75 protein-coding genes and 1 tRNA gene (2 of these 76 running past the window's edge) are annotated in these 115,343 nt (G+C 45.7%); 59 read left to right on the forward strand and 17 right to left on the reverse strand.

Translation table 11 applies throughout. The features are described 5' to 3' along the window. The 16 genes from ACRD6K_RS00980 to upp form a co-directional block, all read left to right on the forward strand. Positions 1-4,553: the 3' portion of a beta strand repeat-containing protein gene (locus tag ACRD6K_RS00980; RefSeq protein WP_430971701.1), read on the forward strand. 2,248 nt of this gene lie to the left of the window's left edge; the window shows 4,553 of its 6,801 coding nt (coding positions 2,249-6,801); its start codon lies beyond the left edge, outside the window; it ends in the stop codon at positions 4,551-4,553. A 91-nt stretch (positions 4,554-4,644) separates the two neighbouring features. Next, positions 4,645-8,532, forward strand: coding sequence for a tail fiber domain-containing protein (locus ACRD6K_RS00985; RefSeq protein WP_430971702.1), 3,888 nt, complete (start codon positions 4,645-4,647; stop codon positions 8,530-8,532). 112 nt (positions 8,533-8,644) lie between these two features. Continuing rightward, the gene (locus ACRD6K_RS00990; RefSeq protein ID WP_430971703.1) at positions 8,645-9,046 is read left to right on the forward strand and encodes a hypothetical protein; all 402 of its coding nucleotides are present in this window, start codon (positions 8,645-8,647) and stop codon (positions 9,044-9,046) included. A gap of 159 nt (positions 9,047-9,205) precedes the next feature. Then, on the forward strand, positions 9,206-25,927 hold the full coding sequence (locus ACRD6K_RS00995; RefSeq protein WP_430971704.1) for a hypothetical protein: 16,722 nt from the start codon (positions 9,206-9,208) through the stop codon (positions 25,925-25,927). A 109-nt stretch (positions 25,928-26,036) separates the two neighbouring features. Beyond that, a complete protein-coding gene (locus ACRD6K_RS01000; RefSeq protein WP_430971705.1) occupies positions 26,037-27,476 on the forward strand; it encodes a thioredoxin family protein in 1,440 nt (479 codons plus the stop codon). Positions 27,477-28,003: 527 nt separating this feature from the next. Next, on the forward strand, positions 28,004-28,486 hold the full coding sequence (locus ACRD6K_RS01005) for a LytR/AlgR family response regulator transcription factor (RefSeq protein ID WP_430971706.1): 483 nt from the start codon (positions 28,004-28,006) through the stop codon (positions 28,484-28,486). A gap of 56 nt (positions 28,487-28,542) precedes the next feature. Next, entirely contained in the window at positions 28,543-29,055 is a 513-nt protein-coding gene (locus ACRD6K_RS01010; RefSeq protein ID WP_430971707.1) for a TrmH family RNA methyltransferase, read from the forward strand. Between the two features lie 60 nt (positions 29,056-29,115). Continuing rightward, complete coding sequence (locus tag ACRD6K_RS01015; protein WP_299578311.1) at positions 29,116-30,057, forward strand: hydrogen peroxide-inducible genes activator; 942 nt, start codon at positions 29,116-29,118, stop codon at positions 30,055-30,057. A gap of 179 nt (positions 30,058-30,236) precedes the next feature. Beyond that, positions 30,237-30,308, forward strand: a tRNA-Glu gene (locus ACRD6K_RS01020). 30 nt (positions 30,309-30,338) lie between these two features. Next, on the forward strand, positions 30,339-30,590 hold the full coding sequence (rpsT, locus tag ACRD6K_RS01025; protein ID WP_299578310.1) for a 30S ribosomal protein S20: 252 nt from the start codon (positions 30,339-30,341) through the stop codon (positions 30,588-30,590). A 122-nt stretch (positions 30,591-30,712) separates the two neighbouring features. Then, positions 30,713-31,402 (forward strand): RadC family protein, encoded by a 690-nt coding sequence (gene radC, locus ACRD6K_RS01030; protein WP_430971708.1) that lies wholly within the window; start codon positions 30,713-30,715, stop codon positions 31,400-31,402. Between the two features lie 9 nt (positions 31,403-31,411). After that, the gene (locus ACRD6K_RS01035) at positions 31,412-32,740 is read left to right on the forward strand and encodes a polysaccharide deacetylase family protein (protein ID WP_430971709.1); all 1,329 of its coding nucleotides are present in this window, start codon (positions 31,412-31,414) and stop codon (positions 32,738-32,740) included. Continuing rightward, positions 32,721-33,632 (forward strand): hypothetical protein, encoded by a 912-nt coding sequence (locus tag ACRD6K_RS01040; RefSeq protein WP_430971710.1) that lies wholly within the window; start codon positions 32,721-32,723, stop codon positions 33,630-33,632. Before ACRD6K_RS01035 ends, ACRD6K_RS01040 begins: the two co-directional genes overlap by 20 nt. After that, the gene (locus ACRD6K_RS01045) at positions 33,629-34,567 is read left to right on the forward strand and encodes a polysaccharide deacetylase family protein (RefSeq protein WP_299578306.1); all 939 of its coding nucleotides are present in this window, start codon (positions 33,629-33,631) and stop codon (positions 34,565-34,567) included. Before ACRD6K_RS01040 ends, ACRD6K_RS01045 begins: the two co-directional genes overlap by 4 nt. 3 nt (positions 34,568-34,570) lie before the next feature. Next, positions 34,571-35,638, forward strand: coding sequence for a GNAT family N-acetyltransferase (locus ACRD6K_RS01050; RefSeq protein WP_430971711.1), 1,068 nt, complete (start codon positions 34,571-34,573; stop codon positions 35,636-35,638). Positions 35,639-35,687: 49 nt separating this feature from the next. Then, positions 35,688-36,350 (forward strand): uracil phosphoribosyltransferase, encoded by a 663-nt coding sequence (upp, locus tag ACRD6K_RS01055; protein WP_299578304.1) that lies wholly within the window; start codon positions 35,688-35,690, stop codon positions 36,348-36,350. Between the two features lie 90 nt (positions 36,351-36,440). Here the strand turns inward: upp and ACRD6K_RS01060 are convergent, their stop codons facing one another. Both ACRD6K_RS01060 and folK read right to left on the reverse strand, forming a co-directional pair. After that, complete coding sequence (locus ACRD6K_RS01060; RefSeq protein ID WP_299578303.1) at positions 36,441-37,724, reverse strand: MFS transporter; 1,284 nt, start codon at positions 37,722-37,724, stop codon at positions 36,441-36,443. A 108-nt stretch (positions 37,725-37,832) separates the two neighbouring features. Beyond that, on the reverse strand, positions 37,833-38,321 hold the full coding sequence (folK, locus tag ACRD6K_RS01065; protein ID WP_430971712.1) for a 2-amino-4-hydroxy-6-hydroxymethyldihydropteridine diphosphokinase: 489 nt from the start codon (positions 38,319-38,321) through the stop codon (positions 37,833-37,835). Positions 38,322-38,410: 89 nt separating this feature from the next. Here folK and sppA point away from each other — a divergent pair, with 89 nt between their 5' ends. The 6 genes from sppA (at position 38,411) to ACRD6K_RS01095 (ending at position 46,232) form a co-directional block, all read left to right on the forward strand. Then, positions 38,411-40,183 (forward strand): signal peptide peptidase SppA, encoded by a 1,773-nt coding sequence (gene sppA, locus ACRD6K_RS01070; protein WP_430971713.1) that lies wholly within the window; start codon positions 38,411-38,413, stop codon positions 40,181-40,183. Positions 40,184-40,326: 143 nt separating this feature from the next. Then, positions 40,327-41,430 carry a tetraacyldisaccharide 4'-kinase gene (gene lpxK, locus ACRD6K_RS01075; RefSeq protein WP_299578300.1) on the forward strand — a complete coding sequence of 368 codons (1,104 nt, stop codon included), beginning with the start codon at positions 40,327-40,329 and terminating at the stop codon, positions 41,428-41,430. Continuing rightward, positions 41,369-42,184, forward strand: a complete 816-nt coding sequence (locus tag ACRD6K_RS01080) for a purine-nucleoside phosphorylase (protein ID WP_430971714.1) — start codon at positions 41,369-41,371, stop codon at positions 42,182-42,184. The genes lpxK and ACRD6K_RS01080 overlap by 62 nt, the downstream gene beginning before the upstream one ends. A 144-nt stretch (positions 42,185-42,328) precedes the next feature. Continuing rightward, entirely contained in the window at positions 42,329-42,622 is a 294-nt protein-coding gene (locus ACRD6K_RS01085) for a putative quinol monooxygenase (protein WP_430971715.1), read from the forward strand. A 217-nt stretch (positions 42,623-42,839) separates the two neighbouring features. Continuing rightward, positions 42,840-43,784, forward strand: coding sequence for a pyridoxal-phosphate dependent enzyme (locus tag ACRD6K_RS01090; RefSeq protein ID WP_430971716.1), 945 nt, complete (start codon positions 42,840-42,842; stop codon positions 43,782-43,784). 174 nt (positions 43,785-43,958) lie between these two features. Further along, positions 43,959-46,232, forward strand: coding sequence for a GH92 family glycosyl hydrolase (locus tag ACRD6K_RS01095; protein ID WP_430971717.1), 2,274 nt, complete (start codon positions 43,959-43,961; stop codon positions 46,230-46,232). Positions 46,233-46,408: 176 nt separating this feature from the next. Here the strand turns inward: ACRD6K_RS01095 and ACRD6K_RS01100 are convergent, their stop codons facing one another. From ACRD6K_RS01100 to porE, 4 genes are all read right to left on the reverse strand, one after another. Beyond that, the gene (locus ACRD6K_RS01100; protein ID WP_299578295.1) at positions 46,409-46,978 is read right to left on the reverse strand and encodes an acetate uptake transporter; all 570 of its coding nucleotides are present in this window, start codon (positions 46,976-46,978) and stop codon (positions 46,409-46,411) included. Between the two features lie 170 nt (positions 46,979-47,148). Beyond that, positions 47,149-47,922: a DUF5995 family protein gene (locus ACRD6K_RS01105; RefSeq protein ID WP_430971718.1), complete on the reverse strand. Its 774-nt coding sequence runs from the start codon at positions 47,920-47,922 to the stop codon at positions 47,149-47,151. 297 nt (positions 47,923-48,219) lie between these two features. Beyond that, positions 48,220-49,476, reverse strand: coding sequence for a threonine ammonia-lyase (gene ilvA / locus ACRD6K_RS01110; protein WP_430971719.1), 1,257 nt, complete (start codon positions 49,474-49,476; stop codon positions 48,220-48,222). A 206-nt stretch (positions 49,477-49,682) separates the two neighbouring features. Continuing rightward, entirely contained in the window at positions 49,683-51,680 is a 1,998-nt protein-coding gene (gene porE / locus ACRD6K_RS01115) for a PorE family type IX secretion system protein (protein ID WP_430971720.1), read from the reverse strand. A gap of 142 nt (positions 51,681-51,822) precedes the next feature. Here porE and ACRD6K_RS01120 point away from each other — a divergent pair, with 142 nt between their 5' ends. From ACRD6K_RS01120 to ACRD6K_RS01220, 21 genes are all read left to right on the forward strand, one after another. Next, positions 51,823-52,458: an RNA polymerase sigma factor gene (locus tag ACRD6K_RS01120; RefSeq protein ID WP_430971721.1), complete on the forward strand. Its 636-nt coding sequence runs from the start codon at positions 51,823-51,825 to the stop codon at positions 52,456-52,458. A 54-nt stretch (positions 52,459-52,512) separates the two neighbouring features. Next, positions 52,513-53,616 carry a FecR family protein gene (locus ACRD6K_RS01125; protein WP_430971722.1) on the forward strand — a complete coding sequence of 368 codons (1,104 nt, stop codon included), beginning with the start codon at positions 52,513-52,515 and terminating at the stop codon, positions 53,614-53,616. 163 nt (positions 53,617-53,779) lie between these two features. Continuing rightward, positions 53,780-57,280 carry a SusC/RagA family TonB-linked outer membrane protein gene (locus ACRD6K_RS01130; RefSeq protein ID WP_430971723.1) on the forward strand — a complete coding sequence of 1,167 codons (3,501 nt, stop codon included), beginning with the start codon at positions 53,780-53,782 and terminating at the stop codon, positions 57,278-57,280. A 20-nt stretch (positions 57,281-57,300) separates the two neighbouring features. Continuing rightward, positions 57,301-58,839, forward strand: a complete 1,539-nt coding sequence (locus ACRD6K_RS01135) for a RagB/SusD family nutrient uptake outer membrane protein (protein WP_299578288.1) — start codon at positions 57,301-57,303, stop codon at positions 58,837-58,839. Positions 58,840-58,875: 36 nt separating this feature from the next. Continuing rightward, entirely contained in the window at positions 58,876-59,514 is a 639-nt protein-coding gene (locus ACRD6K_RS01140) for a fasciclin domain-containing protein (RefSeq protein WP_299578287.1), read from the forward strand. Between the two features lie 199 nt (positions 59,515-59,713). Next, positions 59,714-60,796: a DUF5007 domain-containing protein gene (locus ACRD6K_RS01145; protein ID WP_299578286.1), complete on the forward strand. Its 1,083-nt coding sequence runs from the start codon at positions 59,714-59,716 to the stop codon at positions 60,794-60,796. Between the two features lie 179 nt (positions 60,797-60,975). After that, positions 60,976-62,706 (forward strand): hypothetical protein, encoded by a 1,731-nt coding sequence (locus tag ACRD6K_RS01150; protein ID WP_430971724.1) that lies wholly within the window; start codon positions 60,976-60,978, stop codon positions 62,704-62,706. 298 nt (positions 62,707-63,004) lie between these two features. After that, entirely contained in the window at positions 63,005-64,258 is a 1,254-nt protein-coding gene (locus tag ACRD6K_RS01155) for a hypothetical protein (protein ID WP_430971725.1), read from the forward strand. A 435-nt stretch (positions 64,259-64,693) separates the two neighbouring features. Continuing rightward, on the forward strand, positions 64,694-67,927 hold the full coding sequence (locus tag ACRD6K_RS01160; protein ID WP_430971726.1) for a SusC/RagA family TonB-linked outer membrane protein: 3,234 nt from the start codon (positions 64,694-64,696) through the stop codon (positions 67,925-67,927). Positions 67,928-67,954: 27 nt separating this feature from the next. Further along, entirely contained in the window at positions 67,955-69,730 is a 1,776-nt protein-coding gene (locus ACRD6K_RS01165) for a RagB/SusD family nutrient uptake outer membrane protein (protein WP_430971727.1), read from the forward strand. Positions 69,731-69,821: 91 nt separating this feature from the next. Next, positions 69,822-70,685 carry an endonuclease/exonuclease/phosphatase family protein gene (locus ACRD6K_RS01170; protein ID WP_430971729.1) on the forward strand — a complete coding sequence of 288 codons (864 nt, stop codon included), beginning with the start codon at positions 69,822-69,824 and terminating at the stop codon, positions 70,683-70,685. 460 nt (positions 70,686-71,145) lie between these two features. After that, positions 71,146-71,739 (forward strand): RNA polymerase sigma-70 factor, encoded by a 594-nt coding sequence (locus tag ACRD6K_RS01175; RefSeq protein WP_430971730.1) that lies wholly within the window; start codon positions 71,146-71,148, stop codon positions 71,737-71,739. Positions 71,740-71,815: 76 nt separating this feature from the next. Further along, positions 71,816-72,817 carry a FecR family protein gene (locus ACRD6K_RS01180; protein WP_430971731.1) on the forward strand — a complete coding sequence of 334 codons (1,002 nt, stop codon included), beginning with the start codon at positions 71,816-71,818 and terminating at the stop codon, positions 72,815-72,817. A 148-nt stretch (positions 72,818-72,965) separates the two neighbouring features. Next, the gene (locus ACRD6K_RS01185) at positions 72,966-76,322 is read left to right on the forward strand and encodes a TonB-dependent receptor (RefSeq protein ID WP_430971732.1); all 3,357 of its coding nucleotides are present in this window, start codon (positions 72,966-72,968) and stop codon (positions 76,320-76,322) included. A 33-nt stretch (positions 76,323-76,355) separates the two neighbouring features. Beyond that, entirely contained in the window at positions 76,356-78,002 is a 1,647-nt protein-coding gene (locus tag ACRD6K_RS01190; protein ID WP_299578277.1) for a RagB/SusD family nutrient uptake outer membrane protein, read from the forward strand. 257 nt (positions 78,003-78,259) lie between these two features. Beyond that, positions 78,260-79,264, forward strand: coding sequence for a LacI family DNA-binding transcriptional regulator (locus tag ACRD6K_RS01195; RefSeq protein WP_430971733.1), 1,005 nt, complete (start codon positions 78,260-78,262; stop codon positions 79,262-79,264). A gap of 50 nt (positions 79,265-79,314) precedes the next feature. Beyond that, on the forward strand, positions 79,315-81,426 hold the full coding sequence (locus tag ACRD6K_RS01200) for an alpha-L-fucosidase (protein ID WP_430971734.1): 2,112 nt from the start codon (positions 79,315-79,317) through the stop codon (positions 81,424-81,426). A 10-nt stretch (positions 81,427-81,436) separates the two neighbouring features. After that, a complete protein-coding gene (locus tag ACRD6K_RS01205; protein ID WP_430971735.1) occupies positions 81,437-82,468 on the forward strand; it encodes an alpha-L-fucosidase in 1,032 nt (343 codons plus the stop codon). 186 nt (positions 82,469-82,654) lie between these two features. Further along, on the forward strand, positions 82,655-84,115 hold the full coding sequence (locus tag ACRD6K_RS01210) for a sulfatase family protein (RefSeq protein ID WP_430971736.1): 1,461 nt from the start codon (positions 82,655-82,657) through the stop codon (positions 84,113-84,115). A gap of 91 nt (positions 84,116-84,206) precedes the next feature. Further along, the gene (locus tag ACRD6K_RS01215) at positions 84,207-85,760 is read left to right on the forward strand and encodes a sulfatase family protein (RefSeq protein ID WP_430971737.1); all 1,554 of its coding nucleotides are present in this window, start codon (positions 84,207-84,209) and stop codon (positions 85,758-85,760) included. A gap of 121 nt (positions 85,761-85,881) precedes the next feature. Next, entirely contained in the window at positions 85,882-87,504 is a 1,623-nt protein-coding gene (locus ACRD6K_RS01220; protein ID WP_430971738.1) for a sulfatase family protein, read from the forward strand. A 110-nt stretch (positions 87,505-87,614) separates the two neighbouring features. Here the strand turns inward: ACRD6K_RS01220 and ACRD6K_RS01225 are convergent, their stop codons facing one another. Next, on the reverse strand, positions 87,615-89,804 hold the full coding sequence (locus ACRD6K_RS01225; RefSeq protein WP_430971739.1) for a glutamine synthetase III family protein: 2,190 nt from the start codon (positions 89,802-89,804) through the stop codon (positions 87,615-87,617). Positions 89,805-90,206: 402 nt separating this feature from the next. Between ACRD6K_RS01225 and ACRD6K_RS01230 the strand changes: the two genes are divergently transcribed. Genes ACRD6K_RS01230 through ACRD6K_RS01240 form a run of 3 tightly spaced genes read left to right on the forward strand, consistent with a single transcriptional unit; the run spans position 90,207 to position 93,513 of the window. Continuing rightward, the gene (locus tag ACRD6K_RS01230) at positions 90,207-91,565 is read left to right on the forward strand and encodes a glutamine synthetase family protein (RefSeq protein ID WP_430971740.1); all 1,359 of its coding nucleotides are present in this window, start codon (positions 90,207-90,209) and stop codon (positions 91,563-91,565) included. A gap of 49 nt (positions 91,566-91,614) precedes the next feature. Continuing rightward, the gene (locus tag ACRD6K_RS01235; RefSeq protein WP_430971741.1) at positions 91,615-92,658 is read left to right on the forward strand and encodes an aminoglycoside phosphotransferase/kinase family protein; all 1,044 of its coding nucleotides are present in this window, start codon (positions 91,615-91,617) and stop codon (positions 92,656-92,658) included. 6 nt (positions 92,659-92,664) lie between these two features. Further along, positions 92,665-93,513 carry an HAD-IIA family hydrolase gene (locus tag ACRD6K_RS01240; RefSeq protein WP_430971742.1) on the forward strand — a complete coding sequence of 283 codons (849 nt, stop codon included), beginning with the start codon at positions 92,665-92,667 and terminating at the stop codon, positions 93,511-93,513. 17 nt (positions 93,514-93,530) lie between these two features. Here the strand turns inward: ACRD6K_RS01240 and ACRD6K_RS01245 are convergent, their stop codons facing one another. From ACRD6K_RS01245 to ACRD6K_RS01255, 3 genes are all read right to left on the reverse strand, one after another. Further along, the gene (locus ACRD6K_RS01245; RefSeq protein WP_430971743.1) at positions 93,531-94,658 is read right to left on the reverse strand and encodes a pyridoxal phosphate-dependent aminotransferase; all 1,128 of its coding nucleotides are present in this window, start codon (positions 94,656-94,658) and stop codon (positions 93,531-93,533) included. Between the two features lie 109 nt (positions 94,659-94,767). Next, the gene (locus tag ACRD6K_RS01250) at positions 94,768-95,787 is read right to left on the reverse strand and encodes a glutamine synthetase beta-grasp domain-containing protein (RefSeq protein WP_299578265.1); all 1,020 of its coding nucleotides are present in this window, start codon (positions 95,785-95,787) and stop codon (positions 94,768-94,770) included. A 205-nt stretch (positions 95,788-95,992) separates the two neighbouring features. After that, on the reverse strand, positions 95,993-96,139 hold the full coding sequence (locus ACRD6K_RS01255; RefSeq protein WP_430971744.1) for a hypothetical protein: 147 nt from the start codon (positions 96,137-96,139) through the stop codon (positions 95,993-95,995). A 101-nt stretch (positions 96,140-96,240) separates the two neighbouring features. Here ACRD6K_RS01255 and ACRD6K_RS01260 point away from each other — a divergent pair, with 101 nt between their 5' ends. The 4 genes from ACRD6K_RS01260 (at position 96,241) to ACRD6K_RS01275 (ending at position 100,298) form a co-directional block, all read left to right on the forward strand. Then, entirely contained in the window at positions 96,241-97,767 is a 1,527-nt protein-coding gene (locus ACRD6K_RS01260) for a TldD/PmbA family protein (RefSeq protein WP_430971745.1), read from the forward strand. A gap of 32 nt (positions 97,768-97,799) precedes the next feature. Continuing rightward, entirely contained in the window at positions 97,800-99,116 is a 1,317-nt protein-coding gene (locus ACRD6K_RS01265) for a TldD/PmbA family protein (protein ID WP_299578263.1), read from the forward strand. A gap of 87 nt (positions 99,117-99,203) precedes the next feature. Next, on the forward strand, positions 99,204-99,638 hold the full coding sequence (locus tag ACRD6K_RS01270; RefSeq protein WP_430971746.1) for an FKBP-type peptidyl-prolyl cis-trans isomerase: 435 nt from the start codon (positions 99,204-99,206) through the stop codon (positions 99,636-99,638). 111 nt (positions 99,639-99,749) lie between these two features. Beyond that, complete coding sequence (locus tag ACRD6K_RS01275) at positions 99,750-100,298, forward strand: hypothetical protein (RefSeq protein ID WP_430971747.1); 549 nt, start codon at positions 99,750-99,752, stop codon at positions 100,296-100,298. Between the two features lie 77 nt (positions 100,299-100,375). Here the strand turns inward: ACRD6K_RS01275 and ACRD6K_RS01280 are convergent, their stop codons facing one another. Both ACRD6K_RS01280 and rimM read right to left on the reverse strand, forming a co-directional pair. Next, positions 100,376-101,080 carry a head GIN domain-containing protein gene (locus ACRD6K_RS01280; protein ID WP_430971748.1) on the reverse strand — a complete coding sequence of 235 codons (705 nt, stop codon included), beginning with the start codon at positions 101,078-101,080 and terminating at the stop codon, positions 100,376-100,378. An 85-nt stretch (positions 101,081-101,165) separates the two neighbouring features. After that, a complete protein-coding gene (rimM, locus tag ACRD6K_RS01285) occupies positions 101,166-101,699 on the reverse strand; it encodes a ribosome maturation factor RimM (protein WP_430971749.1) in 534 nt (177 codons plus the stop codon). A gap of 171 nt (positions 101,700-101,870) precedes the next feature. Between rimM and ACRD6K_RS01290 the strand changes: the two genes are divergently transcribed. Continuing rightward, the gene (locus ACRD6K_RS01290; protein ID WP_430971750.1) at positions 101,871-102,800 is read left to right on the forward strand and encodes a DUF58 domain-containing protein; all 930 of its coding nucleotides are present in this window, start codon (positions 101,871-101,873) and stop codon (positions 102,798-102,800) included. On the opposite strand, the gene ACRD6K_RS01295 is transcribed toward ACRD6K_RS01290, so the two are convergent. The 3 genes from ACRD6K_RS01295 to prmC all read right to left on the reverse strand — a co-directional run bounded on the left by ACRD6K_RS01295 (position 102,794) and on the right by prmC (position 105,687). Next, on the reverse strand, positions 102,794-103,864 hold the full coding sequence (locus ACRD6K_RS01295) for an endonuclease/exonuclease/phosphatase family protein (protein ID WP_299578257.1): 1,071 nt from the start codon (positions 103,862-103,864) through the stop codon (positions 102,794-102,796). The genes ACRD6K_RS01290 and ACRD6K_RS01295 overlap by 7 nt on opposite strands. A gap of 82 nt (positions 103,865-103,946) precedes the next feature. Beyond that, entirely contained in the window at positions 103,947-104,825 is an 879-nt protein-coding gene (locus ACRD6K_RS01300) for a DUF362 domain-containing protein (protein WP_430971751.1), read from the reverse strand. A 10-nt stretch (positions 104,826-104,835) separates the two neighbouring features. Further along, on the reverse strand, positions 104,836-105,687 hold the full coding sequence (gene prmC, locus ACRD6K_RS01305) for a peptide chain release factor N(5)-glutamine methyltransferase (RefSeq protein ID WP_299578255.1): 852 nt from the start codon (positions 105,685-105,687) through the stop codon (positions 104,836-104,838). Between the two features lie 35 nt (positions 105,688-105,722). Between prmC and ribD the strand changes: the two genes are divergently transcribed. Then, positions 105,723-106,769: a bifunctional diaminohydroxyphosphoribosylaminopyrimidine deaminase/5-amino-6-(5-phosphoribosylamino)uracil reductase RibD gene (ribD, locus tag ACRD6K_RS01310; RefSeq protein WP_430971752.1), complete on the forward strand. Its 1,047-nt coding sequence runs from the start codon at positions 105,723-105,725 to the stop codon at positions 106,767-106,769. Here the strand turns inward: ribD and ACRD6K_RS01315 are convergent. After that, positions 106,766-107,167, reverse strand: a complete 402-nt coding sequence (locus ACRD6K_RS01315; RefSeq protein ID WP_299578253.1) for a DUF6146 family protein — start codon at positions 107,165-107,167, stop codon at positions 106,766-106,768. The two genes, ribD and ACRD6K_RS01315, sit on opposite strands and share 4 nt — an antisense overlap. Before the next feature lie 96 nt (positions 107,168-107,263). On the opposite strand from ACRD6K_RS01315, the gene cls reads away from it, so the two are divergent. From cls to pyrF, 6 genes are all read left to right on the forward strand, one after another. Further along, entirely contained in the window at positions 107,264-108,730 is a 1,467-nt protein-coding gene (cls, locus tag ACRD6K_RS01320; protein ID WP_299578252.1) for a cardiolipin synthase, read from the forward strand. A gap of 230 nt (positions 108,731-108,960) precedes the next feature. Further along, positions 108,961-110,430: a RimK family ATP-grasp domain-containing protein gene (locus ACRD6K_RS01325; RefSeq protein ID WP_430971753.1), complete on the forward strand. Its 1,470-nt coding sequence runs from the start codon at positions 108,961-108,963 to the stop codon at positions 110,428-110,430. Then, the gene (locus ACRD6K_RS01330) at positions 110,430-110,903 is read left to right on the forward strand and encodes a GNAT family N-acetyltransferase (RefSeq protein ID WP_430971754.1); all 474 of its coding nucleotides are present in this window, start codon (positions 110,430-110,432) and stop codon (positions 110,901-110,903) included. Before ACRD6K_RS01325 ends, ACRD6K_RS01330 begins: the two co-directional genes overlap by 1 nt. A gap of 78 nt (positions 110,904-110,981) precedes the next feature. Next, a complete protein-coding gene (locus ACRD6K_RS01335; RefSeq protein WP_299578249.1) occupies positions 110,982-112,148 on the forward strand; it encodes an AIR synthase related protein in 1,167 nt (388 codons plus the stop codon). Positions 112,149-112,257: 109 nt separating this feature from the next. Next, positions 112,258-113,343: a peptide chain release factor 1 gene (gene prfA / locus ACRD6K_RS01340; RefSeq protein ID WP_299578248.1), complete on the forward strand. Its 1,086-nt coding sequence runs from the start codon at positions 112,258-112,260 to the stop codon at positions 113,341-113,343. 58 nt (positions 113,344-113,401) lie between these two features. After that, the gene (gene pyrF / locus ACRD6K_RS01345) at positions 113,402-114,235 is read left to right on the forward strand and encodes an orotidine-5'-phosphate decarboxylase (protein ID WP_430971755.1); all 834 of its coding nucleotides are present in this window, start codon (positions 113,402-113,404) and stop codon (positions 114,233-114,235) included. 64 nt (positions 114,236-114,299) lie between these two features. Here the strand turns inward: pyrF and ACRD6K_RS01350 are convergent, their stop codons facing one another. Then, on the reverse strand, positions 114,300-114,824 hold the full coding sequence (locus tag ACRD6K_RS01350) for a DedA family protein (RefSeq protein WP_299578246.1): 525 nt from the start codon (positions 114,822-114,824) through the stop codon (positions 114,300-114,302). Positions 114,825-115,156: 332 nt separating this feature from the next. Between ACRD6K_RS01350 and nagB the strand changes: the two genes are divergently transcribed. Then, positions 115,157-115,343, forward strand: the 5' end (the start) of a protein-coding gene (nagB, locus tag ACRD6K_RS01355) for a glucosamine-6-phosphate deaminase (RefSeq protein ID WP_430971756.1). It continues 641 nt past the right edge of the window; only the first 187 of its 828 coding nucleotides appear in the window; its start codon is at positions 115,157-115,159; its stop codon lies beyond the right edge, outside the window.

Below are 115,343 nucleotides of genomic sequence, written 5' to 3' on the forward strand. Positions count from 1 at the left end.
GTTTGGTGATTGCCGGGGCCGATGCCACAACGGCTGATATCGCTCCATCGACGGACAGAAGGTATGTGACAGATACACAGTTGAATCTGATTACCAACATGAGTGGAACCAATTCAGGCGATCAAAGCCTGAGCCTCAGCGGAACCAATTTAAGTATTTCCGGTGGCAATACGGTTGACCTGTCTGGTTTGGGCGGTGGCGGAAGCATTACTTCTGTAACGACTGAAAATGGCTTGACCGGCGGAGGGGCTTCGGGAGATTTAACAGTAGGTCTTGCGCCCGTTGGTGATAAAACAATTCTGGGAAATAGCTCGGGCGCTTCGGCTACCCCGGTTGCTTTGTCGTCTACAGTTATCAAATCGATGCTGGAACTAAGTAAAGCCGATGTAGGATTGGGACAGGTTGATAATACCAGTGACTTGAATAAGCCGGTAAGTAATGCTACACAAACGGCTTTAGACAGCAAGCTGGATAAGAATTCGGCCATTATTGGAGCTACCAAAACGAAGATTACCTACGATGCCAATGGTTTGGTAACTGCAGGAGAGGATGCTACAACAGCTGATATTGCTTCATCAACAGATAAACGCTATGTGACCGATGCGCAGTTGGCGACACTTGCTAATACCAGTGGCACCAATACTGGTGATCAGGATTTATCGGGCTATGCGAAGAAGACTGAAGTATTGACTCTGAATAATACCACGGCTTTTACGCCCTCGGCTGATTATGAGCCTGCAACGAAAAAATATGTGGATGACAATATTGCCTCGGCTGGTGGCGGCGATATGCTGAAAACAGTTTATGATGCAAAAGGAATTCTGGAGCAGCTGGTTGGTGAAACGGCTACACAAACCCTTACGAATAAAACCTTGGATAGCCCGGTGATCAATTCGCCGGTAGGAATTACAAAGGCTGATGTCGGTTTGTCAAATGTCGATAACACCAGCGACATGGATAAGCCGGTGAGTACAGCTACTCAAACAGCTTTGGACAATAAGCTGGATAAAAATCCGGCCATTGTTGGTGCCACTAAAACAAAAATTACCTACGATGCCAATGGCTTGGTAACTGCCGGTGAAGATGCGACAACAGCTGATATTGCATCATCAACAGATAAGCGTTATGTTACCGATGCGCAGCTGGCCATTCTGGCTAATACAAGTAATGTGAATACAGGCGACCAGGACTTAAGTCCTTATGCGCTGAAAACTGATGTGCTTGCTGCGGTTGCGCACGATGAAACGCTAAGTGGTAACGGAACGACTTTGAGTCCGCTGAAAATTGCACCGAACGCAGTTGGTGCTGGCGGCTTAAAGGGATCTGGTAGTGCTGCGTTGGAAAATGGTTCCTCGGGCAGCGTGCTCCAGTCCAATGGTGATGGCACGTTTTCATGGATGGATATTTCCGATGGGATAGCAGCCGATCCTTCAAGCTTATCTTTGGGGCTGGGACAGTTTTATGTTGGAAATGCCGCAGGAAAGGCTGAGGCAACCTCAAAAAATATAATTCCTTTGAGTGGCTTTGGAGCAGCTGCGGCTGCCCTCGATCTGGGAAGTCAGCGGATTACTAACTTGGCTGAGCCATTGGCCTTGACTGATGCGGCCACTAAAAACTATGTTGATGGAACAATTGACGGAGCGTTGACGCCTACATCGGTTGATGCTTCGGGAACAGTAAGCGGATCAAACTTGTCGGGAACCAACACCGGTGATCAGACCTTGAGTTTGTCCGGCAACAATTTAACGATTTCAGGCACGGGGAGTACTGTTGATCTTTCTGCCATTGGTGGAGGAGATATTACAGGAATCACGGCAGGAAGCGGACTTTCCGGAGGTGGTGCTTCCGGTGAAATTACCTTGGAACTGGCGTCTATTGCAAACAAAACGCTACTTGGAAATAATTCGGGAGCTTCGGCTGCCCCAACCGCATTGGATGCAACAGCTGTGAAATCTATTCTGGACTTAAGTCAGGTGGAGAACGTGGCTCTTTCAAACTGGACAGGTTCAACCAGCCTGACAACAGTAGGCACAATTACTTCCGGAACCTGGAACGGCACAGCTATTCCGGTAACACATGGAGGTACCGGAGCCACTGATGCCGAATCGGCTATCAATGCGTTATTGCCAGTAAAAACCGGAAACAGTGGCAAAGTGCTGGCAGTAAAAGCAGATGAAACAGGAGTGGAGTGGACAGAAGCTGCTTCGCCAACTTTGCCTGTGGCAACAGTTGATCAAGTGGGAGGTGTTCGGATTGGAGCCAATCTTTCCATTGATGTGGATGGTATTTTATCAGCCAATGTTAGCAGTTCACACAACCATGCTATTGATGGTTTATCCAATGTATCAATTTCGGGAAAAACCAACAACGATATCTTGCAATGGAATGCGACAGGTTCAAAATGGGTAAATCGATCGATAACAACAGCCATTCCTGAAGCATCTCCGACTAGTCCGGGACTTATTTCTGCTGAAGACAAAGCGAAGTTGGATGGCATAGAAGCGGGGGCAAATAATTTTACTTATTCTTTACCCAAGGCTTCAGGAACAAGCCTGGGAGGGATTAAAGTTGGTTCGAATCTGACCATTGATGGTGATGGTGTTCTTTCTGCCGTGGGTGGAGGAACAGGAACAGTGACAAATGTGTCGGTTGTACCTGCCAATGGCGTTAGCGGGACTGTTGCCAACGCGTCAACAACTCCTGAAATAACGCTTAGCCTGGGAGACATTACGCCAAATTCAATTACAACCGGTAGCATTTCAGCGGGCAGTATTACGACTACTGGTGATATCACAACTTCTGGAAATATCAACGGAAATGTGCCTGTTGGTAATTTGACCGGTGTGTTGCCCGTAGCAAACGGAGGTACAGGAGTGAGTGATTTAGCCAGCCTGAAGACCAATATGAATTTGAATCTGGTGGATAACACCAGCGACTTGAATAAACCCATTAGCACAGCTACACAAAGTGCTTTGGATGCTAAAATCAGTTTATCTGAAAAAGGAACTCCGAATGGAGTCGTTCCCCTGAATGTCAGTGGACAAATTGATGAAGCCTATCTGCCTGCATCAATTGTTGGAGATGTTTTCTTTCAGGGAGCGTACAATGCCTTGAACAATACACCAGCTTTGCCTGATCCTGCTTCAAGTAAAGGTTACTATTACATTGCCTCTGAAGCCGGAAGCGCTAACAGCTATAGTCTTACACTGGATGTTGGTGATTGGGTGCTGTCGGATGGTAGCAGCTGGTCAAAAATTTCAAAAGGAAGTGAAGTTGGTTCTTTTAACGGCAGAACAGGAGCAGTCACTCCCCAGGCTGGAGATTATACCACCACCATGGTTGCGGAAGGAACTAACTTGTACTATACAGATGCACGGGTAAGTGCCAACGCCACCGTGCAAGGCAAGGAAGATAAGTCAAATAAAAGTACAGATGGAACCTTGGGGACAAATTCAGATGTCCTTTTTCCGACGCAGCAAGCCGTAAAAACCTATGTTGATAATAAAGTACCTGGGTACACGGCAGCAGATGCCAATAAAGTATTAACCATCAATAGTGCCGGAAATGGGACTGAATGGGCTGCCGGAGGAAGCAGTTCATCCATTAGTTTGACAGGAGATGTGACCGGTTCAGGATCGGGAACCATTTCAACACAACTGGCAGCAGATGCGGTTACTTCGGATAAAATTGCCAACGGAACCATTGTTGCCGAAGATGTGGCCAACCAGGCAATCACCGCTATGAAGCTTGCAGGCATTGCCGGTAATGGCACGAGCGGACAATCACTAACTTCCAATGGAGCAGGAGGCTTTACCTGGCAGGGAAGCAGTGTAACGGATCTTTCATACAGTACTGATGCATCAACAGTAACGGTTGAGAGCAGCTCGGGGAATGATGCCACTTTACCTGCAGCTACTGCCACAGCTGCAGGAGTTATGCCGGCCACTGATAAAGACAAACTGGATAAAATTGCTCCGTTAGCCGGGGCGGCAGATGCCAACAAAGTACTAACGGCTAATGCCTCAGGAACAGGAGCTACTTGGAAAACCGCTTCGTCTTCAGGTGGAGGGGCTTCACAGATTTATGAGGGCGTGATTGAGCCCGGATTTTCATTTATGGCTAGAGGCTTTGGTGATTTAAATCTGATTTCCTGTGAAGTAAATACATCAATTGAGCCCGGAGGTCCAGGCTTTGTAATAACGATTCCTACAGGAACTCAACTGGAGTTTTTTCAGATCAACCTGACATCATCCTCTGTCATGAGTCAGCTGGATAACAATGGTTTTGCGCTTAAAATTATTGATATCGACAAGACGATGAATAACTCCAGTTCTTCATTCATGTTGCCACAGCTGACCCTGATGATTTTAAGCAATACACAGCCGGATGGCAGTGGTTCAATGGCTTATTACCGTGTTGCAATCAGCAATATTCAGGTCTTTAATCTGGGAGACGGAATTCTAACGCAGTGGCTGGATGCCTCTGGTTTTGGCGATGGTGTGGGAAGTACACCAGGAAGTGGTCCCGGGGTGTCTATTGCTATTAATTTCTAATGTTTTACCGACTTAAGATTATTCTGCTGAAATTGGGTTGAGGCTATGGGTGATGGAAAAGCGATGAAATCTTGATTGAAAAGATTAACCGATGAAAAATTACAGTTATTACTTAATTGGTATTATCCTGTTTGTGATTTCCTTAACGGGGAAATCACAAACATTAAGTCAATTTAATGGAACCTTCTCAATTTCTGGAGTGAAGACGGTGGATACGCTATATCAGGTAACCTCTGTTTTTTCGGATATTAGTTCTACCTATCGATCGACGAATGTTCTGGTTGGAGACCAAATTATCGATGGTAACGGAAACTCTTTTGAAATTACCGAGATATCTTCGGTGAGTGGTAGTCAGGTGATTGTATTGGTTGCTGCGCTAAATGAGTCTGGACCTGTTTTGGGAAAAGGGATGATCTTTAGACCTACAAAGTCTGGTTATCCGCTGGTTACGCAAAATACATCGGATGCTGTTCTGACCGCAGCACTTAACACCACCACAATCTCTATGAATTCGGATATGCCTACTTACGGTTCGGGGATAGCCTTGCCTGAGTCCGCTTATAGTGACGGGGCAATCGTTAAATATGTGGATGGAAATTTCTATAAGCTGAGTGCTTCTTCCTGGCTGATGATTTCTCCTACGGTAACGTCAAAATTTGGATCTGATATCTCGACTGTGCCAGTTATGGCTGAAGGTTCGGTTGTTTACCTGAGAGGAACCAAAGAAAACTATTATTCAACAGGAACCGAGTGGGTCCTTATTCCGGATGTGACGGAGTTGCCTGCAATGGCTAAGTTTGGAGATTTGTTCTACCTGACAACACAAAAGAAGCTTTTTATGATGTCCTCCAAAGCGGAGGATGGCTCAGCACCCGAATGGCTCGAGATTAGTGGCGGAGGTGGCGTTGAAGAAGGCATGGTGCTGCCTGATGATCCGGTTCCCGGAGATTTATTCTTCGATACGGGCAACAATGTACTTTACCTGTATGATATTTACAGCAATTGGGTGGAAGTTTCCACCAACGGGTCAACCCCATCCGGTATATCAAATCCGGAACCATCACCAATTACCGTTAAAGACGGACAGCTGTTCTACAATCAATCAGAACATCAGCTTTACTTTTACAACGGAGTTGCCTGGATTCCTTTGGGAAACAGTTTAGGAGATGGGCATATTTTTGTTGGAGATGCCAATAGTACCGCAAACTCGGTGGCTCTGTCCGGAGATGCAACCATTGACAATACCGGAAAACTTACCATTTCAAATGCAGCAGTAACTAATCCAAAGTTGGATAAAGCCAATATTCCGATCAGTGGATTTGGAAATGCAACAGCCGATGTGAGCATGGGAAATGGGATCATGAATTATAAGATCGTCAATCTGAAAACGCCGACGAATGATAATGATGCCGCCACCAAAGCTTATGTGGATAACCGATTGACCAATCCGGATGATTACCTTTCGCTGACTTCCGGTTCTTTCTTCGTTGGAAATGTGGCTAACAAGGCAGGAGAAATGCCTAAAGGCAGCATTTCCTTGAGTGGCTTTGGTGATCCAACCACCAGCCTTTCCTTGAATAATCAAAGAATAACCAACTTGGCAATTCCTACCAGTCCTGCCGATGCGGTAACCAAAGCTTATGTGGATGATAAAAAAATCAATCCCATTGATATTTCGCTTAACTATGGCATGTTGTTGCTGGGAAATATAACTGATAAGGCCGGCGCTGTAGATAAAAACACAATTCCGGTAAGTGACTTTGGGACGGCGGCAGCGAATGTTTCTTTGGGAGGAAATCGAATTACGAATCTGAGTTCTCCAGTTGACAATGCCGATGCGGTTAATAAAAGCTATTTGGACAATTTGCTGGCTAATCCTGATTTGGGCTTGGCCCTTGCATCGGAGTTCCTTTTTGTTGGTAATGCATCCGGCAAAGCGGAAGGTGTAGCCAAAACCAGCATTGCGCTTAGTGGTTTTGGAGTTCCTGTCTCTGATATTGCGATGGGTGATGGCAGTACTAACTACAGACTCACGAATCTGAAAGATCCAATTGATACTCAGGATGCCACAACAAAAAACTATGTGGATAACCGGGAGATTGGTACCGATAAAATTCCGTTGGCAGCGGGATATTTTCTTCAGGGAAATGAATTGAATCAGGCTGATGCCGTGCAAAAGTCAGACATTCCTGTCAGTGGGTTCGGAGCTGCTCTAAGCGATGTGGTTATGGGCGATGGGATCATCAACTGGAAAATAACCAACCTGGCCAATCCCACAGTTAAAAGAGATGCAGCGACCAAGGAATATGTGGATGAAAGTATTAAAGCCTATTCTTCCTCACTCGATAACGGAAAAATATTTGTGGGAGATGCCACCGGAAAAGCGGTGCAGGTCTTGCTTTCGGGCGATGCTAGTTTGGCTGCTGATGGAACACTTTCGCTGGCTAACGATGCCGTAACGGCTGCCAAACTTCATAGCGATGTAGCGGGCACCGGATTAAAACAGAACCCTTCAGGGGCCTTGGAGGTTGAGGCAAGCACCATAGCCGGAGGAGCGCTTAGTTCTACGGAATTGGTGGTAACCGGAGGAAACAATGCCGTGCTTCAGGATGTAAGTTTGGCCATTGCCGATCAGGCGGTTAGCAACAATAAGCTGGACAAAATAAACATCCCTTTAAGTGGATTTGGCGATCCAACCACCAGCCTTTCAATGAATAATCAGCGCATTGTGAACTTGGCTAATCCTAACGATCCGACGGATGCGGCAACCAAAGCCTATGTAGACGGGAAAGTGGTGAGCCCGGCTGATATTGCGCTGAACAATGACATGCTGTTGCTTGGAGACCTAAGCAATAAAGCGGTGGCTGTTGGTAAGAACGCCATCCCAGTCAGTGATTTTGGCGTGGCTGCAGCGGATATCTCTTTGGGAGGAAACCGGATTGTTAGCCTGGGCACACCGGTTGATGTTGGTGATGCTGTTAATAAAAGTTACCTGGACAATTTGCTGGCCAACCCTGATTTGGGGCTGGCACTTGCTTCGGAACATCTTTTTATAGGAAACTTATCAGGAAAAGCGGAAGGTGTGGCCAAAAGCAGCATCGCCATTAGTGGTTTCGGAGTGGCAACTGCCAATGTGTTGATGGGAGATGGTGTTACGAATTTCAAACTGACGAATTTGAAAGATCCTACCGAGGGGCAGGATGCAGCGACAAAAAATTATGTGGATAGCCGGGTAATTAATGCCGAGAAGCTTGCGCTGGCTTCCGGTGCATTTTTTAGAGGGAATGCCTCTGACCAGGCCGAAGCTGTGGGCAAGGCTGACATTTCAATTAGCGGCTTTGGACCGGCGACTGCTGATGTGTTGGTTGGCGACGGGATTACGAACTACAAAATCCTGAATGTGGCTACCCCGCTGGAAACAGATGATGCATCTACGGTGGCCACCAAAGGTTATGTTGATGCCAATGCCGGCAATGACAACCTTGGAAACCATACAGCCACCCAATCGTTGGCCTTAAGCAACTTTTCGGTGAGCAACGATGGCGATGCCGGTGAGGGACTCTCTTTTGATGTTGATGGCAATGCTGCTTTTGGTCAGGATGTGACTGTGAACGGAAACTTCTACACCCCTTCGGATGAACGATTGAAAACACGCATTGAAACCTTGTCCGGAGTCTTGCAAAAGATTGATCGCCTGCGTGGTGTTCAGTTCGAATACCGGGATCAGCAAAAATATGCCTGCGGCCCTAAAGTCGGAGTCATTGCTCAGGAACTTCAACAGGTTTATCCATCCATGGTTACTACCGGAGACGATGGCTTTCTGAAAGTCGATTACACCCAGCTTACGGCTGTTCTTATTCAGGCGGTCAAAGAGCAGGAGCATAAATTAGCCAGTCAGCAGCAACAGATTGAAGAGTTGAATAACAAGGTGGATAAGCTGCAGCAACAACTGGAAAGTATCTTATTGAAACTGGAATAAGCGGCTGGATGTCAAAGGCCTTTCATTTTTCATTCAGGTTTAAGGGTAAGTGCCTGGTATTTCGGACAGCTTGGAATAAGGGAACAGAATAGGATGACAGCAAACTTGTGATATGAAAGACTTTTCTTTTGTTGAATTACAGACAACAACCGCTTCGGAAATCACCCCCGAAATGCTTGAAGTTTATAAAGATGGAGCTAATTATTGCTCCTACAATAAAAGCGCCATGTGGCTGATCCGGCATTTCGAGCACTTTCCTTTTTTAATCGAATGCAGTACCTCCGATCATGCCCGCCAAATCCGGGTAACCTATTCAGATGAAGTGTTTCAAAGGCTGAAGGAGCAATACCAGGTGACATCATGTTCAGGGGAAGCAAATCCTCCCGTATGGTACCTGTCCACCACCCAAAGCCCCATCAGTGATTATGAACTTAAGTTATGGGGAAGCATCTTGTTTTTGGAATTTAAGTACCAGAACGGAATAAAGTTCGTGAAATACGCAGGTTCGGAATGAGCAAAGCGAAAAGCATAAAATTCAGTGAGTTGACTAATACTAGTCAACTCTTTGATTATACGGCCGTCTCAGAAGGCCGAAAAAAGAATATAAAGGGTTTTAAACAATATGGTAAGCGCTTCATCCATGCAAAGGAATGAAGTGGAATAAGCAACAAACATGGAAAATAAAAGCAAAAACGCAGCAAGTGCATTCCGGAGAATGCATCTTTTAAACTCGAAAGGGAGTCTGGCCTGGGGCTGGCTTTGTTTAATGGTTCTTCTGTTGGTGCCGGCTCTGGTTGGCGCACAAGAGGATTATTTCCGGGTAGAACAGGGAATTCCTCATCTCCCGGTTTATGACAATTCGGCGAAAATTGTGAGTCCCGGAACCGGGATGCTGATTTATAGCCGGCAAGATGAAAAGCCGATGGTGTATACCGGAAATGCCTGGGTCGACTTTTGCTCAGCGGTTTATGAAGATGCTACGGCACAGAGCTACTTTACTGTGAAAAACGGAATTCCGTATTTGCCGGAGAAGTTGGTACTGCCTTCATCGCCTTCATCCGGAGCTTTTCTTTATTCCACAAACGATCAGTCGCTGGTGGTTTCCGGCGGAAACGGTTGGGTGAAAATGAATCATATGGGGGGCGAAACACTTTTGGGCAACTCGGCCTTCTCCACCGATGAGATGATTGAAACCTGTTGTTTTCCGGTGCTTTCCGAAGACCCGCCAATAGCTGCCGAAGGAGATATGTATATCAGTATTTCTGAAAAAGCCTTCCGCTATTGCAATGGAAGTGTATGGTTGAACATAGCCTGTGAAGCTGCAGTAACCACAACACCGGTTACCGACCTGATTGGAGGTTCCGGAACCGGCGGTGGGGTGGTAACCAGCACCGGAGGATCGGCTATTTCTGTTGTCGGAATTTGCTGGGGGTTTAGTGCCAATCCCGATACAACCCTGAATACCCGCACCCGCCAGAAAATTACCTCCGGAGACGGTCTGGGTGCTTTTGTTAGTCACCTTTCCGGCTTGTTGCCCAACACCACTTACCATGTTCGGGCTTATGCCGTGAATGCCGAAGGCGTTGTTTATGGTGAAAACCTGACCTTTACCACTTCTACAACCATTCCTACGATTATTACCCTGGAGGCTTCCAATATTACCAGCATGTCAGCCGAAACGGGTGGAAACATCATGAATGACGGCGGTGCCCCGGTTACTTTGCGAGGAGTTATTTGGAGTGCCGTGGGCGACCCGCTGAATGACAGCGAAGCCTTACGCACGGAAGACGGAGCAGGAATTGGCACTTATGCCAGTTTGCTAAACGACTTAATGGGGAATACCACCTACTATGTGCGGGCTTATGCTGTCAATAGTGAAGGAACAGCTTATGGCAATCTTGTACAATTTACCACCCTTGGTCCGGAGCCGCCTTTGCTGGAAAAATTGATCACGGTGAATGACATTACCGGAACTTCAGCACAAATTAACGCGACGATTATCAACAATGGAGGAGCTGAAATTTCCGAGCGCGGGGTGGCCTGGAGTACCGATGGGGTGACCTTTAACCATTTTCCTTCAACCCACGATACCGGTTCTGAAATTGGAGCCTTTCAAACCTTGCTGGATGTTTTGTCGCCCGGAACAACGTATTATGTGAAAGCGTATGCAACCAATGAAGCCGGAATCGGTTACAGCGACCAAGTTGTTTTCACCACCGCATTTCCTGTAATTATCACTACCATTCCACCTTCCGATGTTACAGGCTTTACGGCTTTAAGCGGAGGCGAGATTACCAGTTCGGAGAATTCGGCAATAACGGTCCGGGGAATTTGCTGGAGTACCGAGAAGTACCCGACAACTGATTTGCCAACCAAAACCAGCGAAGCAATTTCCGGGGATGGATTGGGCACTTTCCCAAGTTCGATGACTGACCTGCTTCCGGGAACCAAGTATTATGTTCGCGCTTATGCAGTTAATGCCGCCGGAACAGCCTATGGGAACCTGGACAGCCTGACAACTTTAGACTACCCGGTTGTGACAACACTGACGCCGGCCGTTTTTGTCGGGAGTACAGCTGTTGGCGGAGGAACCGTAATTTCTGATGGGGGAGCAGAAGTTGTTGATCGTGGCGTGTGCTGGAGTACAAGTGCCAATCCAACGATTTATTCTTACCATACTTCTGACGGAAGCGGGTTGGGTGACTTCACCAGCAACTTGACCGGGCTGGCTGAAAATGTTACCTACTATGTACGGGCCTATGCACGCAACAGTGTCGGCATTGCCTATGGTGAAGAAAAGACTTTTACAATCATTACAGATATTCCTGAAATTACGACGCTGGAAGCCACAACCATCACCAGCATGTCGGCTCAAAGTGGGGGTGATATTACCAGCGATGGAGGAAAACCGGTTACCGCACGAGGAATTATCTGGAGCGTGCAGGGCGATCCGCTGGACGATCCTTCCCACATCATTACCAACGATGGCTCGGGGGTGGGGCGGTTCCCAAGTCTGCTGACCAGCCTGCTTGGAAACACCACTTATTATGTGAGGGCCTATGCGGTCAATAAAGCTGGAACAGCCTATGGAAATCTGATTCAGTTTACAACCCCTGACCCAATTTTGGCTGAGCTCAGTTCTGCCAATATCAGTGTGTACGACATTACCGATGTTTCGGCGGTGGGGCGCATGGAAATTCTGAATAACGGGGGAGCACCAATAACCGATCGGGGAATCTGCATCAGCACGGATCGGATTACCTACCATTATTATCCTTCTGAAACGGTGAACCCCACAGACATTGGAGTTTTTATTAGTCAACTAACCGGGCTGACTCCCGGAACCTTGTATTATGCCAAAGGATATGCTACCAACAGTGCCGGCACGTCGTACACCAGCGAAATCAGTTTTGTGACGGCTTCATTGGTTCAGCTTGTAACGGTAAAACCCACCAATGTTACGGGCAACGAGGCTTTGAGTGGAGGGATCGTTACTGATGTTGGAAACTCGGAAATTACCGCCTTGGGTATTTGCTGGAGTACGGAAAAAGATCCGACCATTGATTTACCAAGCAAAACCAGCGAAGCCATCACGGGCGACGGCACCGGAACTTTTGTCAGTGCCGTGGCGGACCTGCTGCCGGGTACTACTTATTATGTGCGGGCTTATGCGGTCAATGCAGCCGGAACATCATACGGTAACCTCGATAGTTTGACCACCTTATTCTACCCCAAGGTTATTACGCTTTCAACAGCTTCTTTCATGAGCTCAACAGCAGTTGGGGGAGGAAATGTTTTGGATGCTGGAGGAGAAGAAGTAACAGCGCGCGGCGTTTGCTGGAGCACATCTGAAAACCCAACCATTTTCTCTAATCATACAACTGACGGATCCGGACTAGGGCTTTACAGCAGTATCCTGACCGGCTTGGTGCCCAATGTTACTTACCACGTTCGTGCCTATGCCCGTAGTTGGGTGGGGGTTGGTTATGGCGAAAATAAAACCTTCACCATTATTCCGGATGCTCCGGAAATTATTACCCTTGATCCCACAAATATCACCAGTATTTCGGCACAGAGTGGAGGTGATATCACCAGCGATGGAGGTTATCCGATTACCGCGCGCGGAATTATCTGGAGCGTTGTTGGTGATCCGCTGGATGATCCGGAAGCTACCATTTCGGATGATGGCTCAGGAGTGGGAGAGTTCCCCAGTAGTCTGACCGGCTTGCTGGGAAGCACTACTTTTTATGTTCGGGCGTATGCGGTAAATAAAGCCGGGACTTCCTACGGAAACCTGATTGTGTTTACCACTTTGCCTCCGGTGGTGCCGGAGTTGAGTTCTGCCTCAATTCAGATTTCTGAAATTACAGATATCTCAGCACTGGGAACGATGGAGATTCTGAATAACGGCGGAGCACCAGTTACTGCGCGCGGGATTTGCCTGAGTACCGACCGGGTAAATTATGAGTATTATCCTTCAGGAACAATCAACCTGTCCGATGTGGGTATTTTTGAAAGTACACTGGCTGTGCTGGAACCGGGTACAACTTACTACGCGAAAGGTTATGCTACCAACTCAGCAGGAACCGGCTATACCAGCGAAACCAGTTTTGTTACGGCGTCAGTTGCTTCAATCTTTACCACTGAGCCAAGCGATATTACCCAAAATACGGCGCAGAGTGGCGGGATTGTTTCCAATACCGGAAATTCTGAAATTATTGAACGTGGAGTTTGCTGGGCTACCACCGAAAACCCGACTTTTGACCGGGATTCGAAACTCTCGGATATTTTTACAGGAACGGGGCTGGGTTCTTTCAGCAGCACACTGACTGGCTTGCTGCCAGACACTACTTATTTCGTCAGAGCTTATGCCATGAACGTAACGGGGGTGTCCTACGGAGATGAATACAGTTTCATTACACCGGAAGCAACTGTTCCGGAGGTGGTCACCATTGATGTGATCAACATTGGCGGTGTTTATGCGGAAGCCCGGGGTAGAGTGAATAACACCGGTGGTTGGGATGTTACCGATCGCGGATTTTGCTGGAGCCTATCGGATAATCCAACCATTTTGAATGATACGGTAAAAGTAGGTATGGGGCCCGGAAGCTTCTCAACTCAACTCGTTGGCCTGGCTCCGGGAACAACTTATTATGTAAGAGCCTACGCGATAAATGAAAAGGGGATTGCCTACGGCGATTCGTACCAGTTTAAGACCGATGAGCTGGCCACCTTAATTACAACCAAACCTTCGGATGTAAGAAGCAGCCGGGCAATAAGTGGCGGAACCATAACCAGCGACGGTGGCGATACCATAACCAGTCGCGGGGTTTGTTGGTCAACTTTCCCCAATCCAACGATGGAAGACAGCTATACCATTGACGGTTCAGATGTCGGTATTTTTTCGAGCCAGCTGTCGGGGCTGAGTGGAAGTACGAAATATTACGTACGTGCTTATGCTATCAATAGTGCCGGAGTGGCCTACGGTAACCTGGATAGTTTGGTCACGACAACCTCAACAGTGCCGTGGGTGGTAACCGATGGAGTTACTTCTGTTCAGGGAACTTCAGCTTCTGTTCAGGGAACGATTGCCGATAATGGGGGAGAGCCCATTACGGAGCGGGGTATTTGCTGGAGCACGGAGAAAATGACAACCATTGATGATAACCGACTGGTTTGTGGCAACGGAGATGGATCGTTTACGGGGCAGCTGACGGGTTTGACCAAGGGGGAAACCTATTATGTGAGGGCCTACGCCATCAACCGGATTGGTATTGCTTATGGCGATGAGTTGAGTTTTGTTACCGCAACTCTGGCCACGATTACCACCAATGAAGTGTCGGACATCAGCGGAGTTTCGGCTGTTGGTGGCGGTTTCATTAGTAATGATGGCGGTTCGGAGGTGAGCCAAAGTGGTATCTGCTGGAACACGACCGGAAATCCAACAATACATAATCCTCGTACCACAGAAGGAGTGGGAATTGGTGAATTTATTCATACCATGACCAATTTGATGGCTAACACCACCTACTATGTTCGGGCTTATGCCATCAATGAGGCTGGAGTAAGTTACGGAAATGAGGTGCGTTTCATTTCGGGCCCTCCGGAATTTGCAATTGTACGAACAGTAACACCGAAGAGTGAACTCAACGGGGTGGAAGGAACCAGCGGTGGAACGGTTATCAGCAATGGAGGAACTTTGATTACTTCCGGAGGATTGGTGTGGAGCACCCAGTCTGGTTTTATTCCGGATACGGTATTGGTGAACCGAACCACTGAAAGTGTTTCAGGAAGTTTCAGCTCGCGCATGACTGGTTTATTGCCCAACACCACTTACTATGTTCGGGCTTATGTTGTGAATGGGATTGGAACTTCTTACGCCGAGGAGGAACTGAGTTTCACCACGAAAGACATTCCGGTTGTGGTAACTGCTGCCATTGACAAAAGTACAGTGACCAGCACCTCTGCCTTGGCCGGAGGAAGCATCATTTCAGATGGTGGCAGTCCGGTTACGCAAAGTGGTGTTTGCTGGAGTACCTCACACAACCCGGTTCGCGAAGATGAAAATTATACGACGAATGGTGGAGGATCGGGTGATTTTACAAGTACCATCTCCGACTTGATGGGAAGCACGACGTACTATTTGCGGGCTTATGCAGTGAATGCCGTTGGAATAGCTTATGGCGAAGAAGTGAGCTTTACCACTGAACCTCCGGTTTTGGCAACGGTTGTTACCGATCCGGTTACGCTGCTGTCCTCAACGTCGGCCAATGGCGGCGGAACCATTACCAGCAACGGAGGGGCTTTGGTGACTACCCGTGGGTTGGTGTGGTGTACCCAGCCCAATTTCGAAACGGACACCATTGTTAAAAACCGGACAGCATCAACCGGTTACTTTACCGGTTCCTTTACCGACCTGCTTACGAAGCTGACTCCCAACACGGTTTATTATATCCGGGCTTATGCCGAAAACAGTGTCGGCATTGCTTATGGCGAGGAAGTGAGTTTCCTTACACCTGTAGTTCCTTCGATAAGAACAATTTATGCGTCTGCAACGGGGCCAACAACGGCTACCAGTGGCGGTAATATTTCCAAAGATGGTGGGGCAGATGTTACTTCGCGTGGAGTGGTTTGGAGTACAATCGCAACTTTCGACCCGGATACGGTGGTGGTGAACCGCACGACTAATGGTAGTGGAACCGGTTCGTTCCTCAGTAAACTCCAACGTCTGAAAGGGAATACCACTTATTATATACAGGCCTATGCCAAAAACATTGCCGGAACAGGCTACGGAAACTTACTTAGCTTTATTACTGATCCTGCGGTCCTGCCAACTCTGACTACCCGTCCGGCCTGGTATGTAAACGGAACGACTGCTTATAGCGGGGGACATATCTCCGATGATGGCGGGTCATCGGTTACTACCCGTGGAATGGTGTGGAGTACTGTTTCCGGCTTCAAGCCTGATACGGTTAAAGTCAATAAATCGGCTCAAACGGGTACAGGTATTGGCTATTTCACGACCCAGCTCAAAGGGTTAAAACGAGGAACAACCTATTACATCAGAGCTTATGCGGAGAACGAAATCGGCATAGCCTTTGGCGATGAGTTAAGCTTCACTACTCTTGACTTTGCCAGCTTAACCACGCAGGAATTACTGGCATCATCAACCGGAACATCAGCCGTTGGAGGTGGACTTATTCAAAGTAACGGAGGTTCAAGCATCACCAATGTAGGAGTTTGCTGGAGTACCGGACATAATCCAACGGTCAGTTTACACACCAAAACAAGGTACGACAAACTTAACGGAGACACCTTTAGAAGTACCTTGACAGACTTGGATCCGGTGACGACCTATTATGTGCGGGCTTATGCGGTGAATAGCCAGGGAGTGGCTTACGGAAATGAGGTGAGCTACACCACTCCGGCAATTTTGCCAAGCATTACAACCAATTATGTTGTTCCTGTTACCAAGTCAGAAGTGGTTACCGGAGGAACAATCTCGGATGATGGAGGAGCTGAAATTACTGACCGCGGGGTGCTTTGGAGCACCGATGCCAATTTTGATCCCGACACCGTAGTGGTCAATAAAACTTCGGATGGTACGGGAATCGGTAATTTTACCAGCAACATTGGCGGACTGAACATGAGCATTAGCTATTACATCCGGGCTTATGCAACCAACAGCGCAGGTACGGCTTATGGAAACCAGGTTTCAGTAACTATATTTCCAACTGCGCCCCGACTGTTTACCCATGAAGTTACCGAGATTGAAGGTTACACCGCCGTTTGCGGAGGAGACATTACCAGCGATGGAGGGGCTGATGTGACACTTAAAGGTGTGTGCTGGAGTACACATACCAATCCGACCATTGAGGACAGCCGGACTTACAACGGGTCGGGAATGGACTCCTACATCAGCAAACTGACTGATCTGAAGCCGAACACGCTCTACTATGTAAGGGCTTATGCGGTCAATAAGATTGGGGTGGCCTACGGCTTGGAACGAACATTCTTGACAGATGCTTTCCCAACCCTGGTGGCGACAACACCGGTTACAAATATTATTGCGACAACCGCAACCAGCGGGGGTGAAATTACCGACGATGGAAGAACACCCATTTTGGCTCGCGGGGTTTGCTGGAGCATGCACAACGCTCCAACGGTAGCACTTCCCACCAAAACGGTTGATGAAACAACAACGGGCATTGGGCGTTTCACCGCCAACCTGTCTGGCCTGAAACCGGAGACCGATTACTATGTAAGAGCCTATGCGACCAACGCGGTTGGAACAAGTTATGGTAGTCAGGTTTTCTTCCGTACCAAGGAAGTAATGCTTCCGGCAGTAACAACAACGAAACCTTCGGCGGTGGATAGCACACATGCCGTGTGCGGAGGTGAAGTAACCAATGACGGGGGAATGCCGGTCAATGTGAGAGGCGTGTGCTGGAGTCTGACGAACGATCCTGACCTGGAAACGGGCGTTAAGCTGAATGATGCAGCCGGTGGATTGGGCGCTTATGTCAGCAATGTCAACGGACTCTTGCCCGGAACCAAATACTACATCAAAGCCTTTGCCACCAACATTCTGGGAACGGCTTACGGACAGTTGGATAGTCTGGTGACCGAAGCCATTCGCCCAACGGTAAGTATTGCTTTGATGACCAACTTGACCATGACAACGGGAGACGGTTCAGCCTCTGTCATTACGGATGGAGGTTCTTCGGTTACCGACCGGGGACTTTACTGGAATACCACCGGTCAGGCTCCTACGGTTCCTATGCCGGCTGACAGCAGCATTGCGCTGGGAGCCGGTTCAACCGAAATCAACGGAACGATTACAAACCTGAAAGCCAGCACCACTTATTATGTGTGGGCCTATGCGACCAACGCGGTTGGAACCCGTTTCAGCCCCGAAGCAATTTCATTTACCACGCCAACTATTCCAACAGTCATTACCAGCGCACCGAAATCGGTAGCTCGTAACGAGGCAGTATGTGGTGGTGAGGTTACTGACAATGGTCGTGTGGAGGTAACCGCTCGAGGGGTTTGCTACAGTGCATTCGGAACACCAACGACTGACAGTTTATCGGTGGAGCATAGCACTGGCGGAACAGGCTTGTTCTCGCTGAACGTTACTGAACTGAAGGAGGGAACGACTTACTATGTACGGGCTTACGCCATCAACAGCATGGGAACGGCTTATGGCGAAGTCGATACCCTGACAACGCTGACGATTCCGACTGTTCATACCTTGGCGTCCGATTCCATTTGGAGTTCAGGAGCTGTTAGCGGAGGTGATGTGGTTGCTGATGGCGGTGCCGAAGTAATTCTGCGAGGCGTTTGCTGGAGTAGTGACACCATCCCCACGATAGATCTGTTGACCAAAACAAAAAATGGTAGCGGACTGGGTGAGTTCGAGTCCTTTCTTGGAGGACTGAAACATGCCTCAACGTATTATATCCGTGCTTATGCCACCAACAGCTTGGGCACGGCTTATGGCGAAATTGATACGATTTTAACCGCACCGGTTGTGCCAACGCTTGGCTCGGTTGTGCTCGAGGCGATTGATGATTCAACTCAACTCGGAACAGCTGATGTTATTGATGACGGGGGTGCAGAAGTAATCGAAAGGGGGCTGGTGTGGAACACAACAGGTAACCCAACGCTTGATGATGAGGTCATCTTAAATGGTGAAGCCGGAGTGGGAACCTATAGCGATACCATTACAGGAATGGTTGAAGGACCTACTTATTATGTACGGGCTTATGCCACCAACAGTGTTGGAACGGCTTACGGACCTGATATCAGCAGCAAGAGCTGTCCCACCGCTTTTACGGTTATGCATGTGGAAGGATTTAGCGGGGCTCCGGAATCAAAAACGGTTGTTTATCATTCCGTGAGTACCGATTTGTCCGGCGATCTGCGTTGCTGGCTTACCCAAAACCTGGGAGCCGATCAGCAAGCAACGAGTATGAATGATGCCACTGAAGCTTCGGCAGGTTGGTACTGGCAGTTCAATCGTTCGCAGGGCTATAAATACGATAGCTCCCGGACGCCTTCGAATGCGTGGGAAGCCTGGACAACGAGCATTTCGGAAAGCTCAGCCTGGGTGGCAGCCACGGATCCTTGTAACCTGTTGCTGGGCTTGGGATGGCGCATCCCGACTAAGACCGAATGGGAAAATGCCGATGCCGCGCCGCAAGACTGGACAACAGGTGCCGATGCTTTTGCCTCGGTACTGAAACTGCATTCAGCAGGGGTGCTCGCATATAACAATGGCGTACTTGCCGGCAGAGGCAGTTATGGACGTTACTGGAGTAATACCCAGATTAACACCAGCAGTGCTTATTTTATGGATTTGTATTCCGGCAGCCGGATTAACTATTTCTCTAAAGCTTATGCCTTGCCGCTTCGTTGTATCCGCGATGGAATTACCATTGCTTTACCATCGGTGAGTGATGTTGTTATTCCGGATTCGCTGGTAACGGAAACTTCGGCGGCAGGTGTGGCAACTGTTGTTTCAGATGGAGGTGCCGCAGTAACCAGCCGGGGACTTTGCTGGAATACAACTGGCAACCCAACGGTTGACGATCATACGCTTCCAAGTGGCTCCGGAAAGGGAACGTTCTCCGAGCTGTTATCTAATTTAGAAGAAGGGGTTACGTACTATGTGCGGGCCTATGCGGTCAACAGCGAAGGGACAGCTTACAGCCCGTCAACCACCAGTTTTCAGTTATGTCCAACCAATTTTGAAATTATCCACACCGAAGGATTGAATGGAGCACCGGAGACGAAAAAGGTAATTTATAGTTCCGTAAGTTCACGTATTTCGGGTAAATCGGCCTGTTGGTTAACCCAAAACCTGGGAGCCAGCCAGCAAGCCACTTCGGTTAGCGATGCCAGCGAAGCTTCGGCCGGCTGGTATTGGCAGTTCAACCGGAAACAAGGCTATAAATACGATGGTTCACGTCTGCCGGCCAATAGCTGGACCCCATGGATAACGAGTATTTCGGAGAATGTGAACTGGATGAGTGCCAATGATCCGTGTAACTTGTTGCTTGGCTTAGGCTGGCGTATTCCTACCAAAGCGGAGTGGGAAAATGCCGACGCCGCTCCCCAATTCTGGACAAATTCAGCGGATGCTTATCATTCCGAATTGAAACTTCACCAGGCCGGACTTCTGGCTTACAATACCGGCGCGCTTCAAAACCGCGGAACTTATGGGTATTACTGGAGTAGCGATCGCTACAATTCAACCAACGGAAATTACTTATACATTTATTCGGGAAGCAGCAGCGTTACCTACTCCAACAAGGCAAATGCATTTCCGGTGCGTTGTATTCGTGACGAACTTGTCAAATCAGCGCCAGTAGTGAGTGATGTTGAGGTACCTGCAAAAGAGATGACCGCCACATCGGCGGATGCTACGGCTACTGTTGCTTCGGACGGGGGGATGCCGGTAACCGAAAGAGGTTTGTGTTGGAGTGAAACCAATTCAACACCTACCATTGCCGACGAGGTGATTACGGCCGGAGGAGGAACCGGGGAATTTACAAGAACCTTGGCTGATTTGAAAGAAGGGCCTGTTTATTATGTGCGGGCTTATGCCACCAACAGTGAAGGAACGGCTTATAGCCCCACTGTAACCAGCTTCAGAATATGCCCTTATGAATTTGATGTGATGCACACCGCCGGCTTGAATGGAGCACCGGAAAGCAAAACGGTTACTTACCACTCGGTTGGCAGTATGATTTCGGGCGAAGCCGCTTGCTGGCTGACGCAAAACCTGGGAGCTGACGAGCAAGCCACTGCAGTAAATGATAAGTCCGAAGCTGCTTCTGGCTGGTACTGGCAGTTTAACCGTTCTCAGGGGTACAAACCGGTAGGATCATCCTATATTCCGAACAATGCCTGGACTTCCTGGACTTCCAGCATTTCTGAAAACATTAACTGGGGAAGTGCGAATGATCCTTGTCGCTTGCTTTTAGGTCTGGGCTGGCGGATTCCAACCAAAGCGGAATGGGAAAATGCCGATGCTGCTCCCCAGTTCTGGCAAAAGGCGGCCGATGCCTACAATTCAGAATTGAAATTGCATCTGGCAGGACTGTTGAATTATTCTACCGGGGCATTACAAAACCGCGGTAGCTATGGGTATTACTGGAGTAGTGACCGGTATACGGGTACCACCGGCTATTATCTCTATTTAACAACGAGTGGAAGTAGCGTTACCTATATTAATAAGGCCTATGCTTTCCCAATGCGTTGTATCCGCACGGAGATGACTTTGTCGGCACCGCAGGTGAGTAAGGTTGAGGTGCCTGTTTCGGGCATGACCTCGGATGCGGCTAAAGGAACAGCCATTGTTACAACAGATGGAGGTGCTGCTGTGGAAACCCGCGGATTGTGCTGGAATACAACCGGCGATGCGCCAACTGTTTCAGACAGCACATTAACCATCGGAAGCGGCTTGGGCAGTTTTACCGGTGATCTGAAAAACCTTAAAGAAGGAATTACCTATTACATTCGCGCTTTTGCAACCAATAGTCAGGGAACGGGCTACAGCCCGGAAGTGACCAGCTTCATGATTTGTCCGACCGGTTTTGAAGTGATTCATACCGAAGGGTTGAATGGAGCAGCGGTTAGTAAAACGGTAACGTACAATTCCGTGAGCACGAGTATTTCAGGCGAAGCAGCCTGCTGGTTGACCCAAAACCTGGGAGCTGATCGCGCACCGGATGCTTACAATGATGCCTCGGAGGCTGCCGCCGGCTGGTACTGGCAGTTTAATCGTCAGCAAGGCTATCAGCCTGTAGGGAACTCCTACGTTCCAAACAACGATTGGACTTCCTGGACAGGAAGCATCTCAGAAAGCTCAAACTGGTCAGCAGGCAATGACCCTTGTAATTCGCTGCTTGGTTTGGGCTGGCGGATTCCAACCAAAGCGGAATGGGAAAATGCCGATGATGCTCCCCAGTTCTGGCAAAAGGCAGCCGATGCCTACAATTCTGACTTGAAATTGCATCTGGCAGGAGACCTTTACTATTCGACCGGAGGACTGCAAAACCGGGGAGGTCATGGGTACTACTGGAGTAGCACGCAGGCAGCCTCTACTACGGGACATTATTTGTACTTGAATGCCTCTTCCAGTGCCCCAAACTCAGCCAGTAAAGCCTATGCCTTTTCAGTACGTTGTATTCGCGACAAAGTGGTTATTTCAACACCATCCGTTAGCAAGGTAACGATTGTAGCTGAAGCCATGACTGAAACCACCGCGACAGGAAATGCGACGGTTACAAATGATGGAGGAGCAGAAGTTACGGATCGGGGATTGTGCTGGAACACAACCGGCAATCCGACCATTGCCGACAGCAAAATTTCATCCGGCGATGGCGTAGGAAGTTTTACCCGTACAATTGGCGGACTTGTTGAGGGGCCAACCTATTACATCCGTGCCTATGCCATCAACAGTGAAGGGGTGGCTTACAGCCCGGCGGATGCCAGCTTCAGAATTTGTCCGGCAACGTTTACTGTTATTCATACCGAAGGGGTTAATGGAGCACCGGTAAGCAAAAACGTAACTTACCACTCTGTTAGTTCTGATGTTTCCGGCAAATCGGCTTGTTGGCTGACTCAAAACCTGGGAGCTGACCGCCAAGGCGAATTTGTTGGTGATAATGCGGAGGCTGCTTCAGGCTGGTATTGGCAGTTTAACCTGCCGCAGGGTTATAAACACGATGGTTCTTCTTACAGCCCCAGCAATGCATGGACCAGCTGGATCTCCAGCATCTCGCAAAGTTCAAACTGGTCGTTGAACAATGACCCTTGTAACCTGCTGTTGGGCCTTGGCTGGCGATTGCCGACTTCTGCTGAATGGACCAATGCCGATGCTGCTCCACAATTTTGGACAAGCGCGGCTGATGCCTATAAATCCGAGTTGCAGCTGCACCTGGCCGGTTATTTATATTATTCAAACGGAGCGCTGCAAAACCGCGGTGGGCTTGGGTATTATTGGAGCAGTACCCAGTCCGCCTCAACCACCGGGCATTACCTGGCTTTGACTTCCTCAAGCAGTGTGATGGGAACAATCAGTAAAGCCTATGCGCTTCCGGTGCGTTGTTTACGCGAAGACCTGAAGATTTCAATTCCCACGGTCAGCAATGTGGAAGTACCGACTTCCGGAATGAAAACAACCACCGCAGAAGGATCAGCCACGGTTACCACGAATGGTGGAGCCAAGGTTCTTGCAAGAGGATTGTGTTGGAATACGACCGGAGTGACTCCAACGCTTTCGGATAAAGTTGTTCCGGTAGGAAGTGGCTTGGGCAGCTTTACCGGTATGCTGGAAGGTTTGAATGAGAGTGATACTTACTATGTACGTGCTTATGCAACGAACAGCGAAGGAACGGCATACAGCCCCGAAGTAACCAGTTTTAAAATCTGTCCGGTTGAGTTTGAAGTAATTCACACCGAAGGGCTGAATGGGGCTCCGGAAACAAAAACCGTAACCTATCATTCCATAAGTAGCAATATCTCGGGCAAGTCGGCTTGCTGGTTAACCCAAAACCTGGGAGCCAGCCAGCAGCCCAAGGCATACAACGATGCCACGGAGGCTTCTTCAGGCTGGTACTGGCAGTTCAACCGGAAACAAGGCTATAAGTTTGATGGTGGTCGAACACCTTCGGATGCGTGGACAACTTGGGTTGGAAGCATTTCAGAAAGCATGAGCTGGACGGCCGCAGAGGATCCTTGCGCCTTACAACTTGGTTTGGGCTGGCGTATTCCAACTTCCACTGAGTGGACGAAAGCCGATGCAGCACCTCAGTTCTGGAACAGTGCAACGGATGCCTATAATTCGGTATTGAAACTGCACCAGGCCGGGAATCTGTACTATTCAACCGGTGTGTTGCAGAACCGGGGGAGCGTAGGAAGCTACTGGAGCAGTACGCAGTACAGTTCAACTACAGGGCATTATTTCATCATCAATTCTTCAAGCAGTGTTATGAGCACGGCCAGCAAGGCGTATGCTTATTCCCTGCGTTGCATTCGCGATGAGGTAAGCATCAGCATCCCATCGGTAAGCGATGTTGAAATCCCAACTTCCGGGATGACGGCGACCACTGCGGAAGGAACGGCAACGGTTTCTTCAAACGGAGGGGCTGAAGTTACTGAAAGGGGCTTTTGCTGGAATACTTCCGGCACACCAACAACGGCGGACAATACGGTGCCGCTTGGAAGTGATGTTGGTAAATTTACCGGCAAGCTAACCGGGTTAAAAGAAGGACCAACCTATTACGTAAGGGCGTATGCCATTAACAGTAAAGGAACGGCTTACAGCCCAACGGTGACCAGTTTTAAGATCTGTCCAATCTCGTTTGATGTTATTCATGTTGAAGGTCAAAATGGAGCTCCGGGGAGCAAAATTGTAACTTACCATTCCATTAGCACCAATGTGTCGGGGAAAGCTGCTTGCTGGCTGACCCAGAACCTGGGAGCAGACCGGGAAGCGACCTCGTATAATGACAATGCAGAAGCGGCTTCGGGGTGGTACTGGCAGTTTAACAAGGAACAAGGTTTTAAACACAACGGAACGGCCTATTCGCCCGCGCCGGCCTGGAAATCCTGGATTGGATCCATCTCTCAAAGTTCAAACTGGTCATCGGGCAACGATCCGTGTCACTTGTTGCTTGGTCTGGGATGGCGCATTCCAACCCTGACCGAATGGACCAATGCCGATGCTCCGCCACAGTTTTGGAACAGTGTTCAAGATGCTTATAATTCGGAACTGAAGTTACACATGGCCGGAAACTTGTATTATTCGAACGGAAACTTGCAGTATCGTGGAAGTCATGGCTATTATTGGACCAGCACCCAGTACAGCTCTACAACGGGGAACTACCTGAGCCTGAATACATCAAGCAGTGCCCTGAGTACAACCACCAAGGCTTATGCATTCCCGGTAAGGTGTATTCGCGATGAGGTTCAGCTGGCAAAGCCTTCCGTTAGTGCTGTAGTTATTCCAAACTCAACCATCAGTTTAAGCACAGCCGCCGGAACAGCAACCGTGACGATTGACGGAGGCCAGGCAGTCACAGACCGCGGTTTGTGCTGGAATACAACTGGAAATCCGACCATTGCAGATAGCAAGGTTTCAGTGGGAAGTGGTGTTGGAAGTTTTACTGGAATGATTTCGGGCTTGACCGAAGGGCCAACTTATTATGTTCGTGCCTACGCCACCAACAGTGAAGGCACAGCCTACAGCCCGGTACAATCCAGCTTTAAGGTTTGCCGAAAAACATTTTCAGTCCTGCATACCGAAGGTGAGAACGGAGCACCGGAAAGCAAGACAGTTACCTATCATTCGGTGAGCAGCACCATGTCGGGAAGTGCAGCTTGTTGGTTAACTCAGAACCTGGGCGCCGATCGTCAGCCAACTGCCTTGACCGACAATTCCGAAGCTTCGGGGGGATGGTACTGGCAGTTTAACCGCTCGCAGGGCTTTAAGTACGACGGAACGCGTGCGCCTGCGGATAGCTGGATTCCGGGGATTTCTCAGAGTGCGCAATGGGCTGTAAGTAATGATCCTTGCCGACTGTTGCTTGGTGGTACCTGGCGTATTCCTACGTTGACTGAATGGACCAATGCAGATAACCCACCTCAGTACTGGACGAGGGGTGCAGATGCCTTCAACTCTGTATTGAAACTTCATCTGGCCGGGAACCTGTATTATTCGAACGGAAACTTGCAATACCGGGGAGGCAACGGCTATTATTGGAGCGGTACGCAGTACTCGAGCACCACGGGCTATTATTTGTCCATTACCTCTTCGGGGAGCGCGATGAGCACAACAACTAAGGCGTATGCTTTCCCAGTCCGGTGTATTAAAAGCAACTGATTGGATGAACACGGATATTCTATGAAACTTAAATATATTTGCCGCAGAAAAAATGGGAGCGTAGCGGAGAGCGAAATCCCGGAATTGAAGTGGCTAAAAAGAGAGAACAATGAATTTAAAACGAGATAATCAACCAATTTACATTTTTGCCTTGGTGCTTTTGGCACTACTACCTTGGAGCCTGAAGGCTTCAGGGCAGGGGAATGAGACGAAACTAACCATTCACCTTCGGGGAGTGTATGATTCCAAAATAACAGTGACCCCCTTTGAGAACGGACGCTATGAGTCGGCCTTGAAGACGATTGAGGGCGTACAGGATTCGGTGAGTCTGACAATCCCGAAAGCACATCTTCCCGGACAGTTTTTGTTACGGATGGATTACCGCCAAAAAGCAACGGACCAGTCTTACCCTTCGGAGTTTGTTTTTTTTATGAATGAAAATGACCTGGAAATTGGCATTAATCCGCTGCAAACACAACCGGATAGCGTTTACCTGGGCAATGACGTGGAGAACACAAGCTACTTTGCTTTTCTGAAAGAAAATGCCACGCGCCGACAACCCCTTATTTTGCTGGAGCAGCTTTTGGCTGGTTATCATGAAAAGGAAGGCCGGTTTTACAAGGAAGCGGAAAAGGAGTTTGAGAAAAACAGACAGCGCTATAACCAGTGGATTTTCTCGCTGGAAGACGCGCAAGAAGACTTATTCGTAAGCCGCGTGTATGCTTTTCAGAAAGTGCCAGACATCAGCTGGGAAACTTCGGCAGAGCAACAACTGCACGAGCAGGCTTTGCATTATTTTGATGAGATTGATTTGAGTGATCCCTGGCTTTTGCGTACTCAGGCTTTCAATGACTTTGTAACCGCTTACATGCGCATGTTTGGCATGCATGTCACGTCGGATGAACTTCGGGATTCCCTGTTTACCCAAGCAGGAAGGATTGCCTGCGAAAAAGCGGCGCAAGGGCATCCGGAGGTGTATGGCTGGATGGTTGATTATTTTTATGTCGGATACGAGGCTTTGGGAATTGCACCGGGCATGCGAATGCTTGAAGCGCATATTCAGAATCCACATTGTCTGACATCCAAAAAACAGGAAATTCTTCGGCGGCTGGAAGGAATGAAGAAACTAACGGCAGGGGCACTGGCTCCCTCCTTTGAGGCCGAAATGGTGAACGGTATGCAGGTGCGGTTTAACGGAATTTCCAACGATAAAAGCTATGGCCTGCTCGTGTTCTACGATTCGGAATGCAGCCATTGCAAGGAGCTGCTTGACAAACTGAAAAGCTGGAATGACGTGCCTGAAAATAAGGTTTGGTTCGATGTGATTACCATTTCAGTGGATGAGGACCGGGAAAAATGGGAGCAGTTTCACAATCAAAAAAATTATGGATGGACCGATGTGTGGGCGCCCGGTGGTATCAATAGCCCGGTGGCTAATGATTACTACATCTTGTCGAGTCCGGTTATGTTTATTCTGGGTAAGGATAAAACGATCTTACAAATTCCGGAATCCTTTAAGCAGCTTGAATCATTTATCAGTGGCAATTAGAAAACGTATTTTTTCTGATTGATAAGTTAAATAATCGATTTGCAAGACATAAATGGTCATTTGCTAAGTTGTTTTTGTTTTCTTTGTAGTCTGTTTGGGGTGGAATTATCGTAACTGAAAATTACTTAAGAGAGTTACGATGGATTTAGGGTTGACCCAAATGGCGTTTTTTTTAGGTTGTTTTTCTGCTAAATAGCGAATGGAGCCTAAGCTTAAATGAAAGAGAACAAGTAATAACGTGAAGAGGGTAGAGACTATAATGTTTGATCATCCGGGAACTACATAAATGCCGGGTGCTCGCTTACTGCAAATTGAAGAAAAGGGACTTTTAGGGATAAACGGGCTTATAAAATAAGCCTTTGACGATTTGCCAATTCAGCAATGAATCGGATGAAGGGCTTTAGCATACCTGATGTTGTGATTCCATGCTTTCATCTTTTTTTAAACTAATCAATTTTCTTGTTTGTGGTTTGTTTCAGACATTAAGGCGTTCTTAATTAATACTCTGCAACATAAACATGTTGACAATGAAGGCGTATTGTGAGATTCAGGAGCATGATGAAAGCCAGGGAGCTTCCTTGGTATTGAAGAATATTATTGTATCGAAAGGGCTAACCCAGTTGATTCTTCCGATTCAGGAAATTCTTTATTTTTTTCATGAGAATAAAAACGTATTTGTCGTAACCGAAGATAATGAAACCTATTTTTGTGAATTAGGACTGTCGGCCATAGAAAAAGATATTTGCCCGGGCTTTTTTCGGATTAACCGGCAGGTTATTGTCAATTATAATGCGATTCAATCGTTTTCCTACATTGAGAATAGCAAAATTGAATTATGTGTTCGTCACGGAAGTGGTCGAAACATGATTATTGGAAAGAACAAGGTGGCAAGCTTTAAAAAGTGGATCATGTTTGATTGCACGTGTTTTTCAGCTCCGCGCAGAAAATCGTTTAAGGAAAAAATATCCGGCACCTTGCCTGAACAGAATGTACTCAGGGCAGTTAAATGATAAAAGATTCTTTCCAGATAGGTATAGGGGCAAAGAATTCAAATAGCAAGAACAGGATGGAAACAAATTCAGTTGCTTTTTTTCAGTCACAGCAGTATCCTGAACCAACGCACAAGCCCATTGTGGCCGCGTTGAAAGTTAAGAATCCGCAAAATGTGGGTAGCTTGATGCGCCTAATAGATAATGTTGGGGGCGACACGCTTTACTTGCTCGATGACGAAAACCCCAAGCGCGAAAGCAGCATTCGGAAAACGGCAGGACTAAGCTACAAGCATGTCAAACTGGTTTGGCTTAGCTCGGAGGAATTTTTTCAGGCCATTCCGAAGGACTATACCCTGGTGGCAATTGAAACCAATGAAGCATCGACAAACGTGTTTGCCACGAAACTTCCTGATAAAGTTGCGTTTCTGCTGGGAAGTGAAATGCATGGACTTTCCGAAGAACATATCCATCGCTGTGCTCACAGTGTTCATATTCCGATGACAGGTCTTTGTAAATCAATGAATATCTCCCATGCGTTAAGTATTGCTCTTTTTGAGTGGTTGCGTCAGCAACTTTTTACTAATTAAGTTTAGTTTCTGTTGTTTTTTTCTATTTTTAGCAAGTAGCAAGATAAAATAGAAAAATCCATGATCACACTAACTCAGTTGGAATACATTGTTGCTGTTGACACGTTTAGGCATTTTGGCCGCGCTGCCGAACATTGCTTTATCACGCAACCCACCCTCAGTATGCAAATCAAAAAGCTGGAAGAAGATTTAGAGATTATTATTTTCGACCGAAGCAAGCAACCCTTAATTCCAACCGATGTTGGCAAACGCATTATTGAGCAGTCGCGGATTATTTTGCAGGAAACCGAAAAGGTAAACGACATTGTCAAGGATCACAAAAATTTGATTTCCGGAGAACTGAAAATCGGAATCATTCCCACACTGGCACCTTACCTATTGCCGCTCTTTATTGGTAACTACAAGCGCAAATACCCCAATATCCTGATTACCGTTGAGGAGTTGACTACCGAAAATATTGTGGATCACTTAAAGCGCGATTTGCTGGATGTGGGCGTTTTAGTCACACCGCTTAAAGAGGATAAGATTAATGAGAGGCCGATCTTTTACGAGGAAATGATGCTTTATTGCCACGAGAATCATCCGCTTTACAATCAGAAAAAACTAAAAGTGAAAGACATTGCCACGCCGGAGATTTGGTTGCTGAGCGATGGCCACTGTTTCCGCCACCAGGTCATCAACCTGTGTTCCTTTAAAGGGGCATCCAACCGGGAGCTTCCTTTTCACTTCGAAGCAGGCTCGTTAGAGACGCTTATGAACATTATTGACAAGGAAGGCGGCATTACCCTGATTCCGGAATTGGCAACGGTGGATATGTCTGATTGTCGAAGAAAACATGTTCGAAGTTTTGATGATGTAACCCCTTTGCGCGAAGTTAGTCTGGTGTATTCACGCCATTTTGCTAAGAATAAGCTGGTTGACTTGTTGTGGAAAGAGATGGCTGCTGCCATGCCCCAGGAACTGTTGAGTCGCGAGCGGGGAACAATTGTAGAATGGAAGTAAATTTTTTTCATTTTTTGTTTTGAAGTTTAAAAAATGTTCCATTTCTTTGCATCGCTGAAATCAAAAACAGCCACCCTAAAAGTAGGGCAGCCGATTTCAGCGAAAAAAAATCCTGAGAAAATTTGGAAGCAAAAAAAAAACAATTACTTTTGCAACTCCAATTCAGGAACAGACATGATGGCCCGTTCGTCTAGGGGTTAGGACGCCAGGTTTTCATCCTGGTAGCAGGGGTTCGAATCCCCTACGGGCTACTAATTTTATTTATTCAGAAGAAACAGAAAATGGCACATCATCAATCGGCTAAAAAAAGAATTCGTCAAGACGAAAAAAAGAAAGTACACAATAAGTACTTTGCCAAGACTATGCGTAATGCGCTTCGTGATATTCGTGCGATAAGCGAAAAGGAAGCAGCCGTAGCGCAACTTCCAAAGGTTGTTTCTATGATTGATCGATTGGCTAAGAAGAATTTGATTCACAAAAACAAAGCAGCCAATTTGAAATCAAAATTAACTTCACACGTTAGCAAGTTATAAGCAAACACAAGATATTAAGGAAGCCTCTTCGAAAGAAGAGGCTTTTTTTTGCTCTGAACTGAAGGATGGATTTCATTATTTCTCTCATTCTTCATAACTTGGTTTAGCACAACAGCACCATCATGTACAAGAAACCAAGTATTAAAGAGTGGGCCGTGGAAGACCGGCCACGGGAAAAACTGTTGACCAAAGGAACACGCTCCCTGTCGGAAGCTGAATTGCTGGCCATTTTAATTGGCTCAGGCAATTCGAAAGAATCGGCCGTTGAATTATCCCGCCGTATTTTGGGAACGGTGAACAATGATTTAGCGACGCTCAGTAAAAAAGATGCCTCCTACCTGCTTAAGTTTAATGGTATTGGAGAGGCCAAAGCTGTGAATATTCTGGCTGCACTGGAATTGGGGAGGCGCCGAAAAGAAGAAAATGCCCCGGCCAAAACGGTCATAGTCAATAGTCGTGATGCAGCAAACTATTTTCGGCCTCTGCTGGAAGATCTTCCTCATGAAGAATTTTGGATTTTATTGCTCAACCGTTCCAACACCGTTATCGATAAATTTATGGTGAGCCAAGGCGGCATTACCGGGACGGTGATTGATGTCAAGCTGATTTTGAAAACAGCCCTTGAAAAATTAGCCTGCTCCTTGATTTTATGCCACAATCATCCTTCGGGAAACTGCGCTGCCAGCGAAGCTGACAAAAAAGTAACCCGAAGAATTAAGGATGCTGCCGAATTAATGGAAATTACAGTGCTCGATCATGTCATTATTGCCCACGATCAGTATCTTAGCTTTGCTGATGAGGCTTTACTTTAAAAACCAATTATGCTTGTTGTATTTGCTCAGGAAATAACCAATCGCTTGCAATACACCTTTGATTTTATTTTTTCCGAAATCCTGGGCGTTCCTTTTTTGTTGACAACCGACCTGCATGAGTTTAATGAAAGCCAGTTTCCGAAGATAAATTATTCCTTGCTTCCACTGGATTGTCCGTTACAGATGCATCCACATCCGATTCTTTTTCAACATACCATTAATTTTCATAGTCTGGAAGCAGTGCCCTATAAGGAAGAAGTGTATTTTTTTGAATCCTCAGGTGATTCTTTTTTACCATTTGATCCTTTTGCAGCCAGTTTTTATTTGCTGAGTCGGTACGAGGAGTACCTGATGCGCGAGCTGGATGAACATCATCGTTATCCGTCGCATCATAGTGTGCTGTATCGCAATCATTTGTTGGATAAGCCGGTGGTTAATCAGTGGGCGCAACTTATTGCTCATGAAATAAAGATGCATTATCCTGGATTTGACTATGAAAAACCTCGCTTTGATTTTCTTTCAACCATTGATATTGATAATGCCTGGGCATATAAAAACAAAGGATGGTGGCGCACGGCTGGCGCTTTTGTGCGTGGTTTGCTCAAAGGCGAAAAGCATTTGCTGGAAGAACGGATGCAGGTGTTGCGAGGAGAATTGCACGATCCGTATGATACTTACGATTACATTCGCGAGCTGTATGGGGAGCGAAAAGAGCTGCTTCTCTTTTTTATTTTATTAGGCAAAACAAGTCAATACGACCGGAATGTGTCGCCTGACAATGAGGAACTTCAAAAACTGATAAAAGAGCTAAGTGCCAATTTTCAATTGGGCATTCATCCTTCCTACCGGTCAACAAAAAGGAAAAAGGAACTTCGGCAGGAGATCCGAACCCTGGAGACTATTACTCAGCATAAGGTGGAAGCCTCGCGTCAGCATTTTTTGCGTCTGGTGCTTCCAACCACATACCGGCGTTTAATCAAGGCAGGCATTCAACATGATTATACCATGGGGTATGCCGACCAGTGTGGATTTCGCGCAGGAACTTCCAGCTCCTTCTGGTTTTATGACCTGAAAAAAGAGGAGCAAACCACGCTTCGGATTCACCCTTTTCAGCTCATGGATGTCACGCTTAAAAATTACCTGAAACTTGCGCCTGACGAGGCATTGGAGGTCATTGGAAAATTAATGCAGGAAATTCGGGAATACGGGGGAACTTTTATATGTTTATGGCATAATGAAAGTCTGAGTGACCGGGGAGAATGGAAAGGATGGCGTACCGTGTTTGAACAGATGACAGAACAGGCGATTAAGTACAAGGATGAATCAGGAACTAATTAGCTACGTCAATTATGAAGCGATTGATACCGACCAATGGGATCGGTGTTTGGACAATGCGCCCAATAGCTTGATTTATGCCCGCTCATGGTATCTCGACAAGCTTTGCGACCGTTGGGATGCTTTGGTGATGGGGAATTATCGGTATGTCATGCCCTTGACTTACCGCCAGAAGTTCGGCATTCGCTATTTGTACCAACCTTTGTTTTGTCAGCAACTCGGCATTTTTCCAACACCAACCAGGGAAGTCAGTCAGCTGTTTTTACAGGAAGTGGCCCGGCGGTTTTCGTTTGCCGAAATCAATCTGAACGCCATGCAACTTCCGGTAGACAGTGTTGGTGGGTATGAAAAACGGCAAAACCTGTTGTTGTCGCTCGTGGATAGTTATGAGGTAATGGCCGGTAATTATTCGCAACATACCCGGCGTAAACTTAAAAAAGCCAGCAAGCACCAATTGAGTTTGGTGAGCAGTATTTCAGCAGTAGAATACCTGCGTTTTAAAAAGAAAAACCAACAGGTTCGTTTGTCGGAGAAGGAAATGCAGAAGCTGCGAAATATTCTGGCCTTTGCGCTAAGCCGAAGCCTGGGGCAAATCTATGGCGTTTATTCGCCCGGCAATGAGCTTTGTGCAGCTGCCTTTTTTATTCGGGACAAATACCGGGTAACTTACCTGAGTGCTATCAGCAGTGCGGAAGGTAAAAAGTACCAGGCCATGTATTTCCTGATTGACCGGTTTATTCAGGAGAACGCCGGCAAAGAGTACTTGCTGGATTTTGAAGGATCACAAATACCGGGCGTTGCCCGACTATATACAGGATTTGGGGCAAGCCCCGAAAAGTACCATCACTACCGGTACAACCGGTTGCCGTGGTGGTTAAAATGGCTTAAAAAATGAACATCAGAAACAAAATATTAACAGCGGTGGCTAAACCTTTTTCACTTGCCTCTTTAGGTTCGGGTGAGGAAGTGCCTGTACTGCTGCCTTTTTATCACATAGTGAAAGATGGGGAACACCCGTTTCAGTACAATTACCGTTTCCCGTCAATCAGCCGGTTCAAGAAAGACTTGGACTTTTTGTTGACCCATTTTGACCCCATATCGCTTGAAGAGCTTTACAAAGGTCACAATCTGAGGAATACCTTTCACCTTAGTTTTGATGATGGCTTGCGGGAATGTTATGAGGTGATTGCTCCTATTTTGAAGGAGAAGGGTGTTCCGGCTACTTTTTTCGTCAACCCGGCTTTTGTCGATAATCACGATCTTTTTCACCGGTATAAAGCAGCGGTTTTGCATCAGTTTTTTGCCAAACAAGGGGTGGCTTCTGATCTGCAAAATACCTATGCCGATTTGCTTTCGCTGGACCAGATGGCCGAAGACGTTGGCCTGGATTGGGAAGCCTATCTGCAAAAGGAAAGTCCTTACATGACCCTGGAACAACTGCATCAGTTGGAAAAGGATGGTTTTACGGTGGGAGCTCATAGCTGGGATCATCCGGAATTCTGGCTCTTGGATGAAGAACATCAGCTGGATGAAATCAGGGAAAGTATGGAGTGGCTGACGGCCAATTTTTCGCCTGCCGTTAAAGCATTTGCTTTTCCGTTTACCGATGAAGGGGTGTCGCGCGATGTGTTTGATGCCATTCGGCGCGAGCGTTTATGCGATCTGACCTTTGGTACGGCCGGTCTGAAGCTAGATCCGGAAAAGAAACATTATCAGCGGCTGGCCATGGAGCAGGACGGTTTTGCTTGTGCCAGCCAACTTGTGAAAATGGAATTTTTGTCGTTTCAAATGAAACGATTGGTAAATAAACATGTGGTAAAAAGAGAATAGATCATGGAATTGAAGAAGATTCGGTTGCAGGAGTTAGAGTCATTTCTAACGAGTGATTTTTTTCGGGATTTGGAAACAAAACCCATTAGTCCGGCCCGGGTAGCCTCCTATGTTAATAATCCGCATGCAGAGGCGGAAGATCCGGTGCTTTACCTGCTTCACGATGATACAAAGCTGATTGCTTTTCGAACTCTTTATCCTGCCCGCCTGATGAACCAAAGCAAGCGAATTGCCTGGCTGAGTGGAAACTGGGTTCATCCCGATTATCGACGTCGGGGGTATTCAACACAACTGCTGACCGAGGCCTTGAAAGATTGGGAGGAGCGCTTGCTGTTTACCAATTATGCGCCTGCTTCGCTCCAGGTTTACCTAAAATCAGAATACTTTACGCCGATGTTTTTGGAGGATGGCGTGCGCTTTTACTTTTTTGTCAAAACCGCTGACTTACTGCGCGATCGGTTTAAGGGGATGACGCCTTTCTTTAAAGTTGTGGATGTGTTCATTCGTCTTTTGGCCAACCTGATGCGCTTGCTGTATCATCCCCGCCGCTGGAAGCAGCTCAATATTGATGTGCTCGACTTGCCGGATGAGGCTTGTTATCGCTTGGTTGAAGCCAAAAAGGATAGTTACCTGTTTGAGCGTGGGCAAAAAGAACTGGAATGGATTTTTGCCTATCCTTGGGTATCCACTGCGAAAAAGGACTGGCTGCCGAACTATCCGTTTTCTTCCTATGCCAGCCAGTTTCATTACAAAACGGTCAAATTCATGAAGGGGCGGCGGTTGATTGGCTTTCTGATTTATTCAATTCGTGATGGCCATTTGAAAACCGTTCATCTGCAGTTGCCGCAAAATTCATTGTGGGTAGCCGCTCGTTTTCTGATTCAGCTTTCGGTGCGGAAAAAAATTGAAATTCTGACAATTTTGGAGCCCGAGCTGGCAAAAAAGATTCAGAAACATGCGAACCCATTTCTGTTTCATAAGAGAATAGAACAAGGAATTTATTCTTCTTTCCCGATTTCTGCAGCGATGCGCAAAATTCAGGACGGTGAAGGGGATTTTATCTTTACTTAAGCCCCTCTAAAAAGAAAAAAATCGTTATTTTCGGCAAAATTTTTTGGACATGAAAGTAATCAACCTGAGCGAGTCGAATTCCATTTTCAATCAATACATTGCAGAGATACGAGATCACGAGATTCAGAAGGATCCTCTTCGATTTCGAAAAAACTTACAACGTTTTGGCGAAATATTTGCTTACGAAATCAGCAAGACGCTCGATTTTAAAGTAAAAGAAGTAAAAACACCACTTGGTGTGGCTAAAGTTCCAACTCTGCACCAGCAACCGGTTCTGGCAACTATTTTACGTGCCGGATTGCCTCTTCAGCAAGGTTTGCTGAATATTTTTGACCGGGCTGAAAATGCGTTTATCTCGGCTTACCGGAAGTATGATGATCAAGGGCAGTTTCATATTGAGTTTGAATACCTGGCATCGCCGGACTTGGATGAAAAAGTAGCAATTCTTTCGGATCCGATGTTGGCTTCGGGCGCTTCGATGGAAATGGGATACAAAGCACTTTTGCAAAAAGGTGATCCAACACATGTACACCTGGTGGTGGTTATTGCCAGTAAGAAAGGGGTGGAATACGTTCAGGAGACAATTAAAGCCAAAAATGTAACACTTTGGGTTGGTGCCATTGACGACGAAATGACCGTTAAATCATACATTGTTCCCGGATTGGGAGATGCAGGCGATTTGGCTTTTGGCCCCAAAGCTGATTCACACTAGAAAATAACGAATAAGCGTTAAGATAATTCACAATAGAAAAAACCGGGTGTTGCCCGGTTTTTTTATGTCTTCACTTGTCTGATGATTGCCTTATTCGGTTCGTTCCTGGAACTCGCCCAGCTTTTTAACAAACAGGTAGATGGCCAGAATGCCCAACAGGGTATGTACTGTCAGCGTGTACATGATGTATTCCGGATGACCGGAAGATTCGTAAATTCCCATCAGCCAGGTATAAACACCACTGAGTGTAGCCCCGATGAAGGTGGCCAGAAAATTGGTTCCCATGTATAACCCAGCTTTCTCTTTCGGTGCAATCCACATGATGTACTCCTGAATACGGGGAGAGGAAATCATTTCACCTACGGCAAATAAAAATACGCCAAGAAACACTAGGCCGCTTGCAGAGGTCACAGAAAGTCCGAGCACCACAAAGCCGGCCGCTGCAATCAGCAAGCCAATCATAAAGGAAGGAATGGCAGCCCGCTTCTCAAAAATCCGGGAAATGAGCAATTGAAAAACGATGATGATGTAGCCGGTGTGCGAAATGGCTTCGGCGTTAATCCGCCATACGCCTTCTTCCTGGCTCGAAATGAACTGGGCAATACCGGTGCCGGTTACCATGCGAACCGATTCGTATAGCGATGCGGTATCCAGATAATCGTTGATATACACGGCCAGTACGTTGAAAAAAGCCCAGAAGGGAAGCCAGAAAAATACCCCCAGTAAAATCAGAAAACTCAAAAATTTGAGGTTGGAAAGCGCTTCGCCCATATCCCTGAACTTTTGGCGAAGGGTGACACCTTCCAGTTCCCGCTCAGGTTCTTTGTAAAAAAGCAGGGTAATGATAAACATCAAACCCACCGTCGCGGCAGCGGTATAAAACACATAATCCCATGACCATCCGCGCAGCTTACCCATAACGATTGGTCCCAACGAAGCACCCAGGTTAACCATTTGGTAGAAAATACCGAAACCCAGCGTTTTGTTGGTCGAATCAGTAGTCGCCCGTACCGTTGACGAAATCAGGGGTTTAAAAATACCGGCCGCAAAACCAATAGTCAGCATGGTCAGGGCTATCCCGTTGAAGGTTTGGGTTAAAATGAGCAGTAAAATGGCTGGAAGGTAGGCCATGTACGAGATGAGCAACATCTTTTTAAAGCCATACCGGTCAGCAAAAGTCCCTGAAAAAAGGGGAATAAGATAGGAGAGGGCCAGAAAGATACTTTGGATTGCCCCCAAATCACCTTTGGAAAAGCCCAGTTGTCCCAGGTAAATTCCAAAACTCATGTAAATGCCGTAATAGGCAAAGCGTTCCAACACTTCAATGGTGTTGGCTACCCAAAATACTTTTGGGAATGGTGTTCGTTTAGCCATCGCGCTTTTAAAATTTTAGTTTGAACTAGTTGTTTAGGGCAACAAGGTAGCACTTTTTTGAAAGATCTTATTCTGCCGTGGAGTGGAAATGCCTGCTGATTGGATAAATCAGGCGTCCAGTTTTTTCACCGCCAATTGGTCCGTGCATTCGGCAAGTAATTGAGCAATTGTTTTTTTTGAAGCAGGATGAATGAAGTCAGGGGCAATTTCGGCCAGCGGCTCCAGCACAAACCGCCGCTCGCCCATGCGGGGATGCGGGATTTCAAGCCGGGGTTGATTCAGAATGAGCTGGTCGTAAAAGAGGATGTCCAGGTCAATCAAGCGCGAACTGTATTGTGCTCCATGCCGCACGCGTCCCAATTGGTACTCTATTTGCTGGGTTTCTTGCAACAGGCTGTCAGCATCCAGACGGGTCTCAAGCACAACGACCTGGTTCCAGAACAAATCCTCGGACTCAAAGCCCCAGGGCTCTGTTTCATAGATGGCTGATTGTTGTTCGATTTTACCAACGGCCTCTTCCAACAAGGCAAGCGCCTGATTAAAAATTACTTTTTTGTTTCCTAAGTTACCTCCCAAAAGCAAAAAAACCTTGGCCATGTTTAGATTATTATTGTAACTAATTGTGTATTTTCGTACATATTCATAAGAAATACAAAGTTAGAAACCACAAGCTATAAATAAGCATTATGAAGAGTTTTTTGAAGTATACCCTGGCAACAATTGTGGGCGTGATGATTGCCGGTTTTTTAATGATGATTTTGTCCATTGGGATTTTCTCATCCCTGGTTTCCATGAGTGAAAAGACGGTTGCCGTCAAGGATAAAACCGTGCTAATCCTTCGCCTGGAACACCAAATTGTGGAACGAACCAATAAAAGTCCTTTCAGTGATCTGGATCTTCCGGGCTTTAGCGGAACGAAACAAATTGGCTTGGAGGATATTCTGAATTGCATTGAGAAAGCCAAAACGGATGACAAGATAGAAGGCATTTACCTGAATCCGTCAATGATTAATGCCGGGTTGGCGACTGTTGAAGAAATCCGGAAAGCGTTGCTGGACTTCAAGGAAAGTGGCAAATTTATTTATGCCTATGGCGAGGCCTTGTCGCAAAAAGCCTATTACCTGGTATCGGTTGCCGATCAGGTGGTGATGAACCCGAAAGGAATGTTGGAGCTGAAAGGTTTGAGCTCGCAGCATTTATTCTTTAAAAATGCGCTGGAAAAAGTAGGCGTTGAAATGCAGGTGATTCGTCACGGGAAATTTAAGGCAGCAGTTGAACCTTACCTGTTGGAAAAAATGAGCCCGGAAAACCGCTTGCAAACTGAAAAATACATTGGCAGCTTATGGACTCAAATGCTGAAAGATATTGCCGATTCACGCGGAGTTTCAGTCGAAAAATTGCGCGACTTAGCTGACGAGGTAACGACTTTCCAATTGGCCGATTACCTTTTAGAGCAAGGCCTAGTGGATTCGTTGAAGTATAAAGATCAGGTGATTGATGATTTGAAACAACTTACCAGAACCCGCGAAAGCAAAGATGTACGGGTTGTTGACGTGAATGATTACTCCCGGGTACCTGCACCAACGGATGGTAAAGGACTGGCTCGCGACAAAATTGCGGTGGTTTATGCCAGTGGTGGTATCGATATGCCGGGCTCCGGAAACGATGGGGTAGACTCGGAAGAGTTGTCACGTGCCATTCGTCAGGCTCGTCGCGACAGTTCCATCAAGGCCATTGTGCTTCGTATTAACTCGCCGGGAGGAAGTGCTTATGGCTCGGAAGTCATTTGGCGTGAGGTAAAACTGGCGGCTGATGTTAAGCCGGTAATTGCATCGATGGGCGATGTGGCCGCTTCAGGTGGTTATTACATTGCAGCGGCGGCCGACACCATTTTGGCCGACCGGACAACCATCACCGGTTCCATCGGTATTTTCGGGGTGATTCCCAACGCCGGAGAGTTGATGACGGATAAGCTGGGAATTACACAGGATGTGGTGAATACCAATGCTCATTCCGACATGTTATCGCTTACCCGTCCGCTCACTGAATTTGAGAAAGCGTTGATGCAAAATTACATTGAAGAAGGCTATCGCACCTTTACCGGTCGGGTGGCCGAAGGGCGCAGCATGACCATGGAGGCGGTGGATGAAGTGGGGCAAGGCCGGGTTTGGGCAGGTCCTGATGCTTTGGAAATTGGCCTGATTGATCAGTATGGGGGCGTAACCGATGCCATTCAGTTGGCTAAAGAAATGGCCGGACTGGATCGTTACCGCATTAAGGCCTTACCTGAGATTAAAGATCCGTTTGAAGAATGGCTGAAAGAGATGTCCGGATCGGCACAAATGTGGTTTGTAAAACAAGAACTTGGAGATGCTTATCCGGTTTATCAGCACCTGAAGCGGATGAAGCAAACACGCGGCATATTGGCCCGCATGCCTTATGATATTCAGCTGGATTAAATCGGTCTGAACGGGCGGACAGAACTGTTCCCCCACAGCGATTTTGTTCGGTTAACTAACAAGATGAAAAGAGAAGTTGTTCCTCGTGGCAGCTTCTTTTTTTATGTATGAATTTTAATAACTTCGTAGAACAAAATTCAACTATGCTAAAATTTTTATTATACCCTGTTTCATGGATTTACGGACTGGTTGTTTACATCCGAAACAGCCTGTATGACTACAAAATATTTAAATCCACCGAATTTGAAATCCCGGTGATTTCCATTGGTAACATTACAGTTGGGGGGACCGGAAAAACACCGCATACCGAATACTTGGTGGAGTTGCTGAAAAAGCATGTTCGGGTGGCTACCCTGAGTCGGGGCTACAAGCGCAAAACCAAAGGATTTCGCTTGGTAGAAACCACTTCGCAAGCCCGGGAGGTGGGCGATGAGCCGCTTCAGATTAAACAAAAATTTCCGGAGGTAACGGTGGCTGTTGACGAAAAACGAGTGCGTGGAATTCAGGAGCTGCTGAAGGACGAAGCCAATTCACCCGATGCGGTTTTGCTGGATGATGCCTTTCAACACCGGAAGGTGACGCCGGGAATCAACATTCTGCTGATTGACTATAACCGTCCGATTGATAAAGACGAACTGCTACCGGTGGGGCGTCTGCGCGAACGCAAATACCAGCGTCGACGGGCCAACATCATCATTTATACCAAATGTCCGGATGAAATCACACCCATTACCCGGCGGATTATTATGAAAGATGTGAACCTTCGGCCTTACCAATCCTTGTATTTTACAACCATGGAGTATGGTGATCCGATGCCTGTTTTTCCGGACGCGATCAAACAGCCTTTGGCTGATGAGGACCTGAAAAGGCCGGTTATTTTGCTGTCCGGGATTGCGAATCCGCAGTTGTGGCAAACCTATGTGGCCGGCAAGTTTGCTTTGGTGGATGAACTGATTTTTGGAGATCATCATCATTTTACCGCCAAGGACTTAAAGATGATTGAAGAGCGACTGGCTAAATACCAGGACCGCAATCCGCTTATTCTGACCACGGAAAAAGATGCCATGCGACTTCGGGATGAAACCAGTTTCCCGGAGGCCATTCAATCGCAATTTTACTATGTCCCACTGAAAATTAAATTTCTGGATCACGAAGGAAAAAGTTTTAACAAAACAATTGTAGGCTATGTTAAAGACAATAGAAGTAACCGCGAATTACATAAGCGAACGTATCAAAGGCAACGTTGAAGTAGGGATCATTCTGGGCTCCGGACTGGGCGGCCTGGTCAATGAAATAGCGATTGAAACGAAGATTCCGTATAAGGAAATTCCAAATTTCCCCGTATCGACAGTTGATGGGCACAACGGCACTTTAATTTACGGAGAATTGGGTGGCAAGAAAATTCTGGCCATGCAAGGTCGTTTTCATTATTATGAAGGCTATTCCATGAAGGAAGTGACTTTCCCGGTTCGGGTGATGAAGCGTCTGGGGATCAATAATCTGATTGTTTCCAACGCTACCGGAGGGCTTAACCCTGATTACAAAGTGGGAGACCTGATGATTATCAGCGACCACATCAACATGTTTCCGGAGCATCCGCTGCATGGTAAAAATGAAAATGAACTGGGACCTCGCTTCCCCGATATGAGCCAGGTGTATTGCAAAGAACTGCGCGACCAGGCCAAATTCATCGCCCTGAAAAACAAAATAGAAGTGAAAGAAGGGGTTTATGTGGGCGTGCAGGGACCAACGTTTGAAACACCGGCCGAATACAAGATGTTCCGCATTTTAGGTGGCGACGTAGTGGGCATGTCCACCGTGCCTGAAGTTATTGTTGCCCGCCATATGGATATGAAAGTGTTTGGTATTTCCATTATAACCGATAGCGGTGTGCCTGGCGAAATTGTTGAAATATCGCACGAAGAGGTGCAGGAAGTTGCCATGCGTTCCGAGCCTTCCATGACTCTGATCCTGACTAACCTGATAGCCCGAATGGGATAGGAAGGGCAGAGGGCAAAGAGGTAAGAGAAGGACGGTTCTGTACTTATGAACGAATGCACTTATGAACCTTGTTTAGGTAAGCGAGGTCGACAATTGTCTATTCGGGAGAGAGCTGACCATGTAATTAAAACTAAAATACAAACAATGAGCACAATAAAAGTAGTTGCCCGTTTTGCGGTGAATGAGACCCAATTTGATCCGTTTTTAAACTTAGCGAAGGAGCTGGTTCAGGAAACCTTGAAAGAAGCAGGTTGCATCCGCTATGAGTTGGTGCAGGACCGCCAAAACCCCGAGGTACTGATGATGTTGGAAGAGTGGGAAAGCAAGTCGCTGTTAAATCAGCATATGGCTTCGGAGCATTTTACACGAATTGTTCCCCAGCTGGTGGACTTGTCGGCAGCAGAGCCGGTGATCCACGTTTGTAAGAAGTTGGCCTAGGGAAGGGCAGAGAGCCAAGTGGTAAGGGCAAAGAGCAGAGCTGAAAAGAAGGATGGTTCTGTACTCATGCACGAAAACAAGGCACAGGAGAAGGTATAGGCAAAGGAAGTTGATGTTTGCCTTCTGTTTCCTGGCTCTTGTTTCTAAAGAAAGTGGAGCAAGTAGTTAAAAGTCTGGAGTCTAAAATCTAGTATCTAAAAGTCTTAGTTTTTATTCTATGAAACTACCCGATTATACCGATGTGGTTCAAGCGCATGAACGGATTCGTTCCTTGGTGCATCGTACGCCGGTGCTCACTTCCCGTTCGCTCAATGCAATAACAGGTGCGCAGCTGTATTTTAAGTGCGAGAACCTGCAAAAAGTAGGTGCCTTTAAATTTCGGGGGGCCTGCAATGCGGTGTTTTCATTAAGCAACGAGCAGGTGGCGCATGGGGTGTGCACCCATTCCTCCGGAAACCATGCTGCAGCTTTGGCTTTGGCAGCGCGGATGCGTGGCGTGCCCGCTTACATCGTGATGCCTAGCAATGCGCCTTCCATCAAGAAAAAGGCGGTGGAAGGCTATAGTGCCCAAATCACCTTTTGTGAGCCAACGCTGGCCAGCCGCGAATCAACATTGGCAGAAATAGCGGCTAAAACCGGAGCGACTGAGATTCATCCGTACAACAATTTTGATGTGATTGCCGGACAAGGAACAGCAGCTAAAGAGCTGTTGGAAGAGGTCGGGCCGCTGGATATTTTGCTTTGCCCCATTGGTGGTGGTGGCTTGTTGAGTGGAACTTCCATTGCCGGACGCGAACTAAATCCCAAAGGCCTGGTAATTGCTGCCGAACCCGAAGGAGCCGATGATGCCTATCGCTCGTTTCATGCCAACAAGCTGATTCCGTCAGTCAACCCCAAAACCATTGCCGATGGCTTGCTGACCTCGGTTGGCGAAATGAATTTTCGCATCATTCAGCGCAAGACCGATGAGATTGTCACCGTTTCCGAACGGGGCATTGTACAGGCCATGCGCATGATCTGGGAGCGCATGAAAATCATTGTGGAACCATCTTCTGCTGTCCCTTTGGCAGCCATTCTCGAAAACAAGGTCGTTGTAACCAACAAAACAGTAGGAATCATCCTCAGTGGCGGCAATGTAGACCTTGACAACCTGCCGTTTTAAACGGAAGGTTTTTCTGAGGCGTTGGCCCCAACCATGCCCCAAACTGTTCCCTCGAACTGACCATTTGTTTTTGTTGCACTTTGCAGGGGTACGATCATTGCTGAAAAAGAAGCGGATCGGCTGGCCTTTTATTCAGGAAATCCTATTTTTGCCTCGTAAAGCAAAATAAGAAAAATGAAAACGAGCCTATTTGTCTTTTTGTTGGCAGCCTTTCTAACGGGCTGTACACCAAGTTCAACAACTGAATCAAATTTTGACCCGCTACAGTATGTCGATCCCTTTATCGGGACCGGATTTCACGGGCACACTTTCCCCGGGGCAACCGTTCCTTTCGGGATGGTTCAACTGAGTCCCGACACCCATATTATGGGATGGGATGCCAGCAGTGGTTATCATTACGAAGACTCTACCATTTACGGATTTAGCCATACCCACCTAAGTGGCACCGGCATTGGCGATTTGGGCGATGTCCTGTTGCTTCCGTACTCCAATACCGATGAGCAAAAGCCTGTTGGCGCCTTCGACAAGAAGGACGAATCGGCGACTCCCGGTTACTATCAGGTGCAGCTTAAAAACTTCGGTGTTACCGCCGAGCTGACGGCTACCAAGCGGGTTGGCTTCCATCGGTATAGTTACGCAAAAGCTTCGGAAAGAAAGCTGATGCTGAACCTGGGGCACATCCTTCAACCCAACTGGGGACACCGCATTGTTGAAAACTCGTTCCGCAAAATTGATGATAAAACCCTGGAGGGTGTGCAGAAAACAAGTGGTTGGGCCAGCGATCATCTGATGGCTTACCGCATTGAGTTTGCCGAGCCTTTCGAGCAATTGACCGTGTATTCGGAAAACGAAAAAACCGATAAAAGCGAACTAACAGGACGTGATATTCAACTGCATTTTCAGTTTGCCAATGCAGAAGAGCCCTTGTTGGCAAAAGTGGCCCTTTCGGTTGTAGACGAAAAAGGAGCTGCACAAAACATGCAGGCCGAATTGCCGGGCTGGGATTTTGAAGCTACGGTTGCCCAGACGCAAGACGAATGGAGAGCGGCGTTGCAGGGCATTGAAATCAGTACCGATGACCACGACGTAAAAACTAACTTTTATACCGCGCTGTATCATTCCATGATGGCGCCTTTTACTTACCAGGATGTTGATGGTCGCTACCGCGGAATGGATAAAACGATCCGGACAGCTCCTGATGGATTTACCAACTATAGTGTGTTTTCGTTGTGGGATACTTTCCGGACTTTTCATCCGTTGATGACCATTATCCGCCCTGAAAAGGCCGGGGAATGGGCTGAATCGCTGGTGCAGAAATACCGCGAAGGAGGCTTGTTACCTAAATGGCCGCTGGCTTCGAATTACACCGGAACCATGGTGGGGTATCCGGCCACTTCGGTTTTGGCTGATGCATTGGCCAAAGGTTTGGTGCCGCAAGCCGATTTAAAAGCATGGCTCGAAGCGGCTGTTACTTCATCCACCTACCAACCCGAATGGCTGGAAAAGGTGAAGGGAACACGCGAAGAGAATGTGATGTCGAAGCACATTTATTTCAAGGAGAAATATGGTTTTGTTCCGGCCGACTCTATTTCTGAATCGGTGTCGTATGGCGTTGAAATGGCTTATTACGACTGGTGTATTGCCCAAATAGCCGAGGCAGCCGGCGATGAGGAAACAGCCGCGCGCTATTTCAAAAAGTCGGAAAACTACAAGCTGTATTTTGATGAAAGCACCGGCTTTATGCGCGGAAAAAATGGCGACGGAAGCTGGCGAACTCCTTTCCAACCCCGCTTTTCGGAACACGAAAGAAGCGATTATGTAGAAGGGAATGCTTACCAGTGGAGCTATTTTGTGCCACATGCTATTGAAAACCATATTGCGATGTATGGCGGGAAAGCCAATTTTGAAACCCAGCTCGATACGCTGTTTACCACCAGTTCTGAAATTGTGGGCGAAAATGCCTCGGGCGATATTACCGGGCTAATCGGACAGTATGCGCACGGCAATGAGCCCAGCCACCACATGGCTTTTCTGTACAACTGGACCAATTCACCCTGGAAAGCCCAGAACTACCTCGACCAGATTTTGTATGATTTTTACTTGCCCACGCCGGCCGGAATTATCGGGAACGAAGACTGCGGTCAAATGTCGGCCTGGTATGTGCTGAATGCCATTGGATTTTACCAGGTTTGTCCGGGTGATCCTACCTACACCATTGGCCGTCCGATTGTTGATCAGGCTAAAATTCACGTTCCGGGTGGTGTTTTTGAAATTGTAGCCCACCATAATTCAAGAGAGAACAAATATATTGAGAAGTTGGTGCTGAATGGTAAAGAGCTTGATAAACCATTCTTCACGCACGATGAGCTGATGAAAGGCGGAAAGCTGGAGTTCTTTATGACTTCCAAGCCAGTGGCTTATGTGGGCGAAGCAGGAGCAACCGAGTAGTGGTATTACTACTTCCGTTTCTGAAAATAACAGGATGTTAGATATCCTGAGCTAAAGATAAGAAGCCTTCCAAATCGGAAGGCTTTTTTTGATGCTTAAGGTTTTGGGTAGAAACAAAAAAAGTATTGAGGGAATAGAATCCGTCAATACTTTTCAATGTTGTTCTGGTGCTTTCTTTATTTTGTCTTGATCAGCGCTTGCCCAACGGGTAGGATGGTGCGTTTGGCCAGATCATTCAGAATAATAGCGCCCATCATGTACCAGGCCGAGAAGGCACAAACGATCAGAACGACTGCTGCTACCTGGTTCATCACCGGCCATCCGAAATGCCCCAGATCGAGGAAGATGAAACCAAGTAAAAGGGTTGTAAAGGTGATAAACATGGCACGGTGAATAAAGAATGTGCCAATCCAGAAAATGAACGTGAGCAAGGTCCATCCCAGCAGGAAAAAACCAACGTCGGTGTGCGACGATTCGTAAATGCCCAAGTGGTTGAACAGCCAGATCAGTCCGAGGCCGATCCAGAATGCACCGTAGCTTGAAAAAGCGGCAAAACCAAAGTTGTTGCCTGTTTTTTGCTCCAGAAAACCGGCTACCAGCTGAGCCAGTCCGCCAAAGATGAAACCCATCGCAAGTACCGGACCCAGTCCGATCCATCCGAGGTTGTGAAATTGAAGCAGAAGGGTTGTTAAACCGAATCCTGCCAAGCCTACTACGGCAGGGTTTCCTAGTTTTGTGTTGTTCATTAACAGGTGTTTTAGTTGTGTTGATTTTTCTTTTAAATTCGGCGCAAAACTAAGAATTAAATCGAGTTGACGGCAGGGCTGTAGCCTGCGGCTGATGGTTCTTTTAAAGGATTATTGATTTGGTAATATTGGACGAGCGGGCAGGCCTGTTTGAAGCAAGAAGAGCTTAACTAAGCGAAAGGTTTTGTGTGTTTTAGCTTTCCGATTTTTTGGGAAACGGAGCCACGTTCGGTCAGGCGAACCAAGGCCAGAACGGCGTTGGCAATTAATCCGGGTTCGAGCACAACGCTTACTTTGTCGGCCACCTGTTGGTCGCGCTTCTGAAGGCAGGCTTCCAACTCATGGTCTGGTGTATGGAAAAACAAACCGGCAAACTTCCAGGCTCCGTCGCGGGCCAGCTGCATGCTGAAGTCCACCAGGTAGTCGTCCACTTTCCCGGTCCATTTGAGAATCCATTTCAAGGCCGGCCAAACCTGAGAGAGGTCATCCTGCACTTCATGCACCAGCGAAGAGAGAATTTCATTGATCCGGTTGAAGTCATTGTGCAGCTTATTCAGCTCTTTCCCTCGTGATACTTGGGCAGCGGCAATGCCTAAGTCGAGGTTGATGTGGGCGTTCATGCCCATGAGCAGATGCTGCAAAACAATGGGCCAGTAGCTGGTTGATAAGTCAAAGGCTCTTTGCCAGGAGCGGGTTAGCGGAAGTCCGGCCCGGCTGGCTACCCAGGCATCGATGTACCGTTGGGCAAACAGGACATCGAGCACCTCCATGCGGGGACCATCGTCAAAATAGTTGTTTTCAATTCCTTCTTTTACTTTGAGGGTGACCTTCTGGTATAAGGCTGCAAAGTATCCGGAAGGATCGTTATTGTGTTCGCAGTGCTGGATAATCTGATCCAGGGTTTCAATGACCTCATCAATGGTTTTCAGTGGTTCGGCTGGCATAAGAACAGGCGTTAGTTTATTGCGTTGACTTATTTTACATCAAGCTAATCAACGGTTTGCCTGTGGATAAGGTTCAGATCCAGAGCTTCAAGTTTCAAATTCCAGATAAGAGCGAAGACTTCCAGATATTAGATTTTAGACTCCAGACTTTTAACTATTTGAGCCACTAGCATTAGAATCAAGAGCCAGGAAACATAAGACAAACATCAACTTCCTTTGCCTTCGCCTGAGCCTTGTTTTTGTGCATAAGTACAGAACCGTCTTTCTCTTACCGCTTCTCTCTCTGCCCTCTGCCTTCTATATCAAGTACTGAAACAAGTCGGGTTTGTCGTTCACATATTCATACACAAAGCCATTTTCCTTCATTCGGTTTAGCAGTCCTTCCACATCCTTGTGGTCCTGCACCTCGATGCCTACAAAAGCAGGCCCTCGTTCACGGCTGTTCTTTTTAGTGTATTCGAAGTGGGTAATGTCGTCGGTAGGGCCAAGTACGTTTTCTACAAAGTCGCGCAATGCGCCTGCCCGCTGCGGAAAACGAACGATGAAATAATGCTTCAATCCTTCGAACAAGAGGGAGCGTTCTTTAATTTCTTCGGTACGGGTAATGTCGTTGTTACTGCCCGAAACAATGCACACTACGTTTTTCCCCTTAATTTGATCGGCGTAATAGTCCAGCGCGGCAATGGAAAGGGCTCCGGCCGGCTCAATCACAATGGCATCGCGGTTGTACAGTTCCAGAATCTTGGTGCAGATGCGGCCTTCCGGAACCAGTACGATGTCATCAATCACTTGCTGGCAGATGTCGAAAGTAACTTCGCCAACACGTTGCACGGCTGCGCCATCAACAAATTTGTCGATGTTTTCAAGGGTAACAACTTTGCCTTGTTTCAGCGATTCGGACATGGAAGGTGCTCCGGCAGGCTCAACCCCGATGATTTTGGTGCTGGGATGAACCTGTTTGAAATAGCTGCCTACACCGGCAATCAGTCCGCCGCCGCCAATGGGAACAAAAAGGTAGTCAATCTGCCGGGTTGAATCCTGCAGAATTTCAAGGGCTGTGGTGGCCTGCCCTTCAATAATCAAGGGGTCGTCAAAGGGGTGAATAAAGGTCTTTTTATTTTCTGTGCAGTCTTTCCAGGCTTCCGTACTGGCATCGTCATAAGTGTCGCCAATCAAAACAATTTCCACGAACTCCCGTCCAAACATTTGCACCTGCTTAATTTTCTGTCTTGGCGTGGTGGTGGGCATGTAAATCTTCCCGTGAATCCCCAGCTTTTGGCACGAATATGCCACACCTTGCGCGTGGTTTCCGGCGCTGGCACATACTACGCCGTTCCTCAGCTCTTCCTGGCTCAAGCTTTTGATTTTGTTGTAGGCACCACGAATTTTGTAGGAGCGCACAATCTGCAGGTCTTCGCGTTTTAAAAACACGGAGGCTCCAAACTGCTCCGACAGGTTCATGTTTTCCATGAGGGGAGTGGACGATAAAATTTCGTTGAGGGTCAATTTGGCCCGGTTAACATTCTGGAGCGTCGGGAAATATTTTTTGGTCATTTCTTCTCTTTTAGTTGAAAGCAACATTACGCAATAGTATCGATCTATTGAATAAATCGACCTACAAAAATACGTCACTTTCGCACGTCTTAAAAACGATTGGCGAAATTTTGTTTCGAATTTAAAGTATTGTTCAGAGTGTCCTTCTTATCTGACTAACGGGGCGGATTTTGGCTCTGTTTAAATTCCGGAATTCGGTGGAACAATTACTTCTCGACTTCGGGTGCAAAGCGTTCGTAAAAATCGGTTGAAAGAACCCGGAACTCCGTACGTCGGTTCAGTCCTTTGGCAATTTCTTGTTGTTCCGGACTAAGTTGGTTGATGAATTCCTCGGTTAGCTCGTCGTTTCGTTTCAGAAAATCATATTGACGAGCCATGTTGCGTGTTACTTTCTTGGGCCAGGTTTCGCCGTAGCCTTTGGCCACCAGTCGTTCAGGATTAATGCCTTTTTGAATGAGGTAATCAACCACGGCTTGGGCACGTTTTTGCGACAAGTCGAAGTTGAACTCTTCGGAACCCACAAAGTCGGTGTGCGACATCAGCTCGATGGTAATGGTGGGATTCATTTCCAAAATTGTTACCAAGCTGTCCAGGGCATTGACCGATTGGGGCAGTAGTTCCCAGCTTCCAAACTCGTAGTTGATGTTGTCAACTTTGATGGGCGCATCGGTAGGGGTGAGGTACAAGTTGACGCGGAAATCCTGGCTGTCTTCCAAACCAATGGTGGATTCGCGCCCTTTATCATTCAGGTAGCCGTCTTTAAACGCTGCAAAAACGTATTCTGTTTCAGGGTTCAGTTTGAGTTGAAACTGCCCATTGTCAGCCCGCATTTTAAGGTTGGTGCCATCCGTTCCGATAATCCGGATGCGGGCGCCATCCAACCGTTGATTGGTTTCTTTGTCATAAATTTCACCGGCAATACGAAAAACTTTAGGAGGCAAATAAAAGGAGTAAATATCATCGCTCCGCGAACCTTTCCGGTTTGAAGCAAACATCCCGCGGGTCTCTTCGCCTTCAATAAATGCCATGCCAAAATCATCACCCGTGGAGTTGATGGGCGACTTCAGGTTCTGGATGTGCCATTCGCCTTCCTCATTGCGGGTGGCTTTAAAAATGTCGAGTCCGCCCATGCCCATGTGGTAGTCTGAAGAAAAATAAAGCTCGCCATTGGAGCGGATGGTTGGGAAAACCTCATTTCCTGGCGTATTGATTTTAGGCCCCAGGTTCACCGGATTGGAAAAGGTGTTTCCGCTGGCTGTTGTCATCCAGATGTCTTTGCCGCCATAGCCGCCGGGTTTGTCCGACACAAAATAAAGGGTGTCTCCATTGGCCGACAGCGAAGGATGAGCTGCAATCAGACTGTCACCAACCAAGTCCAGCCTTATGGGCTCAGACCAATTGCCCCGTGACATTTTTACGCGGTAGAGTTCAGCCCCCAAGTCGGTTTGCTTGTCATAACGAGCCCGGGTGAAAATCATTTCGTCACCATTTTCCGACAGGGCAACGGCTCCTTCTTCATTGGGCGAGTTGATCATGCCCGATTCATCAACCAGAACCGGTGCTCCCCATCTTTGCCGTTGAATTTGGTATTCGGCCCGGAATATATCCGCAAAGTAACTTCCGGAGATGGCGCTTTGCCTTTTACCTACCGTATTTTCACGGGTAGAAGTCAGCAAAATTTCATTGTCGCGTCCGCCCACAAAAACAGGCGCATAGTCGCTGTATTTGGAATTGAGCTCGCGCACCGGATTAACCACATAGCGGGAGGGATTCTCCTCCCAGTCGCGGGTGTAACGACAGGCATCCAACCCATTGATTGCTTGCACATCGTTGGGGACGGAGTCGAGGTATTGCTGGTAGGCTTCAATGGCTTCATCGTATTTTTGAGTGGCCCGCAAACAGTCTGCATAATAAAGCAGGGCTTTGAAATCGGGGTGCTGGCGTCGGATGGCATTTTTGTACCAAATGGCTGCTTTCCCATATTCTCCCGTGGCGCGGAAGGCTTCAGCCATGTTGTAAGCCATGTCCATTTTATGCTGCAGGTTGTCATCCTTGCGGTAAGCTTTACGGTATTTTTCGGTGGCCCGGTAGTATTCTCCAATTTCAAAAGAAACTGTTCCTAAACGATAATGTTTTTGAGAGGAACAAGCGCCCAAAACAAACAGGGCTAAAAAGAGCATACTGATTAAATAGGTCCGCTTCATGAAACAAGGCTGATTAAGGCAATAAAAGTAACCAAATTTGTTCGTTATGGAAAAACGTAAAATGAAAAGATAAAGTATATGCATTTCTGTATTCATAAATATTTTAGTTCTTTTATGGGGTGTTTTGTCATCAAATATGCAAATGAGCGTGGACACAAACCAAATGATAATTGCCTGGAAACAGATGAAATCCGGAGATCATGCTGCTTTGGCGCTACTTTTCGATCATTTTTATTCGGATTTATATCACTATGGGCTGAAGATTGTTAATGAGCCAGACCTGGTCAAAGATTCGGTACAGGATGTTTTTCTTCGGATTTGGGAGAGACGAACAACTCTGGGTGATGTGAAAAACACGAAGGCTTACCTCCTTTCTTCGGTAAGACGAAGACTTCTTGAAAACAAAGCAATCAATTGGGCAATTACCTCCCGGAATCCTGAAGATAGTGATTCGCAAGCTTTTTCTTTCTCATCAGCCGAGTTTATTGAAGTTGAAGAAACTTCCAGGCAATTGCGTAGTTTGTTAGTCCAGTCCATTAATAGTCTGCCTGACCGCCAACGAGAATTAATTTTCCTGCGTTTTTATTTCAACCTGTCTTATGCCGAAATTGCCCGGATCATGGATGTCAAGGAACAGACCATTAAAAATATGATGCAACGGGCCATTGCGAATCTTCGAACTAAAATTGACTCTCAACTCTGGGAGGGTATCGATTATAGGGATGAGCTATTGATGGCGCTTCTATTATTATTTCAAAAAAAGATTGATTTGGGGTAGTACCTTTTTGCTTTTTTGCCCTCTACCTATTAAAACGGCAAGAAAGATAAACTCATGGAGGTACACGATAAATTAACAAACTTACTTGCAGATGAGGCTTTTCAGACTGAAATCCGAAATTTTGACGACTACAATGCCGAAAAGCAAAAAAGAATACAGGGACAGTATGAACTTTCTGAAGAGGAGTTGGCTTATGCCAGAAAGTTTATTGCCGGATTGGTATTTATTCCAGTAGCGCTTGCTGCGGAAGAACGGAAGCAGGCCTCAAAACGGCTGATGAGCAGGCTTGCTGCTACACCTGATTCAGCCGAGCATAGACTTCGATCAAGAAGTATGATGCAGTGGGTTTCTCATATCGCAGCTATTTTGTCTATTCCCTTACTTTTAACAACCATTTATTTTTATTACCAGGCATCCACAGGTACCCCTAACCTTAATTCGTTGACGGCTAGCCAGAAGACCTTTAATACCTTTCGGGCTCCCCTTGGAGCCAAAACACAAGTTGTTTTACCCGATGGCTCCCTAGTTTGGCTCAATTCGGGAAGCAGTCTTTCCTTTCCATCGGTTTTTACTGGCTCTACCCGCGAGGTGAAACTCAAAGGCGAAGCTTATTTTGAAGTTACGAAGAATGAGAGCATGCCCATGCAGGTTTCGACCAACCAGTTGACTGTAAAAGTGTATGGGACTACTTTTAATGTGAACGGCTTTGCAGATAACGGGAAAGTGGAAACCACCCTGGTGGAAGGCAAAGTAACACTGATCCTCAAAGCAAGTCACAAAGAGTATTTGCTCGAACCGGGCTATTCGGCTTCCTACGACATCAGAAGCCAGGAAATACGTGCCTCTGAAGTAGACGAGATGGATGTGTTTACCGGGTGGAAAGACGGTAAAATGCTGTTCCAGAATGAACCATTTGCTGGGATTGTCAACAAGCTGGAGCGCTGGTACAATGTCGATATCGAAATGACTGATCCCTCGCTGGGGAACTATACATTATATGCCACTTTCATTGACGAAAATATTGAGCAGGTATTGGACATCTTTGCCAGCTCGATCCCGATAACGATCAACTATATTAAGCGTGAAAAACAGCCTGACGGAAGTTATTCAAAACGAAAAATTGTGATCAGTCGGGATGTGAATAAAGTCACATACTAAGACCGAAAATGTTTATTGACTTGAAATAATAATAAAAATAGAATATATGATACAAACTCAAACATGAAGCGAAAAAAGAACAGGAAAGAGCGGCAACTCTTTCCTGTTTTAAAGTTTGAAAAAATCAACGATTTATTAAGTACTAACAAATCAAACCAAAAGTATGAAAAAAAACAGAGGGTTCTATGCCTGTAGCTATCTAAAAGCCAGGCATCCCCGAAAAATTGTATTGAAAATGAAGTTTACGATTTTGTTTATAATGTTGGGAGTAATCCAATCATTTGGGCTCCAGGTTCATTCCCAAAACGCAAAATTCTCACTGGATCTTCGGAATGTTAGGGTAGTTGATGCTTTAGTTCAGATAGAGGATCAAAGTGAATACTATTTCGTGTATAATAAAGATGCGATTGATTTGGATCGGAAAGTAGAGGTTAAAGTTAGAAATAGTAGTATTAACGATGTGTTATCCCTTCTTTTTGAAGACACCAATGTGAGTTATCGAATTTCAGAGAGACACATCATTTTGTCGACTTTGCAACTGACACAAAATAATAGGGTTATAACCGGTAAAGTAACAGACGAAGATGGGGGAGCACTGCCTGGAGTGACGATTGCTGTTGCCGGGACATCTAAAGGGACTGTTTCTAATGTTGATGGGAAATACGAACTGACTGTCGACTCGGAGTCAGCTGTTCTGATATTTTCTTTCATAGGAATGAAGACTCAGGAGGTAAAAGTTGGGCGCCAAACTACGATTAATGTAATGATGGAAGAAGAAAGTATTGGCGTGGAAGAAGTGGTTGCCATTGGCTATCAATCGGTACATAAAAGAGATCTGACAGCATCGGTTACAAGTGTTCGTAGTGAAGATTTGGAGAATATTCCTGTAACGAATGTTAGTGCCTTGCTTGCAACTCAGACAACCGGAATACAGAATGTGACACTTAGTGGAGCTCCCGGAGCCAGAGGGGCATTAACAATTCGCGGTAATACAAGTATTTCGGGCGATTTGAATGCGAATACTGCTTTTAGTAATCCGCTTTACGTTGTAGATGGGGTGCAGACCTCATTGGAAGACCTTGCCGGTTATAATGTTTCTAATACGGACTTCTTAGCATCCTTAAACCCAGCGGATATTGAAAGTATTGATATTTTGAAGGATGCCTCAGCAGCAGCAATTTATGGTTCCAGAGGGGCAAATGGCGTAATTATTATTAATACCAAAAAAGGAAAAGCGTTAGCTAAGCCTGAATTTACTTTTACTGCAAATTATGGATTTCAGCCTAAACCTGATCGAGTTGCAATGCTTATTGGGGCAGCTGAAAGACAAGCCAAAATGGATATGGTTCAAAAATGGTGGACAACTGGCGAGCAAATGTCAGATAATTTACCAATTATGCTGTCAGACAGCTTGAACTATGCTTTTAACAATAATTTGGATTATCAAAGTCTGTTCTATCAAACAGGTATTAAGCAGCAGTATAATGTGAGCATGAGAGGAGGATCTGAAGAGGCAAACTACAGGATTTCCCTCGGTTATGATGATAATAAGGGGGTCGTAAGAGCGACTGGCTTTGATCGATATACATTATCGGCCAATATCAATAGCAAGGTAGGTAAGCGTTTTAATAATCAGTTAAATACACGAATAGTATTTACTGATCAGCAAACAGGACAAGGGAACCCTTGGCTGGATGACAAAAGTTCTAACCCGGCCCTGCCAGTTAATCCTAATTCATTGAACTCTTCGCTGTTTTACGTAACGGATGAAAAGATAGCATCATTACAGGGTGAATTGGAAGAGAAGTTAAATACTGATCAATCAATTACTACGACAGTTTCAAATTTTGCAACTTTGGATCTTTTTAAAGGTCTTACTTTAAACTCGCAACAGACCTTTGTTTATGACAGTAATAAGAAGAATTTTTATGAACCGTCAACAACAAGAACCGAAGGAGATGGATTTGCCAGTTATTCTCTTTTCACCCGTAAGAATCTTTCTTCAGATGTCTATTTGAGCTACTATAGAGATACTGAATTGCATCAGTTCACCGGTATTTTAGGGCAAAAGGTTGATTACAACCGTTATGAAGATATGGGGCTGAATGCCATTGGTTTTGGTAGTGATGCCATCCAGGTAATTAATGACCGGTATACCCAAGAAGAAGTTGGAGGTTTTACTTCATTGTCATCCAATGCAATGATCTCTTACTTTGGACGGGTAAGTTATAAGTTTAAAAAGAGATACATTGTTGGAGCGAGCTACAGTATAGATGGATCTTCCCGATTTGGAGTTGATGTGCGTTGGGCGCATTTCCCTTCCTTTTCAGCGGCTTGGGTGGTTTCTGATGAGCCTTGGTTTGCCTTGGTGAAAGAAAGCTTTGTCGATTTTGCAAAGGTTAAATTTAGTTGGGGGATTAACGGGAAACAGTTTCCCGAAAATTACTTGAGGTTTGGTAGCTATCAACTTGGGTATAGTGGAACTTATTTTGGGGCCAATCAGATGAACCCTTCCTCTTATGCCGGAGTAACTGGAGTTGTTCCGAATTATAATAGCATTGGAAATAATAAATTATCATGGGAAAATTCACGCCAATGGAACCTGGGGTTTGAGTTGGATATGTTTAAGCAACGGTTAAGCGTAACATTTGATGCCTACAATAAATTGACTGACAAACTATTCTTTGATGTCCGGTTCCCAGCCTACTCCGGTTACAATAAAGCAAAAGCAAATGTTGCAGGTATTCTTAATTACGGTTGGGAGTCAATGGTTCGCTGGCATGTCTTTCCCCGGAATAATGACTTGCGTTTAGAACTTAGCTCAGGCTTATCTCAGAATAAGAATTTCATCAGTAAATTGCCGAGCGGAAACAGAGATTATATTGGAGACGACTATGGCTATGTAGTCGGATTGCCGGTTAACTTATATAAAATGTTTCTGAATGATTATATTATTGATGATTTATCTCAGTTACCGGTAAATCCTTACACAGGAGAGCCTTTGGCCGGAAAAGGTGCATGGGCTGCAATTCGTCCGGGATTTCCAATATGGAAAGATTTAAATGGGGATTATATTCTCAATGAGGATCATGATTTGAAGTTAGCGCCTGACTACTCACCTGTTCCAGATATCTTGGGGTCATTCAATATTAACCTTCAATATAAAGGTTGGTACCTGAGAGCATACAGTCAGTTTTCATTCGGAGCAGATATCAAAAATACAGTACTTAATAGCTATATGGACCGCTATGATCGCGGAGGAGATGGTTGGGCGAAAACAGGATTGGCTGATTTAAGTGCTTATAGCTTTTGGGAAAAGCCCGGAGATGGAGCAGCTGGAGTTCGCTTCCCCGCCCTTTATCCTACCAGTCCAAGTCTAGGAGCTTTTTATGGTTTTAGAGGGAATCAAACTTTATGGCTGGAGAGTGGTGACTACTGGAAAATTACCAATGCATCTATTGGTTATACTTTTGATAAGAAAAGTTTTATTCGCGACTATGGGCTTTCTCGTTTAAGAGTATACTTGTCAGTTCTTAATCCTTATCAATGGCAACGGTCAAAAGCGGTGGTTGATGCAACCATGGTTAATGCGAAAGGACACGTTTATGGTAATGGATATCCGCAGGCATCCACCATCTCATTTGGGGTTGATGTTAAGTTCTAAAAAAATAAAAATTGAATACGATGAAAAAGATAACACACATATTTATTGCTTTCATGCTACTGCTTAGTAGCCAGAGCTGTAATGATTTGTTAGACCAAGAGCCGGTAACAATAACCCACCCAAATGTATTCTGGGTAAACCAGAGTAATGCCGAACAAGCATTAGCAGGAGCCTATGGCCTTTTAAAGTATGCTGTAACTGTCCAATCAAATTTCATGTTCTGGGGAGAGTTTACAGGAATGACTTTCATGAATAGCCGTAATTGGATCACAAATTATATCGAAGGAAGTGGAAACTATAACCTGCCTTATCGAGGATATTCACAAAGCTGGAAAGAGCTTTACCGGGCAGCGAACTGGGCAGTCACAATTGAAAGCTATGTTGAGGAGATGCCTGATGAGCTTTTTTCTTCAGTTGAAGATAAAAAACGGATTATTGGGGAAGCCGCTTTTATTCGGGCCTTGTCCTATTTTTATCTTACTCGGGTATGGGGAAATGTGCCAATCGTAACCGAGTCTGTAGAGTCATCGGATCAGTTGGTAACTGAAGATGGCTTTATTGTAGAAATCCCCCGATCTCCTGAAAAAGATGTTCTGGATCATGCTTTATTGGCTGTCGACAAGGCAATTGATAATTTGGAATATTCTACCCCAGATGATCCCCGATGGGCGATAACAGCTAATAAGGCAAGTGCGGAAGCATTGAAAGCACATCTTACCTTGTGGTATGCAAGCCGGGATAATAATAACCAGGAAATGCTGAATGAATGTATTGCATCAGCTACATCGGTTATTGACAATGGAAATGTCGAGTTAATTGATTATGTGGCTGAGGGAGTTGAAGGGTTTAATAAAATGTGTATTGGACAGTCTAAAACCGGCTTGTTTGAAATTAATTGGAGTTCAGACATGAACGAGTCGATGCGGATGCGCAATGCGGATGATGCCTTTACGGGCTTAACCTTGAATTATCCTATTTGGAAAAACAGGAATACGAATAAATCACCTTTTATTGATCCTGACTTTTATGGAAATCAGTTTATGGCTCAAGATGAAGCTCGGGAGAATGATGTCCGGAAAGACCTTTTCTTTTATGATTACAGTACGCCCGATGAGGACTTCCTGATGAAGTATTCCCATCAATCACAAGATCCGGATTCAGAAGATCAGTACTCGCAGTTTTTGGAATCAAATATCTTGATCTTTCGTTTAGCTGATGTTTACTTGCTTCGTGCTGAGGCAAATGCAAAACTGAACAATGCAGCGGCTGCTGTGGCAGACTTAAATTTAATTCGCTCTAAAGCTGGAGTTCCTGCCTATACAGGTGGAACTGATCGTGCAAGCCTACTAAAAGCACTGTTTGACGAACGTGCAATCGAGCTTGTTGGAGAGGGGCACTCCGGCTTTGACCGGATTCGGATGGATTATTACTACGAAGGAGTTTCCTGGATGAATACCAACCGGATCAAAAAGCGTGGATATTTTTGGCCTATTTCTCCATCAATCATTTCGAATAACCCTTCCATTGTCCAAACGGAGTATTGGAGAGGTAAGATTTAATTAATTACTGGATAATAAAATATAACTAAAATAGCTATGAAGAATTTGTTATTAATAGTAGCAGTAGTTTGTGTTCTTTTTTCATGTGAAGACGATTACATTGTGGATGGGGGAATTAGTGACTCCTTTGTAGGCATGTCAACGATGAAATTCCTGAAATCTCACCCTCAGCTGGATACAATGGCGATACTGCTGGAGCGAGCAGGACTGGCAGACGAAGTTGATGGGAGTACAACTCTTTTTGTGGCGAATAACCTTTCTGTTCGAAATTATGTTGATGCTGTTCTTGCTGAATTAAGAGAGACCGATCCTTTAGCAGAATTTACGATTGATGATATTCCGACGGATACTCTGAAGAAGTATATGGGGGGATATGTATTTGCCGAAAAAATTGCTCGTGAGGATATGTCAAAGGAAGGAAAAATTTATACTGCGGTTAATGGAGAAACACGACGTATTTCGTTGGAACCAGACCTTAACTCGTATAGCAATGAGTTAAGCTCTCCGCCTGAGTATGTATATTTTACGTATAAGAAAGGAGAAGAATGGGATGAGTGGGATAATATTGAAGATGATACCCGTATAATTGTCCGTACCTCTAATCTTATTTCAACAAACGGCGTGATCCATGTTTTACAAGGAACTCATGTTCTGTTCAATCACAAAAAGAAGTAGCGACTCGGGGTGAGAATACCTGTAAGGGTTTGCTATAAATTAAAGAGTCTTGGTAAGAGAGAGTTAGAGTCTTGGTTGTTGCCGCTTTTATTTTTTTGATCATGAAATAGCCAGGATGATAATTTTTGAAAATGTGAAGATGTTTTTAAGTAGAAGTTATTCCACAGTTAATGGGATTACTGTAAAAAATTATAAACAAATGAAAAAGATATTCTATATAGTAATTTTGCTTTCAGCTATGGTCTCTTGTGAGGCCCCCGAGGTAGGCTATATTAGCGATAATATATATGCTTTGGAAGATACAATCTTTGTTCCGCGTGGAACTTTTATGACTTCCGCGCCTCCTTCTGTCGAAGGGTCAACTTATCCTATGCATTGGGAAATTACTGGCATAAGAGATAAGAATGGAAATCCGACAAATGCACTACAGGAAGAGCATGAGATTTTGATTTGGAAAGAATCATTTAACCCGGATACGGATACCACACTTGCTTTGGCTGAGGCCAAACTGGAATTGGCGGATAAACCAAGTATCCTGATTAATGACGTTAGCGGTGAAATGGCTTTTACCCAGGCTTCTAAATTTGTTCCTGCCGATGAGAATATTTTTGTTCTCGATGTCAATGTATCCAATGTGAGGGGAGAACGTCAGCTAAACGATTATGTAATTGTAAAGCTGGAGGATTTTAAACCTGTTGAGTTTCCGAAAGAGATGATTGTAAGGAATAATCTGATTAAGTTGGATGGAAGTAAAAAGGCTCTTTTTGCTTCTCATTTGAAGAATGATTACGATGATAGGGTTCCCGGAGTTTTAAATGGAACTGATCCTTATTTTGCGGTTAAGAAAACAAGTGAAGAACCAAAGCAAGGTGTTCGCGTAAAGATGATAATTACTGATAGCGATGATACTCCATTTGCTCCAGAGAAAATAGTTCGCTATCCTAATGGAGCAAGCTACTATCAAAATTTTCATGATAATTCAACGGAAACAACAACAGATGAAACAGGCACGACCTTTTCGCTTCCTGCTCCTCCCTTTCCTCAGTTTGGAAGGAATAATTGGGGAGAGTTGATGTACTATTTGAGTACCAAGGATGCGTTTACGGTTGATAAAGAGGCCTATGAGGCGGATTATGGTGAGCAGGATTGGTCTGACTATAAGGTGGATGAAACAACCGGGGAGATTGTTTGTGAAGCCTACATCCGTTGGGGAATAAAAATCAATGACTCAGGAAGCTGGGAAATTAAGATGCGAATTCCTTACTCTAAAAAACTGGAGTAAGCCTTAATGATAATTTTAGCAGGTCTTACGGAGGTAAGGCCTGCTTTTTTTTATGTCGGATAGGAGGCGGGAGAATAGAAACGTGAAACAATGCAGTGGTAGAAATTGCCATAAGAAAGGAAAAAGCTTCAACCCATCAGACATTAATAATCTTTACTACTAACCAAAATTTACCTACAATGACTTTCAAATACTCCATTTTAATTAGCTTGATTTTGCTGTTGAGTTCTAACGTCGGTCAGGGACAACAGTTGACTTATGATGAAATTGATTCGTATTGGCAGACCGGGAAGACTCTACCAGTGTCAGTTGCCAAGCAATATCCCTTACCGCTTCAACCAGTTGTTGAAGATAATGGTTTGAATGTGATGATTGACCTGGCCCACCAGTGTAAGTTTGCTACGATGTGGGGCTTGCCCCGGAGATTGAACAATCAGGGGTTCAGGGCAATCGGAAATCAAGCTGCTTTAAATTCGGTGCTGGATGCAAATGGAAAATGCAGAGTAAGGATGCCTTGGGATGAAACACGGAAGATTTATCCTTTTGCGTGGTATCCTAACTTCGAATACAATGTCATTATTACTACTCAAACGGATCTTAATGCACAAAATTACCTCCCTGAAGAACAAGAGGCCTTGGTTCGTTTTGTAAATGAAGGAGGTGGCTTAATTATTTTTGGAACTACCCCAACAGCTGGGAAGTTGGTTGAGGAGTGGTCGCTCAATCAGCTTAGTAGTCGATTTGGAGCTAAATTTACGTCAGAGAGTGATGCCTATCGCGATGTGGCTTATGCAACTATTTCCTGTAATAACGAGTGGGAAGTAAAAGCTAAAGGAGAAAAGGGAAATCCTGTAGTAGCTTCTCGACAGCTTGGCAAAGGAAAGGTTATTGTTGTTGGTCATGAGGAACTGTTGAGTAATACCAAAGGCGACGAATTAAAAGCAGCAGAAAAAGATCGTTTGCTGGTTTCTTTACTGCAGGAAGCAGCAACAGGAAAAGATCCGGTAGGAGGTGAGCCGCGCTATCCAATGGCTAATGGCGGCGGTGGTGGAATTTATCCGGAATTAGAAAAACAGTTTAATGATATTGTTCTTTTTTATGCCGCAAATCAAAAACCGGAATTGATTCAAGCTGTCAATCAGGATGTTCCAAGAGCAAAAGAATTGATTGAAGGATGGTTGCCTTCGAAACCTACTTTGGAGCCAATGTACTTGGTTTTATCATCAGGTGGCGGTGGCGGATGGGCCGTTAATGCCTATAAGCCGAAAGAGAATGGAATTATTAGCCTTTCTCCCAAGGGGATCATTTCCATATTTGCACATGAATTGGCTCATACGATGCACGGGCCTGTAAACGATGAAGGGAATGTGGCCGGAATTACCCCGATACCTAACCGTGGCGAAGCCCACGCCGGTTGGTTCCAGGGAAAAGTTGATGCCTGGTTTGACACAGGACTAAGGGACTATCCGGTGAAGAAGTGTAATCGTCTTTTTGATTTTGATTCCAGTGGAGATCAGCTTGATTTGGTGACCCATTACGAGAATGAAAAACTCAGAGAAAAGTATGGAAAAGGCAAGGACTGGACCAAGACCTGGTGGATTTGGCAGAAGTTGGATGACCGGTATGGACCAACATGGTATCCCCGCTGGAAATATATTCAGCACACGCGTTGGAAAGAAACTCCAATGCATCGCCTGACCTGGGATGAAATGGTCGAAGACATGTCAATAGCTGTAGGCGAAGACCTCTTTCCATTTATGAGATTAGCAGGGCTTTCGTTGCAGAAACAGCGCTTGGAAAAGGTTGAATTCAATGGGAAAATCTTCAATCTAAATGCAGCACTTATAGAAGTGTCTGAAGCGGGAGCCGTGAAGTTAGAGAAGATAGGGGATTACAAACAAGAGCTCTAAGATAATCACGATATAAAAACTAAAAGATAGACGAGTGTTATTGATGCAGGGTTGACCTGAAGGACTTTGTTCACTCTATTAAAATTTATTTCTAATGAATTGTATTAAGTTAATAACAGTAGTATTATTTTCTGTTTTTTCAGTTCTGTATTCCTGTAAAGGGCCTGCAGAAGCTGAAAATGAAGAAGTAGTTGTCCATGCGGTAACCGATTTATCGCATGAGTTTTCATTTTATGCCGATAACCGTTTTCATCAGCAATACCTGCCTGACGGGAAGGGAGTAACCAACTGGTGCAACTTGTATAACTTTGATTTTTCCAATGCAAACCTGTTGATCCTGCTGAGTTGTGATGATCGCCTGCAATATACGGATGAAGATATTAAAACAATTCAGGATTTTCTCACTGAAGGTGGCGGAGTGGTTATTATGGGAACTGAGAATGGTATTTCGCAAAACAAGCTGCTTGATATTTTTGGAGCTTCTTGCACAGGGCCAGCTCAGTACCCGTTAGCTGCCACTGAAAAAGTAAAAGCAGAAACAGTAGAAGGCAAAGGGGCTGCAATATTTAAATTGGATCAATCCAATCGCTGGGATATTCTTGTTCAGGATGCTGCCGAGCAACCCGTAATGGCAAAAAGAAAAGTTGGGAAAGGTACTCTTTTAGTTTCTTCAAGGGCGTTAGCTGGAAATCATCCCAGTGCGCGAGATTCCATTAATAAGGTTATTTGGCGTCCATTGTTAAAGGATATAGTCTCAGGTAAAAAAGTTGATGAGGAAAAAGAGTTTCATGGAAGGGGAATTGATCAGTTAGAATACAATGAAGATCACGGAACTTTCAACTTGAGTTTTAACGATTATATGAAACCATATGCTAACAGCATGGTGGATGTATATAAACGATCATTTCCCTATATTGAAAATCGAATGGGAGTTTCATTATCCCCTGGGATGGCTTCTCAGATCACATTGCTAGCAACTGGCGGTGGTGGGTTTTCAAGTGGAAAAGTCGTAGCCCTGGCCGTTTGGTGGGGAGGCTTTCCTGAACGGGAAGATAGCATGATTGAATTTTTGACGCATGAATCTGTTCACTCTTGGGTGCTTCCTTTTGCTGAAGTCTGGAATGAGCCAATAGCAACCTATGTTGGTAACTTGGTGATGATGGACATGGGCTATGAGGAAGAAGGTATGCGGCGTATTCAAAGAACAATTGAACGAGCATTGAAACATGATCCGTCAATGAAGAACTATGATATTCGTGGCAACCTGACTGGAACAGGCGATGAATTAGATAAGGGAGCAAAGAATAATATTCATTGGGGAAAAACGTACTGGGTTTTTGAGCAATTAAGAAGCAAAAATCCCGACTTTTTAGCGGATTATTTTAGACTAAAGAGAAAGCATGCTACCAAAGAGAATATAACCAAGTATGATATGAATAATACCGTTGCTTTATTAAGCATGGCTATGGGGAAAGACCTGTTTAGCTGGTTTAATGAGCATGGAATGGAGGTGGATCGTTCAAAAGCAGAGATAAGAATTGAAAAGAATTAATTGAGGAAATACCTACTTCACCTGCTCTTGTTCCCCATATTCGAGGCTGCAAATGAGATCTGGCTATTTCAGTTTGCATTAGTTACGTTCTTTGCTTCAGGTCTTTGGGGGTAACACATTTCTCTTTTTAGAAATTTAAGGCTGTTCATTTTTTAATGGGCGGCCTTTTCTTTTATAAAATAGTGTGGGAGTCTGCTTCAATAATTCAAGAGAATCAGAAAACAGTCCAAACTTAATTTCACTGTAATCTTTCTGTAACAAGGCTGGTCTAGATTTGCCGCCAGAAAAAGGAAACCCGAAAGGCCTGCGTGCCCTTCGGGTTTGAGATCAAATAAATGAATTATTTAATCAAGACAATTCAAAAGTATGAATAAAAACAAGAAGATTCATGCCGGATTTTCTCTTCCAGGGAAGTCGGGCCAAATTCTAGTGAGGATGAAACTAATGGGCTTGCTGTTACTGCTCGGAGTAATGCAAGCAATTGCGTTAAACGGCTATTCACAAACGAATCAACCGGTTCGCTCGATTAGCGGGAAGGTGACGGATACGCTGGGAGGAGGGTTGCCCGGTGCCGCAATCGTTATAAAAGGAACAGCCAAGGGGACAGTTACAGATTTTGACGGGAAGTATTCTTTAACCAATCTACCTGCTGATGCTATCCTGATTTTTTCGTTCGTTGGGATGGAAACAAAGGAAGTAGCCGTGGGCAACCAAGTCGTGATTAATGTTAGTCTGGCGGATGCAACTATTGGTATCGAAGAAGTGGTTGCTGTGGGGTATGGTACTCAGAAAAAAGTGAATCTGACAGGTGCTGTTGAGCAAGTTAGTTCAGAAACCTTGACCAACCGTCCGGTTAATAACCTAACGCAGGCCTTACAAGGTGTCGTTCCCAACCTGACCATTAATTTGGCTGACGGAAAGCCAATGCGGAGTGCCAGCTATCAGGTTCGCGGGGCCGCTTCCATTGGACAAGGGGGCTCGGCCTTGATTTTAATTGATGGTGTTGAGGGAGATCCAAGTTTGCTGAATCCAAATGATATCGAAAATATCTCCGTATTGAAGGATGCCGCTTCTGCAGCCATTTATGGAGCCCGTGGAACCTTCGGGGTGATTCTTATTTCAACGAAGAAACCTGAGAGCGGGAAGGTTGCTGTGAATTACACCATGAACTATGGAATTAAATCTCCTACCGCTGTGCCCGATTTTGTTACAGATGGTTATACTTATGCCAAGTGGTTCAGTGAGGGCTACAATGCTTACAATGATTACAGCCGTATTCCGTCCTCGATTAATAAAACGCAGGCTTTTTCGCTGGCTTATTTGGAAGAGCTGAAAAGGCGCTCGGAGAACCCCGATTTGCCTGACTACGAAATTGACAGCGATGGGAACTATGTCTATTATGGAAGTACGGATTGGTATGGCTTGTTGTATAAAGACAAGCTGACTTCGGTGGATCAGAATATTTCAGTTTCGGGGAGCAACGAAAAAGTGAGCTATTATGTCTCCGGTCGTTACAATGATCAGGAAGGCCTTTTTCGGTATAACTCTGATGATTATTCCATTTATAACTTCAGAGCGAAGGGAGACATTAAAATTACGGATTGGCTAACGCTGGATAACAATACCGAGTACTCGCAGCAAAAATACCACCAACCCCTGAATGTTGGTGAAGGTGGCGGTATCTGGCGAAACATTGCCGATGAAGGGCACCCCACATCCCCCATGCTGAACCCGGATGGAACGCTGACTCATGCCGGGGCTTATACGGTAGGAGACATGTACTACGGCAAAAACGGCGAGGACAGTGAGCGGACGTTTATTAAAAACACCACCGGCTTAACGGCCAGTTTGCTCAATAACAAATTGCGTCTTCGAGGCGATTTTACCTTTTCAACCAACAACCAATCTAAGAAACGAAGACGGATACAAGTACCTTACAGCCGGCAGGAAGGTGTTGTGAACTATGTTGGAACAACAACCAATGATATTCGTCGGATTAGTGCTGATACGCACTACCTGGCCTCCAATATTTATGGAGAATATGAAAACACCTTCAACGAAAAGCACTACCTGAAAGTTATGACTGGCTTTAACTATGAAGAAAGTACCTATGAGTCATTTTCAGGGCAACGAAATGGAATTTTGTTTGAGGATGCCGAAAATATTGCCTTGACCATTGGGGAAAATATTACTACTGACGGAAATTACAATAAGTGGCGTGTTGCCGGTCAGTTTTATCGGTTAAACTATAGTTTTGAAGACAAGTACCTGGTGGAGTTGAATGGTCGTTTGGATGCTTCTTCTAAATTTCCGTCCGACCAGCAAACGGCCTTTTTCCCTTCGGTTTCTGTCGGGTATCGTATTTCTGAAGAATCATTCTGGAACCTGGATGATGAAAAAGTTTCCAACGTAAAATTACGGGCCTCTTACGGTTCGTTGGGAAATGGTAATGTGTCGCCTTATTCCTACATCGAACTTTTTAATATTTCGCAGCTGGGACGCGTCATCAACGGAACACGACCAGCGGTTACGTCACAGCCCAATGTGATTCCGGAAGGATTAACATGGGAAACGGCAACCACTAAAAACCTTGGTCTGGACCTGGGCTTCTTCTCCAATCAGTTAAACATTACAGCCGATGTGTATAAGCGGGAAACAACCGATATGTATACCAGTGGCTTGCCGGTTCCGGCCGTATTTGGGGCCAGCGTGCCTAAGGGCAACTATGCCGATATGGAAACCAAAGGCTGGGAATTGACTGTTAGCTGGCGCGATCAGTTCAAGTTAGCCGCCAAACCTTTCAACTATAATGTGCGTTTCACCCTGGCCGACAATAAATCGGTGATTACGAAATTCAACAACCCGGATAAGTTGCTGTCGGACTATTATAAAGGCATGGAGCTTGGCGAGATCTGGGGATTTGTAACTGAAGGCTTATTCCAAAGTGAGGCCGAAATTCAGGCTCATGCCGATCAATCGTATATTCGGGTTTCATCCAACAATATTCTTTTGCCTGGTGACATCAAGTTTCAGGATTTGAACAACGATGGAAAAATCAATATTGGTCAAAACCGGGTTGGCGATTCGGGCGATTTGAAGGTGATCGGGAATGCAAGTCCTCGCTATACCTTTGGTTTGAACCTGGGCGGTGACTGGAACAACTTCTTTTTCTCCGGATTTTTCCAAGGAGTTGGCAAGCAGGATTGGTGGCCCGATGCCGAGGCCAGTCACTTTTGGGGCCAATACAACCGCCCTTACAACAACATGCCTAAGTGGCACCTGGATAACATTTGGTCGGAGAGTAATCCGAACGCTTTTCTTCCGCGCTACCGCGGCTATGTTGCTGGCTGGGGAAGAGAGCTCAATCAGAAACAAACCCGGTATACGATGAATGTCGCTTACGTCCGGCTGAAGAATGTGCAACTGGGCTACAACCTGCCTAAAAGCATGATGCAGCAAATCTCCTTCCTGTCGTCAGCCAAGGTTTACCTGTCGGGCGAAAACCTTTGGTCCTGGTCGCCTTTGTACCGCACAACCAAAGATTTTGATGTGGAGAATATCGGAGGGTCAGACCCGGAATTAACATCGGGAAGTGGACGCAGAAGCGGAAACGTGCTGAATTATCCCATGTTGAAAACAGTTTCCTTCGGAATTTCAGCAACATTCTAGTAATTAATGAAAAATAAAAATAGAACGATGAAGTATTTCAATTTATATATAGCGCTGTTTGTCTTGCTGCTGACTTCATGCGAAATGGTGGAACTGCCGCAAGCCGAGGTTTCTAAAGAGCCCGTGTTTAACACCGAGGCTGGACTCAAATTGTACTCTAACTCATTTTATAACATCCTTCCATCGGCTCAGGATATTTACCTGGGCGATGACATGTCTGACTTTATTGCCAGCAATTCCATTAACCAGTTCCTCACCAACAGCTATGGCCCCAACCAGGCATCAGGATGGAATTGGTCTGACTTGAGGAATATTAATTTCTTCATTGAAAACAATACCGATGAAGCCGTTGCTCCAGAGGTTCGTGAACACTACATGGGGTTGGCGCGCTTTTTCCGGGCTTTTTTCTACTTCGAAAAAGTTAAGCGATTTGGCGATGTTCCATGGATCAGCCAAGTGCCGGACATCAATGACACGGAATTGCTTTATGCCGGAAGAGATTCCCGGACACTGGTGATGGACTCGGTGCTGGCAGACATCGACTATGCCTGCACACACATCAGCAAAGAAAGTGATGCCTCCAGCAGCTCCATTACCAAATGGGTGGCCTATGCCCTTAAAGCGCGCATTTGCCTGTTCGAAGGAACTTTCCGTAAGTACCATACCGAGCTGGGGCTTCAGGCTTCGGCTGATGCCTGGCTGGAGCAAGCTGCCGCTGCTGCCAAGGAAGTTATTGACCATTCAGGCTATGCGCTGAATAGTTCCGGGGATGCCGACATGGCTTACCGCAACTTGTTTGTAAGCACAAACCCGGTGAATACCGAAGTGATGCTGGCCGTGGTTATGAGCCAGGAATTAGGTATTCTGCATGCGGCCAACTGGAAATATACCAGTCCTACCTACGGGGTTAAGTCAAGCTTGTCCCGAACTTTTGTGAATACCTACCTGAACCTGGATGGTACTCCGTTTGCAGCTGAAGCCGGTTATGAAACCAAGCCTTTCTGGGAAGAAGTAAAAGAACGGGACTTGCGTTTGAAACAGACCATTCGCTTGGGCGACTACACGCGGGTGCATGGCGGACAAATTATTCCGGCGCCACCATCCTTCGGTTATGTGCTGACGGGCTACCAGCCGATCAAATGGGTTTTGGATGATACTTATTATGATTTGAGAGATTACAATGACAATTCAGTGGCCATTTTCCGATATGCCGAAGTGTTGTTGAATTACGCCGAAGCTAAAGCTGAGCTGGGAACTCTTAACGATGCTGATTGGGCAATGACCATTGGAGCTTTGCGCGCACGTGCGGGCATTACTTCAGGGCTTGATCAGTTGCCCACTCAGATTGATTCGTACCTTCAAACAAACTACTTTCCGGAAATTGGTGATCCGGTAATATTGGAAGTCAGAAGAGAACGGGCTATTGAATTGGTTATGGAAGGCTTTCGTTTCAACGACTTAGTGCGATGGAAACGCGGAGAGCTAATGAAAATGAATTGGCGTGGTTTTTATGTGCCGGCATTAAATGTTCCGATGGATTTGAATGAAGATGGGATTGATGATGTTATCTTTGTTGAACAAGTTCCGAATCCACTGCCCGATGTTTCGTATGAATTTGTGCAGGTGGGAGAGACCATCAATGGTGAGCCCAACCCACAGCGTCTGACCAACGGAACCTCGGGAGAATTGACTTGGTTGGATAACATTCCACGCGTTTGGAACGATCGGAATTATTACTATCCCATTCCGGAGAATGATGTTTTGATGAATCCTAACTTGGAACAAAACCCAGGATGGGAGTAAGCGAAATGGGTTTTTAATACGGAAAAGAACGGATTGAATAACCACAGGAACGAATGGAAATGAACCCATTCGTTCTTCATAATTTATAACAATGAAAATAAAATTCCTTTTCTCAATTTTTGTGATGCTGGCTTTTGCTGCATGCAATGGCAAACAAACCACATCGGATACCAATCAAGTTGAAACCAAGCTGATTGTTGCTTCTTACAACCTCCGCTACAATACGCCAAATGATGGCGAAAATGCCTGGCCAAACCGAAAGGAACAAGTGAAAGGGCTGATTCGCTATCATGAGTTTGATATTTTTGGTACGCAGGAAGGGTTAATTGGGCAACTGAATGACCTGTTGGAAATGCAGGAATTTGCCTTTACAGGAGTGGGGCGCGATGATGGTAAGCAGGCCGGAGAGCACTCCGCAATTTTTTATAAGAAATCGCGTTTCGAGTTGCTTGACAGTGGTGATTTTTGGCTGAGCGAAACACCTGAAGAACCCTCTTACGGCTGGGAAGCCAAGCACCGACGGATTTGTTCCTGGGGTGAGTTTAAAGACAAACTGACGGCAAAGACCTTCTTTGTTTTCAATGCGCATTTTGATCATCAGGCCGTTGAGGCGCAGCGTCAGTCCGGTATTCTGGTTGTTGAAAAGATGAAGGAAATAGCAGGTGATGGAACCATTATTTTCATGGGTGATTTAAATTCAACTCCTGAAACGGAGCAGATTCAAAACATTAGCGGCTACTTGAACGATACCTATGCGGTTACTCAAATGCCTCCTTATGGCCCGGTAGGAACCTTCAATAGTTTCAAGTTTGATGCCCCAATGAACAATCGAATTGATTACGTCTTTGTTAGTGAGGATGTTAACGTGATGTCTTACGGCGTGTTAACAGACAGCTATGACCAGAAATACCCTTCGGATCATCAGCCGGTGGTTGCCAAAGTAGTGCTCGATTGATCCGTGTTTTTATAAAATCCAAAGAAACAGAAAACCGCCCTTTTACAGAGGCGGTTTTTTTGTTGATAGCTGTTTTAGAAGTGCCTTGGAAGAGTCATTACTCCATCTTTTCTGTTAATCTGTAATTTCTTGTTTAGTGCAAATGCAAGCGATATATAGCATCAATAAGAGCGAAGCGCATTTAAAGTAATTGCTCTTCTTATAGAACAAACAGCTCTGGATGAATGAGTGAGGGCGTTATTACCTAATTATACAGATTTGATATTGAGTTAAACTTAAGGCAAACTTCAGTATTTAGTTTTGAGTCATTCATTGTTTGCGGGTTGTTAACATTGTTTTCTTATATTTAGTATGAAGCGGATATCTTAAACCGAAATTCAGTATTGCTAACAACAGGCTTGTTTAAAAGCAGAAAAAGGACGATAATATTTTTCATAGCTTTGTAAAGATTGCTTGCTATATGGCTAACAAAAAACTAAAACCACTTCAAAAAAATGAGTTTGAAACGATTTACAATCGTTTCTTCCACGTTTACTATGACATTGCCCAACGTTTTTTGTATCATGAAGAAGATGCCAAAAACGTCGTTCAGGACGCTTTCATCAAACTTTGGGAAAACGAAATCCATTTGCAAAACGACGATGAGATCAAAAACTATCTTTTCATTCTGGTGCGCAATCGAAGTTTGAATGTTATTCGGCAGCGAAAAAAACAGTTTCAAACAACAGATCAACCGGAATACCTAATCAACTCAATCAGTCATAAACTGCTTGAAAAGACAGGCGAAGATATTTTGCTTTACCAGGAACTTTTCGAAAAAGTGCAACAAGCCATTCAGGGCTTGAGTCCACAATGCAAAAAAGTTTTTCAATTAAGTCGCTTCGAAGATTTAAGCAACAAAGAAATTGCTGCTGTATTGGATATTTCAATCAAAGCTGTTGAAGCCAACATAACCAGAGCGCTCAAGCAGCTTCGGGAAGAGCTTGCTCCTTATTTGGGTTCAAAAGAAGCAGCCCTTAAACTCCCTGTTTTATTTTACTTAAGCCTGTCATAAAAAAATCCGTTTTTTTTATCAATCCATGTAGGGTTCAACTTCCAGTTAGTGTTTTTATTACAAACACATTCGACGAATGCGAAATATTCACGAAATCATAGCACGCTTTTTTCAAGGTCAGGCCAGCCAGGATGAACTAAAAAAACTGGACCAATGGCTCGATGATGATAAAAATGCCCATGAATTTGCTGATCTTCATAAACTCTGGTCCTGGTCTGGGCAAGCGGCGGATAAAAAGCCGGCAGTCCCTTTTTCGGAGACTTGGGAAAAGATTCAGCCTCGGCAAACAGGAAAAAATAACCAAGCCCAAAGGTTCAACTCCTTTTTCATTCTTCGGTATGCTGCAATTGCTTTTCTGGTATTAAACCTTGGTTGGTGGGGCTCTCACTTTTTCTACCAAAAACAAAATCAAACGGCCAAGCAGGATTTTTCAATTCGTGCAACTCCCTACGCCAACTCAATTGTCACACTTCCGGATCAAACCATGGTTTGCCTGCGTCCGGGGTCTACCCTGGACTACGATAATGGATTCAATGCCAACAAACGGGAAGTCTTACTTAATGGAGAAGCCTATTTTGATGTTACCCGGCAGACCGACAAACCATTTATTGTAAAAACAGATCTGGCTCAAATAAAAGTACTCGGAACCAAGTTCAATGTTTCAGCCCAACAGGGAGCACCAATCTATCAAACAACCTTGGTTGAAGGGCAGGTAGAATTTCAGCCCAATTCAGGAAAAAAATACTTGCTGCAACCGAATCAAATGCTTGAACTAAATACACAAAAGAACACTGTTACTATTAGCGAAGTAAATACGAACCTTTATGTTGCCTGGAAAGATGGGAAACTGATTTTCAGGAACGAAACTCTTGGAAACATAACCAAGCAACTGGAGAAAATCTATCATGTCCAGTTTATCTATCAAAACACCAAACTTGCCGATAGTTATCGTTTTTCCGGGACCATACACCGGGAGACCTCTATTGGCGAAGTCATCAAAATGCTAAAAATTTCAATTCCGATGGAAGTTGAACGAAAAGAAAGGTTTCCAGAGCCCGACTTAATCTATTTGAAATAAAAACGGGCAATACTACCAATATTGCCCGCTGGAATAAGGGACTACCAATCCCTTGAGTTTTAATAAAAAATAATAGGACAAAATTATGAAAAAAAAATCTGTATTCTACGGGTTAATATCCCGTTGTTACTTGAAAAAATGGTATCTCATGATGCGTTTAGTTGTCTTTTTAATTTTGATTTCAGCCATGTTGGCCAAAGCCAATACCGGCAACTCACAAACCGCCAAAATAACTATGAGTTTTGAAAACGTTAGTCTGACGGAGGTTTTTGAAGAAATTGAGAATCAGCTCAGTATTGGTTTTCTTGTTCCCAGTAATCTCTTAAATGACGAAAGGAATATTAATATTTCAGTGAGAAATGCGACTGTAGAAACAATATTGGACGAAGTTTTGAGTCCCAATGGCTACCAATTTGAATTTGTTGGCAAGAATGTAGTCATCACTGAAAAAACAACCGTTCAACAACAACCGGTAAGGGGGACGGTGACCAACAGTTCCGGAGAGTCTATCCCCGGAGCGACTGTTATGGTTAAAGGCACGTCAAGCGGAACCATCACCGACGGTGAAGGCTTTTACGAATTACCCAATGTTCCGGTAGAGGCTGTTTTGGTTTTCTCCTTTGTAGGAATGCAGCTACAAGAAGTGTCAGTAGCCGGACGCAGTACAATCAATGTTGTTTTGCAAGACGAAACTATTGGCATCGAAGAAGTCGTTGCAATTGGTTATGGCACGGTCAAAAAAGCAGATTTAACCGGAGCTGTTTCAACCGTTGACGTTGAAGATTTGAGCGGCACACCAGTAGCCGGGGTTGATCAGATGCTTCAAGGCCGAATGGCCGGAGTTAATGTCGTTGGGGATTATGCTCCAGGTGGAGGCGTGTCTGTTCGGGTTCGGGGATTCAGTACAATTCGGAACAATGATCCGCTATATGTTATCGATGGAGTCCCTGTCGAATCAGGCATTAACATGATCAATCCCAATGACATCGAATCACTTCAAATTTTGAAAGATGCTTCGTCAGCCTCTATTTATGGTTCGCGGGCTGCCAATGGGGTGATTATCATTACGACCAAAAAAGGAGAAAAAGGGGATGCTCGTGTTAGCTTCGATGCTTACTGGGGAGTGCAATCATCAGCCAAGCAACTGAATCCGTTGAATGCAAAAGACTATGGCGACCTGCTGTGGGAAGCCCACAAAAACGATGGAAAGACACCTGTAAGTGATGTTTACGGAACGGGCGCTACACCAACAATCCCAACGTTTTTAGATGAAAATAGCCTGGTGCCATCAACCGATATAAATTGGGTAGACCAAATTCAGCAAAATGCGCTGGTTCAATCTTATAACCTAAGTATTTCCAACGGAAGAGACAATTCCAACCAATCATTCTCTTTGGGTTATTTCGATCAGGAAGGAGTTATTAAATTCACCGATTTTAAACGGATAAACGCCCGCTACAATTCAGAATACCGCTTCTTTGACCGATTGACAATTGGCGAAAACCTTTCGTTATCTCACTCGTGGTCCAACCAAGCGCAAACGAACAGTGTTTTGGGTAGTGTGGTTTACGATGCTTACAAGTACCCATCGATTGCTCCTGTCTATGATTTGGATGGCAACTTTGCCGGAGCCTTTTTAAGTGACATCCGAAATCCTTACGCCAAACTTTTCCATAACCAGGATAATCCCCACAAACGACTTAAATTCTTTGGAAATATTTATGCTGAGCTGGAAATCATTAAGGGCCTGACGTTAAAAACGAACTTTGGTGCCGACTACTCCAATTATTACCGGAGAAATTTCAGCCCTAAGTTTCAGGAAACAGGAGCACATAACCCCAGCACCATTAGCACCCTGTCGACAACCAATAGCTGGAAATTCGATTGGATATGGACCAATACCATTGCCTATAGCACTCGAATTAACGACAAACACCAGATCGATCTGTTAGGGGGGATGGAAGCCATTGAATCAACTTACGAAATAAACAGCGCTTCGCGTGAAGGCTTCCCTTATGAAGAAGATAACTTCCGGTACCTGGATGCAGGAGATGGCGGCACTCAGAAGAACTCGGGCAGTGGCTTAAACTCCTCATTGACCTCCTATTTTGGAAAAGCCGATTACACATACGACAGTCGTTATCTTTTCTCATTCACCTTCCGTCGTGATGGTTCTTCAAAACTTGGCAACAACAAGTGGGGGAACTTCCCGGCTCTTTCTGCCGGATGGCGAATCAGTGAAGAAGATTTCTTCAACAAAGGCACCATAAATAATCTGAAGTTACGTTTAGGTTGGGGACAAAACGGGAACCAGGATGTTCCTCCTTACGCCACAATTGAAAGTTATTACACCAACCCAAATCATTCAAACTACGCGATTGACGGAGCACAAAGTTCTGTTTACAACGGTTTTACTCAAAGTAGGAACGGAAATGCCGATCTAAAATGGGAAACAACCACTCAAACCAACATTGGATTGGATTTGGGATTCTTTGATAACCGTTTAAGTGTTACTGCCGATTACTTCTTCAAGAAAACCAAAGACTTACTTTTGGAGCGTCCTCTTCCTCCGGTTGCTGGTGGTACCAACCAAACCGTTTGGGACAATGTGGGTGAAATGGAAAACAAAGGGATTGAATTGTTGATCGACTACCAAAGTGTTCGCAAAGCCGATTTCTCATGGAATGCCAGCCTAAATGTCGCTCACATTAAAAATGAATTGACTAGTTTGCCTGATGACATTGACTTCATCGCTTTGCCAGGCTCCTACCTGCACAGTGTAAACTTCGATCAGGAAACTTCTCGTTCTGAAGTTGGTCAGCCCATCTCTTCATTCTATGGCTACCGCAGCTTGGGAATCTTCCAAGATCAAGCAGAAATTGATGCCCATAAGGTTCAACCGAATGCCAAGCCTGGTGACCTGAAATTTGAGGACTCCGATGACAATGGCGTTTTAGATGGAGATGACCGTGGTTTTATCGGGAACCCACATCCTGATTTTACTCTAGGATTGAATCTTGGATTCCAGTACAAGAATCTGGATGCGGCCTTATTCTTTAATGGCAGTTTTGGCAACGAAGTTTGGGACTTAACCCGTTACTACGGAGATTTCTTCAACCTTTCGGCTTACAACAAGCTGGACCATGTGCACGATGCCTGGAGTACAGATAACACAGGCGGAACAGTTCCTCGCCTATCGTTGGATGATACCAACAACAACATCCGTCCTTCATCCTATTACATTTCTGATGCTTCCTATGTCCGTCTGAAAAACCTAACGATTGGCTACACATTCGATAAGCTGGCATCACGTATCAACAGCAGTAAGCTCCGTGTTTACGTTCAAATCCAAAATCTATTTACCATCACTGGCTACGATGGACTGGATCCGGAAGTCGGCTTACAAAACTATAGCTCGGAACACCGCAACTTGGATATTGGTGTTGACCGTGGATTATATCCTCCTTCCCGAACATTCACCTTTGGTGTAAACCTTGGATTTTAATCTTTAATCAGTGAACCATAAAAAGAAATTATCATGAAACGAATTATATATTTTCTGATTCTAAGCGTATTCCTTTTAAGTAGTTGTAGTGATAGCTTCCTGGAGGAAAGCCCAATTGGAGAGCTTTCACCCGATCAGATTTTAAAACCAGAGAATGTTGAAAAGACTGTTATTTCAGCTTACTCTGTTTTAAATGGACAATTTGACGAAGCCTCGAATGCATACAATTCTCCAGCATCAAACTGGAGTTTTGGCGATGTTGTTTCCGATGATGCTTATAAAGGTGGTGGTGGTACTGGTGACCAAAACCAAATTCACCTAATGGAGATTTTTGCAACCGACCCAACCGTTAAAGACATCGAGCGTAAATGGTTAGCCCTTTATGAAGGAATTCGTCGTGCCAACCTGGCCATTCGTCTCTTGAATGAAAGCGAAGAGTTTGACGCCTCATTAAAAGAGCAACGTTTGGCAGAAATGCGCTTTTTGCGAGGGCATTATCATTTTGAAGCCAAAAAAATCTATGGCAATATTTGCTACATTGACGAAACGGTTGTTACCAAGGAAGATTTCTATGCTCTTTCAAATTCTGATTTAACAAACGAACAACAATGGGCAAAAATTGAAGATGATTTTAAAGCCGCGGCCCAAGTACTTCCCGGAGAGCAAACTGAGCCCGGACGTCCGGTAAAATGGGCTGCAAAAGCATACTTGGCCAAATGTTATCTGTTTCAGAAAAAGTGGGATGATGTGATTACTGAAACCGATGATGTCATTGAATCGCAAAAGTATAGCCTGATGACCAACTTCAGCGATGTCTTTTTGCCAGATAATGACAATGGGCCAGAGATTGTATTTGCGATCCAGTATTCAATTAATGATGGTTCTCCGAGCAACTACAATGGCTCTATCGGAGACCGCTTAATGTCTCCCGGAGGCCCTTATGCAGGCTATGGCTTCCTTCGTCCATCCCAAAACCTGGTCAATGCCTTTAAAACTGATGCTAATGGCTTGCCAGCTTACGATAATACCATGCTTGAAGACGCTGATCCAATTGACCCGAGACTTGATCACACATTAGGCCGCCACGGTATTCCGTTTTTTGATATTCAGGTTTATGACTGGACACCACGTGAAGCTTCGGTATACGGACCCCATATTACAAAAAAGCGACTACTGTCAACTAACTCCCCTCATTATTTGGCGGTATGGCCATACATTACAGCCGTCAACTACTACATCATTCGCTATGCAGATGTACTCCTTTGGCGTGCTGAGGCAGCTATCGAAACCAATGACCTTGAAACAGGCCGCACTTATATCAATATGGTTCGGGAACGTGCCCGCGATGGCATGTATGTCAAAACGATGGATGGCAGTGCTGATGCAGCCAACTATGTCATTGACAGTTATCAAACTGCATTCGGATCGAAAGATGCAGCTTTAGCGGCTTTGCGCACAGAGCGTCGTCTGGAGTTTGCGCACGAAGGGCACCGGTTCTTTGACCTTGTTCGGTGGGGTATTGCTGACGAAGTGATGAATAGCTATTTCGAAACTGAAAAACAGCTTCGCTCTCACTTAGCCAATGCAGCATTTGTAGCGGGGAAACACGAATATCAACCCATTCCTCAAACTCAAATGGACTTGAGTCAAGGGGCCATGGTTCAAAATCCAAATTATTGACCATAGGCTAATGTTCAGAGTAAATGACCAGAAATACCCTTCGGATCATCAGCCGGTGGTTGCCAAAGTAGTGCTCGATTGATCCTTGTTTTTATAAAATCCAAAGAAACAGAAAACCGCCCTTTTACAGAGGCGGTTTTTTTGTTGGCAATGTTTTGGGGTAGGAATGAGTTTGCAGAATAAATCTAGAATTTTTCTTGTGAGGTGCTTGGAATTCTCACGTGAGAACTGCAGTTTTGTTATCTCTATATCAGCGCATGAAAAAGACCATTACCATTAAAGATATCGCTCATGAATTAGGCGTACATCACACCACTGTTTCGCTGGCTCTGCGCAACAGTAAGTCCATTCGTGATGAAACCCGCAAAAAGGTTTGGGATAAAGCGGCAGAAATGGGCTATCGCCCCAATCGTTTGGCCCAGGGATTTCGAAACAGACGGAGCAATACCATTGGCGTATTGGTACCCAATATTCAGCACCATTTTTTTGCCAAGTTTATCTCCGAAATGTCCGAAAAAGCGAACCAGTCCGGGTATTCCGTCATGGTTTTTCAGTCCAATGAAAAGGAGGCTACCGAGAAGCGAAATGTTGAAGCTTTAATTGACAACCGGGTGGCTGGCGTAATGGCCTCGGTGTCGAAGGAAACCACTACTGGAGCGCATTTTGACGCCTTCAAACAAGAGGATATTCCCTTGGTTTTTTTCGACCGGGTTCCTGCACAGGAAGCCGTTTCAAAGGTTGTTGTAGATAACTATCAGGGGGCATACGAAGCTGTTAAGCTCATTAACAGCATGCCTAAAAAGCGAATTGCATTCATTACCGGCTCTATTAAACTCAATGTTTATCAGGAGCGACTGGACGGCTATAAACAAGCGCTGCTTGATGTTGGTCTGGAATTTCAGGAAGAGCTTTTGGTTCGGGGTGATTTTTTCATGAAAGATGGCATGGAGGGAGCGAAAAAGTTAATGGCACTGCCCCAGAAGCCGGATGCTATTTTGGCTGTTGGTGATGACGTAGGCATTGGAGCAATTAAATACCTGAAAGGCGCCGGATTCAGGGTTCCTGAAGATGTTGCAGTAGTTGGCTTTGACAATGATCCAATGGGAGTGGCTATTGATCCGGAGTTGACCACGGTGAGCCAGCCGATTGAGCTGATGGCAGACGTTTCGTGGCAGATGTTGCTGGCGAAAATCGACGCTTCCGAAACGCGAGTGGAGGAGCAAATCTTACCGACATCCATTTTAAGAAGACAATCGTGTTAAACGAAATCTATAATACAAACTATTAATTGAGAACCTAGCGAAATAAAACGATGAAAATCAATTGCTTGTTTATTGTGTTGCTCCTGCTGAGTGCTTGTGTGCAACAAGTTGATCCTCCTAAGCCTTATGGGCCGGTGCCAACCGAGGGACAGTTGCAATGGCATGAAATGGAATATTTCAGCCTTGTTTGTTATGGACTGAATACCTATACCGAAGAGGAATGGGCCTATGGCGATGTCGATCCCCAGTTGTTTAATCCTTCCGATCTGGATACCGACCAGTGGGCTCGGGTAGCCAGTGAAGCAGGCATGAAAGGACTGATTTTAGTGGCTAAACATCACGATGGTTTTTGTTTGTGGCCCAGCAAGTATACCGACTATTCGGTTAAAGCCACCCCCTGGAAAGACGGAAAAGGCGATGTGCTGGACGATTTGTCAAAATCATGCAAAAAGTATGGATTAAAACTCGGTGTTTACCTGTCTCCCTGGGATCGAAATCATGCAGAATACGGGCGTCCGGAGTATGTCCACTATTTTTACAGGCAGCTGGAAGAACTGATGACTGAATATGGAGAAATCTTCGAATTCTGGATTGACGGCGCCAATGGTGGTACCGGCTATTACGGTGGAGCCAACGAACTGCGAAACATCGATCGTAGAACCTATTATGGGTATGATAGTATCTTTTCCATTGTTCAGAAACACCAGCCGAATGCGGTAATCTTTAGCGATGTGGGCCCGGGAGTTCGCTGGGTTGGAAACGAAGCGGGCATCGGTAGCGAAACCAACTGGAATACAATTAGCACAGCAGGTAAATTTCCCGGAGAGGGAAATCAGGAGTACACGAAAAAGCTGGGAACAGGTGATCCCGACGGAAACGAGTGGATTCCGGCAGAGGTGAACACCACTTTGCTGTGGCCCAAAGCATGGTATTTTCACACCGGACATCAGCCAAGAAGTTTAGCCAATTTGATGGATTTGTACTATACCTCCATTGGTCGGGGATCGTCTTTGGATTTAGGATTGGCAATTGCACCAACCGGGCAAATTCGAGATGTTGATGCGCAAGCTTTGCTGAAATTCAGGGAGCAGGTCAAGCGGGAGTTTGCCGTTAACCTGGCTAAAAATGCCACCCTTACTGCAAGTGACTATCGCGGAGGGCAGGCCGAATTTGCGGCTGACCGATGTGTTGACGAAAGTACAGAAAGCTACTGGGCAACCAATGATAGCATTCAGCAAGCCACACTTACCATCGATTTTGGGCAGGAAACAACCCTGAACCGGTTATTGCTTCAGGAGTATATCCGCCTCGGCCAACGGGTACATACATTCACTCTGGAGTATGAAGACGATGGGAAGTACAAGCCTTTGACACAGGGAACAACCATTGGCTATAAGCGGATTCTGCGTTTTGATGATGTAACAACATCCAGGCTGCGCTTGACTTTGGAAACGGAAGCTCCTTGCTTAACCCTTTCCAATTTGGGAATTTACTGCGCGCCTCGTTTGGTTGCCGATCCTGTGGCACGGTTCGATATTCTGGGAAACTTGAGTTTTGAAGCCGTTGAAGGAATTTCTGTTTTTTATGCGCTTGGAGAAGAACCCCAATCAACGGATTTTCAAAAATACGAAGGCCCGGTTAAGCTGGCTTTAGGAGGAAAAGTACATGCTTATGCCCAGGATGAAGCCACCGGTTTCAAAACGGATTTAATGATCACCGAATTTGGGGTACCTAAAGCACAGTGGAACGTGGTTTCTGTGGACGGCCGGAAGGAGGCCAGTTCGGCAAAAGCGATTGATAATGATCCCAAAACCTTTTGGTTAGCTGAAAGTAAACATGCTCATCCGCATGAAATTGTTTTGGATTTAGGAACGAATTTGACGCTGGATGGCTTTTCCTATTTACCCCGTCAGGATGGTGAAAAGGCTGGGATTATTTATGAATATGCTTGCTATGTAAGCACGGATGGGAAAAGCTGGGGAGAACCGCAGGCAATCGGAACATTCAGTAATATTGAAAATAACCCCATTCGTCGGCGGATAAAATTTACGCATACCGTTGAAGGACGATTTGTTAAACTGGTATCCAGATCGGATGTCCGGCAAACTGGCCTGGCTTCCTTTGCTGAAGTTGAGGTATTTGTTATTGGTACCAAATCATAAACAAAAAACGATGAAATCAGGAAGTGTATTTTCTTTATTAATGGCCGGATTAATCTTGTTGGGATGTGGTGGCAGTTCTACTTCAGACTACTCCCAAAGGATTGACGATAAGGTTAGAGCAGAACAAATTAAAGAGATGAAGTTCGGCATGTTTATCTGCTGGTCGTTCAGTACCTTTTATGGAAGTGAGTGGACACCAACATTGGATAAAGATGCTTCTTTTTTTCAAGCTTCGGGCTGTGACACCGACCAGTGGTGTAAGGTAGCTAAAGAAGCCGGAATGGGATATATCCTTTTTCTGGCTAAGCATCATGATGGATTTTGTTTGTGGGATACAGAAACCACGGATAAAAAAGTGACCAACAGTCCGCTGGGGGTTGATGTGTTGGCTAAACTTCAAAAATCGTGTGATAAATACGGCATACAACTGGCACTCTATTTTTCTGAAGGTGACTGGAACTGGCCCGGAGCCGAAGACGGAGGCTGGATGAAAGGTGGTACTAACCCGGAAATGAAAAAGGCACAGTTGGAAGAGCTTTGTACTCAATATGGCCCCATCGAGTTTTTCTGGATGGATCATGCCGTTGGAGATGGAGGTTTATCGCACAAAGAAACCGTTGATTTTATTCACCAGTTTCAACCCAATTGCTTTATTGGTTTTAATACTGGAGAAACTGCCGGCCGTTTAAACCTTCGTGAGCGAGGAAAACCCGGACCTATTGGCGATAAATCAACGGTATGGAATGAACATCACCTTAAAGATAGTTATGACGATTTTTTAGTGGCTGAATTTACCTATCCCATACTTCCCAAGCATGAAGGTGGGGCTGACTGGTTTTATTCCTTGCCTAAGCATGATAAGCTATGCAAGCCAGCTGAAGATCTTTATAACGATTATCTGGGAGCTGTTGAATATGGAAATATCTTTTCTATTAATGTTGGACCAAATTACGAGGGAAAGATTAGAGATGTAGATGTTGAAACACTTCAGAAAGTTGGAAGGTATATCTCAGGAGAGCTAAAACTGTCGGAGAAAGACTAAGTATAGCTATTCACAAATTCCAGTTTTATTAGAAAAGCATTTTGATGTCCTTGCCTTTGGTTTTTGGTGGAGCTTTCCATCCAATTATCAAGGGCAAGGATTTTTTATTTAATTTTGGAAGCCAGGGGAACGCCTTGCCTTTGGCCAGTATTTGGTAAATAAGCGCGCACAAAACATAAGCAAATCATGACCAACCTCATCAAACTAATTGCCGGAACATCCTTGTTGTTGCCGGGTAATTTCGTTCAAGCCCGACCAACTAAGGCCGAAAAGGCCGCAACGCCCAATATCGTTTTTGTGATGTGCGATGATTTGGGATGGGGAGATACGGGATTTAACGGGAATGAGATAATAAAAACGCCCAACCTGGATATGCTGGCAGGCAAAGGAATCACCTTTAATCGTTTTTATGCTGCTTCAGCGGTGTGTTCGCCAACCCGGGCTAGTTGTTTAACCGGAAGAAACCCGTATCGTCTCGGAATTCCAAATGCAAACTCAGGCCATCTAAAAACAGAAGAAATTACCTTGCCCGAACTGCTTAAGCAGAAAGGCTATGCAACCGGTCACTTTGGAAAATGGCATTTAGGCACCTTAACCACTCAAGTGAAAGATGCTAATCGCGGCCGTCCTGGAGATTCAACGCATTATAGTATTCCCAGCATGCATGGTTACGATACTTATTTTGTAACCGAATCGAAGGTCCCCACCTACGATCCGATGTTAAAACCGGCCATTTTTGATACCGAAAAAGGAGAAAGCCTGCGGTATGGCTGGAAAGCAATTGAAGATAAAAGCACGGCAGAATCGTTTGAAACATTTTACTGGGTAGGCGAAGAGACCAGTGAAACCGAAAACCTGGATGGAGACGATTCAAAAATCATTGTTGACCGGGCGATCCCTTTTATTGAAAACTCTGTAGAAAAGGGGCAGCCTTTCTTTTCGGTGATTTGGATACATACGCCGCACTTGCCGGTGGTAGCTAACGAAGAAATGATGAACGAGTATGGTTCGTATTCCTATCGGGAGCAATTATACTACGCGACAATTTCAGCCATGGACCAACAGATGGGCCGTTTGTGGGAAAAGCTGGAGGAGCTGGGAGAAGCCGAAAACACCCTGATTTGGTTTTGCAGTGATAATGGCCCCGAGCTGCGTACGCCCGGAAGTGCCGGACCTTACCGCGGACGTAAGCGCGATTTGTACGAAGGAGGAGTGCGTGTGCCGGCATTCTGTGTTTGGCCCCAGGGAATTGAAGCTGGGCAAAAGACCGATTTCCCTTGTTTTACCAGCGATTACTTGCCAACTGTAGTTGATTTGCTGGAACTGGACTTTCCAAAAGAAAGACCAATCGACGGAATCAGCCTGACAGAGGTTTTGAAGGGGACGAAAGCGGAGCGTGAAAAACCGATGGGATTTCGGTACCTGGAAAGATTATCGTGGGTAACGCAAGAGTACAAACTGATTAGTACCGACAACGGAAAAACTTTTGAGTTATATCATTTGCTGAATGATCCGGGAGAGCAAAATAATATTTTGGCGCAAAATTCAGAACTGGCGGCTCAAATGAAAGCCAACTTGATGGATTGGCTGGAATCCTGCCAGAAATCCGAAAATGGGGAAGATTACAAAATAGAGACTGAGAAATAGGAAATGTGCCTGGGCTTAAATAAGCACAGAGCAGCAGGATAATATTCCTTGCGAGTTCAAAGAAAACGATTGAAAATAAAACGATAAACGAATGAGATTCAGATTTGATTTAATGGCTGCTGCGCTCGGTGTTCTTTCGGCTTGCACCGGAAAGCAAGTGCCAGAAGAAAAGCCCAACATCCTTTTTATTTTAAGTGACGACCATACTTCACAGGCTTGGGGGATTTACGGCGGAATTTTAAAGGATTATGTGCATGCGCCCAATATCGACAGGCTGGCCAGCGAAGGTGTTGTGCTTGACAATTGTTTTTGCACCAACTCGATTTGCACACCAAGTCGTGCCACCATATTAACCGGACAGTACAGTCATCATAACGGAGTTTATACGCTTGCCAATGCCTTGAATCCGGATCGTATGAACATCGCCAAAGTGTTGCAAGGAAATGGCTACCAAACGGCCATTATTGGGAAGTGGCACCTGAAAACGCAACCGGCCGGCTTTGACTATTTTAATGTTTTGCCAGGGCAGGGAAGGTACTGGAACCCGATTCTGAAAACCAAGGATAACTGGGAAGACGGTTATGGTGGCGGGAAAGAGTATGAAGGATTTTCGACCGATGTGATTGCTGATTTGAGTATCGACTGGATGAAGAAGCGGGATAAAACCAAGCCCTTTATGATGATGTGTCACTTTAAAGCAACGCACGAACCCTTTGATTTTCCCGATCGCTATAAACATCTGCTGGATGGCGTTGAGCTGCCGGAGCCGGAAAGCCTCTACGATTCAGGGCCTGAGACCACTGGCCGGACATTTAAAGGTCAGGTACTTGAAAACCTTCGTGATCGTTACCTCGAGAATACCAAAAATCCCAACTACTGGGCGCAGTATCCGGAGTTGCCATTTTCGGTAGATGGCCTGGATGCTAGGGGACAACGCAAGAAAACCTATCAGAAGTTGGTGAAAGACTTTATTCGAAGTGGTGCCGCCATTGACGACAACATTGGCAAGTTGCTCGATTTCCTGGAAGAGGAAGGGATTGCCGACAATACGGTTGTTATTTACACGGCCGATCAGGGCTACTTTTTGGGTGAGCATGGTTTCTTTGATAAACGACTGATTTATGAGGAATCCCTGCGAATGCCTTTTGTCATTCGCTACCCCAAAGAATTTAATGGTGGCCGACGCATTGATGACATTATTTTGAACATTGATTTTGCGGCTTTGCTGGCTGATTATGCCAAGGTTGAAAAGCCCGATTTTATTGAAGGAAGAAGCTTCCGGAACAACCTGAAAGGGGAGACTCCTGAAGACTGGCGAAAATCGATGTATTACCGGTACTGGCTGCACCTGGAGGATCGGCCCGGACATTTCGGTATTCGGAATGAACGTTATAAGCTGGCCTTTTTCTATGGTCAACCACTGGACATGGCGGGAGCGCAGCAAGAAACGACAGCGCCGGCCTGGGAATTTTACGATCTTCAGAAAGATCCGCATGAAAACTACAATGCCTATCATGATCCCGCTTATGCCGGAATTATAAAAGAAATGAAAGAGGAGCTTATTCTGCTTCGGAAAGAAGTTGGCGACACGGATGAGTCTTATCCTGTGATGAGGGAACTTGTAGAAACACACTGGAATAATTAAAATTTACGTCTTATTCCGAAGTTATTATCCAAAGGCAGTAAGCCGAAGCGATGAGTTATAGCAGACGAAATGAAGAATACTTATTGAGATACGATTTCTAGTTTAAATCAATAAACAGTTAATGATGAATATAAACCTTAGCCAATCAATTGGTCTTTTGTCGATTGCCGGACTGGGGCTGGCAGCTTGCAGCCAACCGGCCGCAGAGAAAACCAAGACCAAGCCGAATATTGTGTACATCATGAGTGATGATCATGCCTATCAAGCCATCAGTGCATACGGGCATGGCCTCAATAAAACGCCGAACATTGACCGGATTGCAGAGCAGGGAGCCATTTTTACCCGGGGGTTTGTCTCCAACTCCATTTGTGCGCCGAGCCGGGCAGTTATGCTTACCGGCAAGCACAGTTTTGTCAACGGAAAGGTGGACAATGTGCAGCCGTTCGATTGGAACCAGATGAGCTTCCCGAAATTGTTGCAGCAAAATGGGTATCAAACGGCTCTGATCGGAAAAATTCACCTGGATGGCTTGCCGCAGGGCTTTGACTATTCGGCGGTATTGCCGGGGCAGGGCCATTATTACAATCCGGATTTCATCATTAATGGTGAGAAAAAACGCCTGGATGGCTATGTGACGGATTTAACCACCGAAATGTCGTTGAAGTGGCTGAAAGAGCGCGATCCGGAAAAGCCCTTCTGCTTGCTTTACCACCAAAAGGCCCCGCATCGCGAGTGGTTGCCGGCCGAGCGTCACTACAAGGAATACACCGGGATGACCTTTAAGGAGCCCGAAACGCTTTTTGATGATTACAAAGGGCGTGGAACGGCTGCCAAAGAGCAGGAAATGAATGTGCTGAAAGATATGAACTGGGCCGGCGACTCCAAAATACGGCCCGAGGTGATGGATGAGCTGGGCATTCCTCAGACCTTGACCTGGGACAAAGCGGCTTATACCAACAACCTGGGGCGAATGGATGAGCAACAACGGGCAGCCTGGGATGCAGTGTACGATCCGATTGTGGAAGACTTTGCCCGCAAATATCCAAGCATGAATGAAAAGGAGCTGATGCAGTGGCGTTTTCAGCGATACATGCAGGATTACCTGGGCTGTATTGCCTCGGTGGATGAGGGCGTTGGCCAGTTGCTCGATTTTCTGGAAGAAAACGGATTGGCTGAAAATACCATTGTGGTGTACACCTCCGATCAAGGCTTTTACCTGGGCGAGCATGGCTGGTTCGACAAGCGGTTTATGTACGAAGAATCGTTTCGGACGCCCTTGCTGATGATGTATCCGTCGGAAATTGAGCCGGGCACCGTCGTGGATGAACTGGTTCAGAACATTGATTTTGCACCAACATTTCTGGATTATGCCGGTGTTGATATTCCGCAGGATGTACAAGGTGAATCCTTCCGCAAGTTGGTTAGCGGCGAAAGCTCGGAGTGGCGCGATGCCATTTATTACACCTACTACGAATACCCTTCCATTCATATGGTGAAACGCCATTACGGGGTGCGAACCGACCGATACAAGCTGATTCATTTTTACTACGATATTGATGAGTGGGAATTGTATGATCTGGAAAAGGATCCGCAGGAAATGACCAATGTGTATGACGATCCGGCTTATGCTGAAGTGCAAAAAATGATGCACGAACGCTTAACCGAGCTGCGCGAAAAATACGGAGACAGCGATGCCAATGATCAGCGCTTCCTGAAAGCTTACCTGGATGTGGTAAACAACTAAGTGGAGATCGCGGAAAGCTTCTCCTCTCAGGCGGAAGCGTTTAAATAAAAAAAGAGGCTGCTCACAAATTCGGTGAGCAGCCTCTTTGATAGGTTATCGGCTTGCGTTTGTTAGCGTACAAACAGCAGTTCGCGGTATTTAGGCAATGGCCAAAGCTCATTGTCCACCGTCAGTTCAAGCTTGTCAATATGGTAACGGATATCATCTAGGTATGGGCGAACCGTATTGTCATAGGCCTTGGCTTTATCAAAGCTGTCTTCAATAACATTGGCCACTTTGCGGGCTTCCACCATTTCGCGCACTTTGGCTTTGATGGATGAGATGTGACCGCCAATCTCGCGGATCAGTTCCTTGCGGGCATGCGCCAGCGTCTCAAACTCGTCGGCATCAAAAACTTCTTTCAGGTTTTTAACATTCTCCAGCAGCGTGGTTTGGTACTGAACCGCCGTAGGAACGATGTGGTTGATGGCGAGGTCGCCCAATACGCGGGCTTCAATCTGCACTTTCATGGTAAATTTCTCATGCTCAACCTCCGTGCGGGCTTCAAGTTCTTTTTCTGAAAAAACTTCCTGCGAAGTAAATAGCTGTTTGGTTTGCTTGCTCAGGTAGGCGGTCAGCGCCTCTGGAACACTGTTGATGTTCGTTAAACCGCGTTTTTGGGCTTCGGCTACCCAGTCGTCGCTGTAACCATCGCCATCAAAACGAATGGGTTTTGAGTTGATGATCAGTTTTTTCAGCACCTGGAAGATTGCTTCATCTTTCTTAACGTCTTTCTCGATCAGGGCATCCACTTCAGCCTTGAAACTGTCAAGTTGTGCGGCTACCGCTGTGTTCAGAACGATTAATGATGAAGCGCAGTTGGCTGATGATCCGGCAGCGCGGAACTCAAACCGGTTTCCGGTAAAGGCAAACGGCGACGTGCGGTTGCGGTCGGTATTGTCCAGAATGATTTCAGGAATCCGGCCAATATTCAGTTTCAGCGCTGTCTTTTCATCCGGAGTCATTTTGCGGTCAACAACAGCTTCCTCCATCAGGTCGAGCATCTTGCTAATCTCTGTTCCTAAAAATACCGAAAGGATGGCCGGAGGGGCTTCGTGAGCGCCCAGGCGGTGTGCGTTGGATGCCGAAACAATGCTGGCCCGTAACAAGTCCTGATGATCGTATACGGCTTTCATGGCGTTGATCACGAAGGTGAGAAACTGCAGGTTGCTTTTGGGGTTTTTCCCCGGAGAATATAAGTTAACGCCCGTATCGGTAGTTAACGACCAGTTGTTGTGTTTTCCTGATCCGTTAATTCCGGAGAAGGGTTTTTCATGAAACAGGACCCTGAAATTGTGACGACGGGCTACCTTTTTCATGATGTCCATCAACAATTGGTTGTGGTCGTTCGCCAGGTTGGCTTCTTCGTAAATAGGGGCTGCCTCAAATTGGTTAGGAGCCACCTCGTTGTGGCGTGTTTTTAGCGGAATACCCAGTTTGTAGGCTTCGTTTTCCAAGTCTTCCATATAGGAGTAAACCCGTGTTGGAATCGATCCAAAATAGTGGTCGTCCAACTGCTGGTCCTTGGATGAGGCATGACCCATCAGGGTGCGTCCGGTTAAGATCAGGTCGGGACGGGCAGCAAACAGCGCTTCGTCAATCAGGAAGTATTCTTGTTCCCATCCCAGGTTTGCGTTGACTTTGGTTACGTTCTTGTCAAAATATTGGCACACGGCAGTGGCCGCTTTGTCCACAGCCTGAATCGATTTTAGCAGCGGTGTTTTGTAGTCGAGTGCTTCACCGGTGTAGGAGATGAAAACCGTGGGGATACACAGCGTTCCGTCAACAATAAAAGCCGGAGAGGAAGCATCCCAGGCGGTGTAGCCGCGCGCTTCAAACGTTTGACGAATTCCACCACTGGGGAAGGATGAAGCATCGGGTTCCTGCTGCGAAAGCACTTTCCCGCTAAAGGCTTCGACCACGCCGCCACCTTCTTCGTGAACAATAAAAGCGTCGTGTTTCTCTGCTGTTCCGTCGGTTAACGGATGAAACCAGTGCGTGTAGTGTGTGGCACCATTCTCTGTAGCCCAGGCTTTCATACCTTGTGCTACCTGATCCGCCATTTTGCGGTCAATAGCCCGGCCCAGGTCAATGGCTTCGCAAACGGCTTTATACGCATCTTTCGAAAGGTATTTTTTCATTTTGGGACGATCAAAAACATTTATCCCATAATAGTTGGAGGTCAGGCTGTCTTCTCTGACGACCTTAACGGGCTGCCGTTCGATTACTTTTTGCAGCGCTTTAAATCTGAAATGTGCCATGGTGGTTTGCTTTAATTAATATAATATCTCGAAGAAGTTCTTTCTGTTTTTAACGGTTGCAAAAATAGGTATTTTTCAGTTTTGTATGTGTGTTTTATTGAAATTTCCTCCGAATTTAGGGTGTGTGTTGTTTTTATGTTGTCATTTTTATGAAGAAGGGGGTGTTTTAAGGGGATGTATTTCTAAAATGACTACCTTTTGAGTTGAAATTTAAATGCTGGTGGTTCGGGGGCAGTAAAATGGAATGTGATCATAATTATTTGATGATCGTCTGAGGTGTAGAGCTACGGGCTGAATGCTTGTCGGAGCATTGTGTTTTTATTTTATTGAAATACCTTGCTTTGCATAGGGCAATCTTTTTATCTTGCTAGGTGCCGTTAAATACTGAATGGAGTAAATTTTATGGGGAACAAAGAGTTAATTCAGAAGCTAAAGGACAGTCATCACAATAAAGTGAAATTTGCGGTGGCTGACATTGACGGAATTTTGCGGGGGAAAACCATTAGCAAAGACAAGTTTTTGGAAGCGGCAGAAGGAAGTATGGGCTTCTGTGATGTGGTTTTTGGCTGGGATTCCAACGATAAAGTTTACGATAATGTGCAGATGACCGGTTGGCATACGGCCTATCCCGACGCCCGGGTTCAGCTTGATTTGAGCAGCTACCGGAAAGTTCCCTGGGATGGCGATTTGCCTTTCTTTTTGGCTGACTTTAGTGGCGATGAGCTTGCAGGCAAAGCCGCCTGTCCGAGGAGTTTACTGAAACGGGTGCAGCAAATGGCTTCGGATATGGGGTTTGCCGGAGTCTTCTCCGAGGAGTTTGAGTGGTTTAACTTTTTAGGTACTCCCAATAATTTGGTGGCCCAAAATTATTCGGAATTAAAGCCGATTTCTCCCGGAATGTTTGGCTACTCCATGTTGCGCCCCAGTCAGTATCAATCTTTTTTCAACGACCTGTATAACGATTTGGAATTGTTTGATGTCCCCTTGGAGAGTATTCATACTGAAACCGGGCCGGGAGTTTACGAAGCTGCCATTCGTTATGACGAGGTGCTGCGCTCGGCAGATAAGGCGGTTTTGTTTAAGAACAGTGTGAAAGAGATTGCTTATCGGCATGGGATTGTGGCTAGTTTTATGGCAAAATGGAATGAAGAACTGCCGGGCTGTAGCGGGCACATTCATCAAAGTATATGGGATCGCCATCAGAAAAAGAACCTGTTCTATTCCGGAGATCCCAAGGCTCCCATGAGTTCGCTGATGGAAAGTTACCTGGCCGGACAGTTGTATTGCATGTCTTTTCTTTTGCCAATGTATGCACCTACTGTAAATAGTTATAAGCGCCTGCGCGAAGGGGCCTGGGCGCCAATAACCGCGAGCTGGGGATTTGACAACCGGACAGTGGCGGTGCGGGTGATCAATGGAGAGGCCCGGACAACCCGGCTGGAAATGCGTTTGTCGGGTGCTGATGCCAACCCTTATTTGGCCATGGCTGCCTCGCTGGCTTCGGGCTTGTATGGGATTCAGCAGGAAATGAAGCTGACCATACCGGCTACTGGTGGCAATGAATATGCTCAGCATGAGCGCGAGCATCTGCCGGCTAATTTGATGGACGCAACGCAGAAAATGAAAGAGTCGGACGTGGCCCGGAGTTTATTGGGCGATGATTTTGTGGCGCATTTTACAGCAACCCGCGAGTGGGAATGGCGCGAATTTATGCGTGCGGTAACGGATTGGGAGATAAAAAGGTATTTCGAAATTATTTAGAAATCCGTCTTTCTGATTACTTTTGGAAAGCTCAGAAAAAGAAATGACTATGCAGACGCTCGATTATTTTCAGGTTATACGACGGGCCTGGCGCGAATTTGATGACCGGCACGAAATCAAAGGGATTTTTGATGTGAGTGCCCATGTCTCAACCAATCAGGTATACAAAATCTCCTTTTACGAACGGCAGCCTGTGTTTGCCAAGCTAACAGAGTATGGCAATTTTGAGCATTTCAAGGAAGATCATGTCATCATTAACAACCTGGCCAATAACCTGGAGGCGCCGTATGAGAATTTCCTGGCACGGTCGCTGGTTAAACGCAATGATTTATTCATCTACCGTTATTTTGAACAGGAGAAGTGTGCTTGGGTTGTTTTCTATAATCCCATCAAAATAAAAGACAAGATGCCCCGCCGGCTGGAGGATAAAAATATCCGGAAGCTTGGGCGTGAGTTGGCCCGTTTTCACAAGGCCTGTTCCAATGTCAGCAACCAGTTGCCAAGTGCTTCCAAAACCGTGGTGACCGACATTCATCGTTTGATGCGAAATGTGGACACCGGAAAGTTCTGCGGAAACCAGCAGCAAAAGGATTTGATCAAGCGGCAGTGCGATCAGTTTCTCTTTCGGGCCGACAAGGTGAATTATTCAACCGAAATTGAAACGATTCCTGTTTTTGTGGACTGGAACATCGGGAATTTTTCGGTTCGCGGCGATGGTAAGTTTTATTCGCGATGGGATTACGATTGGTTTCGGGAGTCAACCCGCGTGATGGACTTTTATTTTTTTAGCCGGGTGGTTTCCGATGTCGGCGACCGTACGGTGTTTAGTTATAAGATTGATACCTTGATGGAAGATCGTTTTCTGATGTTTCTGAAGGAATATCATCGGATTTATCCGTTAAACGAGTCCGAAGTTCGCCTGATCAAGGAAGCTTACCGCTTTTTTATTCTCAATTATGTAATTAAAGATGGTACCCATTTCTTTTTGCCCTCCTATGCCCGAAAGTTGCAGAAAGAAGCTTATGACTTATATATTCCGACTATTGATACCAACTTTAATATTGACAAGCTTTTGAAAGCATTAAAATTGTAATGTCGTATGAAAACAAGAGATTTTAGAAGCGTAGCGACCAAGTATAAAGCGGTTTTTTTTGATGCTTTTGGAGTCTTGAAAAATCATAAAGGGATTATTCCCGGGGTTGAGAATACCTTCGATTTTCTGGATGAAAAAGGAATTGACTACTATGTGCTAACCAATGATGCTTCCCGCAGTCCGGAGGAGTTGGCTCGTATTTACCAAATCAATGGTATACCGGGCATAACAACGGATAAGGTTATTTCGTCGGGCATGCTGGCGCACGACTGGTTGAAGTTGAAAATTAAAAGAGGACGGGTGGCTTATCTGGGGACTGAGCAGTCGGCTCATTATATAGAACTGGCAGGTTTGGAAACCTTGCCGATCAGTCAGCTGGATTTGAAAGACGTTGATGATGTGCAGTGCTTGGTTTTTCTGGATGATGAAGGGTTTGACTGGAACAATGATATCAACAAGGTGGTCAACCTGCTGCGGAAAAAATCCATGTCGGTGATTGTGGCCAATACCGATATTAACTACCCGTTGAACCGGACCGATATTGCGATAGCTATTGGTGGTATTTCCGATATGGTGGAGGAAATTTTAGGACGGCACTTCATTCGCTTTGGAAAACCCGATGCTCAGATGTTTATGTTTGCCTATGAAAAGGCCTGCAAGAAACAGGCCTTGAATCGTGATGATATTCTGATGGTTGGCGATACTTTGCTGACAGACATCATGGGAGGCAACAAATTTGGGATGGACACCATGTTGGTTTTGTCCGGGAATACCTTGCCGGAGAATGCAAAAATGAAAATCCGTTCCACCGGAATTATTCCAACTTATGTGTGTGATTCGGTGGCCAGTTTCTAGTTTCGCTTTATTCTTACTTAAGCCGAACAGCAAGAAGTAGCAATCTCCTGCAGGGCATCAACCAATAGCTGGTCTTTGTCGGGGCCTTGTGAAGCTACCCGAATGTGATATTGATCCAGTCCGATTTTATTGCTGCAATCGCGTACATACAATCCATACTTTTCCAGCAGTTGCATTTGGAGATCAAAAGCTTTCAGTTCAAATTCAATTTTCAGCAGGATGAAATTACTTCCGGTCGGGTATATTTTGTAGCCATCCAGTTGTTTCAGTTTTTGGTGCAGTTCCCGAATGTCCTGAATAACACGCAAGCGTGTTTCGTGGTAAATTGGGCTGGTGTTTTTAAGTTGCAGTAAAAAATACTCTGCAATCGAATTGATGTTCCAGATGGGAAGCGCTTCCTGAATGGTTTTCAGAAAAAACGGGTTGGAGGTACAAATATAGCCGAGTCGCAAGCCCGGAACACCGCAGTGTTTGCTCATGCTTCGCACAATAATCAGATTTTTGAACTGGTGGACCTCGTTCAGCAGGCTCGGAATTTGTTCGTCCGAAAAATCAATAAACGATTCGTCAAGTAAAATTAGTTTCAGCTCTTTCATTTCGGTCAGGAATTGCCGTAGTTCGTCGGTGTGCATCAGTTGCCCGGTGGGGTTGCCGGGATTGATGATTAGTGCCGCGCTGACCTTGTTTTTTCGAATCCAACGGGCATAGTCCTGTAGGTTGAGCTGGTAGTCTTTTTTCGGATCAAGTTGGTAGAGCTTGGCGGCATCGGCACTGCGAAGTTTTTCAATGTATTCGCTAAAGGTAGGGATGGGGATGGCAATGTCATCAATCAGGTATTTTTCAACAATGGTGATAAGTTCGGTGGCTCCGTTTCCCAGAAACAGGGTTTCCGCATCCAATTGCAGCACTTCGGCCAGGGTTTGCCGGGCCAGCTTGGGGTTGCTCGACGGATAGGCTTTGATGATGGTATTTAGCTTGGTTTTTAGTTCATCCAGCATTTCATCGGTGGGGTAGTAAGGGTTGGCAATGAAGCAAAAGTCGATGACTTGGTCGAGTTGTTCTTCGCCTACCATATCGATTAAGGCCGGTGAGTGAGAGGTTTCCGTGAAAAGTTGTCTGTTGATCTTGATTTGCTGTTGTTGCATGGCGTGAAATTTGACCCCAAAAGTAAATAAACCAGACGGGCTAAAATGCAGAAGATAAAAAAAAAGCTGCCCGGGGGAGGACAGCTTTTTTTGTGCGATTGTATTTAGCCTAAAGTTTGGCCACTGCTTTGTGTGTTGTTTTAATAATCACGGCAGCAATTTTGTAAGGATCCCCGTTTGAGGCAGGGCGACGGTCTTCCAGGCGGCCTTTCCATCCATCTTCAACTGTTCCTACCGGAATACGGATAGAGGACCCGCGGTCGGAAACACCGTAACTGAAGTCGGTAATGGCTGCTGTTTCGTGAAGACCGGTTAAGCGCTGGTCGTTGTAAGCACCGTAAACATCGATGTGTGCCTTGATGTTTTTTCCGAATTCTTCGCAGATGGCAACGAATACGGCTTTGTCGCCACAGGTTCTCATTAAGCCATTGGAGAAATTCGCGTGCATGCCAGAGCCGTTCCAGTCCAGTTCTTTGCCAAGAGGTTTGGGGTGCCAGTCAACAACGATGCCGTATTTTTCAGCGGTTCTTTCCAGGAAGTAACGCGCCACCCAGATCTGATCGCCTGCGTTGTGCGCGCCTTTGGCGAAAATCTGAAATTCCCACTGTCCGGCAGCCACTTCCGCGTTGATTCCTTCTACGTTCAGGCCGGCTTCCAGACAAATGTCGAAGTGTTCTTCAACAATGTCACGGCCAAATGCTTTGTCTCCGCCAACACCGCAATAGTAAGGGCCTTGAGGGGCCGGATAGCCATCAGCCGGAAATCCAAGGGGTTTGTTGGTTTTAGGGTCCATCAGGAAATATTCCTGTTCGAAGCCAAACCAAAAATCTTCGTCTTCTTCTTCAATATGAGCTCTTCCATTGGAATCATGAGGTGTGCCATCCGGGTTCAGTACTTCTGTCATGACGACATAGGCATTGTTGCGGTCGGGGTCTGGAAAAATGGCAACGGGTTTTAATAATAAATCCGAAGAGCCTCCTGTTGCTTGCTGTGTTGATGAGCCATCAAATGACCATACAGGACAATCTTCCAGTTTCCCACTAAAGTTTTCTGCAATTCTTGTTTTCGCCCTTAGGCTTTGCGTCGGCTTGTATCCATCCAACCAAATGTATTCCAGTTTTGATTTCATTTTGTTATGAATTTTGAGTTAACGATATGTTTTTGTCAATGATCCTAGGTCAAAAGTAGAGTCATGGATCAAAAATACGCATAAGTTGCCAACATTTTGTAATAATGTTAATATTAAATTCACATAAGTGGAATGTATTTGTGTTATCCCCTGTTTTGGGGAGGGGTGTTATTGTGGAGATGGCTTGTTTTGTTGTTTGTGGGTATTAATAATAGGGGGTGTCCTGTTCTTTGTGTTCTGTTTCGTGGTTGGTGGTCCCTTTTTTAGATAGGTTTGGGGCTTTGGGGATGCGGTCGTTTTTGTAATCAAAAAAAATATTTTTGCAGAAGAATGGGTTATTATTTCTTCTCATTGCGTAATTTTAATTGTTTGCTCCGAACTGATGGGGTGGATGTCAATAACAATGAGATTTATAAACGATGAAAACTTACAACCCGATAAATTTTAGTAAAAATGAGAAACATTGACCGAAGAAAATTTTTGAAATCTTCCGGTTCGGCTGTCGCAGGAAGCATGATGTTGCCTGCTTTTATTCAGTCGTGTCAGGGTACGCCCCTGTCGGTTGAAGTTCAGGCCTACCTGGATCATTTCGGGATAGACCTTCATTTGTTACAAAAAGTGACAGATAAAGCACTGAGCAAAGGCGGTGATTATGCCGACCTGTTTTTTGAGCACAAAACAATGAATATTTTGGCATTGGAAGACGGCAAGGTGAACAGGGCCTTTTCCAATGTTGACTTTGGTGTAGGCATTCGGGTGTTGAAGGGAGACCAAACCGGTTTTGCTTATTCTGAGACCATTACACCTGAGGCTTTGATGAAGGCGGCGAATACGGCAGCCAATATTGCCAGCGGATCCAAAAATATTCCGGCGCAGGAAATTGTTGAAGCTTTCCCATCCGATTACTATGGAATCAATCGCTCGTGGGAGGAGGTGACGGTTCCGGAAAAAATTCCGTTTATTCAACGGCTGAATGATCAGATTTTTGCGCTGGACAACCGCGTTTCCAAGGTGAATGCGAACTTGTCTGACGAGTCAGCCTATGTGTTGTTCTATAGTTCGGAAGGGGTTTTGAGCTACGACTACCGTCCGCTGGTTAGTCTGGGTGCTTTCTGTGTGATGGAGCAAGACGGACAAATTGAAAATGGCTACAGCTCGCGTTCTTTCCGTAAAGGATTTGAATTTTTACAGGACGACCTGATTGAATTGGTTGCCAGAGAGGTAGTTGACCGTACGAGTTTGCTGTTTGAAGCCACCAAGCCCAAGGCCGGCGAAATGCCTGTGGTGATGGGGGCCGGTGGTTCCGGTATTTTGCTGCATGAAGCCATCGGGCATACGTTCGAGGCCGATTTTAACCGCAAGGGCACTTCCATTTTTGCTGATAAAATGGGTAAGAAGGTAGCTGAAAGCTTTGTCAATATTATTGATGACGGCACCCTGCCTGACAATCGGGGATCATTGAACCGCGATGATGAAGGAAATCCGACCGAGAAAACCTACTTGGTGAAAGATGGTGTTTTGAATAGTTACATCCACGACCGGATTAGTGCCAAGCACTACCAGGTGAATCCAACAGGAAATGGAAGGCGCGAATCGTTCCGGCACGTTCCTTTGCCCCGAATGCGGGCAACTTATATGGAGACGGGTCCTCATACCCGCGAGGACATCATTACCAATGTAAAGCAAGGCATTTACGTGGACAACTTCAGCAATGGCCAGGTGAAAATTGGCGCCGGCGACTTTACATTCTTTGTGAAGTCGGGTTACCTAATTGAGAATGGCAAGCTGACCCAACCCATTAAAGATATCAATATCATAGGTAATGGGCCGCAGGCGCTGGCAGATATTACCATGTGTGCTGATGATTACTTGATTGATAACGGAACCTGGACCTGCGGAAAAGGAGGTCAGTCAGTTCCGGTTACCTGTGGTCTTCCAACGGTTTTGGTTAAAAAGCTGACGGTTGGAGGTATGAGTTAATAAGCTTGAATTCATCAGAAAAATGGTATAAAATGACACAAGAAGAAAAATATACGCTGGCCAAGTGGGCCATGCAACACGCCTTGGATAATGGTGCCGATGATGTCGGTATCATCATTTCAGAAAGTAAGAGCAGCAATGTCGATGTCCGGGAGCAAAAGATAGATACCCTGAAGGAAGCCATTCAAAGTAGTATGAGTGTGCGTTTGTTTGTCGACAACAAATATTCGGTGCACCGCACCAACCGCCTGGAGCAAAAGGAGCTGGCGCATTTTATTGAGCAGGCCATTGCCGGCACGAAGTATTTGTCGCCTGACCCGTTTCGCAGTTTGCCCGATCCGGCCTTGTATTACAAAGGTGAAGAGCGGGACTTAAGCACCGTTGATCCTTCGTATGATCAGCTTGACCCGAAAACCAAAGTCGATCTTGCTTTTCAGGTGGAGAAGGAGGTGTATCAAAAAGATGACCGGATTATTTCGGTTACGGCAAGCTATTCGGATCATACCAGCAGCCGGTTGATGCTTACCAGTAATGGTTTTGAAGGAGAAACGTCCAACAGCAGTTTCAGCCTGTACGCGTCTGTATCGGTTGACGGAGGAGATGCCCGCCCGAGCGAAGGCTGGAGCGAACGTGCCATCTTTTTTGACCAACTGAAAAAAACGGAAGTTGGAACGACAGCCCTGGATCGTGCCTTGAAGAAAATCGGGCAGAAGAAAATTGCTTCGGGGAAATATGACATGCTCGTTGAAAATTTAAGTATACCGCGCCTGTTTTCGCCCTTAATTAGTGCGCTGAATGGTTACAGTATTCAGCAGAAAAACTCGTTTTTGATAGACAAGCTGGGCCAAAAAGTTGCGTCGCCAAAATTAACTTTGACTGATGATCCTTTCCTTCAGCGTGGATTGGGGTCGCATTTGTTTGATGGCGAAGGGCTGGCCGCGAAAAAGCGAATGGTCTTCAATCAAGGCGTTTTGGAAACCTATTTCATCGATACGTATTACGCCAAAAAGCTGGAGACTGAGCCGACCACCGGCGAAACATCGAACCTGATTTTTGAGCAGGGAGACAAGAACCTGGAGGCGTTGATTAAAGGAATGAAAAAAGGCATTCTGGTTACCGGCTTTAATGGCGGAAACACCAATGGATCAACGGGCGATTTTTCCTATGGAATCGATGGATTTCTGATTGAAAACGGTGAAATTGTTCAGCCGGTTTCCGAAATGAATATCAGTGGTAATATGAAGGATTTGTGGGTGAGTCTGGCGGAAGTCGGCAACGATCCCAATTTAAATTCATCCTGGCAAACGCCATCCATGGTGTTTGAGGGGGTCGACTTTAGCGGAAGCTAAGTCTGGCCAAGGATATGGAATGAGTGAAATGCCTTCTTCGTTTAGCGGGGAAGGTATTCTTTTTTTATTTTTGAAGAAAAACAAATTGTGGCAAGACGAGAGAAAAAAGGGAAAAGTAAAAGTTCAGCAGGGTACAATCAGAAGGTTGGAGAGGACTTTCTGCAACAGAATGCGCAAAAGGAAGGCGTGGTAGAAACGGCTACCGGGCTGCAGTATAAAATTGTGGAAGAAGTGGAAGGTGAAAAGCCAGATGCTTACAGTATTGTGCTGATTCATCAGCGGGCCTTGCTGCTGAATGGAACCATTCTGGAAGATACTTACCGCCAGAATAAGCCGGACGAGGTGAAGCTTGCTGAGTTGATTGAGGGTTTGCAGGAAGGCCTCCAGTTGATGGGGAAAGGAAGTCGGTATAAGTTTTGGGTGCCTGCTGATTTGGCTTGGGGGCGCAAAGGAACCAGCAATAAAATTCCACCTTATGCGGTGCTTTCGTTTGACATTCGTTTGGTTGATATCCTTGCTTAGTAGAAATAAATAGCATCCTTTTGCGTTTGGGATTCAAGTTCTGGCATTAATCTTGTTTAATCGGGAACTTATAGGAAGTTAGAATAAAATAAACAATAAAAATTGAAGCGTATGAAAACAATTACACGACTTTTAATGATCCTTACACTTGCTGTTTTTGCGGCCTGTGAAGGACCAGTAGGCCCTCCCGGACCTCCGGGAGAAGATGGACTGGACGGATTTGATGGAGAGAATGGCTATCTTTTTGAAATAGAGGGAACTTTTTCACCGACCAATGATTATACCTTGTATTTTGCTTTCCCGGAAGATTTTACGACTTACGATACGGATATCGTCATGGTTTACATTTTGTGGGACCAAGTGGAGTCGAGCACTGGCGAATGGCTGGATGTTTGGCGGGCTTTGCCTCAAACCGTTGTTGTGAACGAGGGCGTCATTCAGTATAATTTTGACTATACCGTGGGAGATGTTCAGATCTTCATTGAAGAAACGGTGGGTGAGCTTCTGCCGGAAGAAACCGATAATCAAGTATTCCGGATTGCGGTGCTGCCTGCCGATTTCTGGTCAACTAAATCAGTTGATATTAACAACCTGGATGCCGTGATGAAGACAATGAATGTAAGCGAGAAGACGGTGAAAAAAATGAGTATCACCAAATAGCCAGGAACAACGGAATAAAAAAAAATGGCACGTCAATCAGTTGACGTGCCATTTTTTTATTTTGAGCGATACTTCGCTTAATATTCTTTGACTGTTCCGGAGCCAGCAATTCCCTGGTCAACCAGCGGATTGCCCTGGTAGGTTACGTTTCCGGAGCCGGCAATGCGCACATGCAGGTTTTTTACGGCAAACACATCGGCGCTTCCCGAGCCAACTACTTTTACCTTCACATCGGTTGATTCAAAGTTAATGCCTTTGAAATTGCCCGATCCGGAAAGGTTGATCGACAGGTCATCAGAAACACCGTCGCCGGCAACTTTAATATTTCCGCTGCCTGAAACCGAGGCCTTAACCCGGTCAGCTTTCAGGTCGTCCAGTAAAATGTCGCCACTTCCGCTTACTGTAAGGTCAAGAATACGGCTTACAATGGGGCCATCATTGATCAGGTCGCCTGAGCCGGAAAGTGATAAAGCATTTATTTCGGGGACGGTAATGTATACTTCAATTTTTCCCGGAGTGAATGATTTGAATACGTAGTTTTTGGCAGCAAAACGAATAATCAGTTCCCGGCCTTTTACTTCCGTGATGATTTCTTCCAGGGTTGATGACTTAGCCACCAGCTCGACCGATTGTTTTTCGCCTTGTTCAACATAGACCTGAGCCGGAATGCGAATGGAGATTTCAGAAAAGGAAGGAACTTCTCTGGTTTCTTCGTCCGCTTTGGCAGTCAGTCCGATAAATAAGCTAAAGATGGTAACTAAGGTTATCAATTTTGTTTTCATAGCGTGTTATTTTAGTTTTCTATTGTTTGTTCACTTCGTAAAGACCGCTTAAAAAATGAAAGGTTGCATGAGCGGGCCTAAAAAATTAATCGAGGTCCAGAATTCCATCGGGGCATTGGATAACGATTGTCCGTTCGTCCTCATTCAGTTGAACCAGTAAATCTTCATTGAACGGAATCAGCACTTCTTTGCCGTGGTATTGAACTTGAAACAGCAGGTTGCCGCCAAAGTCTTCCACGCGCTCAATGGTACCGATCTCCCCAATTTTGGGGTCCGATAGGCGGAAGCCAATGAGGTGGTGAAGCGTAAATTCATCCTCCGAATGAATAAGATCTTCTTCTTTCAGGTAAACGGAAACTCCGTTCAGTTTGCGGGCCTGTTCTTCGTTCTCGATCCAGTCCAGCTGCACAATGGCCGACTCGGCCGAACGAAAGCGAAGACCTTCGTCCGAAATGAAATAAGGAACCAGCAGGCCGTCCAGTTCCAGAAAAAGGGTGGGTTCTTCTTCCAGACTTAAGTCATACTGCGGCTCAAAAATTAAGGAGAGTGCCCCTTTGATGCCATGCGGTTTCTGAAAATAGCCAATTTTTTGGCAGGTGTTTTTTTCAATCGTTTCCATGGCTCAAAAATAGGAAACAAGCTTGCTTGAAACAAATCAGAAATTCAAATTAAATCGACTAAGCCGTAGGTTTTTGTTCGGCCGGAAAATGAGACTGTTTCCTGACTTGGTTGCGAAATTAGATCGTCGGAAAACTTGTTAGCGCCATTGCTTTGCCTATTTTTGTAAACAATGAACAAACTTTTTGACATCCAGCAGTTTCAGCAGTTCGACAATATGGAGCTGATTGCCCGTGAAGTGGTTGAAGGTTTTATTACCGGACTTCACCGCAGCCCTTTTCATGGGTTTTCGGTTGAGTTTGCCGAGCACCGGCAATACAATCAAGGGGAATCGACCAAGCACATCGACTGGAAATTGTTTGCCCGGTCAGATCGTTTGTATGTTAAGCAGTATGAAGAAGAAACCAACCTGCGCTGCCAGCTGGTGATTGATACTTCCTCGTCCATGTTGTTTCCTTATGAAACGGGCAAGCATAAACTGTTCAATAAGCTGGCATTTTCAGCTTACAGCGCTGCTGCCCTGATGTACTTGATGCGGCGGCAACGCGATTCGGTTGGCTTAAGCTTGTTTTCCGATCATATTGAATATCATTCCGAATGCCGATTGTCCTCGGTGCATGCGGAGTTGCTGTATGGTAAGCTGGCCGGATTGTTAGCGAGGGGAAAGGATGATCTTCGCAAAACAACCAATGCGGTTGAGGCGCTTCATCAAATTGCCGAGCAGGTGCATAAGCGATCGCTGATTTTGATTTTTAGCGATATGATGGATGACAGCGAAGACGAGGAGCTTTTCTCGGCCTTGCAGCATTTGCGGTACAACAAGCATGAAGTCATTCTTTTTCATGTAACCGACCATAAGCAGGAGAAGCAGTTCGAATTTCAGAACCGCCCCTACCGCTTTGTTGACCTGGAAAGTGGTCAGCAGTTGAAATTTTCGCCCCACGAACTAAAAGAAAATTACCTGAAAGCGATTGCTCAGCGGTTTGAGCAGCTGCGGGTGAAGTGCGGCCAGTACCATATCGACCTGGTTGAAGCCGACATCAATGAAGAATTCAGCCAGGTTTTGCACCAGTTTTTGCGCAAGCGAAAAAAGCTTTACTGATCGCTTTTGATTAAGGTGCAGCTGATGGGGTAGTGGTCCGAGTAGTTCACCCGGTCAACCTTGAAATTGTAACTTTGGTAATTGGGGCTATGCAGGATATAGTCAATTCGAAACGAGGGCAGTTTGCCCAGGTAGGTATTCCCAATGCCAACTCCCGAACCAACAAAGGCGTCCTTTAGTCCCTGGGCCACCGTGGCGTAGGTGTAGGAAATGGGCGTGTCGTTAAAATCTCCACAAACAATGACTTCATGCGGAGAGGCCGCAATGAGCTGGTGCAGGGTTTCGGCCTGCTCGGTGCGTTTGATGAAAGCTTTCTTTAGCTTCGATCCGGTGTACCGTACTTTGCGGTAAGTTTCTTCCTGTTCTTTAAACGAAATGGAGTCCAGCGACTGGATTTCAGCATCCGTAAACCGATAGCTTTCCAGGTGGCAGTTGAACAGGCGAAGGGTGTCTGTTGGGGTCTTCAGGTCCGAAATCAGAATCATGTTAGCCGAGGCTTCAAAGTGCACTTCTTCCTTGTAAATAATGGGGAAGCTGGAATAGTTAACCAGCGAGCCTGTTTTGCTGGTGTGCACATATTTCAGTTTTTTGGGATCGGGTAGCTTGCCTTTGGTTGGCCTTTTGGTAAAGCTGTTTTGGCCGGATGGGCGAAACTCCTGCAAACAAATTACGTCGGCCTTTTTACTTTGAAGGTGTGTTAATACGTTGGCGGCAACATCGCTTTTTTTGCTGCGCATATCACCATAAAAATTCTTCACATTGTAACTGCAAACAACCAGGCCTTCTTCCGTGCTTTGCTTACCTGTTAGCTGAATGTAGTGCGACAGGTGGGTGTAGCCCACGGCAATGGCCAGCAGGGATAAAATGGCAAAGCGGGTTTTGGTAAATAACCACAGCACAATGAAAAGCAGGTTCAGCAATAAAAAATAAGGGAAGGCCAAGCCAAAAAAGGCGGCAACCCACCAGCTGGCCGGACTGATTTTGACAGACAGGTAGCTCATTAAAAGTCCCAGGATGGCCAGTAGATTGAAAAACAGGATGCTATTTCTGAGAAATTTTTTCAAGGCGATGGTTCAAGTTTTATAAAACAGTTTAAACAAATATAAAGAAAAGCCAGCAAGCAAATCAAGCCCGTTTGGGAAGGATTTATTGCTTGGTGTTTTTTAATATGATACTCCGGATTTGTTCCTGAGCAAGTTTGGTTTTTCCCAGACCGGCTTGTTCTGCCAGTGCGAGGTAGGGCAAGCTTTCCGGATTGATGCCAAGGCGTTGGGCAGCATAGCTTTCGGCTGATACGATATCGGTTGAAATAATCAGGCTTTTATAGTCCTTCAAGCCTGTTGGAGTTGCTACCCGGCAGGCGTCCATAATGTTTAGGCTCGGCTTTTTGTAGTGCAGAAAGTCAAGCAGTTGTTGCGGAGCCATAGATTGATTGCCGGACTCTTGCCAGATTAAGCCCTCCAAGTTTCGGAATGCTCCAAAATATTGGTTGTCTGGCCTGATTTGTACGGCCGGCACATTGATGATCAGATCCACTTCCTGCAAAACCTCATGCAACTTGGGGTGTTGCATGGATTGGGCGTTGGGAATGTTTACGCTTTTGTACAAGAAGTCTTTGTTTCCGGGCAGAATTTTGGCACCGGCATCTTTTACTGCTCGTTCAATGCCGCTGTTCTTGTAGCACTGGGTCCATTTATCCTCAGTTTGGTCAACCAGGAAAACGCCCCGTGAGCCTGCTTCGTAGCAACGTCTGACCAAGGTGGCCAGCAATTTGGGGTTGGTGTTTAACCCGCTTTCGGGCGACTGGTTCCATTGGAGGGTGGGTTTTACCAGTATTTTTTGTCCGGGCTGAATAAACCGGTCCAGGTCGCCAAGCGCTTCCAGTCCCAAGTCAAGCATCTCTGCCGGACTTCCGCCTCGTAAAATCACCATCTCGGGGTGGCTTGTGGCTGCATAAGCTTTTGGTAAAAGGCAAAAGCCGCCGGCTGCCAGAAGGCTATGTGTGATAAATTGTCTGCGTTTCATAAGAGGGATTTTATGGTCGGAGTCTTTCCGCATAAATCATGCGGTTCTTTCCGTTTATATCTTTTCTTAAGGTAACGTTTGAAAAACCGTTTTCTTTCAATAAAGCAACCGATTCTTCGCCAAAAGCTTCGTTGATTTCCCAGAATAGCTGGCCTCCATACCGAAGGTGTTTCAGGGCAAATGTGGTTAAAGCCTGGTAAAAGACCAGCGGGTCTTCATCGGGTACAAACAGGGCTTTTGCCGGTTCGTTGTTTAAAACCAGGTCGCTCATGACTGCTTTTTCCGAATCGGTAACATAAGGCGGATTGCTAACCAGGATGTCAATACCGGGGAAAGACTCGGGAAGCAGTGGGTTTAAAATGTTCAGGTGAAAAAAAGCCACTTCGGTTTTGTTCAGTCCTGCATTTTTGCGGGCAACATCCAGGGCCTCCTCCGAAATGTCGCAGCCCATTACCTCAGCTTCGGGCCAGTGCTTTTTCAGGCTGATGGGAATACAGCCACTGCCGGTTCCCATATCAAGAATGCGGGGAGCCTGGGTTTGACGGGATTTCAAAATCCAGTCCACCAGCTCTTCTGTTTCGGGCCGGGGAATCAATACACTGGGGGTGACCTTGAACGGAAGTCCGTAGAATTCGGTTTCACCTAAAATATACTGAATGGGCTCCTGCTTTTTTAGCCGGGCCACAATTTGGAGGATTTGCTGATTTTCCTCTTCCGTCAAAAGGACATCTTTTTTCAGCATCAGGTCGCTTAGCGTGTAGCGCCGGAGCTTTTCAAAGATGATGCGGATCAGACTTTCAATTTCACCTTCGTGATAAAGCCCGGTTAATTCTTTTCGGATAAACTTGATGCTTGCCTGCATTTATTTGTATTTTTGGCAAAGTTAAATTTTTTGGGATGAACACAGCTGAAAAATACATGAACCGGTGTTTGGAACTGGCCCGTTTGGGTGCCGGCAATGTTGCACCAAACCCGATGGTGGGCTGTGTGATTGTGCATGAAGGGAAAATTATTGGTGAAGGTTTTCATCAGCAATGTGGTGAAGCTCATGCTGAAGTCAATGCCATTCGCTCGGTGAAAAACAAGGATTTGCTGTCGTCATCGACCCTGTATGTGAGTCTGGAGCCTTGTGCGCATTTTGGTAAAACACCTCCCTGTTCCGATTTGATTATTGAACATCGGATTCCGAAAGTGATTATTGGTTCGATTGATTCGTTTGCCAAAGTGGCCGGCAAAGGCATTGAAAAAATGCGTAAAGCCGGGATTGAGGTTACGGTTGGGGTGCTGGAAAAAGACTGCCTCTGGCTGAACCGGCGTTTCTTTACCTTTCATCAGAAAAAACGACCTTACCTGATTCTGAAATGGGCACAAACCATGGATGGATTTCTGGATATTGACCGTTCGCAAATAACCTATGGCAAGCCCACCTGGATTAGCAATGAGCTTTCGCGCAGGCAGGTGCATAAACAGCGGACCGAGGAAGCTGCTATTTTAATCGGCACCAACACGGCTTTGAAAGACAATCCTTCGCTTACCGTTCGTGAGTGGGATGGCAATCAGCCCTTGCGCTTGCTTTTGGATCGCACCAACCACTTGTCGGAAAAGCTGAACCTGAAAAACGGAAGCTGTCCTACGGTGGTTTTTACCCAGGAAGCAGTCGAATCGAAGCCCAACCTGGAATATGTGCAAATTGATTTTCAGACGAAGGTTATCCCTCAGGTTTTAGCGTATTTGTATGACCGCGACATTCAGTCGGTGGTGGTTGAGGGGGGCCAGCATTTGCTGCAATCGTTTATCGATCAGAATTTGTGGGACGAAGCCTATGTGTACTATGGGAATACCTTTTTTGTAAAAGGGGTGCCCGCTCCTCGTTTGCCCGTAGCACCATCCCAATCGGAAAATATGCACGATACCTTGCTGAAGTTTTTTATCAATCCGGCTTAAATAGCCCTTGGCCCGTTTTCAATGATTCGAATTTTCAGCACGCGCTCTACATATTGAAAGTAATAGAACAGTTTGTGGTTGATTTCCAGTCCGTAGTCTGTTTGCGAATCATAGTTGATTTGCCCATCGAGCAGTTGTGAGTTGTGTCGCCAAATGGTTTGGTAGTTCCACGCATTCACATATTGTTGGTTCCAGTTTTCATAATAGCTTTGAGAATGGTACCACGACGGTTTGCTGTAGGTAATGTACCAACTCTCGAAACCCGGATCCAACACAATCAATTCATAGCTGACACTGTCGTTTTCTTCCTCCGCATTCACTTCTTTGAGTTGAATGTTGTTCTGGCTGGCGCAAGCGGCTAAAATTAAAACCAGAAGGATAAATGCAAAATTTTTCATGGCTGCTGTTTTGAAATTTTATACGAAAAAGGGCCATGGTTTGTTTATCAGGTGAAAAATACAGAAATTTAGTTGATTGATTTAAATCTTTCTTGAATGGTAGAGTTTTTGAAGGGAATCTGGCAATACACGCCAGGAACCGTTACCATCTTGTACTTTGTAACGGTTGTTTTCATCGCTGTTTTCATTATTCTTGAGAATCGTAGTCCGATTAAAACCATTAGCTGGGTTTTGGTTTTGGTTACCTTGCCGGTAGCGGGTATCATTATTTACCTGTTTTTTGGGCAGGAGTACCGCAAGAAAAAGATGTTTTCGAAAAAGGGCTTGTATTACCTTGAGAGGTTACGGAAAGAAACGCAGGATCAACTGCGTTTGCTGCCAGAGAACGAGCACCTTTTTGATGAGCAGATTGTAAGTAAGCGACACTTGATGAACTTGATGTTGTCAAACTCCAATGCTTTGTTGACCAGCGATAATGAGGTGACCTTGCTTCGGAATGGACACGAAACTTTTCCGGCTATTTTTCAGGCCATCGAACAAGCCCGGGATCACATTCACCTAGAGTATTACATTGTTGAAAATGATGAGCTGGGCAACCAGCTGAAGGAGTTGTTGATTCGGAAAGCCACTCAGGGCGTTGAAGTTCGCTTTATTTATGACGACGTAGGCAGCTGGCGTTTGCCTAAAAAATACATTCGCGAGCTTCAGGCGGCCGGTGTGCAAATTGACTGCTTTATGCGGGTTCGCTTTCCCATGCTTACTTCACGGGTAAATTACCGGAACCACCGCAAAATTATTGTTATTGATGGAGAAGTTGGCTTTACAGGAGGATTGAACTTTGCCGATCGTTACATGCATGGAAGCCAGGATTTGGGCTTGTGGCGTGATACCCACCTGAAGGTGACCGGCGGTGCGGCTATTTCGTTGCAAATTATTTTCATGGCCGACTGGTATTTTGTGTCCAAGGAAATCCTGAAGGGAGAACGCTATTTCCCGGAGCTTTCGGGTGGAGATGGCAAGCTCATGCAAGTGGTGTCCAGTGGTCCCGATTCGGATTGGGAAAGTATTGGACAGGCTTATTTTTCGGCCATCGCATCGGCTCGCGAACGCGTGTTTTTGGCCACGCCCTACCTTATTCCAACCTCCGAAATTATTTATGCCATGAAAACGGCCGCACTTGGCGGAATCGATATTCGTATTTTGTTGCCCGGGCGTTCGGATGCCTTTTTCCCCAAGTGGGGCTCCGATTCCTATGTGGAGGAGCTGATGGAAGCTGGCGTGCGCATCTTTCATTATAAGCCCGGTTTTACCCACAGCAAGTTTATGGTGGTCGACGGTGTTTTTTCTTCCGTAGGAACAGCCAATATGGACTTTCGGAGTCTTGAAACCAATTTTGAAGTGAATGCCATGATTTATGATGAACCCATGGCGCATCAGGTAGAAGCCTTGTTTTTGGATGACCTGGAGAACAGTGAGGAGTTGCTGCTGGATGAATGGAAACAGCGGAGCCGGTATCGTAAAATCATGGAGTCGTTTGCCCGTATTTTAAGCCCGATGATGTAGCTGAATTTTCCGGTCGTTATTTTATGAAATTAAAGCAGGCGGAAGAATAATCAATCATTTATTTACGTACAATTGCATTGTCAATAGGACGTCTGATCCGACCGTTCAACTGGCTGATGCCTAGTTGTCTGTTTAGATTGGGTTGCCTTTGGGCACAGAGTGATTGGCGGCATTTGATGTCCGCCGGATTTTAATCCGTTAACCTTATTTTTTTTTGACTAAAATAACGCATGCAGTCCACCTTAATATTATTGGATTCAGTGATGCAATGGAAACCTTACTACGAAACGGAAACCATTACCACTGCGGCAGATTATCTGCAAAATGAGCATTTAAGTAAGAAGAATCTGCTGGTGATAAACCTTTGCGAGAAGCTTCAGTACCACTCCGAAGGCTATTATTGTTCGCTGCTGGCTCAGGCCCGCGGCCATAAAGTGTTGCCCGATGTGGATGTGTTGAACCGGATGGAAAGTGGTGCTATTGCCCGTTTGGATGATAACCTGCAGAAAATGACCTACCGCTGGATTCAGTCCCTGAATCAACCAGAGCAGGAATTGGTGGCCCTTGATATTTACTTTGGGACCTGCAACGTGCCGGAAATGAACAAGGTGGCTCATTTTGTTTTTGAACAGCTGCCAAGCCCCATTTTACGGGTATGCTTTGTTAACCGCGCCAAAAACCAGATTGACTCCATCCGTCCTTTAAGTTTGAATGAGTTGAGTGATGAGCAGCAGGATTTGTTTGCTCAGGCTTTGGATAGATTCAATAAGAAAGTCTGGCGTCAGCCGCGCTCGCACAAATCTTCCCGCTTTGATCTGGCCATTTTGCACGATCCGGAAGAGCAGTTGCCGCCCAGTAATAAAGGGGCCTTGAATAAGTTTTTGTCGCAAGCCCGGAAAATGAACATCAATGCCGAACTGATTACGGAAGAGGACACGATTCGCTTGCTTGAGTTTGATGCTTTGTTTATTCGACAAACCACAGCGCTCAATCACCTGACTTATCGGCTGGCTCAGCAGGCACGGCAGGCCGATATGGTGGTTATCGACGATCCGTTGTCCATTATTCGGTGTACCAACAAAGTGTACCTGAAAGAACTGCTGGAGCGGGAAGGTGTTCCAACGCCCAAGTCCAAACTGATTTTCAAGAATAACCTCATTGCTTTTGATGAGCTTGAAACGGCTCTTGGAAACCCCATCGTATTGAAAGTGCCGGATGGCTCTTTTTCTGTTGGCATGCATAAAGTGAGCAACGAAGAGGAATACGGCAAGGCACTGGAACTGTTGTCAGAAAAGTCTTCGGTATTTCTGGCCCAGGAATTTATGCCAACCCGTTTCGATTGGCGCATTGGCTTGTTGAATGGCGAGGCGCTGTATGCCTGCAAGTATTTTATGGCACGGGGACACTGGCAAATCTACAACCACCAGGATAATGGTAAAACGCGCTCGGGTGCTTTTGAGTCGGTACCCATCGGCAAGGTTCCCAAGCATGTGGTTCGGAATGCTGTAAAAGCAGCCTCGCTGATTGGAAAAGGTTTGTATGGGGTCGACTTAAAAGAAATTGATGGTCGGTCGGTAGTGATTGAAGTCAACGACAATCCTTCGATTGATCAGGGCGTTGAAGATGCTATCCTGGGCGATGAGTTGTATCGCCTGATTCTGCGTGAGTTTTTAGACCGGCTGGAACAAAAACGCCGTTAATGAAAGCAAGTGAGTTAACCATAAGGCTTGCTGTAAAGACCGATCTGGATGAGCTTGTTCGGTTGGAGCAAGAGTGTTTTGCTGCCGAAAGCTTTTCGCGCCGCCAGATACTCTACCTGCTAAGCCGCGCTGCCGGCAATTTCTTTGTACTGACTGAGCAAAGTCAGATCGCTGGTTTTATCGTTCTGCTCAAACGAAAGAATAGCCTGGGTTTGCGGGTTTACTCTTTGGCTGTGGCTCCTGCGTTCCGGGGGAAGCAATATGCCCGGCGCTTGTTGGAGAAAGCGGTTCAGGTGGCGCAAGAGAGTGGGAAAATATTCCTGTTTTTGGAAGTGAGCGAACACAATACCGGGGCCATTCAGCTGTATCGAAACTGGGGATTTGAGCATACTGGCAGGCGGAAAAACTATTACCAGGATGGCAGCGATGCCTTGCTGATGCGACAGACGCTTTCCTCGCTTGCTGGAGATTAATGCGAATACCTACAAATTACTAATTTCAGAATCGCCTAAAAATATTAACTTTGTGGTCTGAAAATACAGACTGATTTTATGAGCGATAACAGGTACATGGCGCGGGGCGTTTCCGCATCGAAAGAAGATGTCCATCAGGCCATTAAAAATATTGACAAGGGATTGTTTCCAAACGCATTTTGCAAAATTATTCCCGATGTGCTGGGCGGCGATCCGGCGTGGTGTAACATTATGCACGCTGACGGTGCTGGTACCAAATCTTCCTTAGCGTATATGTACTGGAAAGAAACCGGCGATGTGTCGGTGTGGAAAGGCATTGCGCAGGATGCTCTGATTATGAATATTGACGACCTGCTGTGTGTGGGCGCAACCGACAATATTCTGTTGTCGTCAACCATTGGTCGGAACAAGAATAAAATTACAGGCGAAGTTATTGCAGCCATCATCAACGGAACCGATGAGCTGTGCAAGGAATTGCAGGAAATGGGCGTTGGGGTTTATCCTACAGGCGGCGAAACGGCTGATGTGGGCGACTTGGTGCGCACCATCATCGTCGATTCAACGGTAACTTGCCGGATGAAGCGCGAAGATGTGATTTCGGCCGATAACATTCAGCCGGGTGATGTGATTGTTGGACTGGCTTCTTTTGGTCAGGCCACTTACGAGAAAGAATACAATGGCGGGATGGGCAGCAATGGCTTGACTTCGGCTCGTCACGATGTATTTGCCAACTACCTGGCCCAGAAATATCCGGAAAGTTTTGACTCGGAAGTTCCGGCTGATTTGGTTTATTCCGGTAGCAAAAAGCTAACCGATGCCATTGACAACCTTGGCCTGGATGCCGGGAAACTGGTGCTTTCTCCAACACGGACTTATGCGCCGGTGATCAAGAAAATTCTGGATCATCACCGCGCTGATATTCATGGCATGGTGCACTGCTCGGGCGGTGCGCAAACCAAAGTGCTGCACTTTGTAGATCAGGTGCATGTAATTAAAAATAACCTTTTCCCTGTTCCTCCGTTGTTTAAATTGATTCAGGAAGAATCAAAAACCGAGTGGTCCGAAATGTACAAAGTATTTAACATGGGGCACCGCATGGAAATTTACCTGAAACCGGAGTTTGCAGAATCAATCATTGAAATATCAAAATCATTTAACATTGATGCGCAGATTGTTGGTCGGGTTGAGGCTTGCGAAGGGAAAAAACTAACGATCGAATCCGAGTTCGGAACCTTTGAGTACTAGCTCTGATTGCTTTATGGAAGCAATTCGGAACCGCAAAAGTCAAGGCTTTTGTAGCAGTTCAATCGTTTTTGATGATGGATTTTTAAACTTGGAATTTGGAATATAAAATATGGCAGACCATTCAATATTAGAAAAGTACCAAGCCATTCAGCACCGGCTGGATGAAGTAGGCCAACAGATTACCGATCCGTCGGTAATGGCTGACATGAAGCGATACGTGAAACTAAGCCAGGAATACAAGCGGCTGGAATCTTTGGTGAAAGCCTTTAAAGAATTCCGTAGCCTGGTGGATAATATCGAATCGGGTAAAGAAATGCTGGCACAGGAAACGGATGAAGAAATCCGCGAAATGGCCCGCGAAGAAATTGAAGCCAGCGAAGAGCTGCTTCCGGCCAAAGAAAAAGAAATAAAACTCTTGCTGGTTCCGGCTGATCCGGAAGATAGCAAGAATGCCATTTTGGAGATTCGCGCAGGAGCTGGTGGTGATGAAGCCAGTATTTTTGCCGGCGACCTGTACCGCATGTACTCGAAGTATTGCGAGAAAAAGGGCTGGCGTATGGAAGTGACTACCGTGAATGAAGGTACCTCGGGCGGATACAAGGAAATTGTAGCAACCGTTACGGGCGAAGGCGTTTATGGTGTACTGAAATATGAATCAGGCGTACACCGGGTACAACGTGTTCCTCAAACGGAAACACAGGGGCGTGTGCACACCTCGGCTGCTTCGGTAGCGGTGCTTCCTGAAGCGGAAGAGTTCGATATTGAACTGCGAAACGAAGACATTCGTCGTGATGAGTTCTGTTCGTCAGGTCCGGGTGGACAGTCGGTGAACACCACCTATTCAGCCATTCGTTTGACACACATTCCTACCGGAATTGTGGTGCAGTGCCAGGATCAAAAATCGAAGCTTAAAAACCTGGATAAAGCGATGGCCGAACTGCGGACCCGTATTTACAACATGGAGCACCAGAAATACCTGGATGAGATTGCTTCGAAACGGAAAACCATGGTGTCAACCGGCGACCGTTCAGCTAAAATTCGGACCTACAACTGGCCACAAGGCCGGGTAACCGATCACCGCATCAACCTGACGCTTTATAATTTGCAGGCCATTATCAATGGCGACATCGATGAGATTATCGAAAAGCTGATGGTCGAAGAAAATTCAGAACGACTGAAAGAAGCAGAAATTTAAATTAAAATATTAGTGGGGGGGTGGCTTAGGGTCACCCCTTTGTTAAAACAGCATAAACATGAACCGCGAACAATTATTTGAACAGATCAGAAAAAAAAGAAGTTTTTTATGTGTGGGCCTGGACTCTGATATCCTGAAAATTCCTGCACACCTGAAAGAAACTTCTGACCCGATCTTTGCTTTCAACAAAGAAATTATTGATGCTACGCAGGATCTTTGTGTGGCTTATAAACCCAACTTGGCTTTCTACGAAAGTTTGGGTGTTACCGGTTGGGAAAGCCTGGAGAAAACGGTGCACTACATTCGTGAAAAATATCAGGAGCAATTTATTATTGCCGATGCCAAACGGGGCGATATTGGAAACACCTCGAACTTGTATGCTCGGGCATTTTTTGATCGGATGGACTTTGATGCGGTAACTGTGGCTCCCTATATGGGCGAAGATTCGGTAAAGCCATTCATGACTTACCTGGATAAATGGGTTATTCTGTTGGCACTGACTTCAAATAAAGGTGCTTTCGATTTTCAGTTTCTGAAAAATGAGGCCAATGGCGAAATGCTGTTCGAAACGGTGTTGAAAACCTCGCAGCAATGGGGCGATACCGATAACATGATGTATGTGGTTGGAGCTACTAAGGCTGAGAAACTGGAAGAAATCCGGGCCATTGTGCCTGATCATTTTTTATTGGTTCCTGGTGTTGGAGCACAAGGAGGTAGCCTGGAAGAAGTAGCCAAATACGGCATGAATGACCAGTGTGGCCTGTTGGTTAACTCATCGCGTGGAATTATTTATGCTTCGAATGATACGGACTTTGCTGAAAAAGCCCGCGAAGCCGCGATGGATGTGCAGGTTGATATGGAAGAATTGTTGCTGGAAGCAGAGTTGTTGTAAGCGCTTTTCGCATAAGATAAAATCAACCCGAAGTGCCGAATGTGCTTCGGGTTTTTTTATGCCGTTAAAAAATGAGGCTGATCAGCAGGTATTTCAAAAACAAGCCCAGCAAACTGTAGAAAAGCGTTTCTTTCAGGTTATGCTTGAGCATGCCGGCGGCCAGTAAAATAACAGGGGAGGAAAGTGGCAGCAGGTTGAAAACAAAAATGGTGATGTTGCCATATCTTCGGATCTCCTCTTTGGCTTTTTCATACCGGTGGCGACCAATCAGCTGGTCGATGATGCGCCCGCTAAAGAAACGCCCGATGTAATAATCAATGACCTGTGCGGCCAGTGCTGTACTTATTGCCAGCAGGTTCAGCAGCATTACATCCATACCCGAGGTGAGGTAGTAAATAAACGCCAGCTCTACCGGCATGACTAAGAAGAACAAATAGCCTGAAAAGTTAACCACGCCAAAGGACAGCAGGTTGTGTTCGCGATGTCCGTATATTTCCTTTCCAACTGTAAGTGAAACAATGGTTACAGCCAGTGCTGCCAGAATCAGGAAAGGCAGTATTTGTTTCAGTTTGAAGTAGGACCTGTTCATGGCATTCATTCCTTTCAGAATAAATTTACCAGCTTTTTGTCATAAATACATGCTTTGTCTTGCCCTTTTCTGTAGAATGATGTTTCAAAAATGAAAATTTAGCAAGTGAGTTTGATTTTTGATTTGTTCGGGAGTGCTTTAAAACGACACGAGTGTTAGTAAACAGTTAATTCGGCTTGGCAATGGAGGCTTTAATGGTAAAAATTGTAGCTTTGCATTTTGCTCTGTCGAAGGCTGTGTAAGCGGTTTGCCTCTGGAAGTTTAAACCCTTCTTAAAGCCGGGAAGCAATTAGCCGTATAATAGAACTATTCACATTAAAACATGAAATAACGTGAGATTAATTATTCAAGAAACACATCAGGTTGCGTCACGTTGGGTGGCCAACTACATCGCGCGAAGAATTCAGTTAGCCAATGCTACCGAAGAAAAACCATTTGTCCTGGGCTTACCAACAGGATCCTCTCCATTGGCAACTTACGAAGAGTTAATTGCCTTGCATAAAGCCGGAAAAGTGAGCT

Source organism: Sunxiuqinia rutila, from assembly GCF_050589705.1.
Classification (GTDB): Bacteria; Bacteroidota; Bacteroidia; order Bacteroidales; family Prolixibacteraceae; genus Sunxiuqinia; species Sunxiuqinia rutila.

What these genes read in the sequence shown, in the direction of transcription:
- ACRD6K_RS00985 (WP_430971702.1), top strand. Translation starts at nt 4,645, where the DNA reads ATGAAAAATTACAGTTATTACTTAATTGGTATTATCCTGTTTGTGATT.
- ACRD6K_RS00990 (WP_430971703.1), top strand. Translation starts at nt 8,645, where the DNA reads ATGAAAGACTTTTCTTTTGTTGAATTACAGACAACAACCGCTTCGGAA.
- ACRD6K_RS00995 (WP_430971704.1), top strand. Translation starts at nt 9,206, where the DNA reads ATGGAAAATAAAAGCAAAAACGCAGCAAGTGCATTCCGGAGAATGCAT.
- ACRD6K_RS01000 (WP_430971705.1), top strand. Translation starts at nt 26,037, where the DNA reads ATGAATTTAAAACGAGATAATCAACCAATTTACATTTTTGCCTTGGTG.
- ACRD6K_RS01005 (WP_430971706.1), top strand. Translation starts at nt 28,004, where the DNA reads ATGAAGGCGTATTGTGAGATTCAGGAGCATGATGAAAGCCAGGGAGCT.
- ACRD6K_RS01010 (WP_430971707.1), top strand. Translation starts at nt 28,543, where the DNA reads ATGGAAACAAATTCAGTTGCTTTTTTTCAGTCACAGCAGTATCCTGAA.
- ACRD6K_RS01015 (WP_299578311.1), top strand. Translation starts at nt 29,116, where the DNA reads ATGATCACACTAACTCAGTTGGAATACATTGTTGCTGTTGACACGTTT.
- rpsT (WP_299578310.1), top strand. Translation starts at nt 30,339, where the DNA reads ATGGCACATCATCAATCGGCTAAAAAAAGAATTCGTCAAGACGAAAAA.
- radC (WP_430971708.1), top strand. Translation starts at nt 30,713, where the DNA reads ATGTACAAGAAACCAAGTATTAAAGAGTGGGCCGTGGAAGACCGGCCA.
- ACRD6K_RS01035 (WP_430971709.1), top strand. Translation starts at nt 31,412, where the DNA reads ATGCTTGTTGTATTTGCTCAGGAAATAACCAATCGCTTGCAATACACC.
- ACRD6K_RS01040 (WP_430971710.1), top strand. Translation starts at nt 32,721, where the DNA reads ATGAATCAGGAACTAATTAGCTACGTCAATTATGAAGCGATTGATACC.
- ACRD6K_RS01045 (WP_299578306.1), top strand. Translation starts at nt 33,629, where the DNA reads ATGAACATCAGAAACAAAATATTAACAGCGGTGGCTAAACCTTTTTCA.
- ACRD6K_RS01050 (WP_430971711.1), top strand. Translation starts at nt 34,571, where the DNA reads ATGGAATTGAAGAAGATTCGGTTGCAGGAGTTAGAGTCATTTCTAACG.
- upp (WP_299578304.1), top strand. Translation starts at nt 35,688, where the DNA reads ATGAAAGTAATCAACCTGAGCGAGTCGAATTCCATTTTCAATCAATAC.
- ACRD6K_RS01060 (WP_299578303.1), bottom strand. Translation starts at nt 37,724, where the DNA reads ATGGCTAAACGAACACCATTCCCAAAAGTATTTTGGGTAGCCAACACC.
- folK (WP_430971712.1), bottom strand. Translation starts at nt 38,321, where the DNA reads ATGGCCAAGGTTTTTTTGCTTTTGGGAGGTAACTTAGGAAACAAAAAA.
- sppA (WP_430971713.1), top strand. Translation starts at nt 38,411, where the DNA reads ATGAAGAGTTTTTTGAAGTATACCCTGGCAACAATTGTGGGCGTGATG.
- lpxK (WP_299578300.1), top strand. Translation starts at nt 40,327, where the DNA reads ATGCTAAAATTTTTATTATACCCTGTTTCATGGATTTACGGACTGGTT.
- ACRD6K_RS01080 (WP_430971714.1), top strand. Translation starts at nt 41,369, where the DNA reads ATGTTAAAGACAATAGAAGTAACCGCGAATTACATAAGCGAACGTATC.
- ACRD6K_RS01085 (WP_430971715.1), top strand. Translation starts at nt 42,329, where the DNA reads ATGAGCACAATAAAAGTAGTTGCCCGTTTTGCGGTGAATGAGACCCAA.
- ACRD6K_RS01090 (WP_430971716.1), top strand. Translation starts at nt 42,840, where the DNA reads ATGAAACTACCCGATTATACCGATGTGGTTCAAGCGCATGAACGGATT.
- ACRD6K_RS01095 (WP_430971717.1), top strand. Translation starts at nt 43,959, where the DNA reads ATGAAAACGAGCCTATTTGTCTTTTTGTTGGCAGCCTTTCTAACGGGC.
- ACRD6K_RS01100 (WP_299578295.1), bottom strand. Translation starts at nt 46,978, where the DNA reads ATGAACAACACAAAACTAGGAAACCCTGCCGTAGTAGGCTTGGCAGGA.
- ACRD6K_RS01105 (WP_430971718.1), bottom strand. Translation starts at nt 47,922, where the DNA reads ATGCCAGCCGAACCACTGAAAACCATTGATGAGGTCATTGAAACCCTG.
- ilvA (WP_430971719.1), bottom strand. Translation starts at nt 49,476, where the DNA reads ATGACCAAAAAATATTTCCCGACGCTCCAGAATGTTAACCGGGCCAAA.
- porE (WP_430971720.1), bottom strand. Translation starts at nt 51,680, where the DNA reads ATGAAGCGGACCTATTTAATCAGTATGCTCTTTTTAGCCCTGTTTGTT.
- ACRD6K_RS01120 (WP_430971721.1), top strand. Translation starts at nt 51,823, where the DNA reads ATGAGCGTGGACACAAACCAAATGATAATTGCCTGGAAACAGATGAAA.
- ACRD6K_RS01125 (WP_430971722.1), top strand. Translation starts at nt 52,513, where the DNA reads ATGGAGGTACACGATAAATTAACAAACTTACTTGCAGATGAGGCTTTT.
- ACRD6K_RS01130 (WP_430971723.1), top strand. Translation starts at nt 53,780, where the DNA reads ATGAAAAAAAACAGAGGGTTCTATGCCTGTAGCTATCTAAAAGCCAGG.
- ACRD6K_RS01135 (WP_299578288.1), top strand. Translation starts at nt 57,301, where the DNA reads ATGAAAAAGATAACACACATATTTATTGCTTTCATGCTACTGCTTAGT.
- ACRD6K_RS01140 (WP_299578287.1), top strand. Translation starts at nt 58,876, where the DNA reads ATGAAGAATTTGTTATTAATAGTAGCAGTAGTTTGTGTTCTTTTTTCA.
- ACRD6K_RS01145 (WP_299578286.1), top strand. Translation starts at nt 59,714, where the DNA reads ATGAAAAAGATATTCTATATAGTAATTTTGCTTTCAGCTATGGTCTCT.
- ACRD6K_RS01150 (WP_430971724.1), top strand. Translation starts at nt 60,976, where the DNA reads ATGACTTTCAAATACTCCATTTTAATTAGCTTGATTTTGCTGTTGAGT.
- ACRD6K_RS01160 (WP_430971726.1), top strand. Translation starts at nt 64,694, where the DNA reads ATGAAACTAATGGGCTTGCTGTTACTGCTCGGAGTAATGCAAGCAATT.
- ACRD6K_RS01165 (WP_430971727.1), top strand. Translation starts at nt 67,955, where the DNA reads ATGAAGTATTTCAATTTATATATAGCGCTGTTTGTCTTGCTGCTGACT.
- ACRD6K_RS01170 (WP_430971729.1), top strand. Translation starts at nt 69,822, where the DNA reads ATGAAAATAAAATTCCTTTTCTCAATTTTTGTGATGCTGGCTTTTGCT.
- ACRD6K_RS01175 (WP_430971730.1), top strand. Translation starts at nt 71,146, where the DNA reads ATGGCTAACAAAAAACTAAAACCACTTCAAAAAAATGAGTTTGAAACG.
- ACRD6K_RS01180 (WP_430971731.1), top strand. Translation starts at nt 71,816, where the DNA reads ATGCGAAATATTCACGAAATCATAGCACGCTTTTTTCAAGGTCAGGCC.
- ACRD6K_RS01185 (WP_430971732.1), top strand. Translation starts at nt 72,966, where the DNA reads ATGATGCGTTTAGTTGTCTTTTTAATTTTGATTTCAGCCATGTTGGCC.
- ACRD6K_RS01190 (WP_299578277.1), top strand. Translation starts at nt 76,356, where the DNA reads ATGAAACGAATTATATATTTTCTGATTCTAAGCGTATTCCTTTTAAGT.
- ACRD6K_RS01195 (WP_430971733.1), top strand. Translation starts at nt 78,260, where the DNA reads ATGAAAAAGACCATTACCATTAAAGATATCGCTCATGAATTAGGCGTA.
- ACRD6K_RS01200 (WP_430971734.1), top strand. Translation starts at nt 79,315, where the DNA reads ATGAAAATCAATTGCTTGTTTATTGTGTTGCTCCTGCTGAGTGCTTGT.
- ACRD6K_RS01205 (WP_430971735.1), top strand. Translation starts at nt 81,437, where the DNA reads ATGAAATCAGGAAGTGTATTTTCTTTATTAATGGCCGGATTAATCTTG.
- ACRD6K_RS01210 (WP_430971736.1), top strand. Translation starts at nt 82,655, where the DNA reads ATGACCAACCTCATCAAACTAATTGCCGGAACATCCTTGTTGTTGCCG.
- ACRD6K_RS01215 (WP_430971737.1), top strand. Translation starts at nt 84,207, where the DNA reads ATGAGATTCAGATTTGATTTAATGGCTGCTGCGCTCGGTGTTCTTTCG.
- ACRD6K_RS01220 (WP_430971738.1), top strand. Translation starts at nt 85,882, where the DNA reads ATGATGAATATAAACCTTAGCCAATCAATTGGTCTTTTGTCGATTGCC.
- ACRD6K_RS01225 (WP_430971739.1), bottom strand. Translation starts at nt 89,804, where the DNA reads ATGGCACATTTCAGATTTAAAGCGCTGCAAAAAGTAATCGAACGGCAG.
- ACRD6K_RS01230 (WP_430971740.1), top strand. Translation starts at nt 90,207, where the DNA reads ATGGGGAACAAAGAGTTAATTCAGAAGCTAAAGGACAGTCATCACAAT.
- ACRD6K_RS01235 (WP_430971741.1), top strand. Translation starts at nt 91,615, where the DNA reads ATGCAGACGCTCGATTATTTTCAGGTTATACGACGGGCCTGGCGCGAA.
- ACRD6K_RS01240 (WP_430971742.1), top strand. Translation starts at nt 92,665, where the DNA reads ATGAAAACAAGAGATTTTAGAAGCGTAGCGACCAAGTATAAAGCGGTT.
- ACRD6K_RS01245 (WP_430971743.1), bottom strand. Translation starts at nt 94,658, where the DNA reads ATGCAACAACAGCAAATCAAGATCAACAGACAACTTTTCACGGAAACC.
- ACRD6K_RS01250 (WP_299578265.1), bottom strand. Translation starts at nt 95,787, where the DNA reads ATGAAATCAAAACTGGAATACATTTGGTTGGATGGATACAAGCCGACG.
- ACRD6K_RS01255 (WP_430971744.1), bottom strand. Translation starts at nt 96,139, where the DNA reads ATGAGAAGAAATAATAACCCATTCTTCTGCAAAAATATTTTTTTTGAT.
- ACRD6K_RS01260 (WP_430971745.1), top strand. Translation starts at nt 96,241, where the DNA reads ATGAGAAACATTGACCGAAGAAAATTTTTGAAATCTTCCGGTTCGGCT.
- ACRD6K_RS01265 (WP_299578263.1), top strand. Translation starts at nt 97,800, where the DNA reads ATGACACAAGAAGAAAAATATACGCTGGCCAAGTGGGCCATGCAACAC.
- ACRD6K_RS01275 (WP_430971747.1), top strand. Translation starts at nt 99,750, where the DNA reads ATGAAAACAATTACACGACTTTTAATGATCCTTACACTTGCTGTTTTT.
- ACRD6K_RS01280 (WP_430971748.1), bottom strand. Translation starts at nt 101,080, where the DNA reads ATGAAAACAAAATTGATAACCTTAGTTACCATCTTTAGCTTATTTATC.
- rimM (WP_430971749.1), bottom strand. Translation starts at nt 101,699, where the DNA reads ATGGAAACGATTGAAAAAAACACCTGCCAAAAAATTGGCTATTTTCAG.
- ACRD6K_RS01290 (WP_430971750.1), top strand. Translation starts at nt 101,871, where the DNA reads ATGAACAAACTTTTTGACATCCAGCAGTTTCAGCAGTTCGACAATATG.
- ACRD6K_RS01300 (WP_430971751.1), bottom strand. Translation starts at nt 104,825, where the DNA reads ATGAAACGCAGACAATTTATCACACATAGCCTTCTGGCAGCCGGCGGC.
- prmC (WP_299578255.1), bottom strand. Translation starts at nt 105,687, where the DNA reads ATGCAGGCAAGCATCAAGTTTATCCGAAAAGAATTAACCGGGCTTTAT.
- ribD (WP_430971752.1), top strand. Translation starts at nt 105,723, where the DNA reads ATGAACACAGCTGAAAAATACATGAACCGGTGTTTGGAACTGGCCCGT.
- ACRD6K_RS01315 (WP_299578253.1), bottom strand. Translation starts at nt 107,167, where the DNA reads ATGAAAAATTTTGCATTTATCCTTCTGGTTTTAATTTTAGCCGCTTGC.
- cls (WP_299578252.1), top strand. Translation starts at nt 107,264, where the DNA reads ATGGTAGAGTTTTTGAAGGGAATCTGGCAATACACGCCAGGAACCGTT.
- ACRD6K_RS01325 (WP_430971753.1), top strand. Translation starts at nt 108,961, where the DNA reads ATGCAGTCCACCTTAATATTATTGGATTCAGTGATGCAATGGAAACCT.
- ACRD6K_RS01330 (WP_430971754.1), top strand. Translation starts at nt 110,430, where the DNA reads ATGAAAGCAAGTGAGTTAACCATAAGGCTTGCTGTAAAGACCGATCTG.
- ACRD6K_RS01335 (WP_299578249.1), top strand. Translation starts at nt 110,982, where the DNA reads ATGAGCGATAACAGGTACATGGCGCGGGGCGTTTCCGCATCGAAAGAA.
- prfA (WP_299578248.1), top strand. Translation starts at nt 112,258, where the DNA reads ATGGCAGACCATTCAATATTAGAAAAGTACCAAGCCATTCAGCACCGG.
- pyrF (WP_430971755.1), top strand. Translation starts at nt 113,402, where the DNA reads ATGAACCGCGAACAATTATTTGAACAGATCAGAAAAAAAAGAAGTTTT.
- ACRD6K_RS01350 (WP_299578246.1), bottom strand. Translation starts at nt 114,824, where the DNA reads ATGAACAGGTCCTACTTCAAACTGAAACAAATACTGCCTTTCCTGATT.